The organism is Flavobacterium sp. (genome assembly GCF_024710485.1).
Classification (GTDB): Bacteria; Bacteroidota; Bacteroidia; order Flavobacteriales; family Flavobacteriaceae; genus Flavobacterium.
The window spans coordinates 1-115,343 of record NZ_JANJUQ010000038.1; the positions used below are offsets into that span (position 1 = coordinate 1).

Consider the following 115,343-nt stretch of genomic DNA (forward strand, 5'->3'; position numbering starts at 1 on the left):
GTTTTACAGCCGATATGGCGATTCACAATGTAATTGGCGATAGTTTTCGAGGTGCTACTTGGGTATCTATTCACAATGGCGGCGGTGTTGGCTGGGGCGAAGTAATTAACGGTGGATTTGGTATGGTTCTTGATGGCTCAAAAGCAGCGTCAAGACGCTTAGAATCAATGCTCTTCTGGGATGTTAACAACGGAATCTCACGCAGAAGTTGGGCCAGAAATGAAGGTGCTGTTTTCGCTATTAAAAGAGCTATGGAAACGCAACCTTTGTTGAAAGTTACCATCCCTAATGTAGTTGATGACGAATTGTTAGATTTTTAAGATTATTAGACTGACTTAGACTAAATAATCCTTGTAAATTAATTCAAAATCTGACAATCTAAGAAGTCTAACAATCAAAAAAAATGACATATGAAAACAACTAAAATTTTACCCTTTGTACTGCTACTAGTTCTTGCTTCTTGTAGTTCGGTCAGAGTATATTCGGACTATGACAAACAAGTCGATTTTACACCCTACAAGTCCTATGCGTTCCATAAAACCGGAATTGACAAGGCTGAAATATCCGATTTAGACAAAAAGCGCATTTTACGGGCCATAGATGAAACTATGAGTACTAAAGGATTTACCAAAAGTGACAATCCCGATTTGTTAATTTCATTTTTCACTAAAGAAAGAGAAGAGGTAAACGTAAACCAATTCAATGCCGGTTGGGGCTACGGTTGGGGTTGGGGTTGGAATCCGTTCTTATGGGGCGGCAACACTACGGTAACCCGTCATACCGAGGGGACTTTATATATTGACATCATCGACGCCAAGAAAAAAGAATTGATTTGGCAAGGACAAGGCGAAGGCGTACTTACCAAAGACATAAACAAAAAAGAAGAAGTGATTAAAGAGTTTGTGTCCAAAATTTTAGAACAATACCCACCGCAGAAGCAGTAAAGAGTAAAAAATATAAAAACCGCAATAGAAAAATATTGCGGTTTTTTTTTGCAGATTGCCCTAGCCCGGATGGTAACGGCATCCTTTTTTAATTTGCCGTAATATCAAGAAAAACATGAAGTTAACGAGCAAATTAAAAAAGATATAGTGGACAGCCGGACACAGCTCCTCCATTCGATTTTGCTAAGGATGAGAGTTTTGTTTTTTATGATTTTTATCACACTTGTTTGTTCTAAGATTTGTAAATTTACGGACACAATCTACCTGTCGGCAGACAGGCAAAATTACATTTATGGAAGCGCATTTTGAAAGCAACCCTTTGATTGACAGGTTACCAAAACATTTAAAACAGTTTATCAAACCACAAGATTACAACGATTATACGCCGATAAATCAGGCGGTATGGCGTTATGTAATGCGCAAAAATGTGGATTACCTTTCCAAAGTAGCCCATGAATCTTACTTGGATGGCTTGCAAAAAACCGGCTTGGAAGTGGATTCGATTCCGAATATGTACGGCATGAACCGTATTTTAAAAGAAATCGGTTGGGCTGCGGTGGCCGTTGACGGCTTTATTCCGCCAAATGCCTTTATGGAATTCCAAGCGTATAACGTTTTGGTGATTGCTTCCGATATCCGACAGTTAGAACATATTGAATACACGCCTGCTCCGGATATCATACACGAAGGTGCCGGTCACGCTCCTATTATTGCCAATCCGGAATATGCCGAATACTTGCGTCGTTTTGGGGAAATTGGATGTAAAGCGATTTCGTCTTCGCGTGATTACGAATTGTATGAAGCGATTCGTTTGTTATCGATTTTAAAAGAAGCGGAAGACACTCCGGAAGAAGACATTAAAAAAGCAGAAGATCAAGTAGATTTTTTGCAAAATAATATGGGCGAACTTTCGGAAATGTCCAGAATCAGAAACTTGCATTGGTGGACAGTGGAATACGGCTTAATTGGCACAGTGCATAATCCAAAAATTTATGGCGCCGGATTACTCTCTTCTATTGGCGAAAGCGCTTGGTGTATGACCGATAACGTGAAGAAAATCCCTTACGATATCTCAGCTGCCGATCAAAGTTTCGACATTACCAAACCGCAACCACAGTTGTATGTAACACCTGATTTTGCACATTTGAGCTTGGTTTTGGAAGAATTTGCCAATACAATGGCCTTACGTACCGGAGGTTTATCGGGCATTAAAAAATTAATTGATTCCAAAGCTTTAGGCACTATAGAATTGAGCACCGGAATTCAAATTTCGGGCGTATTTACCAACGTCATCGAACACGAAGGCAAACCGGTTTATGTACAAACTACCGGCAAAACAGCCTTGTCCTACCGCGAAAAAGAATTGGTAGGTCACGGAACCGCTTACCACGCTGAAGGATTTGGTTCGCCTATCGGGAAACTAAAAGGCATTAACTTGGCTATTGAAGACATGAGCCCGCGCGACTTAAGAGCCTACGACATTTACGAAGCGGAAAAAGTAACCTTAGAATTTGAAGGCAACATCAAAGTAACCGGAGAAATCATTACCGGTTCGCGAAATTTGCAAGGAGAAATCATCATTATCAGTTTTAAAAACTGTACAGTAACCCACAACGAAACCGTGTTGTTTTTACCGGAATGGGGAACGTACGATATGGCCGTCGGTAAAAAAGTTATTTCTGCTTTTTCCGGACCTGCCGATGTGAACAGTTTTGACATGATTAACCACGTACCTTCATCACAAACTATCAAAGCCAAAAAATCAGCAGAGCGCGAAGAATTAGAAGGTTTATACCTCAACGTACGAAACATACGTGAAGGCAAACCGGCTGTTATTTCACTAGAAAAAACATTCGAATTGGTCAAAGACAAACATCCGAAAGACTGGTTATTATCTGTAGAAATTGCCGAGTTGTGCGACAAAACCAACAATACTACCTTGTTACACGATGTTTTAGTGCATTTGGAAAAAGTAAAACAAAGTCGCCCCGAGATAGCGCATTTAATTTCAGGCGGACTGGGATTATTTCTGGAAAAAGTAAGCTTACAACACTAATGTAACCTTTGTTACTGCCAGCTGAAGTAGACTAAAATATCTTTGCTGAAAAAAATTTGAATTATGGGACTATTAGACATGTTAGGTTTAGGTGGTAAATCAGAAAGCATCAAAGACTTTGTAACCAAAGGCGCTGTAATTATTGATGTAAGAACCATTGGCGAATTCCGCGAAGGACACATCAAAGGATCAAAGAATATACCTTTAGACACAATAAGCAGTAAAGTAAACGACATCAAAAAGCTCGACAAACCGGTCATTGTGTGTTGTCGCTCCGGAATGCGAAGTGCACAAGCCGCATCCATCTTGAAATCGGCCGGAATTGACGTAATTAACGGCGGCGGATGGCAGAATTTGGAAAGTAAATTATAGTAAAAAGCCCCGAAATACAGGGGCTTTTTAGTTTATGATTTATTTTTAATAACATTGAAAAGAATGTTGCTGACTCCAATATCATAAAAAAACACTATAATTATTTTTATTGAATTATGATTTTTTTAGTCTTAACTTGATTTTCTTTTTGAATTTGAAGCATATAAATCCCTCTTTCCAAATTGACATCCTGACTTATATCCTCAATAGCAAACGTTTTAATTTCTTGACCCAACAAGTTGTAAATCACAACTTTGCTTCCCATAAAACTTTCTGATACTTGAATGGTAAAATTGCCATTGGAAGGATTGGGATAAATACTAATCTGAGCTATTCTAAAGTCAGTATTTCCCAAATCCGATTGGTTTAAAACTCCAAAAGGTGAAAAGCTCGAAATATTAGTTGCTGAAATGGTATAAGGATTTGTTCCTGTTACGATTGAAGACGATTCGCTGTTCCAAGTTGCATTATAGTAATGTCCAACTGCTGCTGTATTTCGGTTAAACAATCCGTTCTCTTGCGTTTGATTCCAGGTGAAGGAAACATTTACATTACTATCACCTGCAATAGCTTCAGATATGTTCCATGTGGTATTCACTGCCCCGCCTGAAGTATTGGAAATTCCGTCCTGAACGTTAACCGAAAAAGTATCGGAAGTTCCTGTGTTTTCAATAGTAATCGGATTATAATTGGTTGCTGTTCCGATAGGCAAATTCACCTGTCCTCTTGTTGGGTTTAGATTTTCTACATTTACGGTTCCTGCACCATTTGTGGCAAGATAATTTGCAGCATTTCCGTTTAGGATTGCGGCATTTTCCCCTTTAAGAATTATATTATTTGCATTCAAGGTAACGCGCGCATTAAGGCTTAAATTCCCTCTGAAGTTCAAATTACCCGTCGTTAAATTTAAAGGAGAACTTACGTTTAGGTTATTGGCAAAAGCATTTGCATCTACATTTATATTAAATCCTGAGGGAATGGTTGCGTCTTCCGTTAGCAATGGTGTTGTCCCGGCATTCCAATTTGAGCCATTACTCCAATTGTTGTTAACCGAATTGTTAAAAGTAAAATCGCCATTAAATTTATACAACTTTACACCACCGCCATTATTAGCAAAAAAATACAAATCGTTGTTGATTTCAAAATAACCGAATGGTGTTGATGGTGCTACACCCGGATTGATGTCAAACGTTTTCACCGTTTGGAACCCATCGCATCGCCAAGGTTCTTTCGCATCCGATCCAAATGCCGCAATACCAGAACTAAACCATAGTGTGTTTTTGAAATTGTAAAAATTTGAAAACTGATTGTAGGCTAAATTCTGAGAGATTACAGAACTGCCGCCTTGTTGATAATTACTCTTGAAAAAAGTTTTTTGCGATTGATTGTAAATATAAATAGATTGTTGGGTCATACCTAGATCCACCGTATTTTGTTCATCGATAACATCAATTGCAGATAACTGTAAAGTACCCGAAGCTGTTCCATCGGTTTTCCATAACGTGATTTTATTACTACCGGAAGTCATTAATTGTTGGAATAAAACGCCACCCGGTACTTCTTTAAACATTAAACCTGTTAAGATATAATTATAATCTGTTCTTGGTGAAGTATTTGCTATTATATGCGTTCCCGCTGTGGTACCGTCAGAAATCCACGGCTCCATTCCGTTAGCAGCATCGTAACCTATAAAAATAAGTTTCCCGTTATAAGCCACCATGGTATTGTATACATACACGGTAAGGCCAGCAGGAAGCGGAATGTTTACCGTTCCCGCTTCTGTACCATTTGTTCTCCAAAGTTGACCGGAACCTGTAAAAAAGTAAACCTCACTTCCCAATCGGGTAAAACCGTCCATTGGAGTACTTCCGGCTCCGGCTGTCATGTCTTTCACCATAACGGTTCCGGAAACAGTTCCGTCTGATTTCCACAATTCATAACCGTTCGAAGTAGTAAATCCGGCAAAAAACATTTCGTTCCCTAAGATGGAATTGTTGCAATATTCAGTGATATCACTACCTAAGTTAAGTGGGTATGAAATTGTGGGATCGAATTTTTTTAGTAAAAAAGTTCCGGCAGCTGTACCATCAGAGCGCCATAATTCGTTGTGAAGGGTATAAGGAGAATAGGAATCGATAACATCCACCTGAATATAGAAAAAATCCTGTGCCGGAATGATTTTCGAGATTAAAGTTGAAACGCCCACCACCGCCAAATCTTTCACTAAAAAGGTGCCGGCATCAGTTCCGTCGGTAACACCTAGTTTTGCCGTGGTTCCTATGTTAAAATAAAACTTATTGTTCCATTTATTGTTTTGCCAAAAAACCTGTTTGTCTGACGTAGGTGTGATACCCGCCGCCGCAACATCTTTAACTATAGCAAGTTGAGCATTTCCGTATAATCCTATCACTAAAAGCAATGTTGTGTAAATTTTTTTCATGATGTTAAATATTTGTATCAAATATCGAACAACAGGAACTCAATAAAAATACGCCATTTGCCCTATTTTTATAATTGGCTATGGCGTAATTAGGTTACAGCTTGATTGGATTTGTTGAAGTTTGAGACGTTTCGAAGCCTTAGGTTTTGGAGTAGATTTTATACTTTTTGGGGTTCCCATTACTCGTGTCCTTAACTAAGGATAAATCAATTATATCAGATTATTACTTTTAGCCTTTTGAATCGCTTCGAGTTTGTTGTGGACTTGTAGTTTATTGTAAATATTCTCGATATGCTTTCTCACTGTAGAAGGCGACAAAAATAAATTATCGGCAATCACATTGTAGTTTAAACCTTTGCTGAGTTGTTCCAGCACTTCCACTTCTCGGGTAGTCAACTTGATTTCTTCCTGACATTTTTCTTCAAAATTTACAGGATTTCTGAGTAGTTTCAGGGTTTTTAATGCGATAGAAGGGTTCATTGCCGCACCGCCGTTGAGCGTTTCTATAATACCTTGATGCAGTTCTTTGGGATTGACTTCCTTTAACAAATAACCATCAGCTCCGGCTTTAATGGCATTGAAAATATTTTCATCGTTATCAAACACCGTCAACATGATGATCTTAATTTGAGGGTATTTGGATTTGATGATTTTAGTGGCTTCAATTCCGTTGCAAACCGGCATTTCAATATCCATCAAAATCAAATCTATACACTTATTTTGCTCGAGTTTCTTTTGTAGATCATTACCATCCACCGCAGTAAACTTCAATACCAAATCGTCGAAAAAAGACAACTTCTCGGCTATTGCTTTTTGCAAAAAAACATTATCATCTACTATGGCAATTTTAATGGACATGGGCTGATTTTGTATAACAAATTTGGCTCTTTTTTTCGAATGTTGGCATATGATTTAAAAAAAGTCCTTTTCAAACGTGCAGATTGGCTTGAATAATCCACAGAATGAAAAGGACAACAATAAAAACAACCTATTGTTTTTTATTAATCAATACCACTTGACTAGTCAAATTTGAGAAAAGTAATGGTAAAAAAAAATACGTCATATGACGTATTTCGCAACTAGTGATGGTCAAGACTATTTTTTTAACCAGATACTGATTATAGTACCTTGGTCGGGTTTGGAAGCCAAATCAAAATCGCCTCCGATATCCTGAATTCGCTTTTGCATGTTGTGAATTCCGTTGCCCATCATGACCATTTCTCGGTCAAAACCTTTGCCGTCATCGGTAATTGTAATTACTATTCCGTTTCCCTCCGGTTCAATACTAACCGAAATATTTTTAGCTTGAGCATATTTGATGCTGTTGTTAATAGCTTCTTGTATGGTTCGGTACAAATTCATCCCCTGAACAGAGGAAAAGGTTTTGCCTTTGAGCGCTATATCAACCACAAAATCAAAACGGATATCCTCTTTAGCTTCCTGAGCTTTCTCCATAAAATTGTGGATTCGCGCTTGTAAATCTTCAAAGGTAATCTCGCTTTTGTTCATCGCCCAAATTGTATCGCGCAGTTCAATGATAGTAGATTTAGCAAAATTACTGATGCCGTTCAACTTGCTGTCGAGTTTGGCATTTTGTATATCAAAGGCGTATTTGATGTTGTCTATAGATGAAATAATGAAGGTTAATTGCGAGCCGATATTGTCGTGCAAATCTCGTGAAATCGCCAAGCGTTGCTCTTGTAATTTGTTTTGGGTTTCGATTTTGGCAATAGCCGATTTGAGTTCAAATTCTTGCTCTTGTTGCTTGTTTTTGAGTTTTAGTTGGCGATACACCAAATAAGTGATAATCAACAAGGCTAACGAGATAAGTCCGAGAATTAAAAATTGGGTTTCCTTTCTTTTGATTTCCAATTCGCGGGTAGCGATTTCAGCTTTGGATTTCTGAATCAGTCTTTCTTTCTTTTCTGTTTGGTATTTGGTTTCCAGCTCGGCAGTTTGTTTTTCGGCTTTACTTACCAACAACTGCTCGTTGAGCATCGCTAATTTTTCGATATAAAAATCAACGCTGTCGGGTTGATTCAAATGAGAATACACTTTAATCAGGCCATTGTAATTCTTTTGAAGTTTTTCGTTATGCTGTGTTTGATCGTAAAATTTTTGAGTGCGCAAAAGCAACTTTTTGGCTTCTTTAAACTTTTTATTGGCTAAAAAATCGGTAGCCATATTTAAATCGAAATTATTCTTATCCAAATCCGAATTAAGTTCTTCTCTAGCCTGCTTTGATTTTTGATACAAAGCCAATGCGTCTTTCGACTTTTTTTGTTCCGACTTAATGGAAGCGATATTGTTAAACCCGCTGGAAATCCCTTTTTTATTGCCTACAGCCGTGCAAGCTTTGACGCTTTTGTCGTAGAATTTTAGAGCGTTAATAGTATCATTCAAATTCAAATAAACATTACCGAGGTTGAGACAAGAAACACACAAATCTTCCATAAAATTGTTTTTCTCCTGATAGGCTATCACTTCTTTGATGTATTGCAGTGCTTTCGGGTAATTTTTTAATTTTAGATGAATTAAACCGATGTTCCCTTTTATGATACCAATATTTTTCTCGTCTTTGATGTTTTCAAAGTACGACAACGCTTCAATAAACGACGCCATGGCGGCTTTGTATTGGTTGGTTTTTTCGTAGATGTTGGCCAAATTATTGTTGATTTTCGCCAAACCTCTGCTATCATTTCGGAGCTTTCTGATTTTGTAAGCCGAAAGGTAATTCGACTTAGAATTGACAAAATCGCCTTTGATAAAATACACCGCTCCAATATCGCTGTACACCTGAGCCATCAAAGTAGAATCGTTGAGTTTCTTAGATTCCGACAAAGCTTTTCCGCCATAATGTAAAGCCGAGTCGATGGAAATTTTGGAGTAATACCAAGTCAAATCAGAGTAAATAGAAGCCGTTTTTTTGGCATCGGGATTTTGTACCAAATCCTTTTTTAACCCATCGATTATGTCTTGGGCATTTTGAGCCAATCCTTGATTCAGCATCCCAAACAGCAAAATCCATAAAACATATTTTTTTAATCTCATAGTTTATAGAGTAATGTTGATTTGAGTTCCTGAAAAAGTGCTTTGGATATGAATCTGTCCATGAATTTCGGCAATGCGCTTTTGCATGTTGAGCAAACCATTGCCGTATTCAATCTTGGTTACATCGAATCCTTTTCCGTTGTCACTGATTTCAATGGCAATATGGTCTCCTATCTTTTTTACCTTAATGTCGATATTCTTGGCTTCGGCATACTTGATACTGTTGTGAATCGCTTCCTGAATGGTACGGTAGATGTTCATCCCTTCGATTGAACTGAAATTGCGGTCTTTCAAATCACTGTCGACAAAAAAATTGAACTGTATTTCATTTTTCACCTCTTTAGCCTTGTCGACAAAATTGTGAATTCGGGTTTGTAAATCTTCGAACGAAATTTGGCTTTTATTCATGGCCCAAATCGTATCCCGCAACTCTACAATAGTGTCTTTAGCAAAACTGCTGATATTTCCCAGTTTGGCGCCGAGTTTGTCATTTTGAATATCAAAAGCGTATTTGATATTGTCGACCGAAGAAATGATAAAAGTGAGTTGCGAACCGATATTGTCATGTAAATCCCTGGAAATAGCCAAACGCTGCTCCTGAAGTTTGTTTTGGGTCTCGATTTTAGCGATGGCCGATTTGAGTTCAAACTCTTGTTCCTGCTGTTTGATTTTTAATTTTTGTTGGCGATAAACCAAATAAACGATACAGAGCAACGCAAAAGAAATCAGCCCTAAAATTAAAAACTGCATGTTCTTGTTTTTGATTTCGATTTCGCGTTCTCTGATTTCAGCCTTCGATTGCAGCAATTGTTTTTCTTTCTTCTCGTTTTGGTACTTGGCCTCTAACTCGGAAAAGGTTTGCGCACGTTGTACCTCAAAGACGGAATCTCTTAGTTTGATATAATTTTCTTGGTCTTGTACCGCTTTATTCCATTGCTTTTGATTTTTGTGGAATAGTGCACGTTGCCAATACAAGTCGCGAAGTTTTTCGGCATTAGCACTTTTTTGGGCAAACCAATAAGCTTTATCAAAAAGTTTTTCAGCTTCGTTTACATTGCCCAATTCAGAGGCAATAGTAGCTAAATTGGTATAATTCGTAGCCCTTTCGTAATAGTAGTTCACATCAGTAGCACCCTGATTAAGCTCAAAATTTTTATCATTAATTTTCAAGGCGGAAGTAATCCAACGTTTGGCTTCTTTGAATTTTTTCTGTTTTAATAAAGTATTGCCAATATTATTGTAAGTATCACCAACATACAATGTATCTTTTCCTTTGTAATATTTAAACACTTGTTTGTGATAGTACAAGGCGCTGTCGGGTTTGTTCCAGTCGTCAAAATTGATGGCAATGGCATTTAAAGCGTTGCATATCATGTCCGGACTTTTCTCTTTTTGACTTACCCAGAATTTCAGGGCTTTTTTCCCGTAATAAACACCTTTAGGATAACTTTCAAAATCGTGATACGTTAACGAGAGCATGGCGTTGAAAAAAGCAATCCAGTTTTCCCTTTTTTCTCTTTCGGCTATGCGAATACCTTTCAAGCAATAGTCCACAGCTTTGTCGTATTGTCCTTGTTTGCGATAAACTTTAGACAAATTATTATGTACTGTTAACAACGATGGTATGTCGTTCCCGGGCTGTAAAAGTTTTAAAGCGCGATTACCATAAACTACAGCACTATCCAATTGATTGTAATCTGTACAACGGGCGTTTTTACAGAAGTAATATTGGCCTTCATCGGCCTGCGTTTTAACAAGTCGTTTGGCCACTTTAAAATAATAATCCGATGAATCTTGTGAAGTAAAAGCTTTGCCCAAGGTTGTTTTTAAATCTTGAGCCGGAGTCATTACCGACAAGAATAAACCGATAAAGAGGAAATAGTACTGCTTTTTCATTCGGATATAGTATACCATAAATGTAGTGAAAATGTTAAAATTTTCAATATCACTTCTCTTTTTTCGGCGTTGATTCTTCAAATAACTGATAATTTAACTCGAAGATATTGCGACTTAAAGCAGCATTAACTTCTTTCATCTTCCCTTTTAAATCGTCTGAAAGTTGAATTTGAAGCGATTGGTTTTTGCAATCTTCATTGAGTTGTATCATCAATTGCTCCAGAGGTTCTAACTTGGAGGCAAAAGCATTGCGTTCGGAAAACATCTTGTACTGAAGATAAACAATGAGTCCGATGAGCACCAAAAAAACAGCTATCAAAAAAAATGTCATATCGATTTGGATGTAGCCTGTAAAATTGCGTTAAAAATGAAGCAAAAAAAATACGGCATACGCCGTATTTTTTTCTGTGACAAACAGGTTTGATTGTTTAGTTTGATGAGAAATTAACGTTAAACGCACCGTTAGTAACTACTTTGGTGTCTTCTCCGGCTTGATTTTTACCTGTAAAATTAAATGTTCCTTTTACGTTAGTTTCAGAAATCTCGGTAACAGTTACTGTACCGGCTACTCCTGAATTTTCATACGGCGCTGCCCAAACCAAAGAGTTCATCGGATCACTAATATTACTTTCGATATAACTGGCTACCGTAGAAATGGCAGCATCCTCGCTGATTTCGTAAGAACCAAGTCCGTCGTAACCGGTAATCACAATTTGAATGGCTTTTCCCGAAGCGTCACTTCCTTGAACGATGATAGAGGTAAGTCCGCCAATTACTTGTCTTGTGGCAAATGTTCCCATTTCCATTGAAGTATAGTTTGATCCTGCGACTTTGGCTCTAATTGTTCCTAAGGTTGCATTGCTTCCGCCGCCGCCATTGTCATCACTGCTGCAAGACGTAGTTAAAGATACAAGGGCAATGGCAAAAAATAATCCGATTTTTTTAATAGTTTTCATGTTTATATAAGGTTAAAGTTAATAGTACAAATATTGTGTAATCTCAAAAAGCAATCAATACGCCATTTGCCTTATTTTTCTTATTACCAACTTAATCCCTTTTTAAAAGAATGGTTTTTGGCAAAGCCACAAACTTTAAAATATTGGTTTCATTTTGACTGGCTATAAAGTATAATATTTCGTTTTTTTCATCGTAAAAAGGCAGTCCGTCAAAATCATCTGAATTGACTTTGCTCCCCAAATTGATGGGCTCAGACCAGTTCTTCCAACTCTCATCCAGGCGATGAGTCACAAAAATGTCGTAACTGCCAAAAGTGCTGAAACCGTTACTAGCAAACAGCAAAGTTTTGGTATCTGACAACAGTTGACACATGCCTTCATCGGCTGCCGAGTTGATTATCTTACCCATATTTTGAAGAAAACCGTAAGTACCGTCGTCCGTTTGTTGCGCAAAATACAAGTCGCTCCCGCCTTGGGAAAAATCGGTTTCAATACCCATAATCAAGATTTTTTGATCCGGAGTCAGTTGGGCTTCGGCAGTATCATTGTAATTATTGTAAGCGGCAACATTAAGCTGTCCCTGATTGGTATAAATCCCGTTTTTTAGAGTAAACAATTCAAAACCGGTTTCGGTAGTACCGCGAGTATAAGCAGCTCCGCCTTTCAATAGTAGCGCATCGTTGATGCACCATAAATGATTGTAATACTGGTTAGCATTGAGTGTAGGCTCCAACTTCTTGTTATCCCATTGCCCGGCAGCATTTTTAGTAAAAGTATAGATTTCAGTTTTGGGATTGCCTACAGCAGTGATGTAAAGCGTTTTTCCATCGGCAGAAATCGATCCGCTGGAAGGCTCTAACCCTTGTAATTCGATGGTTTTCGCATAAGGCAACGATTCAAAAGCCGTTGTTGTATTTACCGTTGGCAGTATAGGCGTATCGCTATCCGAAATCCCAATCGCATCAATCTCTTTTTGACCGGGAAGTAATGCAAAGTTAAACTCAACGCGAACCGCAACGACACCGGAAACCGCTTGCTCTAAAATAGCGTATTCCACGCCCGGATTAACCACATCGGGTGCTTCCTGAATTTTTCTTCTTTTGCGTTTGAAATAGTAATTTCGATCGGCAGGAATCGTGGCTTTAAAAGTTGGTGTTTTGTAGTCTTTCTTTCTACCCCAAACCGTTTCATATTTGCCGTTGCCTCTGTCTACTGCAATGCGAACCACACAACCCGCATTTAAGTTTTCAAAAACAGCCACTTGCTTTACCGTTTGCGGTTTTTCAAAACCAACTTCAACCCATTCGTAACCGTCCAGCGCTTTTTTGGGCATCCAGGCATTAGGACTGGTACCTCCTTGCGGGAAAGCATCGGGTTTGCCCAATATTCTTTTGATGCTGTTTTGTTTTCCGCCCAAATCGGAGGAATATTTTATCAATTTATGCGCCCATTGTATTTGTTGAGCCGAAGCCATTCCGAAGCCCAACAAAAACGCCAATAACATTGTACTTTTTTTCATAGTAAACGAATTAAAAAAGGACTGCAATCTGCTTGCAGTCCTTCAAAACTTACTCAAAAACTCAATTATTTACTTTTATCTTTTCTACTTTTTTACCCTTGAAAGCAAAGATGAATTCGCCATCATCAGTAATATCTATTCCGGCACCGTATTGTGGACTTCCGCCTTTTCCTTTAGATTGAACAGAACCTTTGGTTTCTCCGTTGGTCATGTCGATCCCGTAGATAATGTTTTTGCTGTTTCTTTGGTCTCTTAAGTAATAATTCCCTTCAATTTCATAGAAGTAATCCACTCCTTTGATTTTTTCGGTCGCATACACTCGAGAACCGTCTTTTTTGTTGTAAGAGGCTAAGCCTTTTTCAGAAAGCACCACTACTTTATCCCCAAAGTCAATTACATCGGTGGCTTTCCCTACCCTGGCATCATTGTGTTTTACATCAAACAATTGGTTTCCGGAAGCGATATCGTAACCGTAAAACTCATCGCCATCGCCTACAAAAAGGGTTTTGTCATTTTCAATAATAAAATCGGTAATACGTTTGTCAAATTTTTCAGAACGCCATGCTGTTTTACCGGTTTTGTCATCTAGACACAACACCGAATTCTTTTGCGCTTTGTAATCCCAGTAAATGTATGGCACCCATTGCTTAACTGAACCACCACCAAAAGCAGAGGCTGCTCCTAAACCACTGGAAGTTTCCTCTAAACGAAACTCTTGTACTTGTACTTTTCCTCCTACTTGTACCAAAACCTTATCGCCTGATTTGTAAATATTCGGCATACAAAATGCACCGGTAATTTTTTCGGAAGCCCAAAGTAATTTCCCAGATTCTAAATCGTGTTTTTCAACATATTTAGTTCTGTCGCGAGTTCCAAGAATTACTATATAAACGGCATTATCGGTAAATAAAGGTTCGGCGATAGTTCGGTAAATTTTAGATCTTCTGCCGCCACTGAACAAACCACCATTGGCGCCTTGCATATCATTTTCATAAGTTACTTCCCAAAGTTTCTGACCGTTGTTGATGTTGTACACTTGTAAGCCGTCGAGATACATATACAATTTATCGCCTTTGATCCACAAATCCACTATAGCTCTACGGGTAACCAACTCTTTTTCTATAGTTCCTAAAAAAGTAGCATCCCATAAAATATCGCCATTAACCGCATTAATTTTCACCAATTGGTTTTTAAAACCGGCAAATAAAGCGCCTAAAGCCGTAGGTTTGAAATTAATCATCACAATTTCGTTGCGCTTAGCATCGTAAATGTATTTCCCAACACCACCTTTGAAACGGTTGGTTTCCCAAATTTTCTCTCCGGTATTGGCTTTAACCAAAATCACGGAAGCTTTTTGGGAAATCAGGAATGCGTCCAACTCACTGATGTATTTTACGGTTTCCAATTCACCTTGGTCGGTTCCTTCTTCTGCTTTAGTGCCTTTAGGAATCAAGTTTTGGTATTCTTCGGAGTTCCAAAGCTCTTTTCCGTTGGCAATATCAATTACCGCTACTCTGTCGGTGCCTAATTTTCTTTCATCAAAAAGAAACAAATAGCCGCCTTTATCACCTCCGCGTTGAATTACGTATTGGTATTCGCATTTGTTGGTTTTGTTGGTGGTGATTTTTTTGTAATCGCCACTCCAAACTGTTTTGCCGTTGGCGTCTAATACCGTAGCCGAATTATCGTCGGTTCCTAAAACATACTGACCGTTATTCACGGAAACGGCCAAACGGGTGGCTTTGTTATCAAACTCAGATTCCCAAGCGGTGGCAAAACTTCCCGATTTTTTTCCGGCGGATTTGCCTTTTCCTAATAATTTGCCAAGCTGGGCATTGGCAGGCAATGAGAACGCCAACAATAGCGTCATCATTAGTAAAGAAACTTTTTTCATGTTTTATTGTTTTTATTGTTAAGGTTAAAAGGTAACGGTGTAGCGAATTTTATAGCGCTGTTGCTTTTGCAATTTGAACTTGAATTTGTGTTCAAGAATGTAATCCGACATGAAATTGATGAAGTCAATATTCTTAATGTCACTATCTACTTTGAAGAAAGAAGATACTTTTCCGTTTTGCACTACGCCGATATCGACTACCATGGTGCCTTTCACCTCAGCGTATTTTTTGTTTTTCTTTTTTTGGAAGTCTTCCGACTGAAATACGTCGTCGATTTCTTTGGTTACGGTTTCCGAAACCACTTCCTCATCGGTTAGTACCGGTCGTTGCGCCGCTACTTTTTGCGTGGCTAGCATTACAAATGCCAACACCAAAAAGGTTTTTACTGTTTTCATGGGCTAGGTTGTTAAATAGTATAACAAACCTATAGCGAAATACTAAGGCAGGAAATACGGCAAATGACGTATTTTGTTAAAATTGGAAGTGCGGAAACTGACTTTGGAGCCTGATTATCTTTTGGTTAATGGTTTCCAAAAAATGTTGATGTTGTTTGGTCTCAGGATTAAATGGACGATGCGCTAAGCCTTTTTGGATATTGCAAACTTCTTGCATAATGTCAAAACAATCAGCGTTGATATAATTCTCAAAAAAACGAATCCAAATGTAATCGATGGCTTTTTGGCTGGGATGCAGCATATCATCAGCATAAAAGCGATAATCTCTGAGTTCATCCATCATGATTTCGTAAGATGGAAAATAGTTAGATTTGGTGTTATCGAGCACGGTTGCGTGAACAGCTGCAATTAGATGTGCTTTGCTCCGTTGGTTTTCGGGGAAACCGTCTTTGGTATGGCGCACCGGTGAAATGGTAAAAATGAACATGACCTCCGGATTAATTTGGCGAATCAAATTCATGGTATTTTGAATCGATTGCGCTGTAGTTTCCGGAGAGAGAATTTCTTTAGTGAACTCGTTCTGCGGCACTTTATGACAATTGGCGACAATTTCGTTAGTAGCTTTTAATCGGTAAACCCATGATGTACCGTAAGTGATTAATATATGAGAAGCTTCTACAATTTGGCGGTACATAACTTCGACAGCAGCGTTTAATTGTTTTAAAAGAATCTCTTTATCGGAATGACTGCATCCGGAATGAACGTCATAACTATGCCATAAATCGTTGTGAAAGAAAACATCCGCATCGGTAAAAACTTTTCGATTAACTGCTCTTTTCACCAACTTCTCAATCGATACCGGATTGAAGATAATACCGAATGGATTAGTAGTCGTTTGAAATTTAAAGTAGTCGAATTTCTCACCTATATTTTCGGCAAAACACGACCCTAACAACAACAACTTGGAGCTGTAATTGATAGGATACTCATAGCTCTTTACCGGAACTTTAGTCGTGAAATGCATAGCTTACTAATTGCCCCAAAAATACAAAAAATAAAAACCCTTTCCTTGACAGTGGAAAGGGTTTTCAGAAATAGTGTTTGATTTGAATTATTTGAAATATGTAAATTGATGTTGGAATTGTCCGTCGGCTGTATAAATTGCTCTCGGATAATTGTTAGCGTCATAATCTGCTTCCATATTAACTTCTACTGGAGATTCTCCGGAAACTGTAGTAATTTGTTGTATCATGTTGTGTTGCATGCCAAACAATCCGTCGGCAATAAAACTGTATAATTTGATAGCGTTAATTCCGGTTACATTTTGCGTCGGATGATTGGCGTTGTCATAATTGTAAGTCACACTGAAAGTATTACTGTTAGAAGCAAAGTCTTTTTGAGACACTTCACCATTTTGGAAATAAAACTTTTCTACAATATCAGAAAGATTAGTTTGAGCCGTTGCATTACCACTAAATCCAGTTACCGTTACAGAACCATCAACATTGTAAGTAAAAACACTTTTAAAACCGTAATTGTTAGCTGGTTGTACTTTTACCACCTGAATTAATTGGTCATTGTTGTTATAAGTAAAAGTGGTAGTTGCTGTATTTTCACGCGCGGCATTGAATCTTTTAATCTCAGCAATCAAATTCCCATTGTAGGTATATAAGTCATATCCTGTTCCATCAGTAACTGCTTCAATTTCAAATGCCACTTTGGTCAATTTAGTTCCTTTGTAAGAGAAAGTATAAGCCGCATTTTGGCCCATGTTTACAGAAGTCAATTTTCTAAGTAAAACAGGTGTTACTGTATCGCTGTCACTAGAACACGAAACGAAGGAAAAAACAACTACGGAAAGGAATAAGTATTGAAGTATTTTTTTCATGATGCATTAGTAGTTTTGGCGGATTCAATGGCTGGGGCTTCTTGAATACGAGTCAAAAGTATTCAGGCAAGAATTAACTCAAAAAAACTTTCGATATACTACCCGAAAATCTGTTAAAATACAACTACTCTGACTTTTATCGATAAAAAAGCCCTTTCCAGAACGGAAAAGGCTCGCTTATAAAGTTATAAACTTATTTATTATCTTACAAAATCAACAGCTTTGGCCAAAGCTTCATGGATTCCGGCTACATTTTTCCCTCCGGCTGTTGCAAAGAAAGGTTGGCCGCCGCCGCCGCCTTGGATGTATTTACCCAATTCGCGCACCACTTGACCGGCGTTTAAGTTTTTCTCAGCCACCAATTCTTTGGAAATGTAGCAAGTTAACATTGGTTTGTCTTCATCGGCAGTAGCCAATACTAAGAATAGATTGGTTCCTAGATTTCCTAATTCATAAGCCAAATCCTTAGCGCCTTCCGCATTCAAATCGACTTGAGTAGCTAAAAATTTTACGCCATTCACTTCTTGTAATTGAGTCGCCAATTCACCTTTTAAGTTTTTTGCTTTCTCTTTTAACAATTGCTCGATTTGCTTTTTCAATTTGGCGTTTTCATCTTGTAATGAAACGACTGCTTTGAGCGTATCTTGTGGGTTTTTCAAAGTTTCTTTGATAGAGGCTAAGGCATTTTCTTGTTGGGCGAAGAAGTCTTTAACAGCGTCACCGGTTATGGCTTCAATACGACGAATACCTGCCGCTACAGCACCTTCGGAAACGATTTTGAAATGCCAAATCTCGGCCGTGTTTCTCACGTGAATACCTCCGCACAACTCTTTACTGTCGCCGAATTCAATCATGCGAACCGTATCACCATACTTTTCACCAAACAACGCCATAGCACCTTTGGCTAACGCTTCTTGGATTGGGATATTTCGGTATTCTCCTAATTGGAGTTGGGCTTCGATTTGGGCATTTACGCTGGCTTCTACTTGGCGTAATTCTTCGTCGGTAACTTTACTGAAATGCGAAAAGTCGAAACGCAAGTAGTTCGGATTCACCAATGAGCCTTTTTGCTCCACGTGTGTTCCTAAAACATTTCTCAAGGCCAAATGCATCAAATGCGTAGCCGAGTGATTTTTAGAGGTTGATGTTCTTAAATCAGTATTCACTTTAGCCACAAAAGTTGCCGATACATTTTCCGGTAATTGTTTGGCGAAATGCAAAATCAAGTTGTTTTCCTTTTTGGTGTCGATGATTTCAATGGCTTCATTGGCCGAAACCAAAGTACCCTTGTCGCCTACTTGACCACCGCCTTCCGGATAAAATGGCGTGTTATCGAGAACGATTTGGTATAAAACACCGTCTTTTTTGGAATCAACTTTACGGATACGGGTAATTTTGACTTCGTTTTCGGTTTGGTCGTAGCCAACGAATGTTTCCACGTTACCCGGAATTAATATTTGCCAATCTTCGGTTGAAACCTCGGAGGCAGCACGAGAACGGTCTTTTTGTTTTTGCAATTCGGCGTCAAATTCCGATTCGTTAAACGAATAGCCTTTTTCTTTTAAAATCAGCGCCGTTAAATCTTTCGGGAAACCGAACGTATCGTACAATTCGAATACTTTTTCGCCTTTGATTTCTTTATCCGACGCTTCGGCAACGACTTTATCCAGCAATTGCAAACCTTGTTCTAAAGTTCTTAGGAAAGACGCTTCTTCCTCGCGAATAACATTGGTTACCAACTGTTGTTGCGATTTGATTTCCGGGAAAAATTCGCCCATTTGGTCCGCCAAAACAGGAACCAATTTGTTGATGAACGGTTCTTTCGTATTTAAAAACGTAAAGCCGTAACGAATGGCTCTGCGCAAAATTCGGCGAATCACATAACCGGCGCCACCGTTAGACGGCAACTGTCCGTCGGCTATAGCGAAAGCCACGGCGCGAACGTGATCCACGATTACGCGAGTGGCGATATTGGTTTTGTTTTGTGCTTCTGATATATTTTTAACTTCGTTGGAAGTATATTTTAAACCTGTGATTTCCTCAACTTTGGCAATCAGTGGTGTGAAAACATCGGTATCGTAATTCGAGGTTACGTTTTGCATCGCCATACACAAACGCTCGAATCCCATTCCGGTATCGACGTGCTGCGCCGGAAGTTTTTCTAAGCTGCCGTCGGCTTTGCGGTTGAATTCCATGAATACGTTGTTCCAAATTTCCACGACTTGCGGATGGTCGGCATTCACTAAGCTACGCCCTGACACGGTGGCTCTTTCGGCATCGGTTCTTAAATCGATATGAATTTCCGAACACGGACCACACGGTCCTTGGTCGCCCATTTCCCAGAAGTTGTCTTTTTTGTTACCGAGGATAATTCTATCTTCTGAAACGTATTGCTTCCAGATGTCGAACGCTTCTTGGTCGAACGGTACATTCTCTGCAGGATTGCCTTCAAAAACCGAAACGTACAAACGGTCTTTGTTCAATTTCAGGACTTCAGTCAGGAATTCCCAAGCCCAGGCCAAAGCTTCTTTTTTAAAGTAATCGCCAAAAGACCAGTTGCCCAACATTTCGAACATGGTATGGTGATACGTATCAAAACCTACATCTTCCAAATCGTTGTGTTTTCCGGAAACTCGGAGACATTTTTGGGTGTCGGCGATGCGCTTGCTTTTTGGCGTTCCGTTACCTAAAAAGAATTCTTTGAATTGTGCCATACCCGAGTTATTGAACATTAAGGTTGGATCGTCTTTTAAAACGATAGGTGCTGAAGGAACAATTAAGTGTCCTTTGCTTTCGAAGAATTGTAAATAGGCTTTACGGATGTCTTGTGATTTCATTTTAGAGAATTAGATATTTAGATCTTTAGACTGCTTAGATTTTAAAAATGGTTTACTATTTAGCCCCGATTGGCAGCGCTACCGTGTAGCGCAGAAAGCGGGAAAAAGGTTTAGCAATTGCTCCGGACGATTCGCTCCAAATCCTTCGACTTAGCTCAGGATGACAGTTTAATTTGAAAGCTTCAAATTAAAATTTCGGATATGACTGAAACATTTGTTAAATTTGTTCGTATAACCATTGTTTTTTAAAAACAAGCACAAAAATAGTATAAAATCAAAGATGGCGAAAAAAGTAAAGTATTATTTCGATACCGAAAGTTTGGCTTATCGCAAAATCAAGCCAAAACTATCTAAGAAACTGGGATACATCGGGTTGTTTTTGTTGTCGTCGGCATTGTTTGGTTTTTTGTGTTTTGTGGTGTTGTTGAATTCTTCCTTTTTAGAAACGCCTAAAGACCGTTTGCAAGCGCGTGAAATTGAAACGATGAAATTGCGATATGCGATTTTGAACAAGAAAATTGATTTAGTTGAGGAAGTTTTGGCGGATGTAGAAGAAAGAGACAACAACATTTACCGCGCTTATTTCAACACCTCTCCTATTCCGACAGAACAGCGAAAAGCCGGATTTGGCGGAGTCAACCGATATAAAGAATTAGAAGGTTTTGACAATTCGGAATTGGTGATTAACACCTCGAAACGAGTAGATGTAATTTCCAAAGAGTTGGCCATACAATCGAAATCGTTGGATGAAATTTTGAAATTGGCCAAAGAAAAAAACAAGTTGTTGGCGGCCATTCCGGCGATACAACCGGTGAAAAACGAACAGATGAAACGAGTAGCATCGGGATTTGGATACCGCAGCGACCCGTTTACCAAAGTACGCAAAATGCACCAAGGTATGGATTTTACCGCCAAAACCGGCACACCGGTATTTGCGACGGGCGATGGTGTGGTTAAAAATGCCGACAACTCCAAATCGGGTTTCGGGAATCATATAGAGATTAGTCATGGCTACGGTTATTTGACCTTGTATGCGCATTTAAGCAAGTATAAAGTGAAGCGTGGGCAAAGAGTAAAACGTGGCGACATTATAGGCTATGTAGGCAGTACCGGACGAAGCGAGGCTCCGCACTTGCATTATGAAGTACACAAAGACGGCAAAGTAGTCAACCCGTTGAATTTTTACTACGGCAATATATCGGCAGCGGAATACAATGTGATTTCTAAGTTGGCGAATCAAGAGAACCAATCGTTGGATTAACCCTTCGACTGCGCTCAGGGTGACAACAATTTGAGGATTGAGGTTTATAAACACAAAAATACACACTATGCATATAGAGTTAAAAGAAGGAAAAAGGTATTACAGCATTGGCGAAGTGGCGAAGGCTTTTAATGTGAATGCGTCATTGATTCGTTTTTGGGACAAAGAATTCGACATCTTAAAGCCGAAAAAGAACGCCAAAGGGAATCGTATGTTCACCCCGGAAGATGTCAAAAATTTACAACTAATTTATCATTTGGTGAAAGAACGCGGCTTTACCCTGGAAGGTGCCAAAACGCATCTAAAAGAAGGCCAAAAGAAAACCTTAGACAAGTTTGAAATCATCAGTAAACTCGAAACAGTAAAAGCGCAATTATTAAATATTAAAAACCAACTTTAGGCTTGGTTTTTGTAACAATCGACAAAACTTAAAACAAATAACAAATACTTAAATTAAAAAACATGGATTTTAAAAAATTTTTACCTTGGATTATTGTAATCGGATTAGTGTTGATTCTTGGACTTTGGTATATCAATGTTAAAAACGGTGCCATTGAAGTAGACCAAGCCGTCAAAAAAGAATGGGGAAATGTTGAGACATCTTACCAAAGAAGAAATGACTTAATCGGTAATTTGGTAAACACGGTAAAGGGAGCCGCAGATTTTGAAAAAAGCACTTTAACCGCTGTAATTGAAGCCAGAGCGAAGGCTACTGCAGTTAAAATTGACCCGACTAATGTTACTCCGGAGCAATTAGCTGCTTTCAACTCCGCTCAATCGGGACTTTCTTCATCATTATCAAGATTATTAGTTTCAGTGGAACAGTATCCTACTTTGAAAGCTAACGAAAACTTTTTGAAATTACAAGACGAATTGGCAAGCACAGAAAATCAAATACTTACTGCCAGAACACGTTTCAACGAATCAGTTCAAGCATACAACAACTATGTTTTGAAAATGCCACGAAACATAATTCTATCTGAGTACAAAGAAAAAGCAGCTTTCAAAGCCGTTGAAGGTGCTGAAAAACCGGTAGAGGTAAAATTCTAATCCATTACGATGTCTAAAGTAGAAGATTTTCTAACTCCTGAAGAAGAGCAAGAAATTGTGGCAGCCATTCGCACGGCTGAAAAAAATACTTCGGGAGAAATCAGAGTACATCTTGAAAAACATACTTCCATTGCTGCGTTTGACCGCGCGATGGAAGTTTTTCATTTGCTGAAAATGGACGAAACGGAGTTGAAAAACGGGGTTTTGATTTATGTGGCAGTCAAAGACAAAAACTTTGTGATTTGCGGCGATAAAGGCATCAACGATTTGGTACCACATGATTTTTGGGATTGTACCCGAGATATTATGGTCTCTCATTTCAAAGAAAGCCGATTCAAACAAGGCCTAATTGACGGTATTTTGCGCGCAGGAGAGCAATTGCAAAAATATTTCCCTTATCAAGAAGGTGATACCAACGAATTGTCCAACGAAATATCAAAAGGATAAACATGAAAATTCCAAATCTTACAATCCAATCTCCAATGCACATGGAGAATAAATGGGTTTTCAAATTCGTCCTATTGACAGTGATTCTATTTGGAAATTTAACTTTTGCCCAATTTACTATTCCTAAAGTTCCGGCGGAACAAACATCGGTTTACGATTATGCTGACGTTTTGAATTCGGAAGAGGAATCAAAACTGAAAGAGAAACTGATTCGCTATTCGGATTCTACCACTACTCAAATTGTAGTAATTACTATTGAAAGTTTACAAGGTGAAGATATTGGTATCTTAACCCCAAAATGGGGACATGCCTGGGGAATAGGCGGCTCTAAACAAAACGACAACGGTGTCATCATTTTGTTGGCCAAAAAAGAACGCAAAATATGGATTTCGGCCGGTTACGGTTTAGAAGACCGATTGACTGCCGGAATCGGAGGAGAAATTACCCGAAACATTATTATACCGGAATTCAAAGCCGGCAGTTATTATAAAGGCCTTGACAAAGGAACCGACGCTTTGTTTGATGTTTTTAAAGGCAAGTACAAAGGCGAACGCAAGAAGGCAAAAAAAGATGGCTCTGTTCCGATCTTACCCATCATTATCATCATAATCGTAATCATTTTTATCATTGCTAAAAACAAAGGCAATGGTGGAGGCAATCACGGCAATCGCGGTGGTGGTTTCGACTTAGCCGATATTATCATCTTGAGCAGTTTAGGTCGCGGCGGTGGCGGTGGCTTTGGCGGCTCATCCGGTGGTGGTTTTGGAGGCGGCGGCTTCGGCGGCGGCTTTGGCGGTGGCGGATTCTCGGGCGGTGGTTCCGGAGGAAGTTGGTAGATTTAGTGATTATATTAAGATAATAAAAAACTCGGTCAAATGACCGAGTTTTTTATTTAATCCGTTATAAAGATACCGCCTTCTCCTTTTTTCTTGCCGCCAAACTTTTCGAGTTTATAGGTTAGCGAAAACATTACGTAGCGTCGTAATACAGTGTTTTCCGAATCGATAATGGCTGTTGGCGTAATGGTCCGGGTGGCGTTTTGGTTTTGGTCTAATAAGTCGTAGACTTTAACTTTAGCTAAAAACTGGTCTTTGAAGAAATTATAACCTAAACTCACGTTCCACAAATAAAAGTCTTTTTTGTAGCCATCGGCTATGTTGGAGTTGTAATTATACCCGAAGTCACTACCAATAACAAACTTTTTCGGCATATAAGAAGTGATTTCTAATTTTGCATTGTGTACAAAATTTTGAGCGTTATCAATAATGTAATTCTTATAATTGGTGGCATTGAATGTGTAACGGTAGCTTGGTGACACCGTGATAACCTCATCTATACTCCAAGTCAAATTAACTCTCGGATTGATTTGCAAACCTTTCGACTCAAATTCAACCGCATTGGTCAAACCTTTGTTGGAATCGTAGTTAATATTGATTCCCGCGCCGTAACGCAAAGTTCGCTTCTCCTTTTTATACGATTTGCTCCAGTTTACACCGAAATAGGAATTGTAAACTACGTCTACGTTTTGATAGGTCGTTGTTGCTTTAAAATTAGTATCAAACACAGTAGAAGACACTACAGCATCCTGACTCAAATTGAATCCTGAATAAATGTAGTAACCGGAACGACTTTGGTAATCGTAATCGTTAAAACTAAAGTACAAATTGTGTCTTTGAGTGGGTTTAAGCGCATCATTCCCAATAAATGTACTCAACGGATTAGATAAATTTTCTATTGGTAACACCTGATTGGCTTGCGGCAATTGTACGCCAAAATCATAGAAGGAGTAAATCGATTTGGATTTTCCCATGCGGTGACTTATGTAACCTTTAATTCGGGGAAAAACGTAATTTTTATTGCGATTAGTGATAACGCCTAAATAGTTGGAACGCGCATCAAAGGTCACAAATTCAGGGCCGATATTGATACGGCCGTTGGTTTTGGCCTTTCCTAAAATCAATCCTGTTGACGGGAAGAATGTAGTGGCTTTAGACAAGGTTTCATTCGATTGCAAATCGTTGAAATCGTTATAAGCTACTCCATCAAAATCAAAAGTAGTCAACGTATTCTTGATGTTGCGATACGTTACTTCCGAAGTCAAACTCAACCGAAGTGAATCGGCTACAGGCTCGCCAAATCGGACTTCAAGTTTTACAAAATCGTTATTGGTTTTATCCCGCTGATTCTGATTCCTGATATCATCGGGCGTAGTATCGGTAAAGAGTGTGGCCGAATTGGTGTTCAAGAAATTGTCTCTACGTTGGAATTCCGATTCAAAATTAACCGACATACCTCGGTTTTTCTTCAAAAATTGTTTACTATAACTCGCATCCGTACCAAATGAAGAGAACTCATTTTCGCTGTAATCGTCATTGGTACTTGAATTGAGTTCTTCCAAAGCTTCATTCACTGTAAGCTGGTTTCTGGAAGCGCTGTTGTAATTTTTGGTTTTTTGAAAACTAGGATTGATATAAATAGTATTCAAAGAATCTAAGGCAATTTCAAAATCCAAATCTAAATTGTGGCCGTTACTACCGCTTCTTGTAATGGCATTAGAATTGGTAAAGGTTCTGCCTTCCGGAAGCAAGTTGATTCTGTCTGTACGAGTGGTGTTTTCGGTTTCGGAATTAGAAAAATAATAGCTACCGCTTTGGTCAATTTTTTTCAGCCATTTGTCTTGGTAATTCACGCCAATCAAATTTGACCTTGTAATTCCGCGACTGCCACCAAAAGACATATTGTTAATTCCGAAACTACCATCATCGTTATAAAAAACCGAAGAATTTCGGCCGCCGCCCATATTGTCAAACACTTCGTCCATGGAAAATCCGATGGAATTGATGTTGTTAGAAGAAGCAAGAACACTGACTTTGCGTTCTCCTTTAAAATAGTTGAGTAGCAAACTCGATTCATACCGTTTGTCTGAACCGGTTCCGGCTACTACTTTTCCGAAAAAGCCTTTATTTTTTTCTTCTTGTATGGTGAGATTAATGGTTTTTTCCTGAGAACCTGAAGCTTCTCCTGAAATTTCCTCCGCTTTGGTTTTGGTGTCTACTACTTGAACCTTATCAATTAGTTCCGCCGGCAAGTTTTGGGTAGCGATTTTACCGTCTTTCCCAAAGAAAGGTTTACCATTCACCAAAATATTATTCACTTCCTGACCGTTGACGGTGATTTTACCTTCGGGTGTGATTTCTACTCCCGGCAATTGCTTGAGTAAGGCTTCAACGTTGGCATCGGCGCCGACTTTAAACGAAGCGGCATTGAACTCCAAAGTATCTTTTTTGATACGGATAGGCGGAATTTCGGCTTTTACCACTACTTCATCTAATTGATTCGTGGCTTCTTTGAGTTCGATGGTACCAAAATCTTTATCACTGACCAAAGAAGTCATTTCTTCTTTAAAATCCTGGTAACTGATGTACGATACTTTCAACGCTACCGGCTTGTCTATCTTTTTAATTTTAAAAGAAAACGCACCCATTTTGTTGGTGATAGTGTAATCTACAATGGAAGAATCTTTCACTGAAGTGAGATACACCGTAGCCGATTCGATGGGAAACTTGGTGGTTTGATCAATTACTTTTCCCTTTAAGGAAAGGGTTTGACCGAAAGCAACAGTAGAAAAAAGAACTAGTAAGGCTAGGTAAAGCGATTTTGGCATAAAAAAAAATTTAGCAGTTATTATTGGTTAAGGAAAGCATAATAACGGCTAAATTCTTATTTTAGTATGGAATGATAAAATTTCTTACGAAAATTTAACATTTTCTACTTTTCGCGGATGTAGATGTCAATCGGCACCCCGGAGAAATCCCAGTTTTCGCGGATTTTATTTTCCAAGAAACGCTTGTACGGTTCTTTTACGTATTGCGGTAAATTGGCAAAAAACACAAATTGCGGTGTTGGTGTTGGCAATTGCATACAATATTTAATCTTCACATATTTCCCTTTTAAAGCCGGCGGCGGATACGCTTCAATTAATTTCAACATATAATCATTGAACTTTGAAGTTGGGATGCGTTGCTTTCTGTTTTCGTATACTTTTACGGTACCTTCCAAGGCTTTTAGCAAACGTTGTTTGGTTAAGGCCGAGATAAATACAATTGGCACATCGGTAAAAGGCTGCAACTCTTCGCGGATTTTGTTTTCGTAATCGCGGGTAGACATGGTATCTTTTTCCACCAAATCCCATTTGTTCACTAGGATAATGACACCTTTTCGATTCTTTTCGGCCAACCAAAAAATACTTTGGTCTTGCCCTTCGAAACCACGGGTAGCATCGATTAGTAAAATACAAACATCCGAATGTTCAATGGCGCGCACGGAACGCATTACGGAGTAGAATTCTAAATCTTCTTTTACTTTGGCTTTTCTTCGGATTCCGGCGGTATCCACCAAGTTGAATTCGAAGCCAAAACGGTTGTATCTGGTATCAATAGAATCTCTTGTAGTACCAGCGATATCAGTTACTACGAATCGATCTTCCCCAATTAACGCATTAATAAAAGACGATTTTCCGGCGTTCGGACGACCTACCACACAAAAACGAGGTAATTGTTCCGCTTCTTCATTTACTTCCGGTAACTCGGGTAACACTTCGACTAACTTATCCAATAATTCTCCTGTTCCGCTTCCGCTGATACTGGCAATCGTATAATATTCACCTAAGCCTAAATTGTAAAACTCCACGGCGTCTTTTTCGCGCATGGCGTTGTCTACTTTGTTAACGGCTAATAAAATCGGTTTGGTTACTTTTCGGAGCAATTTGGCTACTTCTTCGTCCATCGGCGTGATGCCTTCTTCGACATCGACTACAAAAATAATCGCATCGGCTTCATCAATGGCCAATTCTACCTGACGACGGATTTCGCCTTCAAAAATATCATCTGAACCTTTGATATAACCACCGGTATCAATCACCGAAAATTCCTTGCCGTTCCATTCGCTTTTGCCGTAATTTCTGTCGCGCGTAACACCGCTAACCGAATCTACAATGGCTTCTCTTCTTTTGATTAAACGGTTAAAAAAAGTGGATTTCCCTACGTTAGGTCTTCCTACTATGGCTACAATATTGTTCATAATCATTTTAAATATGGTGCAAAGGTAGTATTAAAGAGCACAAATTCAATTATTTTATTATTTTTAGTATTGCTTTAACCACCTATAAACCTTTTTATGGACACGCAACATGAAGTAAGACTTCGCCCTCGGTTTTTTAAAGACGTTGACCAAAACATTGCCATCGTCAGAGAGAAATTTGTGAACTACCGACAAAAAAACCAGTCGACCGATTTCTTGATGAAAGTGAGAAACAACCATATACAGTTTACTTTTTCGGCAGAAAAGAGACGATATTGGTCACCTCATTTGAGCATTGAATTAGAGGAAAAAGAAGGAAACGAAAAAAATGCGACGCACATTCGCGGCTTGTTTGGCCCGGATCAAACGTTGTGGACGATGTTTGTGTTTTTGCATTTTGTGGTCGCCGGTATTTTTATTGTATTCGGCATGTTTGCCTTATCCAACTATTCGCTGAACGAACCGATGACCATGGATTTAGTGGTGATGTTTATTATGGTAATCGTTTGGTTTTTACTGTATGTCGTAGCTCGTCAAATAAGAGAAAGAGGCCATTCCCAAACCGACGAATTGGAAGCCATCTTTTTAGATGTTCTTAAAGACTAATTATTTCTGGTTGTAACCAAAACGACGCAATTGGTAAGCATTGCTTCTCCAATCTTTGTTAACTTTAACATACAACTCTATATGGATTTGCTTGCCGAAGAACTGCTCTAAATCTTCACGAGCCTGCATGCCGACTTTCTTCAAAGCGCTGCCTTTGTGACCGATGATAATTCCTTTTTGCGTATCGCGCTCTACCATAATGACGGAGCGGATTCGAATGATTTTGTCGTCTTCCAAGAATTCTTCGGTTTCGATTTCTACGGCGTATGGAATTTCTTTGTCGTAGTTCAGTAAGATTTTCTCGCGGATGGTTTCATTGACAAAGAAACGCTCCGGTTTGTCGGTTAACGCATCTTTAGGATAATACGGCGGTGATTCAGGCAACAATTGTAAGACACGGTCAAAAACTTCTTTAACGTTGAAATTCTCCAACGCGGAAATCGGGAAAATTTCGGCATTCGGCACTTTGGCTTTCCACAAATCGATTTGCTCTTCCAATTGTTCTTGGTTGGATTTATCGATTTTGTTCAGCAGCAATAACACCGGGATTTTGGAATGGATGATTTTATTGAAGAAGTCTTCGTCTTTGAGTTCCTTCTCGCCTATTTCCACCATGTAAATCAAAACATCGGCATCTTCAAAAGCCGACTTCACGAAGTCCATCATGGATTTTTGCATTTCGTATGCCGGTTTGATGATTCCCGGTGTATCTGAAAGCACTACTTGAAAATCGTCACCGTTTACAATCCCTAAAATTCTGTGACGTGTAGTTTGTGCTTTGGAAGTAATGATGGATAATCTTTCGCCCACAAAGGCATTCATTAGCGTTGATTTTCCAACGTTTGGGTTACCGATAATGTTAACGAAGCCTGCTTTGTGAGTCATGTAATCTGATTTATTTTTTGCAAAGGTAGTCATATCAGCCCAATAGAAGAAAAAAAGATTTTTTACGTTTTTTGTTGCATTTATTGATATTCGTTGTATATTTGCACTCGAAACATCGCGGGATAGAGCAGTAGGCAGCTCGTCGGGCTCATAACCCGAAGGTCACAGGTTCGAGTCCTGTTCCCGCTACTAACGAAAGCCATTCTGAAAAGAGTGGCTTTTTTTATAGCAAAAGGCAACCTATGAATATGAAAAAAATTGTCGAGTACAGAACTTTGCTCGGCGTAACCAAAACCGCAACGTTAAAAGAGTTAAAAATTATCTACCGCAACAGCATGAAAGAGTATCATCCTGATGCTATAGCTGATGAACACGAGCGTCATTTAGCAGAAGAAAAAAGTAAAGAAATTATTGCAGCCTATCACTTTTTAGTGAGTATTGCTCCGGAAACAATGGAGAAAGACAGGGCGGAATACGACCGAATTACCTCGAGTACTAATATTGCTGATTTCTATTATGAAAATAGCGTTTTATACATAACCTTATTGGATGGCAGTTCGTTTGAATATTTCGGAGTTTTGAGACCGGCTTATATTAAAATGATTAATGCAGAATCGCCGAGTCGTTTTGCGAGAAGACATATTTACAACAACTATTTGTATAGAAGCACTACCAAGTTAGTAGCAGCAGAATAAAAAAAGGTCTCAAATTGCTTTGAGACCTTTTTCATTATTTAAACCAATCCAATTTTTTCTATTCGTCAGCAGCATAAGCTGAATTTTTGTCGGCGCTTACTTTTAAAGTAGTAGCCACACCTTGCTCGTTCAACATAGTCATGTTTAGCGTATCTAACTTGGCTAAGTTTTTAGATACAAAACCGTTAAACATATTGTATGAAATATTCATTTCTTTTAGATTTCTTAATTTCTCTAAATCAAACGGTACTTGACCATCCATTTTATTCTCAAACAAACTTAAGGTTTCCAAAGAAGACAAATTAGATACTTCTTTTTCTAATTTACCGGTTAACTTGTTACTATTTAACAACAAAACTTTTAAAGATTTTAGTTGGTAATAAGAAGATGGAATTGAACCTTCGATTTCATTATTGAATAAAGACAAAGTCTCTAAGTTGGCTAAATTACCAACACTCACAGGTAATACTCCCGTTAAACGATTCATATGCATTTCAATGGCTTTCAATTGAGAAGCATTGCCCAAAGTTTCCGGTAAAGATCCCGAAACTTTATTAAAAGCTATATTTAACTTGGTTAAATTTTTCAGATTTCCGATGGTAGACGGTATGGTACCTGAAATATCATTTCGGAATAAATTTAGTACTTCCAAAGAAGTCAAATCCCCAATTTCAGCAGGTAATGTTCCTACTAAATTGTTATTCATTAATTTGATTGCTGTTATTTTATCGTTTTTTATTTCAACACCAAACCAAGTGGATACCGGTGATTTTAAATCCCATTTGTTAGTCCATTGTGAACCATTGGTTGCTTTGTACAATTTAAGTAAAGCATTTTTTTCTGTAGCAGAAATTTCAGCAAATACTGAAGTGGAAACTAAAAGTACCGCTAAGTAAGTAAAAATAGATTTCATATCATGTTTATTTGGGGTTAATGACGGTGTAAACTTATAGCGTTGTTCGTTAAAAAACAAAAAAAATCGACGAAATGCATTTTTTAAGAATTTAAAAGAATATTTATCTTACAAAATATTAAATTTAAGTTTAATATATTATTTTTTATCTTTGAGCAACTAACCAATAAAAACTATCATTATGCCTTTTAATTTTTACGCTGTTTTAGCTTCTACATTTGTAACACTAGTGGTTGGATTTGTATGGTACAACCCAAAAGTTTTCGGTACTATTTGGATGAACGAAACCGGAATGACCGAAGAAAAAGCAAGACAATCCAGTATGCTTAAAGTTTTCGGATTAACGATTTTGTTTTCTTTTATGTTGGCTTTTTTAATGCCGGTTCTAGTGATTCACCAATTTGGTCCTTTGGGAATGATTGGCGGTCCTGAATTTATGGAAACTGCAAAACCTTCCTATGCGGCTTTCATGGCCGATTACGGAACTGCTTTCAGAACTTACCAACATGGTGCGCTACATGGATTTATGACCGGAATATTTTTTGCTTTGCCCATGACTGCTATCAACAGTTTGTTTGAACAAAAAACCTGGAAATACATCATGGTTACTTCCGGTTATTGGATTGTTTCTTTGACCATTATGGGTGCTATTTTGTGCGGATGGCAATAATTAACATTTTATTATAACCCAATCGCTCTACATTTGTGGGGCGATTTTTTTATGTTAGACCACTATTCATTCCAAATTTACGCTAACACTTCACAGCTCCCTAAAAGTTGGGACCAAGTGGCTGTAGAAAATATTTTCCTGCAAACACATTATTTAAAAGTGTTGGAAAATTCGGCACCTACTAATATGCGGTGTTTTTACATAGGCATTTTTGAAGACACTGAGCTGATTGGTGTAGCTTTAGCACAATACCTCGATTTAAACAAACTCGAATCCTTTGGAGAGCGCGACAAATGCATTAAAACGTATGTTCGGAATTTTATCTTTAAAAACTTCGCTTCACATGTATTGTTTTTAGGCAACAACATGATTACCGGTCAAAACGGTTATGCCTTTTCCAAGACGGTCGATTTCAAATGTATCAGCGATTTGCTTTTAGACTGCTCTGCTGCAATTATTAAATATTTCAAGCAAAAAAATATCACTATACACATAGTCTCGTTCAAAGATTTTTACGAGCACTGCTCCGAAGAACTGAAAAAGTTTGGCTTTGCGACTGTGTATGAATTTAAAACGCAGCCCAATATGATTTTTGAGTTGCCCAAACATTGGCAAAACAATGAAGATTATATAAGTGCTTTTTCTAAAAAATACCGCGACCAATACAAAAGAGCACATAAAAAAGCGGACGGTATTGCAATTCGGGAGTTGTCTCTTGAGGAAATCACAAGCTATGAAGAAAGAATTTACGAACTCTACCATCATGTGGCTAAAAATGCGCCTTTCAACACGTTTTTCCTGGCAAAGAGCCATTTTTCCGTGTTTAAAAAAAACTGTGGCGACCGTTTTCGTTTGACAGGCTATTTTTGGGAAGAAAAACTAATTGGGTTTCATTCTCTGTTGCTTAACGGCGATGTTTTAGAAACCTATTTTCTGGGTTACGACGAGCAAATCCAGAAAGAAAAAATGTTGTACCTGAATATGCTGTACAATATGACGCAATTTGGCATTGAAAACCAATTTAAAAAAATCATCTTCGGCAGGACCGCCTTGGAAATCAAAAGTTCTATTGGTGCGGAACCGGTAATGATGTCGGGGTTTATTTACCACACCAATACTTGGATTAACAAACTTATGCCTAAACTGTTTCCGCAATTGGAACCAAGCTTAGCCTGGCAGCAAAGACATCCGTTTAAATAATCCAAAACTCTGAAACTTAGCTATCACCAGCAAAAGGTTTAACTTTTATGAAAAGGCACTTCTTTCGTTAATTTAGTATTTGACAAGAAATAAATCAGTTGGATTTTTTAAGTTGCCCATAAGCGTAAACGGCCAAAGTTAATTCGCCAATAGTGCCCAAAAGCAATACTACCGATGGCCTACCGTCGGTGGCAAAACTGATTAAACGTCCTAATCCCAATCCGAGCATAAAAAGCATATTCGATATCGTGGCAGCTTTCCAATAAGAGGATTGTTTGAGTCCGATAAACCAAAAAGCGGCAAAGCACAAATACAAGCCCATAATAGCTTTGTAAATATTGTTTTCGTCTGTGGTTTGGGTTGACATCTCAAAAAGGAAATCGGGCTGAAAACCGTAGATCAAAGCAGCTGCTGCGACCACAGGTATGGAAATGTAAAGGTGTAAATTTTGGCGCCAATTGGTTTTCATGCTATAAAAGTACGAAAAGTTGAACTACTACTGCCCCAGCCCGGATGGCAGTGGAAAGCTTTTTGCGGCAACGACTTTACATTTTAAAGGGTTTCAAAGCGACCAACGGAAGCTCTTGAAACCCTTATAAAATGATGTTGTTGGCGGAAAAACTTGGAACGAAAAGCCGGATAAGCTACAAATTATCGATTTCGGTTTGCACGGCTTCCCAGTCTTCGAGCAATTGATCTAGTTCGGCTTTCTTTTTATTATACGCCACAAAAAAGTTTGCGTTTTCGATGTGTTTGTCGTAATTCGAAGCCAATTCTTTGTCGTCGTTTTGGATGTCGATTTCGAGTTGTTTGATTTGACTTTCGATTTTACTGAGGCGATTTTGCAGCGATTTGCTCTTTTTTTGGTCTTCGTATGATAGATTTTTAGCGGTTGTTTTGGTTTCGACTACGACGTCTTTCTTTTCAATTTCGCGCATGTTGCTAGCGTTGCGTTGCTCGAGGAAGAAGTTGATATCGCCCAAATATTCCCTGATTTTTTGGTCTTTGAATTCGTATACGATATTGGACATGCCTTGGAGGAAATCCCTGTCGTGAGACACCAAGAGTAGCGTGCCTTCGTATTTTTGAAGCGCGGCTTTGAGGACGTTTTTCGATTTGATATCTAAGTGGTTCGTAGGTTCGTCCATCACTAAAACATTGATGGGTTGCAAGAGCAATTTACACAAGGCCAAACGATTGCGCTCACCTCCTGACAGTACTTTTACTTTTTTCTCTACATCGTCGCCACGGAATAAAAAAGCGCCTAACATGTCGCGGACTTTAGCGCGATTGCTGTCGGTTGCCGCATTGGTCATGGTTTCGAGTAAGGTTAACTCGCCGTCGAGGTATTCCGCTTGGTTTTGGGCGAAATAACCCAATTGTACATTGTGACCTAACTTGATGCTGCCTTCGTATTGGAATTCGTTTACAATGGCTTTGACGAAAGTGGATTTCCCTTGGCCATTTTGACCGACAAAGGCAATTTTACTGCCGCGTTCAACTAAAAGCGAAATGTCTTTGAGGATGACTTTATCTCCGTACGCTTTGGTTACATGTTCTGCTTCGATGACAACTCTACCCGGTGTTTGCGAAACCGGAAAGGAAATATTCATAACCGAATTGTCGTCTTCATCCACTTCTATGCGCTCGACTTTATCTAATTTCTTAATTAGAGATTGCGCCATGGATGATTTGGTGGCGCTGTATCGGAAACGTTCGATGAGTTTTTGGGTTTCTTCGATTTTTTTGGCTTGGTTTTTTTGGGTAGCCAATTGCTTTTCGCGAATTTCTTCACGCAAGACCAAATACTGCGTATACGGCTTATTGAAATCGTAGGCTTTGCCTAAGGAGATTTCTATAGTACGGTTGGTCACGTTATCGAGGAACATTTTATCGTGCGATACTATCACTACTACGCCGGGAAAGTTTCTTAAAAAACCTTCGAGCCAAATGATACTTTCGATGTCTAAGTGGTTGGTTGGCTCATCCAGCAATAGAATATCGTTGGATTGTAATAAGAGTTTGGCCAGCTCGATACGCATACGCCATCCGCCGGAAAACGTATCGGTTTGGTTGTTGAAATCTTCTCTTTTGAAACCAAGACCTAAGAGAATTTTTTCGGTATCGCCCACATAATTGTAACCTCCCAAAATTTCGTAATGGTGTGTTACATCGCTTAATTGCTCAATTAATTCGGAATAGCTTTGGCTTTCGTAATCGGTTCGGGTAACCAATTGGTGGTTGATTTCGTCGATTTTGAGTTCAGCTCTTTTGATTTCTTCGAAAGCTTGGTAGGCCTCTTCGAGTACGGTTCGGCCTTTAACAAAATCAATATCTTGGCGAAGAAAACCAATTTTCACCTCTTTTTCGGTGGCAATCTGACCGGAATCGGGTTTGAAATCGCCGGCTAAAATTTTGAGCATAGTCGATTTTCCCGCGCCGTTTTTCCCAACCAATCCTACTCGGTCGCCGGCACCTAAACGAAAGGTTACTTCTTCAAAAAGGTAGGTTCCGCCAAAAGAAACCGATAAATTGTGTATGTTTAACATAATGAATTGTTACAAAAGTTACAGCCAAAAGATTTCTAAAAAGTACCTTTGTAGACCCAAAGCCAAAGTGCTGAAAAGTTCAAAATAAAAATTTTTGCAAATGTTAAAAAAAGGATCCAAACTAAATAGCATTTTAACAGGAAGTTGTCCGAAATGCCAAGAAGAAAATATGTACGTTGACCCGAATCCGTACCATCTAAAAAAGATTTATGAAATGCATGAAGAATGCAGTCATTGCGGATTGCATTACCAAATTGAGCCTTCGTTTTTTTATGGTGCCATGTATGTGAGTTATGCTTTGACTGTAGCGATTGGTGTTGCAGCTTTTATTATAGCCAAGGTTTTTATTGGCTTGGATTTGATTGCTTCGTTTGCGGCTATCATTATTGCGCTGTTGCTGTTGATGCCTGTCACTGCCAGATTAGCGCGTAACATCTACATTAATATTTTTGTCCACTACGACAAAGAAGCGGCTAAAAAGAAGTAATATACCTTCGGATATCAACACTTTTGTCTAATGGCTTTTGGCTTTCGATATACTCGAATAAATCCAAAGCCATTGCGGGCGCCAGCATTACACCTCTGGTTCCTAAGCCATTTAGAATATGCATATTTTTGTGTGACGGATGAGTTCCGAGTAACGGCCTTCTGTCGTTAACTGTCGGGCGAACCCCTGCGAAATGCGAAACAATTTCGAATTCGCATTGGAGAATTTCCCGGATGCGCTCGACCAATTCTACTTTACCTTCTTCGGTAGGCAAATCGGTTTTGTCCTCCCAATTGTATGTGGCGCCGACTTTAAACAAATTATTCCCCAACGGTAAAATAAAAATGCTGGTGTTGATAATCACATCTATATCTAAATCGGGTGCTTTGATAATAAATAGTTCGCCTTTAGTCCCATCTAGCGGGAGGTTTTTGAAATACGGATTGGCGTGCATGCCGAACCCTTCAGCAAAGACAATGTGTTTGGCTTGAAAGTCCTCATATAACGCCATATTATCTGTAATTTGAAGCTTCTCGTATAGGAAAGCATCCGGCACTAAAATAGCTAATGATTTTAGATACGATTGATAAGCATTTAAAAAGATATCGGTATCTAGATAACCGGTGTGCAATACTTCACCGTAACCAAAAGGAGAATCAATGGCTTTGTATTTTTTATGAACTATAGTTGTGGAAAGGAAAGGAGATAAAGAAGGTTTATCAGAAGCGGCAAACCAATTGTTTTGCTCTTCAACAGAAAAGAACTTGCGATAGATAGGCATTTTAAAATCAACTTGTACCTGCAGTTTAGCTTCTATTTGCGCATAAAACTGGTTGGCTAATGCCAATTGACGTTCTGCATCCCAAACTTGGCTAAAACGCTTTAATATAACCGGATTGTATAAACCTCCAGCCACTCGTGATGAGTTTTGCGATTGGTTGTCAAAAACCACAAAAGACTTTTGATTTTGTATAAGTGTTTCAGCGAAGGCAATACCTGCCAAACCTGAGCCTACAATGATATAATCGAGCATAATTTTGAGCTAAAAAAAACTCTCACCAAAAATGATGAGAGTTTTGTATGATTTATGAAAAAATCTTAGTAGTTCCACATATCAGATTCGAAGCTGCGAATCTTTTCTTTGATACGTTCAGATTCTAATAACTGCATTTGAGCATTGTCTTTCATGTAGTCGGCTACCTGACGGTCTCCGTATACATTCTCTTCTTTGTAGATTACACCGTTGAATCTTCGAGAGTTCAATAAGTGATCAAAGGTAATAGGCATAGCAGAATTTTTGTCATTAAATGCTTTTGCTTCGTGCAGTATATCTCTGATAGCTGGAAAATAAACCCAAAACAACTCGATAGCGTCTGCATTCTCTTTCCCAATATCTCTTGCCTCAGGAGTTACTGGGCAAATACCTAGCAGTCTGTATTTCAACTCACCTTGACGTTTATCAAAATACCAATAACCTTTGATTTTGAATCCGGAAATATCTTGCGCTGTAAGATCTCTTTGATCAATAAACTGTTTGTCTAATACTTTTCTACCGGACATGTAATCATCATAGTAATTGTTGATTTCGTCTTTTCCGGCATCAGTAGTATCGATAAAGGTTAAGGAAGGTCCAACGTCTTTGAAAGTTTTTTTAGTGTTAAAATAATCATCAGCGTAAACTTCAGTTATTTTTCCACTCTTAACTCCTTTCAATAAAACATCGAATAAAGATCTTCTATCTTTACCAACAAAAGCAGTATCAATAGGATAATACAAAGGAAAATTAATTCTTTCATCAATATCGATAAACTCCCAAATTGTTTTACCCATCAATACATCTCTATCATGAACATAACCATACGGAAGTGGCTTATCATTATCAGAAATTAACTGAGCAGGAGTTTTCTTTCCTATTTCATCAGGTGTTTTTGCATTGAGCAAATTAGATTGTGCGAAAGAATTCACACTCAATACGGATACAAAAACTATTGACAAAAGATTTTTAATTTTCATAATGCTGTTATTTAAGTTATTTAAGTAGGATTATATCAACTTAAATTATTGTATTTCGTAGGCAACAGGAGCAGCATCTTTAGTTACGATGTTTGCTGAAGTACCAATGATTTTAGTTTTAATTTCAGAAATAATAATTTGGTCTCCTCTTGAAGCTCTGGCTAAAGCAGCTTTACACTGTGCATTAACACGATCTCCATTAACAATAATTGCAGGTTGACCAGGAACTTTAAAAGTAAATCGGGTAACTTGGAACTGTAAGTCATACAAGAAGTCTTGTAATTCAGCCGTCACTTGAGAAACCTCTAAACGAGATTTAGCTCCTTTCACTACACCAACTTGCTTTCCGATGGCTCCTGCCGGTGCAGGGATGTTTTTAATACGGAATACTTTTTTATCTGTTACCGTTTTACCGTCAGTCATTTTACCGCTTACAGAAACTGTAACTTCAGTACCAGATCCAGGATTTAAGTTATACTTACCAGGACCTCCGGCTTTAGTTAAACCAGGAGCTGAGGCAGTAACAAAATTGTCACCGATTCCAGCAAATGAAATAGTCATTGGGTTTGGTAACCCTCTATAGACAACGTTCATTTTGTCGGCAGAAATGTTAGCTGAGTTTGGTCTAGGTACTACAATGTAAGAACCTTCAAATTTCAAAGGAATAGATTTACCATCTTCTAAGAAAGTAAATGTACCGCCAAATTTTTGCTCTCCGATAGAACCGGCAGTCATCGAAATAACAGCTTGACCATTCTCAATTTTACCCGGACCGTTGAATGAGGTTGGTTTAGTATTAGCATCATACTTACCTAAAACTACTTTACCAGTTACTTGCTCACCTTGGAAATAAACGTTTTTATCTAAAGCAACAATAGCCTGGAAATTTTTCATAGACGCTGCTTCCTTAAAGGTGTTACCCATCAAAACATTATAAATTCCTGACTCCATAGTTTTGATGTCATTTTGAAGTGCTGACAATTTAGTTAATGAGGCAATCGCTGGGAAACCTTTGTAATGGTAATCTAAATATTTCTTAGTTACACCATCACCATCTTTAACATCTTTAGTAGAAAACTTAGTTTCCAATTCTTTGATGATAGGTTGGTATTTCACATCGTTACCGAAAATTGATTTCATATCAGCAACAAACTTATCAAACTTTCCAACGATTTCTTTTCCTTTAGGAGAATAACCGTCACCTTCAAACCAAAGCTCATCTACTTTATCACCTTTGTCCATAGCTTCGTAAGGTAATTTCCCGGTTTTTTCATCTAATTCAAAATCGGCTGAAATATCTTTCTTCAAGCCACCAATAAAGTTAAAGAACTCCTCTGACAACTTAGAAACCTTTTTTGCTTTATCGTTTGGTTCAGAGAATTTTAATGGGTCTTCACTAGCTTTAGATTCTAAGAAAGACAATAATTTTTTGTTGTACTCTGTGGTTGACACATTGGATGTATCAAACTTTTCATTCATAAGTCCGAAAGCAGACAATACTTCTTTGGACATATTCAATGCTAACATCGCGATGAAAACCAAGTACATTAGGTTAATCATCTTCTGTCTAGGGGTTAGTTTTCCTCCTGCCATTTTTTCTAATTAGTTATTGTTTTGTTAATAAAATATAGTTCAAAAACTAATTATCCTTTGTTACTCATTGCAGATAACATACCACCATAAACATTGTTCAACGTTTGTAAGTTTGATGTTAAAGATTGCATTTGATCTTTTAATTTTAAATTGTTTTCTGCAACTTCATTGTTAATTTGAGCATTTCTCTCAGCACTTTGCAATTGAACTTGGTATAAACCATTCAAAGTTTCTAACTGAGTTGCAGCTTTAGTCATTTCTTCAGCATATTTTTTGGTTGAAGCAACCGAATCAACAGTAGGAGAAATAGCTTTAGCCGCTCCTTCAAAATTTTTGATACTGTTTCCTAAGCTTTCCATCAATTGACTATCGATTTTAGCTTCTTTCAACATATTGTCTAATTTTTGTGATAATAATCCTTGAGCATCTTTAGGATCTTCAGCTTTTTTATCTCTAGGTCTAGCTTCACCACCAGCTAATTCTGGGTATACTAAAGACCAATCTAATTCTTTATCAACAGGGTCAAATGCAGACAATCCGAAGATTAATGCTTCTGTTCCTAATCCAACGATAAGCATAACACTTGCACCTGGCCAGTGCATCAATTTGAATAATGCTCCAATAATTACAACAGCCGCTCCCATACCGTAAGCGAAATTCATTGTTTTTTTGCTTAATAATGCCATAATAAATAATTTTTTTTTAGTTAGTTAAGTTAAATATAATTAAGTTGGTTTTGAAATTACTTTCTAGGTGCTTTACCATTTTTAGTTACTTGAGTTCCCATGTAATCTTGAACTGTTCTGAAGCCAATGTAACTTCTGGCTGTATCAGCATATTCAAAATCTCTGGTACTCACTTGCAAAAAGTAAGCGACATCTTTCCATGAACCTCCGCGAACTACTTTTCGCATGTTTTTAGAATCACCTACAGTTGGGTTCATGGTTGAAACATATTCGTAAGCCGCTGCATCATAGGCTGAATCAGTCCACTCCGCTACGTTACCTGACATGTTATATAAGTTGTAACCGTTTGGCTCGTATGATTTGGCTTCAACAGTGTATAAAGCTTGGTCAGCAGCATAATCTCCTCTATTAGGTTTGAAGTTTGCCAAGAAACAACCTCTGTCATTTTTAGCATAAGGACCACCCCAAGGATAAGTTGCAGACTCTAAACCACCTCTGGCAGCATATTCCCACTCAGCTTCTGTAGGCAATCTAAAAGAGTTGATTAAATCCGGTCTGTTCTTTTTCTTTTTCGATTTGATGTAAGCGTTTTTATTTAAAGTTCTCCAAGCACAAAATGCTTTAGCTTGCTTCCATGACACACCCACTACTGGATAGTCACCATAAGCTTGATGCCAGAAATAATCATTGTGCATTGGCTCGTTATAAGAATAAGCGAAATCTTTAATCCAAACTGTAGTATCAGGATAAACTTCTTGTTGTTCTGTTCTGATAAAAGAACTTCTTTTCCCTACTTTAGCTTTTGCAGCCGCTTGAATATCCATCCAAGAGTAACGGAACTTTAATTTTCTAACATCAATCGTTCTCAATCCGTTGAATGATTCCGCCAAAGGCAAATACATACTATCCATTACTTCAGAATAATATTCATCCGGATATTTACTAGTATCTGTAATTAATTTTACTTTTCTGTTTAATCTTCTACCGGCATAAGGATCATCATCAGTCCCAACACTGTAATAATTCTCATACATGTATTTGTCATAAGGAGTCATTTTAGCAGGATCTGTATCGTTAAAGGCAAAATCACCAATACTTCCGGCATTTTTTCCGCCTTTACCCCCTGAACCGGCTGTTTGACCAACCTCGTCTGCCAAGATAGCTAAACGAACCCTGATTGTAGAATCTTTAACCCATTCTACAAATTGACGGTATTCGCTGTTGGTAATTTCAGTTTCATCCATGTAGAACGATCTTACGGTTACCGTTTTGGTTGGCGCATCTTGTACATTAGCCAAATCATCATCTGATTTACCCATAATGTAAGCTCCGCCCGGAATCAAAGTCATACCAAACGGCTTCTCTGGATGCCATTTCTTTCCTTTAACTCCTACTAACTCACCTTTGTCGCTTGATCGTCCACAGCCCGTTAATAAAGCTAAAACTGATGCGAATGCAATGACTTTCTTCATATAAATTGGGGTTATTTGAATTTTTTATTTTTAAGGGCGTAAACCTATTTATTATTTTTCAAAAAAGCAATTAAATAATATTAAATTTTACCCAGACTAATTTCTTACCACACTTTCACATTCCAAAAATAGAATAATAAAAGTAAACAAAAAAACATTTTATCGATAAAATACACATTTTTACTGATAAAATGCATGTTTTTGTATTTTTTGTAATCTAAAGACTACATAATATATTATTATTACTCTCTAAATAATTACAAACAATTTTTTCTTTGTGCTTTCCACCATCTTTCCGGTATCTCGTGATTACACGCAGCCAGATATTCCTCATGCGAACACGGTAATAACGTGTTTTTTTTCAATTTATTGTGTTGTCCTGCGAAAAAATTAATTTCAATCCACCAACGATCCGTTTTGTTGCTCTTGTAAAAAACCAATTCTTCACTTTCTAAAGGAACAATGTATTTTAAATAGTTTTCTTTAGTTCCGAATGGATATTCATTAGAACGAAAATTAACTCCTTCCATGAAATACCAGATCGATTGTGCAATTAACACTGCCTCTTCTTTAGTGTTATTGTGATTGAAAACACCAAACGAACTCACCTTATCACTAATCCCGGCATATCGGGTTAAGCTGCAAATTTCTTTACCATTAAAACCATTTGGGATAAAATTAATCAAATTCCCTGAATCTGAGGACTTTACCGATGTTAAATCCAAACAAACAATATCAGCATCTCTGAAAACCGGTTCTGAGAGTGCAATATTGTTGGAAATTTCACCTAAGCGATAAGCATCGAAATATAATTTTTCAATCAAATCAATTTCTTCTTGTGAATTGAAATACGTTTGATAACCGATATTACAATAATTGAATAAGTTGTTCGGCTCGTCTAATACAATCTTTGACAAATAAGAATCGGAGGTTATGCCGTCTTCTTGTTTGCCGAAATCAAATTTACTATCAATAGCCACCAAGTTCACCATCTGCTCCAAACTATCGTAAGCCCTGTACAACGGATAAGTCAAATCTTGTGAACCACCTATTATGATAGGTATAACACCTTTGCGAATTAATTTAGCTGCCACTTTTTGCAAAGCAAAATAAGTATCCTCTAAAGAGTTCCCGGGATAGATGTCGCCCAAATCAGCGATAGCACTTTGCCAATTACCGGGAAACAAACTATACAATTCTTTTCGAACGGCATTCAAATTCACTTCTTCGAAAGCCTTTGTGTTGCCGCGATTTTCTAAAACACCAACAACGGCAATCTTAATCAGATCCAAATCAGGAAAATCTTTATCGGTATGGAATGACACTTTACTACCAAGATGCTGTGAAGACAGACCTTTTATATATTGTATAATTTCATTGTCAACCGGTGAAAGAAAATCAAATTCCATAGGTTACTTTTTTTTGGCGGTTGTTTTTTTTGCGGTTGCTTTTTTGGCCGGATCTTTTTTGGCAGCAGTCTTTTTCTCAGGGGTTTTCTTGGCAATCATTTCTTGTACTTGCTCCAAGGTTAATTTGGCAGCATCAACATCTTTATTCAATTCGATTTTGATTTTTCCTTTGGTGATGACTGATTTTCCCCAGCGGGCTTTTTCCACCAAAATACCTTCCTCTTTCCAATGATGTATGACTTTATCAATGTCTTTCTGTAACTTCTCATCGATTAATGTTTCGATATCAGATTGCGATAGGTTATTGAAATCGTATTTTTTATTGACATTGATAAACATGCCATTCCACTTTAAGAACGGACCAAAACGACCAACGCCCTTTTGTACGTCCATATTTTGATATGTTCCGATTGGCGCATCAGCTTTGGTTTTTTCATCAATTAATTCCTGTGCTCTTTCCATAGTCACATCCAAGGGATCTTCGCCTTTTGGAAGTGAAATGAATTGTTTGCCGAAACGAACATAAGGTCCGAAACGACCGTTGCTCACTTCAACTTCTTCTCCGTTATAGGTACCGAGGTTTTTCGGCAACAAAAACAAATTCAGCGCTTCTTCCAGAGTAATATTACCGATGTTTTGATCTTGACGCAAACTCGCAAATTGTTTGTTTTCGTCTTCTGCATCTCCAATTTGAGCCATAGGCCCGAATTTCCCCAAACGCACCGATACCGGTTTACCCGTTTTCGGATCAGCACCTAAAATGCGCTCACCGCTTTCTCTGTCGGCATTTTTCTCTACTTCAATTACATTCGGATGAAACTTGTTGTAGAAATCCTGCATCATTTTAGCCCAATCGATATTTCCTTCAGCTATTTCGTCAAAGTCTTGCTCTACTTTAGCGGTAAAATTGTAATCTAAAATGGCTTCAAAGTTCTTTACTAAAAAGTCGTTTACAATAGTTCCGATATCTGTTGGTACCAATTTTCCTTTATCGGAACCGGTGTTTTCTTTTAAAATCTTTTCGTCGACTTTACTGTCTTTTAAAGTCAACTGTACATATTTTCGTTCTACACCGTCTAAGTTACCTTTCTCAACATAATTTCTGTTGATGATGGTAGAAATAGTTGGCGCATAGGTAGACGGACGACCGATTCCTAATTCCTCTAACTTCTTCACCAAAGAAGCTTCGGTGTATCTTGACGGCGGACGCGAATATCTTTCGGTCGCAGTGATATTATTATTGTGTAATTTTTCGTTAATCTTTAAAGCCGGCAACATGCCTTCTTGTTCTTCATCGTCGTCGTCGTTACCTTCTAAATAAACTTTTAAGAAACCTTCAAACTTGATGACTTCACCGGTAGCTTGGAATACTTCCGAATGGTTGTTGGCTTCTATCTTTACAATGGTACGTTCCAATTCCGCATCAGCCATTTGAGACGCTAAAGTTCTTTTCCAAATCAGTTCATACAAGCGTGCTTGGTCTCTTTCAACGTTCACGGTGTGACGCGACATGTCTGTCGGACGAATAGCCTCGTGAGCTTCTTGCGCACCTTTGGATTTGGTATTGTAATTTCGAGGCTTGCTGTATTCAGCTCCATAGTAACTGGTGATTTCTGCTTGAGCCGCGGCCATGGCTTCTTGAGACAAGTTTACACTGTCGGTTCTCATGTAAGTAATGAGTCCGGCCTCGTACAACCTTTGAGCAATTTGCATCGTAATGCCAACCGGAAAATACAATTTACGTGCTGCTTCCTGTTGCAAAGTGGAAGTGGTAAACGGAGCTGCAGGAGATTTTTTGGTTGGTTTGGTTTCCAAATCGGCTACCTTGTATATAGAGCCAATGTTTTTTTGCAAAAAGTCTTCCGCTTCTTTTTTGGTAGCGAAGTTCTTCGGCAATTTGGCTTTGACTACTTTTCCGGCTTCATTGGTAAACTCGGCTGTAACCGAATACGAAGCTACTGCTTTGAATTCTTGAATTTCTCTTTCACGCTCAACAATCAAACGAACAGAAACCGATTGCACACGTCCGGCCGATAATCCTCCTTTGACTTTTTTCCACAATACCGGCGAGAGTTCGTAACCCACCAGTCTGTCCAAAACACGACGGGCTTGTTGCGCATTGACTAAGTTGTAATCGATGCCGCGCGGGTTTTCAATCGCTTTTTGAATAGCGGTTTTGGTAATTTCGTGGAAAACAATTCTTTTGGTTTTAGCCTTATCTAATTTCAATTCTTCCGCCAAGTGCCAAGAAATGGCTTCTCCCTCGCGGTCCTCATCGGAAGCCAACCAAACGGTTTCCGCATTTTTAGACAAATCTTTCAGTTTTTTGACCAGAGCTTTTTTATCAGAAGACACCTCATACTTGGGCTTAAACCCGTTGGCAACGTCTACTCCTATTTCTTTGGAAGGTAAGTCGGCTATGTGGCCGTAACTCGACTCTACCTGAAACTCACTTCCGAGAAATTTTTCGATTGTTTTGGCCTTTGCCGGCGACTCCACGATAACTAAATTCTTTGCCATATCCCGATTGTTTACGCGGACAAAAGTAAACGTTTTTTTTAAAATATCGATTTAGTGCAACTTTTTAACGGTGATTGACCCATAAAAGAAATTGACACCTTAATATATAGGTAGTCTTTTCACAAACTTTTTTCGAAGTCAACCGAGACAAAAGACAAAGCCTATCTAGCCCCGATGGAAGCGGCGCCGTGCAGAGCGTACAGCGGGAACAGGGATTACTAATACACCCAAACCATTCGCTCCAAAACTTTTGTTAAACCGTTTCTGCCATCTTGTCAGATTTCCGAATTTAGTATTATCTTTGCTGTCCGATTAAGCGAAAATCATTTTATGGAAAAGGAAATTGACGAGAAAAAACAAGGCACCAGCTTGGTTTTAGAACACAAAGAAGGCAATAGCAAAAAACTATTTATAGAAAGTTACGGTTGTGCGATGAATTTTTCGGACAGCGAAATTGTAGCGTCCATTTTAACCGAACAAGGGTATAATACCACTCAAAAGTTGGAAGAAGCCGATTTGGTTTTGGTGAACACTTGTTCCATCCGAGACAAAGCGGAACAAACCGTGCGCAAGCGTTTGGAAAAATATAATGCGGTAAAACGCAGCATTAATCCGGGCATGAAAGTGGGCGTTTTGGGCTGTATGGCCGAGCGTTTGAAAAGTCAATTCCTCGAAGAAGAAAAAATCGTAGACATGGTGGTTGGTCCTGACGCTTACAAAGACTTACCGAATTTATTGAAAGAAGTCGAGGAAGGTCGCGACGCTATTAACGTGATCCTTTCCAAAGATGAAACCTACGGCGATGTTTCTCCGGTGCGTTTGAACAGCAATGGCGTGAATGCTTTTGTTTCGATTACACGTGGTTGCGACAATATGTGTACGTTTTGCGTGGTACCGTTTACCCGCGGTCGTGAACGCAGTAGAGAACCGCAAAGCATTATGGCCGAAATCCAAGATTTATGGGACAGAGGTTTTAAAGAAGTTTGCTTATTGGGTCAGAATGTGGACAGTTATTTGTGGTACGGCGGCGGTTTGAAGAAAGACTTTGACAAAGCCACCGAAATGCAAAAAGCCACTGCCGTTGATTTTGCCCAATTGTTAGAGATGTGTGCCGTACAATTCCCTAAAATGCGTTTCCGTTTTTCGACTTCAAATCCGCAGGATATGCACGAAGAAGTGTTGCATGTGATAGCCAAATACAACAATGTTTGTAACTATATTCACTTACCGGTGCAAAGCGGAAGCACTAGAATTTTAAAAGAAATGAACCGCCAACACACCCGTGAAGAATACATGGAATTGGTGGATAAAATCAAACGTATTATTCCGGATTGCTCCATTTCGCAAGACATGATTGCCGGTTTCCCGACAGAAACTGAAGAAGATCACCAAGACACCTTGAGTTTGATGGAATATGTGGAATACGACTTCGGCTATATGTTTGCTTATTCCGAAAGACCGGGTACTTTGGCGGCGCGTAAAATGGAAGATGATGTTCCGGAAGAAGTGAAAAAAAGACGTTTACAAGAAATTGTAGACTTACAACAAATATTAAGCGAAAAAAGAACCAAGCGTTTCTTGGGCCAAACTGTAGAAGTATTGATAGAAAAAGAATCTAAGAAATCTGACAAACACTGGAGCGGCAGAAACTCGGAGAATGTAGTGACTGTTTTCCCGAAAGAAAATTATAAAGAAGGTGATTTTGTGTTAGTAAAAGTAACCGATTGTACAACAGCCACATTGATTGGTGAAGCGGTTGGGTACAGTCCGATGCAATAGATTGGCCACGAATTACACAAATTCTCACTAATTATGGAGCTGTATAAACAAGAAGAAAACTATACCATAGTTGGTCTTTGCATGGAAGTCCATCGCCTTTTAGGTCCGGGTTTGTTAGAAATTGTATATAAAGATGCTTTGGAAATTGAATTTAAAAACAACAACATTCCTTTTGTAAGGGAAAAAGAGTTTTTAATTGAATATAAAGGGAACGTACTTCCTCATAAATTTTACGCTGACTTTATTGTATTTGATGAAATTATTTTAGAAGTAAAATCGGTTAAAGAAATTAATAACGAGCATATAGCGCAAGCACTAAACTACATGAAGCTGGCTGATTCTCAACTCGGAATCATTGCCAACTTTCAAAACAAATCACTAATCCACAAGAGATTAGTTCTTTAGCGAAATTTTAATTTGTGAAAATTAGTGCAATTCGTGGTGAAATAATAAACAACATGGAATCAGTTCAAAACATAAAACAACGCTTTGAGATTATCGGGAACGACCCGAAACTCAACCGCGCCATAGAGAAAGCCATACAGGTTGCTCCGACTGACATTTCGGTATTGGTTGTGGGTGAAAGCGGCGTGGGTAAAGAAAGTATTCCCAGAATTATCCATTCGCTGTCTCACAGAAAACACGGCAAATACATCGCCGTTAACTGTGGTGCGATTCCTGAAGGAACCATTGACAGTGAATTATTCGGACACGAAAAAGGGGCTTTCACCGGCGCTACCAATACCCGTGAAGGTTATTTTGAAGTAGCCGATGGCGGTACCATTTTCTTGGATGAAGTGGGCGAATTACCGCTAACAACGCAAGTTCGTTTGCTGCGTGTTTTAGAAAATGGCGAGTTCATAAAAGTAGGTTCTTCGCAAGTACAAAAAACCAATGTACGTATTGTAGCGGCCACCAACGTGAATATGTTTGATGCGATTGAAAAAGGAAAATTCCGCGAAGATTTGTACTATCGTTTGAGTACCGTTGACATTACTTTGCCACCGTTACGCGATCGAAAAGATGATATTCACCTGTTGTTTAGAAAGTTTGCCGCCGATTTTGCCCATAAATACAAAATGCCTCCCATTAAGTTGAGTGATGAGGCTGTTCAATTCTTACAACGCTATCGTTGGAGCGGTAATATCCGTCAGTTGCGCAACGTAGCAGAACAGATTTCGGTTTTAGAAACCAATCGCGACATATCATTGGCCACATTACAATCCTATTTACCGATGGAGAGTAACCAATTACCTTCTGTGGTTGGCAGTAAAAAATCGGACAGTGATTTTGCCACAGAACGGGATATTTTATACAAAGTGCTTTTCGACATGAAGAGTGATTTGAACGATTTGAAAAAACTGACTTTAGAACTCATAAAAAACGGTGCTAAAGTGCAGGATATTAATCCGAGCTTGATTCAGAAAGTCTACGGCTCTAAAGAGACAAACAACGAAATTGTATTCGAAGCCGAACCGCACATCAATGTGATTCCCACTCAAAATCAGTCGCAACAAGAAGAGTTTGAAGACGAAGACGACACTAATTACTTGATGGCTGAAACCGTTGACGAAGAGGAAACCCTTCGATTGGAAGCCAAGGAACTGGAACTCATCAAAAAAGCGTTGGAACGAAACAAAGGCAAGAGAAAAGCGGCTGCAGACGAATTGGGAATTTCAGAGCGAACATTGTATCGAAAAATCAAACAGTTTGATTTGTAATACTTGATACTCTCGCAAAATCCAAATATTGGTTATATTTACCCTCGAAAATAAATTCATGAAAAGTATAAAATTCATTTTACCAGTTCTAATTGCATTCAGCCTAAGTGGTTGTGGCGTCTACAATTTTACAGGAGCCAAACCGGTTAACGCAAAGACCTTTCAGGTAAATTATTTCCAAAATAAAGCCGAATTAGTAGAACCCGGAATTGAAAGAACTTTCACCTTGCGTTTGCAAGATTTAATTCAGAACCAAACCAACCTGAATTTAACCAATTCCAATGGTGACCTGTTATATGAAGGGGAAATTGTTGAATTTCGAATAACGCCGATGACCGCAACTGCCGAACAAAGAGCTGCCCAAAACCGCTTGACTATCTCAGTAATGGTTCGATTTTCAAACAAAAACAAAGAAGAAGATAACTTTGAAAAAAGATTTTCCTTCTTTTATGACTACGGCGGTTCGAGTCAGTTGGTTGGCTCACAATTAACCGATGCGTTAGACGTTATTTTCGAACGAATCACACAAGACATATTTAACGAATCACTAGCCAAATGGTAAAAACAGTTCGTCGCTTTTATAACTTTACAAAGTAACTGACACCAGATAATTTTGAACCTAACCGATTATACATACTTACTCAACAAACCCGAAGCCATCAACGATAGGCATGCGGAAACCCTGGACCAAGTACTAAGGGCTTTCCCCTATTTTCAGAGTGCACGGGTGTTAAAGTTGAAGCACTTGTACAATCAGGATAGTTTTAATTACAATCATGCGCTGAAAGTATCGGCTGCTTACACCACGGACAGAAGTATTTTGTTCGACTTTATCACTTCGGATTCCTTTGTTTCGGTGCAAAAAGGACATTACGAGAAAAAGTTGGAAGAATTGATGAACATCAAGGTAATCGGATTGGAAGAGGTAAAAGTTGCTTATCAGGAACCAACAGTGAATCCGTTAGAACAATCCATACTGACTTCTATCAAAGAAGCCGGCATTGATGAAACACAAAAAGTGGAAGAAAAACTGGAATTGGGTAAACCATTAGAGTTTTCTAAAAATGAGAAACACTCGTTCCAAGAGTGGTTGCAATTATCCCGATTAAAACCTATTGTTCGGGAGGAAACTGCACCAAAAAATGCTCCAGTTGAAGAAGCCAAAAAGAAAAAATTGGAATTAATCGATAAATTCATTGAAAACAATCCGAAAATTATTCCGGTGGCCAAAGATGCTGTAGTCGCAACTATAGAGCCATTTTCAGAAGACACTTCCCATCTAATGACCGAAACTTTGGCTCGGGTTTATTTAGAACAAAAAAAATATTCGAAAGCAATTCAAGCTTATGAAATATTAATTTTGAAATATCCGGAAAAAAGTAGTTTCTTTGCAAACCGAATTTCGGACATAAAGATTTTACAACAAAATAATAACTAATTATAATACATTATGTTTACCATCTTTTTAGCATTAATAACCTTGGTTTGTTTTTTATTGGTCATTGCCGTTATGGTTCAGAACCCTAAAGGTGGCGGTTTGTCTTCATCATTGGGCGGTTCGCAAATGTTAGGCGGTGTTCAAAAAACAACAGACTTTTTAGATAAAAGTACTTGGACGTTAGCTGCGGTATTGATTCTTTTGATTTTGTTATCAAGTTTGAGCTTCCCGGGAATGGGCGGTGGTCAAACCGATTCTAAAGTAATCGACCAAACTGAGGCTGTAGCACCTAAAACAGCTACAGAAGCCCCGGTATCCACTCCGGCTCAACCAACAGAAGAGAAAAAATAAACAAGAGTATATTCTTAATCCAAATGCCAGCGCTGACATGCTGGCATTTTTTTTAGGAAAAAATGACAGTAAAAAACCCTTGGCATAATTTCTGAAAAAGCGAAGGCAACAAAATATTATAACCTAAAAATATAACATCATGGCATTAAACATTAAACCTCTTTCTGACAGAGTTATTGTGGAACCGGCAGCAGCTGAAACACAAACAGCTTCCGGAATTATCATTCCTGATACTGCTAAAGAAAAACCGCAAAAAGGTGTTGTAGTGGCAGTAGGTAACGGAAAAAAAGACCAACCGTTAACAGTAAAAGTTGGCGACACTGTTTTATACGGCAAATACGCCGGAACCGATTTAAAATTCGACGGCAAGGATTATCTGATCATGCGTGAAGATGACATTCTTGCAATCATCTAATAAATAGTAAGGATTAAGTATTAATTATTAAGACTAAAAACAAACACAAAAATGGCAAAAGATATAAAATTCGACATTGAAGCACGCGACGGTTTAAAACGTGGCGTTGATGCCTTAGCGAATGCTGTAAAAGTAACTTTAGGACCAAAAGGAAGAAATGTAATCATTTCAAAATCTTTTGGCGGACCAACCGTAACCAAAGACGGTGTTTCAGTAGCTAAAGAAGTAGAACTAAAGGATGCTCTGGAAAATATGGGTGCACAAATGGTAAAAGAAGTAGCTTCTAAAACCAACGATTTAGCAGGTGACGGAACTACAACCGCAACCGTACTAGCGCAAGCTATCGTTAAAGAAGGTTTGAAAAACGTAGCCGCAGGTGCCAATCCAATGGACTTAAAACGCGGAATTGACAAAGCAGTGGAAGCTATTATTGAAGATTTGGGCAAACAAGCTCAGGTTGTTGGTAGCGACTCTGAAAAAATCAAACAAATCGCTTCTATCTCTGCCAATAACGATGAAGTAATTGGTGAATTAATTGCTACTGCTTTTGCCAAAGTAGGTAAAGAAGGCGTAATTACGGTAGAAGAAGCCAAAGGAACCGACACTTATGTTGATGTAGTAGAGGGAATGCAATTCGACAGAGGTTATTTATCGCCTTACTTCGTGACCAATCCTGAAAAAATGGAAGTGGAATTGGAAAGACCTTACATCCTACTTTACGATAAAAAAGTTTCTTCCTTAAAAGAGTTGCTACCGGTGTTAGAGCCTGTAGCACAATCAGGAAAACCATTATTGATTATTGCTGAAGATGTTGATGGTGAAGCACTATCTACTTTAGTGGTTAACAAACTGCGTGGAGCATTAAAAATTGCCGCTGTTAAAGCGCCTGGATTCGGCGACAGAAGAAAAGCAATGTTGGAAGACATTGCCATCTTGAGCGGTGGAACCGTAATTTCGGAAGAGAGCGGATACACTTTAGAAAATGCCACTTTAGAAATGTTGGGAACTGCTGAAAAAGTAACCATCGATAAAGACAATACGACAGTCGTAAACGGAGCCGGAAATGCAGACATGATTAAAAATCGTGTGAACCAAATCAAAGCCCAAATGGAAACTACGACTTCTGATTACGACAGAGAAAAACTCCAAGAGCGTTTGGCTAAATTGGCCGGTGGTGTAGCCGTATTGTACGTTGGCGCCGCTTCTGAAGTAGAAATGAAAGAGAAAAAAGACCGTGTAGACGACGCTTTACATGCGACTCGTGCAGCCGTTGAAGAGGGAATCGTGGCCGGTGGCGGTGTGGCTTTGTTAAGAGCTAAAGCTGTCTTAGACAAATTGAAAGCAAGCAATGCCGATGAAGCTACCGGAATTCAAATTGTATCTCGTGCTGTAGAATCGCCACTGAGAACCATCGTTGAAAATGCCGGTTTAGAAGGTTCAGTTGTAGTAGCCAAAGTAGCCGAAGGAAAAGCCAACTTTGGATACAATGCCAAAACCGATGAATATGTAGACATGCTAAAAGCCGGAATCATCGACCCTAAAAAAGTAACCCGTGTAGCCTTAGAAAACGCAGCCTCAGTTTCCGGAATGATTTTAACTACCGAATGTGCTTTGGTAGAAATCAAAGAAGAAAATGCCGGTGGCGGAATGCCAATGGGTGGCGGAATGCCGGGTATGATGTAAAAGAAATACATTGCAAATAAAAAAGCCTCAATATTTAATTGAGGCTTTTTTTATTAGGCTTCCGATTCTGTGTTCGGCGTTTTCTTAATCATTTTGAGAAAAACAGGGAAAGTTGAAATCAAGATAATTACGATTACAATCTTCTCAATGTGATGCTTTAAGTCGATGTCAAACTCCTCTAAAAACACCCCATATAAATAATGGCCGGCGAATATCAAACTGAATGACCACAAGAAAGAACTCAGAATGTTATAGAACATAAATTTCTTTTTATCCATTGTCACAATTCCGGCTACAATTGGAGCAAAGGTTCTGACAACCGGTAAAAACCGAGCAAAAATTATAGCCTTTCCACCATATCTTTCAAAAAATTCTTTGGATTGGATAAGGTATTTTTTCTTCCACCAAAAACTATCTTCTTTCTTGTACAAATAGTAGCCACTTTTTGCACCAAACCAATAGCCCACCATATTTCCGATAATTCCGGCTACTGCAACTAAAAAGGCCAACAAGGTTACATTTAAAACTTCACTCTCTATGATGGCAAAGTTCTCAACCAAATCACGGCTGTAAATTCCTGCCAAAAACAACAAACTGTCTCCAGGCAAAAAGAATCCGGCAAACAAACCGGTCTCGGCAAATACTATAAACAATACAATCCAAAGACCAACTCTAACGCCGCCTAGCGACATGGTAATATAAAACTCAGGATTTAGCAACTGCATCCAATCAAAATCACTCATGGACTAAAAAATTAAGGGTAAAAATTCGAGTGTGAAATTAAGGATATTTTTCGGGATAGTTACTACTTTATATTTTTTATAACACGATATTATGAAACAAAGAAATTGAAACAGTATGGTTCATTAAATCGGGGGCTGTAGACGAAGTTATGAAGTGATTTAAATAACCTAATTCTAATCGAATGGTATTGTTATAGTTGAGTCCGACTCCAACCAAAAATCGGTTTTGATCTACCACTTTTGAGTTTACAGCATTTTGACCTACAGTGGCAAAAAACTCATTTTGTAAAACCACGTAAAGTTGTTCTTTATCCGAATTTAATTGAGTCAAATGCATTAAAAAGCGGTTCAAAAAGCGAAATCGATTTTGATAATCAGTTTCCGAAGTAATTTGCTCCATTTCTGAAACTCGAAATTGCTCTACCCATCGTTGTTCCAATCGAAAGCGATTGATTAAAAGATGCTTCGACCATTTAGTCGTAACTTGATATTGCTGCCAAAGACGATTTTCCTTAAAATAACCAGCAACAGTTGCATTATAGGTGTTTACCAAGGCGTATCCTGCCGTAATATTTTTGGATTCGGAAAGATGATAAATTACACCAATCCGAAATAAATTTTGCAGATTTTGCTCCAACTGATTTTCCATTCTGAACTGGGCTTCCATATGATAGCCCCAATTGGGTGACGCTTTGTATTGGCCTGAGTAAGCCATCCAAATGCGTTGATCTTGCTTCATTGGTTGGGAAAAACCAACAGTTAAAAAAGCAGACGCAATAAGAGTTAATAGTATTCTCAAAACTTTTTTTGGTAAAAATAACAATAAAAAAACTCCTTCGCTTGAAGGAGTTTTTAAAATTATTTTCTTTCGTACATACAACAGCCGTGAAGTCTGTTATAATCTTCATCGGTAGCTTTGATGTCTTCGGTATCATGTCCGACTTTAGCAATAGCCTTTTTAACATCCACTAACGAACATTTTTCTTCATTAATTATCAAATGTAATTTATGGTCATCAATATGCCAAACGGCACTTTTAACTCCGGAAACCGAAAAAGCTGCTTTCTCAATTCGCTTTTTACACATTTCACAATTACCGTTGACTTCAAAATCGTATTTGGCATTTTTATTTTTCTTGTCTTGTGCTTGCGCTGAAAAACTTACCAGCAGTAAAAGCATTCCTATCACTATATTTTTCATAATCTTTCTTTTAAATTATATTGTTATTATTCTTATTTAATCTTGAATCGCAATCCGGCATAATACATTTGTCCGAAAACCGGCGCATACACTATCGAAGTGTCAAAAGTTGGTCCGAATGGATTGTCTGCTCCTAAAACAGCCTTGTTTTGGGTATAATTCCCTATGTTTTCACCACCAAGATACACTTCAAAAGTACTCGAAAAAGTTCTGGTAATTTGAGCATTCAAGGTAGAAAACGAAGGTGAAAAATTCGGCAATCGATCCTGTTGCGGATTGGTTGACGTATTCGGTAATTGTTGCTTTCCTAACCAATTCCAAGTGAAATCAAATCGCCATTGTTTTCCATTATCAACAATGTGTGTAGCGTACTCTACATTTCCGAAGAAACGATGTTTAGCTTGCAAAGGTCGCTGGTAACTACCCGAAACATAATCAGTGGAAATATCATAGTATTTATAAGCCGTTCTCAAGTTCAAATGTTTTATGATTTCAACATTAAAATCGAGTTGCAAACTATTGGCGTAGGATTTTCCGTCTAAGTTGTAAAACAGGACTTGTTGTGGCGAGTTCATGATGTCAACTACAGCTTGATTTTGGAAATCGGTTCGGTAAAAATCGATAGTTGTATCAGCTTTCATCCCGAATAAGATAAAATTTTGGGTAAAACTCAATCCGTAATTCCAAGCAATTTCTGCATCCAATCCGTAAATTTTACCATTTGTATCTAATACCGAGAATACTCGGGAACTGGCAAAAAGATTTTGGTTTTCGGCAAAAATATTGGCCGCACGTTTGCCGCGTCCTGCAGAAAAACGGAACACCGATTTTTCCCAAGGATTATATTTCACATGTAATCTTGGTGTAAAAAAAGCTCCTAACCTATTGTGATAGTCCATTCTTCCGCCTAAAATATAACTGAACTTATCGTTATCGTCGAAAGTATATTCGAAGAAAGCACCCACCGAATTGTCAATTCTGCTTACATCTGCCAAATTTACGAACTCGGCATATTTATCGTACGTAAAGTTCAAACCTGTAGCAAACTTGTGCATCGTATTGCTGATAATCGAATTGAAAATCAAGTTTGAATAATAGCTTTGTTGTTTGATATTATATTGGTTTAATCCGAAATACGACTGCTGATTGTGATTGCTGAAAGCATTTTGGAAACCGATACTTTGGTAAGGCATGTCTTTGAAAACGTAGCCTACTTTAGAACTGAAATCCAGTCGCTCGGTATTGATTTCCGAACCCCAAAAGTTCGTAGTCAATTTGTCTCTGTCGGGATCAAAATCCAATTGTCCGGTTTGCTTTTCATCATTCATATAACGAAGATTCAAAAAAGAAACCCAGCCCGATTCCGGATTAGCATATTGCCAACGATTGACCACATTGAATTGTTTCCCTAAAGGATTGTCTAAAAAGCCGTCATTGTTCATATCATTTTTAGCCACGCGGGCATTGCCATGTACAAATAAACTCGTTGCCCATTTATCAGACACTTTTTGATTGAAATGGGTATTCAATTCGAATCGACTTCCGGTATCGCCATAAGCATTCAAGAAGAATGGAATATCGCCTATCGGTTTGATTAGTTCAGTATTGATTTGCCCCGAAATACTCTCGAAGCCATTCACTACACTACCGGCGCCTTTAGTGATTTGGATACTTTCGACCCAGGTTCCGGGAGTGAACGACATCCCGTAGGCTTGAGAAGCTCCGCGTACCGAAGGAATATTTTCTTCAGCAATAAGGATATATGGACTGGTTAATCCGAGCATCTTAATTTGCTTGGTTCCGGTTAACGCATCGGAAAAATTAACATCTATAGACGGATTGGTTTCAAAGCTTTCGGCCAAGTTACAACAAGCCGCTTTGAGTAATTCTTTACTGGTTACCAAGGTAGTATTGGCGGTAAGATTGAGTGATTTTTTTATTCCTTTTCGGCTGCCTTCTACCGTAACGGTCTTCAAGGTATCTTGTTTGATATTTTCTTGAGAGAAACTTACGGCAGCGAACAACATTGTGAGGAATAACAATGATGTTTTCATAGATTATGATTTAAAATTAATTCTGTTTTAAGATTCTACAGGTCTGAGAATCACATCGGAATTAAAATCAAATCAGGCGTAAAGAGTATATTGGCAGTAGAGTTGGTAAAGTGGCGGCGCATGAGAATCACAATAAAAAGCTACTTTTTCATCCACTTTTTTCGGTGATTCAGCTACGGTAAAAACAAGGTTTTTGTATTCAGAGAAATAGACCGGTTCAAAATCGAGTGAAATCGTTTTAATAATGATTTTCTCGGTTTTATTTTTTAAATCGACTTTCTTATCGGAACAACACTTTTTGTGTGTGGTTTCTACTTTTGTACAGCAGTTTTTTTCAACTACAACAGGCATATCGCACACTTCTTCATCTGCAAAAACAGAAGAAACGGAAGCTATCTTTCCTTGACAAAAATGCACGGTAAAAGCCATTCCCGAATTGGAAACCAATATCAGCAACGCGGTCAATAGGCTTATGTGCTTTTTGAAATTCATGGCACAAAGTTAACAATATAACTTTTTCAAAAACTTAAAATGGTCTTAAAACTTACAAATCAACTTCTTGTCCCATCATAGGCACGGAACAATCAAAGCCGAATTTTTCTTGTATTTTAATGCGAAGCTCATCGCTGGGTTCGTTTTCGCCGTGTAGCAGAAATACTTTTTGAGGCTTGTTTTGGAGTTCCGATAACCAATTGAGCAAATCATTTTGATCGCCGTGAGCCGACAACCCTTCTATCTCCAAAACTTTGGCCAAGACCGGATAATATTTGCCGTAAATTTTGATTTCGGAAGCACCTTCTAATAGTTTTCTACCGCGTGTACCTTCGGCTTGGTATCCGACGATAATCACAGTGGTTTCAGGCAAACCGATGTAACGTTCCAAATAACTTAATACCCTTCCGCCGGTAATCATACCGCTGGCCGCAATTACTACTTTGGGTTGTTTGTCGAAGATGGTAGCGATGGTTTCCTGATATTCCGAATTCATGGTAAACATTTTACACATGTCAATACACTGCTGCTCTGAGAGTTTATGCCATTTGCGATTCTCCATAAATACATCGAGCACACTAATACCCATAGGCGTATCTATCACATACGGAATATCAGGCAAACGGTCTTCTTTTTTGAGCTGCCAAAGCAAATACATTAACGTTTGAGCGCGTTCAACGGCAAAACTCGGAATAATGGTAGTGCCGCCGGCCTGGACTGTGTTGTTGATATAAGTTTCCAAGAGTAACTTAACATCTTCTTGCGGATGGAGTTTGTTGCCGTAGGTACTTTCCATGAAAACATAATCGGCTTTTTGGGGTTTTACCGGCGCGTACATTAGTAAATCATCATCCTGACCGATATCACCGGAAAAGACCAGTGTTTTATTTTCCAATTGCAATTCGATACTACAAGCGCCAATGATATGTCCGGCATTACTGAACTTAGCCGTGATTTCCGCATCGAGCGGCACATCTTCATCAGGTTTTACGACTCTAAAAAGCGGAAAAACTTTTTCGGTTTGCGCTAAATCGTACAATGGCTCGGCTTTTTCGTGTTTGGAAAAATGCTCCTTATTGGCTTTTTCGGCTTCTTCTTCTTGAATTTTGGCACTGTCCAACAATATCAGTTTGGTGATGTCTTTTGTAGGACTTGTGCAGTAGATTTTACCTTCAAACCCTTGATTGACCAATCTGGGCAACCATCCGCAATGGTCTAAATGACCATGAGTAAGCAAAACAATGTCGATACTGCTAGGCAAAATTGGCAGCGGTTCCCAATTCAGTTCTCGCAACGTTTTGATTCCTTGAAATTGTCCGCAGTCAATTAAAATACGAACACCGTTGCTTTCTATTAAAGTCTTGGAACCGGTAACCGTTCCGGCACCGCCTAAAAATCTAATTTTCATCTTAAATGTATTTACAAAGTTCGGAAGCTTCTTTGATGACGTTTTTTATACGGTTGGCACTCAAACCAATTTGCTCCAAGACTTCCATATTATTGATAATTTCCTGTGCTAAAATCACATCCTGCACCAGCAGTTTGTCTTTTTCGGCCAAGGTTAAAGTCGTCAAACACGTTATAGGATAAAGCTGTCCTTCGTCTATTCTTTTTTTCAAACTGGAATCTTTGGGATAATCCCAACTCAGCAATTGCAAACCCGAACAATGAGCGAAAGCCATGGCATCGGCTGTAAAACGATTATTGGTCACTATCCAACATCCGGATATCTTGTCTTTTTCGGTAAAAATTAAATGATTTCTGTCTTTCAAATCGTTGAATCTCGACAAAATATACATCGGCACTTTCACATCTGAATTGGTTTCGCTTCTGGCATGAAACTTACATTCAATCATTTCGATGTAATTGTTCTTCACGATGGCGATGTCTATTTCGTGTCCGACACATTTGCCGGACAAAAACAAATTGGTTTGGGCTAAATACCCTTCGGAAATAAACAAACGGGCAATGTATTTTTCAAAGAAAAAACCGGCCGGGCCCAACAATTGCAATGCTGCTCTTAAATTGTAACGTGCCGCATGAGAATGAGACGATTTTTTGAGCAAGTTAAAAGCCAATTTGTAGATTTTTTTGGTAGAAATACCATTGTACACTTGCTTTTCTATGACTTGCAGTACATCGTCCACCACTTTTTTATCGGCACCCGATTTGAGTAAGGAGTGTTTGAGTTTGTCGCGATTAAAATCGACTATACTTCCCGAATGCTTTACAATTTTCATGGACAATAGTGTTGTGGAATAATCGTAAAGTTACGAAAATTCGGTTACTTCTTGACTTGTTTTTGATAATAAAAAGCGGGAATGAAGAGCAATATAAATAAAGGCTGAATTAAAAATCTTCGGAGGTAAAAGAGCGCCATTTTGTTTTCTTCACCAAAAAAAGTCAACACAAACAAAAAACTAATTAACAATAAAGAGCCTAAAATGATGTAGAGTAATATGGAAAACTTGACAACTTTGGTGTCTTTAAAAATCACATACAACAAGAAAAGGGAAATGACAGTATTGAGGTAAAATCGCATTCCTAAACTGAAAAACAGTTTGAAAACATTAAACGGCGGCAGTTTAGCGTGTGTAAATTCGCTTTTGAAATACGCCAAAAACGGGTCGTAAAATAGTTGATTTTCGAAAAGTCGAATACCTACCAAAAGTAAAACGAGGATGAAAATCCAGAAGACTTGTTGTTTATTCTGCAGGAGTTTTGTCAGCATGTAATGAAAATTTATTAACCCAAATCACCCAAAGCAAGAATACAACTCCATAAATAACAAGTGGAAAAATCACCGCATGCAACAAATGTTCTTGCTCCGGAAAATGATAAAGCGCCATGCTCAAAAAGGCAATTCGAGATATGTTTAGAATGTGTATTAAGAATAATCCAAATAGAATGTATAAGAGAGTTTGCTTGAATCTTCCGGTGAATGCCACCACAAACGATACAAACAAAATCATTACGCTTATGGCATTACAACCTTCAATAATGCGAGAAACATACTTTCCGTTGTAAATTACCTTAACACTAGGTTCTTTCGAATGAGACTCTAATCGGGCTTCAGCATCAAAAATGGTCAATACAGTTTGTGTTTGACCGGCCACCATTTGGGTAAAGGAATCTACCTGATTATCGGATTGGTCAAATCGATTTAAATAGGATTGATACAATATGGTCAGCACAACATAAGTCAGCAAAAATTTTCCCAGAAATAGTAAAAAAGGCCGGTATTGCTGTAGCAGATTCTTCAAGACTGAATTTTTAACAAATTTATATAAAATTAAAAAAGCGCAGTCGTTACTTTTGCATAAAAATTGGAAAAAATGAATTTAGAAAACTTAAAGCCGCAAGTTATTGCCATACTCACGGAAATCAATACTGACAGAGATATTAAGCTTAGAAACCTATGTCAGTTCCTATCTGACAAAGTCTCATATTACAATTGGGTTGGTTTTTACTTTGCTAATCACGAAACCAAAACACTACACCTTGGTCCTTATGTAGGTGCCGAAACTGACCACACTATAATTCCGTTTGGAAAGGGTATTTGCGGTCAAGTAGCCGAATCGAATGCCAACTTTGTAGTCCCTGATGTGGCTGCCCAAGACAATTATATCGCCTGTAGTTTTACGGTGAAATCAGAGATCGTTGTCCCGTTATTTGTAAATGGAGTAAATATAGGTCAGATCGACATTGACAGTCACGTACTCGATCCTTTCACAGAAGCCGATGAAAGATTTTTAGAGTTTGTAAATGAGCAAGTTGCCAAACTTTTTTAAGTTATTACACTCTTTTCATTTGCCTAATCAAAAAATAAAATTATCTTTGCGCTCGAATTGAGAAAGTCTTAATTCATACATAATAATCATTTAAATAAATATTGGAATGTATTTAACTAAAGAAACAAAAGCTGAAATCTTCGCTAAACACGGAGGAAAAGCTGAAAACACCGGTTCTGCTGAAGGGCAAATCGCGTTGTTCACATTCAGAATCTCTCACTTAACTGAGCACTTGAAAAAAAATCGTCACGATTACAACACTGAGCGCTCTCTAGTTCTTTTAGTAGGTAAAAGAAGAAGTCTTTTAGATTACTTGAAGAAAAAAGATATCAACAGATATCGTGAGATTATCAAAGAATTAGGTATTAGAAAATAATACATATCTAAAGAGGTGCTTGCGCGCCTCTTTTTGTTTTAAAATAAAAGAAAAGTTTCGGTTTTTCATTGGGTTACACAACTACAACAACTACAACAACAACACAACTAACCTAATTGTTTAAACGAATTAATTTTTATGATTCCAAAAGTAACCCAAGAAACAATCGATTTGGGAGATGGGAGAACCATCTTAATCGAAACCGGTAAATTAGCCAAACAAGCCGACGGTGCTGTAGTAGTACGATTAGGCGACTGTATGCTTTTAGCCACAGCCGTATCTGCCAGAACCTCAAACCCCGGTGTTGACTTTTTACCGTTAACGGTAGATTACCGTGAAAAATTTGCCGCCGCCGGACGTTTTCCGGGAGGTTTTTTCAAAAGAGAAGCGCGTCCGAGCGACAGCGAAGTGTTAACTATGCGTTTGGTGGATCGTGTTTTGCGTCCGCTTTTCCCGGATGATTATCATGCTGAAACTCAAGTGATGATTCAGTTAATGTCTCACGACGAAAACGTAATGCCTGATGCCTTGGCGGGATTGGCTGCTTCAGCTGCTTTAGCTGTATCCGACATTCCTTTCTACAACTTAATTTCTGAAGTACGCGTAGCCCGCGTTGATGGAAAATTAGTAATCAACCCAAGCAAAACCGATTTAGAAAGATCCGACATTGATATGATGATTGGTGCTTCAGCTGACTCGGTTTGTATGGTGGAAGGCGAAATGAAAGAAATCTCAGAACACGAAATGGTGGAAGCGATTAAATTCGCTCACGAAGCCATCAAAGTTCAAATCCAAGCACAAGAAAGATTGAGAGCAGCAGTAGGTTCGCCTGCTTACAGAGAATATGAAGGAGAAAAAGAAGACGAAGCCATCTATAAAAAAGTAAAAGCAGCGTCTTACGACAAATATTACGCTATTGCTCAAGAAGCTTCAGCCAAAAGCGAAAGAGGTGAAAAATTTGCGGCAGTAAAAGAAGAAGTAAAAGCTTTATTTACTGAGGAAGAATATGCAGAAAATCCGGATTTAGCTGAGTTAGTAGGCAAATACAACTACAAAACACAAAAAGAAGCGGTTCGTAACGTTATCCTCGAAAAAGGCATCCGTTTAGACGGTAGAAAAACAACCGAAATCAGACCAATTTGGTGTGAAACGGATTACTTACCATCAGTTCACGGTTCTTCATTATTTACTCGTGGTGAAACACAAGCTTTGGCAACCGTTACTTTGGGAACATCCAGAGAAGCCAACCAAATCGATTCGCCATCTGAACAAGGAGAAGAAAAATTCTACTTACACTATAATTTTCCACCATTCTCAACCGGTGAAGCGAAACCTTTAAGAGGTACTTCCCGTAGAGAAGTAGGTCACGGAAACCTAGCACAACGTGCTTTGAAAAACATGATTCCTGCTGATTGTCCTTATACCATTCGTATTGTATCTGAAGTTTTGGAATCTAACGGTTCTTCTTCAATGGCTACAGTATGTGCCGGAACTATGGCTTTAATGGATGCCGGAGTACAAATGGTAAAACCGGTTTCCGGAATTGCCATGGGATTAATCACCGACGGCCAAAAGTTCGCGGTGCTTTCAGACATCTTAGGAGATGAAGATCACTTAGGAGATATGGACTTCAAAGTAACAGGAACCAAAGACGGTATAACCGCTTGTCAAATGGACATCAAAATCGATGGCTTGCGTTATGACATCATGGAACAAGCCTTGAATCAAGCTCGTGAAGGTCGTATGCACATCTTAGGCAAATTGGTTGAAACTATTGCTACACCAAGACCGGATGTTAAAAAACACGCTCCGAAAATCATCATGAGAACCATTCCTGGCAATTTCATTGGTGCCTTAATCGGACCGGGCGGAAAAGTGATTCAAGAATTACAAAAAGCTACCGGAACTACTATCGTAATCAACGAAGTAGACGAACAAGGTGTAGTGGAAATTTTAGGAACAGATCCGGACGGAATCGCAGCTGTATTAGCCAAAATCGATTCTATCATCTTCAAACCTGAAGTTGGTGAATCTTACGAGGTGAAAGTAATTAAAATGCTCGACTTCGGAGCCGTAGTAGAATATACTGCTGCACCAGGAAACGAAGTATTATTACACGTATCCGAATTGGCTTGGGAAAGAACTGAAAACGTTGCTGACGTAGTAAAAATGGGCGATGTGTTTATGGTAAAATACTTAGGTATCGACCCTAAAACCCGCAAAGAAAAAGTGTCTAAAAAAGCACTTTTACCAAGACCGCCAAGAGATGAAAATCGTCATCCTAGAGAAGATAAAAAAGACGCTCCAAAGGGTTAATCCAATTCAAATATTAATTCATAACAAATCCCGATTCATTAGTTTGAATCGGGATTTTTATTTTTTTTTACTTTTTTTGTAACTTTATAATTCTTCTTTACGTACAACCACCCGAACACTTTAAAGAAAAGGAGAACATAAATGAGACAGCTCAAAATCACCAAGCAGGTTACCAATCGTGAAACCGCATCCTTAGACAAGTACCTACAAGAAATCGGAAAAGTGGATTTGATCACGGCTGATGAAGAAGTGGAACTAGCACAACGCATCAAAGCCGGAGACCAAAGAGCCCTAGAAAAATTGACCAAGGCCAACCTACGTTTCGTAGTTTCAGTGGCTAAACAATACCAAAATCAAGGTTTAACCTTGCCGGATTTGATTAACGAAGGAAACTTAGGACTAATCAAAGCGGCACAACGTTTCGACGAAACCCGTGGTTTTAAATTCATTTCTTATGCCGTATGGTGGATTCGCCAATCCATTCTTCAAGCTTTGGCCGAACAATCGCGTATCGTTCGTTTGCCTTTGAATAAAATCGGTTCTATCAACAAAATCAATAAAATGTATGCCTTGTTAGAACAATCTAACGAGCGTGCGCCTTCAGCAGAAGAAATAGCCAAAGAGCTAGACATGACCGTAAACGACGTTAAAGAGTCTATGAAAAACTCCGGACGTCATTTGTCCATGGACGCGCCTTTAGTAGAAGGAGAAGATTCTAACCTATACGATGTATTGCGTTCAGGCGAATCTCCAAATCCGGACCGCGAACTGATTCACGAATCGTTGCGCACGGAAATCGAAAGATCTTTGGAAACTTTAACACCGCGTGAAGCCGATGTAGTACGTTTGTATTTCGGTTTAGGCGACCAGCACCCAATGACGTTGGAAGAAATCGGAGAAACTTTCGATTTGACCCGTGAGCGCGTTCGCCAAATTAAAGAAAAAGCGATTCGAAGATTAAAACATACTTCTAGAAGTAAAATCTTAAAAACCTATTTGGGATAATAATAAGCAAATTTTAAGTCTGTTTTGTTTTTAAAATTAAAAAAAAGACTTTAATTTGTTATATAAAATTGACAATTGGAATTTACCATAACCGCAACAACAGTCTGATTAACTGTTCGTTTTTTGATTGATGATTGAAACTCCGGCTGATTACCGGAGTTTTATTTTTTGCAAGGCAAATAAAACTCCAGTCTGTTCGCTTTGCTCGGGTTCCCGGAGTTTTATTTTTTAGTTACTTTTCCTTTTTTGGCGTTACCTTCGGCCGGGCTATCTGTTCCAATCTTTTTTAGGATTGCATTTCCCTACGCAAGCTTCGGGCAATCCTAAAAAAAGGATTTTCACTCCTATCCCTAACGCTATCTCTGTTAAAATTCAAGCTATACTTTATTTGCGTCCTGGAATTTCGTGATTAGCGAAAAAACTTAGCGAACTTTGCACTTAAAAACCTAATTTTGCAACAACAACACACAACTGAATCCAATGAAAAACACACTTATTGCTCCATCCGTTTTAGCCGCCGATTTTGCCAATTTACAACGCGACATCGAAATGATTAACGCCAGTGAAGCCGACTGGTTTCACATAGATATTATGGATGGTGTTTTCGTACCTAATATCTCTTTCGGAATGCCTGTTCTACAAGCCATTGCTAAACACGCACAAAAAACCATCGATGTGCATTTGATGATTGTAGATCCTGACCGATACATCAAGACTTTTGCCTCTTTAGGCGCCAATATTTTAACCGTGCATTACGAGGCTTGTACCCATTTACACCGAACACTACAAGCCATCAAAGCCGAAGGCATGAAAGCCGGGGTAGCTTTAAATCCGCACACCAACGTTAGTTTACTGGAAGATGTTATCAAAGACATTGATTTGGTTTGCCTTATGAGCGTTAACCCGGGATTTGGCGGACAATCTTATATTGAAAACACTTACTCAAAAGTGGAAAAACTAAAAGAATTAATTATTCGCAAAGGAGCTTCGACCATTATAGAAATCGATGGCGGCGTAACAGATAAAAACGCCAAGGCTTTGGTTCAAGCAGGCGCGGATGTCCTTGTCGCAGGCAGTTATGTTTTCGGCGCACAAAATCCGACTGAAACCATAGCTGACTTGAAGAAGTTAACCCAATTGTAATTACTGAGAAGTCACAAAATCAATGTTTGTGATTCAACATTTTGCTCACCAAATGAAACAATTCCGGGAATTGAGACCGGAATTCTTCAGGGGTTTCAAAATAATGTTCTATGATAACCGAAACAAACTCAAAAGGATTGGTAAAAGCATAAATGCGAAAATAATCGGAGTCGATTAAACGTTGGCGATTGGGTGGATGATTGACTTGCTCATACAACTTGCCGTAGTGCTTTCTGAAGGTTAAAGAACTGCCGTCGTTGCTTCTTAAACTGTGATGATGAATGACATGTGAAAACTCATGTATGCCCAGATTGAGATTGTCATTATCAATTTGATATCCTTCTGTAAAATGTTTCCAAGAAAAGACTACTGCTTTTAGTCGCGGGTTAAACTCCCCTTTATGGTAATCTTCCGAATGACCGGAGTAGTATTCCTCTGGATAGATGATAATTTTGTCAAAAGCATCCAGCAAATAGCGTCGCATCCCAAAAGTTAACATAATATAAGTTCCGGCTATGTGCGTTTGCACCTCTTTATCGATTTGAAAACCTTCTCGGGATATGAATTCATATTTCCTGATAAAAGAAGCCAAACGGTGTCTAAAATATACCTTGTGTTTGTCCGATAACTTTCGATAAAATTCAAATTTCTGCATCAAAATAAACTCTTCCTGAGATGTTATCTTTTTGGGCTTAAGATACAGATGAATATATAGAGGCTTTTGAAATAAGGCTATGCTGATATCATCCAAGAGGCTAATCAAAAACATAACGGTATAAAGCAAAAACGCACCAAATATAAAAAGGACAATTAGGGCTATAAAAAGTTCCATTGGCTAAAGATATAAAAAAAGCCCAAGACTATACTTGAGCTTATATAGTGACCACGGCAGGGTTGACTTCGTCTTCCCTGACAAAGCTCCGCTTTGAAAGTACAACAACCAGAAAAATGCTAAAGTGAACTTTGACATTTTTCTGGTTGCTGTATTTATTCGTGACCCCGGCAGGGTTCGAACCTGCAACCGTCAGAGCCGAAATCTGACATTCTATCCAGTTGAACTACGGAGCCTTTATTTATTTCAGATTGAGGATTCTTGGATTAAGGATTTAAAAAAAATCCTAATTCCTAATTCTTTAATCAATTTAAGCTAATAATTTTTTAACGATAGTGGAAATGGTTTTACCATCGGTTTTACCGGCTAAAGCGGCTGAAGCTTTCCCCATAACTTGACCCATAGCGGCCATACCTGAAAAACCGCCTTCAGCGATAATAGCGGCTACGGCAGCTTCTACTTCGGCTTCGGATAATTGTGCCGGCAAGAATTTCTCGATTACAGCTACTTGTGCCAACTCAGGCTCGGCCAAATCCGGACGGTTTTGCTGTTGGAAAATAGCAGCGCTGTCTTTGCGTTGTTTAACCAAACGTTGCAACAACTTGATTTCCTCGTCGGCTGATAAAGTATCGCCGGCACCGGCTTCGGTTTTGGCTAAGATGATACCCGATTTAATGGCTCTTAACGCTTCTAGTGCAACGGTATCTTTGGCTCTCATGGCGTTTTTCATTTCGTCCATGATTTGGGTTTCTAAACTCATATTTCAGATTATTAGATTATTAGATTTTCAGATTTTTAGAACCTGCTAAAATGGTTGGCTCTTTAGCCCCGATGGGAGCAAGTATCCTTTTTTTGTTTTGAGAAAAGCCCTTCGACTGCGCTTAGGGTGACAAAACAAAAAAGATACTGCGACAGCGGGAATAAGAATTACTGAAACTGCCCGAACCATTCGCTTCCCAAACTAAATTTGGGACAAGCCTAAAAAGCCCTGCGAAGGTAAAAAAATAACCCGAAAATCTCAAGGAAATTTTCGGGTTGTTCGATTAGAAAAATGGCAGACTAATCTTAATCTACATTATCGTGCAAGAACGAATTATTGGTACGGATTTGTAAATCGTCGTTACTATCGGTTCCTAAAGACATTCTGGAGTTTGCGTTATTGCCGGTGTTGTTTGACAGGTCAACACCTAATCTTTTGTAAGCCGGTTCTTTTTCCAATTCCTCAATGCGTGACGGATTGTTATGGAATTTGTAATTGAACTCTTTTAATTTTCTTCTACGCTCGTCGGCTCTGTGTTTCAAGGTTTCTTCGATAGTCATTTCCATAGGAGAAACTTCGTCGAAATAGTTTACCGCTTGCGGTTTTTCGGTCTCCACTTTCATGGTAATGTTCAACTCTTCCGCGATTGGTTCTTCCACTACTTTAGCAGCCGGTTTTGAGTTTAATAAGTCGTTTTCCAACTCCATGTACTCTTCCAATGAATATTTGATTACGCCACCTTCATTGACTTCGGTAACGGGAACAAATTCAACCGCTTCATTCACTATGATATCATTAGCGTCTGCAGACAAATCGAAAACAATTTTGGTTTCCTCAATAGGTTGAACAGCTTCTACTGTCTCTATTTTTTCGAAAACAGGCGTTGCAGCCGGCATGTCGAAAGTGAAGGTGATTTGCTCTTCTTCAATTACATTTTTCGGCTCTACAACTTCCATCGCTTTTACTTCGGGAGTTGTTACTTTGAAATCGATGTCTTTAATGGGCGAAACGATTTCGAAAGTCACGTCCAAGTTACGGATGAACTGGTTCATGGCAATCAACTCATTTTCGTTGATAGCTGCCGGAGTTTCAACCACAGGCGCTTGAATTTCTTCTTCCATCAATTCGAATACGATTTTCTCTTCAGGGGCTTCCGCTTTAGGCGTATCCACAATACTTTGGAATACTTCAACCGGTTTTTGCGTTAAGTCGCGCACCAATTTTTGGTCGTCTTCCAAGGCGTGAACAATTTTCTTGATTTCGGTGTTAACGATACCGTTTTGCTGCTCCACATTGAAACCGGTCGCGATAATGGTTACCGCAATGGCTTCGCCCAAGCTTTCGTCTTCACCAACACCCATTATGATGTTAGCATTATAGCCTGCTTCGGTTTGGATATGATCGTTGATTTCTCCGATTTCGTCAATGGTAATTTCGTTAGAGCCTGAAACAATAAGCAACAATACGTTTTTAGCTCCGGTGATTTTATTATCATTTAACAATGGAGAATCCAAAGCTGTGATGATGGCTTCTTTGGCACGGTTATCACCGGTAGCCACAGCAGAACCCATAATAGCCGTTCCGCTATTGGACAATACGGTTTTAGCATCTTTTAAGTCGATGTTTTGTGTGTAGTGGTGCGTAATAACTTCTGCGATACCGCGAGAAGCCGTAGCCAACACTTCATCGGCTTTAGAGAATCCGGCTTTAAAACCTAAGTTTCCGTACACTTCTCTTAATTTATTGTTATTGATAACAATCAAAGAATCAACTTGTTTTCTTAACTTTTCAACGCCTAACAACGCTTGTTCCGAACGCACTTTTCCTTCAAATTGGAATGGAATAGTTACGATTCCCACTGTAAGAATATCTCTTTCTTTGGCCAATTGAGCAATTACCGGCGCAGCACCTGTTCCGGTTCCACCTCCCATACCGGCTGTAATGAAAACCATTTTGGTATTGCTGTCCAACATTTTTTCAATATCGCCCACGCTTTCCAAAGCCGATTGGTGTCCTACGTCGGGGTTAGCGCCTGCGCCAAGACCTTCGGTTAAGTTCACTCCTAACTGAATTTTGTTAGGTACCGGACTGTTTTGCAATGCTTGTGAGTCGGTGTTACATACAATGAAATCTACACCTTTGATTCCTTGTTTGAACATGTGATTGATAGCGTTACTTCCGCCGCCACCAACACCGATTACTTTGATCACATTTGATTGATTCTTTGGTAAATCAAATGAGATGCTTCCAAATTCTGAGTTGCTTATCATACTATTTTGGTGTTAGGTATTTATTCTGTTATTCTTTACTCTGCGTTATCTAAAAAATCTTTAATCTTGTCTACATAGCGGTCAAAAAATGAGCGCTTGATTTGCTTTTCGGTTTCGCGTTCAACCGGTTGTTCCATTGCTATCGGCTGTTCGGCTTCAGCTGAAACTTCTTCCTTCTGTTCAAAGACCGGTTGTTGCGGTACTGCTTTCGGTGTTTCGGCCACTACTTCTTTCAGTTCAATTTTGTAAGCGCTGTTAGAATTGTTTTCGATGCTGTTCATCACCAAACCAACTGCGGTAGCGTACAACGGACTTGAAATTTCTTCGCCCGAATTACCGGCTAAATGTTCGTTAGGGTAACCGATTCGGGTATCCATTCCGGTGATGTATTCCACCAATTGCTTGATGTGTTTGAGTTGTGCACCGCCACCGGTTAACACGATTCCTGCAATTAATTTTTTGCGCGGATCTTCGTGTCCGTAGGCTTTGATTTCCGTGAAAACCTGCTCTATAATTTCCACGACTCTGGCGTGGATAATTTTCGATAAATTTTTAAGCGAAATCTCTTTCGGATCTCTGCCTCGTAAGCCCGGAATAGAAACGATTTCGTTGTCTTTATTCTCACCCGGCCATGCGGATCCGAATTTCACTTTCAACAACTCGGCTTGCTTTTCGATAATCGAGCAACCTTCTTTGATGTCATCTGTAATGACATTTCCACCAAAAGGTACTACTGCGGTATGACGAATGATGCCGTCTTTGAAGATGGCTAAATCCGTGGTTCCGCCTCCAATATCGATTAATGCTACACCGGCTTCTTTTTCTTCCTGACTCAATACCGCATCGGCTGAAGCCAATGGCTCCAAGGTTAAGCCCGACAATTCGATACCTGAACTTTGGATGCATCGACCTACGTTTCTGATAGAAGACGCTTGTCCTACCACTACGTGAAAACTGGCTTCCAATCGAGCACCATACATCCCGATAGGCTCTTTGATTTCGTTTTGCCCGTCTATTTTAAATTCTTGTGGCAATACGTGTATGATTTCTTCACCCGGCAACATAGCCAATTTGTTCACTTGGTCGATGAGCAATTGAATGTCTTTCCCGCTGATAACTTCCTCGGGATTAGTTCGAATTACGTAATCCGTGTGCTGTATGCTTCGGATGTGTTGCCCGGCTATGCCAACCACTACATCGTTTATTTTGTAACCTGAATTATTTTCTGCCTCAAGAACTGCTTGCTGAATAGACTGAATGGTTTGGGTGATGTTGTTCACCACACCACGAGCCACACCAAGGCTTTTGGCTTTGCCAACGCCCAAAATCTCCAATTTCCCATACTCATTCTTCTTGCCAATCATGGCTACAATCTTGGTTGTCCCAATGTCTAAACCTACTGCAATATTCTCTTTTTCCATAATCTTCTATTTAATGCACACCACTTGCTTGGTAAACTTTAAATTAATTCTTCGGTATTTTTCCAAAGTGCTGTCGGAAACAGCCTTCTGAAAAAAGGCTTTGTAATTCTTAAATTTTCTTTCAATGTTTATAGTTCTTCCGAAATCGATTTGGTAATCGTAGTTTCGGTTGGCCATAACCATGCTCCCGTTGGACAAAACCTGCACTCCGATAATGTTTTTTTTCAAAAAATCATCTTCCGAAATATTTCTCAAAACTTCCGCTAATTTTTCTTTTTTTACGGCTGTAATTGCACCGGATACTAAGGGCACTCTTGCGGCAAAATTATCAGACAACGGCATTTTATTTCCCTCATAATCAAGATAAAAAGAACCCGTTTCCTCAAACACGCGACCCAGCGGTTGTTTTTGTTCCACCACAGCTTTTAAAACCCCATCAACACTGACAAAAACATCAGCTTTGTGAACCATTGGATGATTACTGACAGTTTTCTCCAATTTATTCAAATCTAAACCATCTTTACTGATAGTTTTTAGGTCCTCATTTTTTTCTATTAACAATTTATTAACCGTTTCAGGCTTCAAAAAAAGACTATTTTCGCCTACAAAAACCACTTCAGTTTTTGCAATTTTTCGCATGGCATTTCGGTGCGAAGTAAACGAAAACAGGAAGATGACAACGAAAATCATCAACAGCAATCTGATATTGGTCCAGGTTAATAATTTCATGACAACGCCAATTTAATTTTCGGAACTAATTCACCAATATCTCCGGCGCCGATAGTGACAATTATTTTAGCGGAATTTTCTAAAATAGTTGGAATCAAATCGCCTTTAGAAACCAATTTTTTATTCGGATTTTCCATTTTGGAAAGTAACCAACTTGACGTAATGCCTTCCATGGGTAATTCTCTGGCCGGATAAATATCTAACAACAAAATTTCGTCGAATTGTGACAAACTTTTGGCAAAATCATCGGCAAAATCTTTAGTTCTGCTGAACAAATGCGGTTGGAATACAGCCAACACTTTTTCACCCGGATACAACTCGCGAACCGCTTGGTGCACGGCGTTGATTTCGGTTGGATGGTGCGCATAATCATCAATATAAACCAAATCGGTAGTTTTGATTTGATACGAAAATCGGCGTTGGATTCCTTTGAATGAAGCCAAGGCCTTAGCAATGGACTCGGTTGGGGTTCCATAAGTCTTAGACATTGCTAAAGCCATCAAGGCATTCATCAAATTGTGTCTTCCAGGCAAACCGAATTGCAAGTCACGGATGGTTTCTGATGGGGTTTGTACATCAAAAACATAAAACCCGTTTTCAATTCGGATGTTGAAAGCGCTATAGGTTGCTTCTTCATTAATACCGACAGTTAACCCTTCTAACGGCAACCCTTTTGGGACAAAAAGTTGGTTCTTATCGGCTACTTTATTGGCAAATTCTCTAAAAGAATCCTCAATGGCGGTAGCATCGCCGTAAATATCTAAGTGATCCGCATCCATAGAAGTCACGCAAGCGATATCCGGATGCAAATGCAAAAAGGAACGATCAAATTCATCGGCTTCCACTACGGTAACGGTTTTGCCGCTTCCGATTAAATTGGAATGGTAATTTTCGACAATTCCGCCTAAAAAAGCGGTAACATCGGCACCACTTTCGTAAAGAATATGACCTAAAATACTGGAAGTAGTGGTTTTACCATGCGTACCGGCTACAGCAAAACAAAAAGTATCTTTGGTGATGATCCCTAACACTTCGGCGCGTTTTTTAACCACGTACTCTCGCTCTAAAAAATAATTCCATTCTGAATGCGTAATCGGAACGGCCGGCGTAATGATTACGAGTGTATTTTCGACATAAAAATCTTTTGGAATTAAGTTGATATTGTCTTCAAAATGAATATCCATACCGGAAGCCTTCAACTCATCGGTTAACATAGTCGGGGTTTTGTCATAGCCCGAAACTTTTTTACCTATGTTTTGGAAATAACGTGCCAAGGCGCTCATTCCGATGCCTCCGATGCCGATGAAATAGACGTTATGGATTTGGTTTAGATTCATTTGAGTTACTGAGTAGCTGAGTCACTGAGTGCCTGAGTTTACTTTATTAATTTAATTATTTCTTCTACTATATCTTTGGTGGCGTTGGGTTTGGCCAATTTTTTAATATTTTGACTGAGTTCCTTTTGCCAATTTTCGTCGGCCAACAACTTAGAAAAAGTAGTTTCAAATTGTTCGTCCAATTCACTTTCACGCAATAAAACCGCACCATTTTTATCGGCTATTGCTTTGGCATTTTTGGTTTGATGGTCTTCGGCCACGTTAGGTGACGGAATGAAAACTGTTGGCTTTCCCACCAAACACAATTCGGATACCGATGAAGCACCGGCACGAGAAATGACAACATCAGCAGCGGCATAAATCAAGTCCATTTTATCGATAAATGCTACTACTTGGACATTTTCTCTTTCGTTGAAATGTTGGTATTCGTTGTAATACAACTTCCCGCATTGCCAAAAAACTTGTACTCCGTTAGCCAATAGAAAATCAAGTTCTTTCGCTATTAATTGATTCACTCTTCTGGCGCCTAAACTTCCGCCCAAAACCAAAAGTGTTTTTTTATTGGAATCTAATTTGAAATAGCTAATGCCTTCACTTCTTTTGTGCTCCACATCAAGTAAATCTTGACGCACCGGATTACCGGTTAAGATCATTTTTTCTCTTGGGAAAAACCGTTCCAAATTGTCGTAAGCGACACAAATTGCGTTCGCTTTTTTACTCAACAATTTATTGGTAATGCCCGGATAGGAATTTTGTTCCTGAATCACCGTTGGGATATTCATACTGTTCGCCGCTTGTAACAATGGTCCGCTGGCAAAACCGCCTGTACCAATAACTACATCGGGTTTAAACTTTCTGATAATTTTTCTCGATTTCCACAAACTGCTCATGAGCTTGAACGGAAACAGCATGTTTTGCAATGTGAGTTTTCGTTGTAAACCGGCAATCCACAAACCTTCGATTTTGTATCCGGCTTGCGGCACTTTTTGCATTTCCATTTTATCACTGGCGCCTACAAAAAGAAATTCCGCCTCAGGGAATCGAGACTTTAACTCATTGGCAATGGCAATAGCCGGATAAATATGTCCGCCTGTACCGCCGCCACTTACTATGAATTTCAACTTTTTCATTTACTTTTTCTTCAAAATAGGTTCCAACGGATTGGCTTCTTCTTGGATAGAATAGCTTTCCAATTCGGCTTGCTCGGCTGCTTTTTCTGCTTCTTCCTGTTCTTGCAATTGTTTATCGATTAGCTTATTGAGCGCCTCTTCTCGTTTTTGTTTTTCGGCTAACTCTTCGGCAATTTCTTCTTCTTTTTTGGTCACACTCAAAATAATCCCCAGCGCCAAACAAGTCATCCAAATAGAACTACCACCGCTACTGATTAGTGGCAAGGTTTGTCCGGTAACAGGCAACAACTCTACAGCTACAGCCATGTTGGTCATCGCTTGAAAAACAATCGGAAATCCCAACCCAATGACCACGAGTTTCCCAAAAAGTGAGTTGGCTTTGTGGGCGGCGACTACAAATCGGAACAATAACAACAAGTACAAACTCAACACCAAAATACCGCCGAACAACCCGTATTCTTCCACTATAATGGCGTAGATAAAGTCGGAGGACGATTGCGGTAAAAAGTTTTTCTGCACACTTTTACCCGGTCCTAATCCATACACACCACCGGAAGCAATGGCAATTTTAGCTTTTTCGATTTGGTAATCGTCTTCATCGGGTTTGTCTGTGGTAAAATTGTCGATACGATTGATCCAAGTATCCACACGATTCGGAAACGCATCCGGGAATTGTTTGGCTACTAAAATAAAAAAAGTCAAACCGACCAATCCAACGCCTAAAATCACCCCGATGTACTTGATTGGATATTTGCCGATAAACGCCAACATGACTACCATAGCAAAAATCAAAGCCGCTGTTGACAAGTTGGCCGGAAGAATTAAGGCAATGGTGATGAAAACCGGCGTCCATAATTCCCACAACGAATTTTGCAACGTTATTGGGGTTTCACGGGTTTTCGACAAATAGCGAGCCACAAAAACATAGAGCACCAAAGAAGCTAAAGCCGAGGTTTGGAAGGTGATTCCAATAAACGGAATTTGAATCCATCGGCTGGCATTAGCGCCCTGGATTACTTTACCGTTGAGCAAAGTATAAATCAACAACACCCAAACCACCGGTAACATTATACGCGAAATGGTTCTGAAGTAGTGATACGGTACTTTGTGAATTTTGTATAAAATAAAAAACCCAACAAAGACTTGAGCGCCGTGTTTGAGCAAATACGTTAAAGCATTCCCCGAACCGTGACGCATATACGCCAAATTGCTGCTCGCGCTAAACACAGGCATAAACGAGAACAGCGCCAACAAGGCCACGAAGGCCCAGATGACTTTATCTCCTTTTAAGCTGTGAATGAGTTCTTTCATTTTTAATTTTAGATATTAAATTTTAAATATTAAATATTCATTTATTGTTCAATCGGTTATTTACTGTTTTTAGGGTTGAGACAAAAATCGCAACTAATTCGCTTGATTCTTTTAAAGGAAACTCTAATTCTGATTTGCTTAACCAGTTCATTTCAGTTATAATTTCAAGCCAAAATTGTGTTTCATCAACTTCTTCTAAAACAATATTTAATTTTGCTACAAAATCTTTATCACTTCTTGCTCTACATACGGCTTTGTAATTTGCACCGACAGAAGTTGCACTTTTAGCCAATTGATTAATGACAACTCTTGATGAAATTGAATTCGGCATTTTCTCTACTAGATTTAATATGAGCAAAGAGAATTTGCTTGGTTCTATTTTTTAATTCATCATTTGTCATATTTGATATTTAATATCTAATATTTTAGATTATAAATTTTTTACAGCTGCCTTAAATTGATTTCCTCTGTCTTCATAGTTTTGGAACAAATCAAAGCTGGCACAAGCCGGTGACAACAAAACCGCATCACCTTTTTCCGCTAAGTGTTTAGCCGTGTTTACCGCATCGCGCATATTATCCACTTCTACCATCATATCTACTACATCGCTGAAAGCATCGATGATTTTTTTATTGTCTAAGCCCAAACAAATGATGGCTTTTACTTTTTCTCGCACCAAAGGCATCAACTCGCTGTAGTCGTTTCCTTTGTCTACACCTCCAACAATCCAAACGGTTGGTGCCGTCATACTGTCGAGAGCGAAGAAAGTCGCATTGACATTGGTGGCTTTGCTATCGTTGATGTACTGCACATTTTGAATTTTGAGTACTTTTTCCAAACGATGTTCAACGCCTTGGAAATTCGACAAACTTTCGCGTATGGTTTGCTTTCTGATTTTCATCAGTTGGGCTACAGAGGTAGCGGCCATAGCGTTCTTCATGTTGTGTTTTCCTTCCAATGAAATGTCAGCGGTTTTCATTTCAAATTCTTCGTTGTTGATGATAATGTCCATAGTGTCGTCGTTTTTAATAAAGGCTCCGTTTTCAAAAGTTTTTGATACAGAAAAAGGTATAGTTTGTGCTTTTGTTTTATTATTTTTTAACCATTCGGCTATCGCTTCGTCATCGGCGTCGTAGATGAAAAAATCAGCTTCCGTTTGGTTCATTGTGATTCTGAATTTAGAGGCGATATAATTTTCATATTGATACTCATATCGGTCTAAATGATCCGGACTGATGTTGGTTAATACCGCAATGTCCGGTTTGTAATTGATGATGCCATCCAACTGAAAACTGCTCAATTCCAACACATAGTAATCGTAGTTTTCTTCGGCCACTTGCCAGGCAAAGCTTTTCCCGATGTTCCCGCCTAATCCTACGTTTAGCCCACCTTCTTTGAGCAAATGATACGTTAGCATGGTGGTAGTCGTTTTTCCGTTGCTTCCTGTAATCCCGATAGTTTTCGCTTTGGTATACGGATAAGCAAACTCAATTTCAGAAATAACCGGTATTCCTTGTGCCATCAACTTTTTAACTATTGGCGCTTTGTCCGGAATTCCGGGGCTTTTCATCACTACATTGGCATTTAGAAGCAGCGCTTCCGTGTGCTTTTCTTCTTCCCAATCGATGTTATATTGTGTAAGAACGTTTTTGTATTTCTCTGTTATTTTTCCGAAATCGGACACGAATACTTCGTAGCCTTCTTTCTTTCCTAAAATGGCGGTCCCCACACCACTTTCGCCTCCGCCAAGTACAACCAATCTTCGCATTATCTCAATTTTAAAGTCACTATAGAAACGATGGCTAATAAGATGGCTACAATCCAAAATCGGGTTACAATTTTACTCTCGTGATAGCCTTTCTTTTGGTAGTGATGGTGAAGCGGCGACATTAGGAAAACCCTTCGCCCTTCACCAAAACGCTTCTTGGTATATTTGAAATAAGCCACCTGAATGATTACCGATAAATTTTCAGCAAAGAAGATGGCACATAATACCGGCAACAACATTTCTTTGCGCACTGAGATGGCCAAAACCGCTATGATTCCGCCTATGGTTAAACTTCCGGTGTCGCCCATAAATACAGAGGCCGGGAAAGAGTTATACCATAAAAATCCTATTAGAGCTCCAACAAATGCCGAAATGAAAACCGTCATTTCACCCGAATTTGGGATGTACATGATATTGAGATAACTCGACAAAATAAGATTCCCTGAAACAAAGGTGAAAATCCCTAATGCGAGCACGGATATGGCAGATGTTCCTGCGGCTAAACCATCGATGCCATCCGTTAAGTTGGCTCCGTTAGAAACTGCGGTGATGATGAAAATCACAATCGGAATAAACACCAACCACGCCCAATTTTCGTAACCTTCTCCGGTCCAAGCAATGATTTTAGCGTAATCCAACTCGTTATTTTTAAAAAAAGGAATAGTCGTGGTCGTTGATTTTTTCTCCACCGGTGCTTGGGTGATGACACTTTGTGTTTGATTGAAAGTGATAGGCGTATTCGAACGTTCTCTCACGGTTACCCCCGGATGGAAGTACAATACCGAACCTACGATTAGTCCGAGACCAACCTGCCCGATTACTTTGAAAATCCCTTTTAACCCTTGTTTGTCTTTTTTGAAGATTTTGATGTAATCGTCAATAAAACCGATGGTTCCCATCCAGAGTGTGGTTACAATCAACAAGATGATGTAGATATTGTTGAGTTTGGTTAGCAAAATCACCGGAATCAACGTAGCGATAATAATGATTAAACCACCCATTGTTGGCGTTCCTGCTTTTTGTGTTTGGCCTTCCAAACCTAATTCTCTCACCGTTTCCCCAACTTGCTGGTTTCTTAAGAAGTTGATGATTTTTTTACCGTAAATGGTCGAAATCATCAGCGACAAGATCAAGGCCAAGGCCGAACGAAACGTAATGTATTGGAATACCCCGGTTCCGGGCACATCCATGGTTTTGTCGAGGTATTCAAATAAATAATATAGCATAGGTTTATTTATTTAGCTGTTCTAATAGTTCTTTTACAATCTTCATATCGTCGAAATCGTGACGAACGCCTTGAATTTCCTGGTAAGTTTCGTGTCCTTTTCCGGCGATTAGAATGATATCGTTTGGCCCGGCCAACTGACAAGCGGTTTTGATGGCTTGTTTACGGTCGACTATGGACAAGGTTTTCTTTTGATTTTGCGGCTCAACACCTTTTTCCATATCGGCTATGATGTCAATCGGATCTTCTGTTCTTGGGTTATCCGAAGTGATGATCACCTTATTGCTCATACTGCTGGCAATGTGCGCCATGATGGGTCTTTTGGTCTTGTCTCTGTCGCCACCGCAACCTACCACTGTAATCAATTGTTCGTTGTTGGTTCGGATGTCGTTAATGGTTTTGATTACATTTTCCAAAGCATCCGGCGTATGCGCATAATCAACTACCGCGGTAATTTTTTGATCGGAAACGATGTATTGGAATCGGCCTGAAACACTTTCCAATTCTGACAACAAGCGTAATACCTCTAATTTATCCAAGCCTAATTCCACTGCTGTTCCGTAAATGGCCAGTAAATTGTAGGCATTGAAAGTCCCAATCAATCGCACCCAAACTTCGCTTTCATTAATCTTCAGTAACAAGCCTGACAATTGGCTTTCCAAGATTTGCGCTTTATAATCGGCATACGACTTTAAAGCATAGGTTAACTTTCTGGCAGCAGTATTTTGGAACATAACCGCACCGTTTTTATCATCAACATTTGTTAGTGCAAAAGCGGTTTTTGGCAAATGATCGAAAAATGATTTCTTTACATCTCGGTATTCGGCAAACGTTGGATGGTAATCCAAGTGATCGTGAGACAAATTGGTAAAGACACCGCCTGCAAAATGCAAGCCTTCGGTACGTTTTTGATGGATGCCGTGCGAGCTTACTTCCATAAAGCAATACTCGACACCCGCAGCATTCATTTCAGCCAGATAATGGTTAATGGTCAACGAATCCGGTGTAGTGTGTGTGGCTTTGTATTCAACGTCATTCACCATAATTTTTACCGTAGACAACAAGCCTACTTTGTAACCTGCTTTTTGGAACAATTGGTACAAAAGCGAAGCAATAGTTGTTTTTCCGTTGGTTCCGGTAATGCCTACTAGCTTCAGATTTTGCGACGGATTACCGTAATAATTGGTTGCCAAATAAGCCAAAGCCGTATTGGTATCTTTCACCTGAATATAAGTCACACCTGTAACGATAATTTCAGGCAAAGTATCGCAGACAATAGCCGTGGCACCTAAGTTGATGGCTTTCTCGATAAAGTCATGTCCGTTAGAAACCGTACCACGTATAGCCACAAACACATCGTTCTCTTCCACTTTTCTGGAATCGAATTCGATTTTGTTAATAGACATTTCGGTCGAACCTTTTACAACTTCGATGGCTACTTTATATAATATGTCTTTTAAAATAATCACGATAATTCGAGTATGATGATTTGATTTTTGGTTAAGGCTGAGCCCGGCTGGATGGATTGTCTTTTGACTTTCCCGAAACCTATGACTTTAACCTTCATTTTCATGTTTTCTAAAAGCGCCACAGCATCCATACCACTCATTCCTTTTACATTTGGAACCACTTTGGATTCGGAGTTGGCTTTGGCTTCAAACTCGGCATAAGCTTTCTCTTGTTTGCCGATTTTTTTGTTTAAGTTTTTGATTTCGTTGGTCGATGGAGCATCGGTAAAAATCTTTTGTGCCACTCGTTTGAAAACCGGACCGGCCACATCGGCACCGTAATAATTATTCCCTGATGTGTTTGGTTTGTGCACTACCACGATACAAGAATACTTAGGGTTTTCTGCCGGAAAGAAACCAACGAAAGACGATATGTAATGCTTCTCGCTTCCTCCGTTTTTACCGTAATTGGCTTGGGCAGTTCCGGTTTTTCCGGCCATCGAAAAATCTTTAGAATACAATTTGGCTCCGGTTCCTCTTTTGACCACATTAGTCAAAGCTGCTTTCACTTTTTTGATGGTTTCTTGAGAACATATTCTCGGATTGATGACTTCTTTATTGTACTTTTTGATGGTTCGGTTCCATTCTTTGATTTCGGACACGAATTGTGGTTTTACCATTTCACCGTTATTCGCTACCGCATTATACAACGTCAGTGTTTGCAAAGGCGTTACCGAAACTCCGTAACCAAAAGCCATCCATGGCAAGGAAATCGCACTCCAATGTTTGTCGCCCGGTTGCGGAATGTATGGTTTGCCTTCGCCTTGAAATGGTAATCCAAGAGGTTTGTTTAATCCCATTTTTTCAATGTGGGCTACAAATTCTTTAGGGTTGTTCTTATAATTTTCGTAAACGGCTTGTACCAACACCGTATTGGAAGACACTTCAAATCCTTTTCCCAATGAAATTCGGCCATAACCGCCTTCCTTAGAATCTCTGACTTTACTGCCACGATAATCGATTACTCCGCCAAACGTATCGTACACCTTACTGGTATCCACTTTTTTATCATCCAACAACGCTATCATATCCACCAACTTGAATGTTGAGCCTGGTTCGTGCGATTCGGTGATTGCATAATTTGTGGTTTCGAAATAAGTAGAATCTGTTTCTCTGAGTTTTCCTAAATTGGAGATCGCTCTGATTTTTCCCGTCTTGGTTTCCATAACCACTACGCAGCCGTGATCGGCCTTGAATTCTTGTAATTGTTTTAACAAAGCATGATGTGCAATGTCCTGAATATATACATCGATAGTAGAAATCACATCGTAACCGTCTTGTGGGTCTACTTCATTTTGGTCACGAATAGGTTTCCACTGTCCTTTGGCAATTTTTTGTTTTAAAACTTTACCGTCTTTTCCGTTAAGGTATTTACGGAAGGACCATTCAATCCCTTTTCCAACTAACTTGCCGTTTTCGTCTTCTCTTTCATAGCCGATAGTTCTTTCGGCGATTTTACCGATTGGATGTTCACGTACCGTTTTTTGCTCGGTAATCATACCGCCTTTATTAGCGCCTAAATTGAACAAAGGAAAACTTTTGATTTTCACATACTCGGTGTAGCTCAACTTTTTGGCGATTAACAAATAGCGGTTTTTATTTTCGCGCGCGGTTTTGAGTTGGTTCAGGTAAAATCCGCTTGGTTTGCCTAACATTACCGAAAGTGAATCGGCCAATGGTTTTACGTTGGTTTCAAAATCCTCCGACTTCGGTGCTACAGCATCAAAACGAATGTTGTAATTAGGAATAGAAGTCGCCAATAAGCTGCCGTCGGCCGAATAAATATTACCTTTATTCGCCGGAATGACAAAGTTCTTCACTGTTCGTTCTTTGGCTAGCTTTCGGTAATGATCGCCTTCAACCCACTGAATTTTAGTGAGTTTAAACGTAATTGCCAAAGCCATCAGGAACAAGCAGAAAGCCACTAGGTAAATACGGTAAGAGATATGTTTATCTTCTACTGCCATAGCTTTTGAAAGAAACTTTTTTCAATTGGTTTTTTAATTTTTATTTTTTGTGGCGGAACCGATGAAGGGAAAATATTTCGCTCCTTCATTTTTTCAGAAACAGTCGATTCCATTTTTAACTTCATTAATTCCGAACGTTTGTCTACAAATTCAGAGCGCAATTCTTTGACTTCGTTAGTCAACTCGGCGATTCTGAAAATTTTTTGATCGTAACGGTGTTCGTTGGCAATCATCAAAATGGCCAGTAAAATCAAAAACACGATGAAACGCCAATTTTTGGTAGCATCTTCATTCACTAAAAACCGAGCTTTTAAAATGCTGTAAACGCCTTTTTTCATCGGGATTAAATTTTTTCTGCTATTCTTAATTTGGCACTACGTGCTCTGTTGTTGATTTTAATTTCGGCTTCTGTCGGCACGATTAACTTTCCTACTAATTTGAACGGAACCGAAAAGTTCCCAAAAAAATCACGTTCCGGTTCACCTTCAAAAAGTCCGTTTTTCATAAAGCGCTTCACCAAACGATCTTCTAAAGAATGATAAGAGATAACACTTAATCGACCGCCGGGGTTCAATATTTCAAGCGATTGTTCTAAAAATTCTTTGAGCACTTCCATTTCTTGGTTTACCTCGATTCGTATCGCTTGATAAATTTGAGCCAAGACTTTATTTTTTACTTTTTCCGGCAGGTATTTAGCCAAGACCGTTTTTAGTTCTTCGGTTGTTTTAATATCTTTTTTCTCTCTGGCTTCCACTATTGTTCGGGCCAAAGCCGGCGCTACTTTTAACTCGCCGTAATCCAAAAACACTCTTTTAAGGTTGCTTTCATCGTATTCATTAATGACTTTGTAAGCATCCAACTCATTTCTTTTACTCATTCGCATATCGAGGTCGGCATCGAATCGAGTAGAAAAACCTCTTTCCGGAACGTCAAATTGGTGAGATGAAACGCCTAAATCAGCTAAAATTCCGTCTACGCTTTTCACACCATGGAATCTCAAAAATCGTTTGATATATCTGAAATTTTCCTGTACCAACGTAAACCTTTCATCAGGCAAAGCATTGTTCCAAGCATCTTCATCCTGATCGAATCCAAACAACTTTCCGTTAGGACCAAGTCTTCTCAAAATCTCTTTAGAATGACCGCCGCCGCCGAAAGTCACATCAACATATATGCCGTCCGGCTTGATATTTAAGCCGTCAACTGTCTCTTGTAATAAAACCGGATTATGATATTCCATCGCTGTCGTCATTTATGTTTCCCATTACATCTTCTGCTAAATCTGCAAAATCAATGTCGTCACCGGCAATCGATTTTTCATACAAATCTTTATCCCAAATCTCCACAATGTTTACGGCTGACGAGAGCACGATATCTTTTGAAATCTGACTAAAAGTCGTTAAATCTTTCGGAATCAATAATCGGCCTAAATCGTCTACTTCAACCATTTTTACACCGGCAGTAAAGCGGCGGATGAAGTCGTTATTTTTTTTCACGAATCGGTTAAGCTTATTGATTTTTTGCATCATTAAATTCCATTCCGCCATTGGATAAAGTTCCAAACAAGGCTGAAACACAGAACGCTTCAAGACGAAGCCATCTTGAAGAGAATTAGCCAGTTGCTTCTTCAAAGCCGAAGGAATCATAAGCCTTCCTTTGGCGTCAACTTTGCATTCATATGTTCCGATTATGGAGTTCAATTGCTGCTTATTTTGGTTATCAGCAAAAATATAAAAATAATTACCACAATTTACCACAAACTACCACTTTGTTAATAAGTTTTACCACTTCATTCCCATTTTGACAAAAATCACCACGTTACAACTTTGAAAGAATTATTGATGATTATTTAATGAATCTTGATTTCAAGAGAAAAAAAAACATAAAAAACTCATTATTAGCTATTTTGTTACATAAAATTGATTTTTAAGGATCCGAAAAAAGCAATGCTGCGACGAAACAATACCGTATTGATATGTTAAAAAAACAGCGATAAAAATCAATTTTAAAGCAGGAAATATTAGTTACAAACCTCAAATGTTATCTATAAAATCATATATTTGTTGCCGAGGTAAAAAGTCACTTAAATTACATGGAAGGAAATTTTAAAAAGGAAGGAAGATATTCTTATTTTGAAGCCGGAGAAGGCACACCTATAGTAGTTCTACACGGGTTAATGGGCGGTTTGAGCAACTTTAACGGAGTAGCTAAATATTTCTCCGAAAGAGGTTACAAAGTAGTTATTCCCGAATTACCTATTTACACTCAAAACATCCTGAAAACCAATGTAAAAGCATTTGCCAAGTATGTCAAAGACTTCATTACATTTAAAGGCTTTGACCGCGTAATTTTGTTGGGCAATTCCTTGGGCGGACATATTGCTTTGTACCATTCTAAAATGTATCCTGAAAAAGTAGCCGGCCTTGTATTGACAGGAAGTTCCGGACTTTATGAAAGCGCAATGGGCGACAGTTATCCGAAACGCGGTGATTACGAATACATCAAAAAGAAAGCGGAAGCGGTATTTTACGATCCCAAAATCGCTACCAAAGAAATAGTTGACGAAGTCTTTGCTGTTGTAAACGACCGTATTAAAGTACTGAAAACCTTAACCATAGCAAAAAGTGCGATACGTCATAACATGGCCAAGGATTTACCTAAAATGCATGTAAAAACGTGTTTGATTTGGGGGAAAAACGACCAAGTGACACCACCGGAGGTCGCCGAAGAATTCCACAAATTAATGCCGAATTCCTCTTTGTATTGGATTGACAAATGCGGACACGCTGCGATGATGGAACATCCTGACGAGTTCAATCGTTTGTTGGACGAATGGTTAAAAGAGGTTCATTTATAATTTACAAAGAGTCCGTTTTGGACTTTTTTGTTTTTACCGAAACACTATGAAAATTAATACTGCCGAATTTATCATCAGCAATTCCGACGTAAGCAAGTGTCCGAAAGAACCACTGCCGGAGTACGCCTTTATTGGTCGTTCCAACGTTGGAAAATCTTCGTTAATCAACATGCTGACGAATCACAAAAATTTGGCTAAAACTTCGGGAAAACCCGGAAAAACTCAATTGATTAATCATTTTAAAATCAATTCCAATTGGTTTTTGGTCGATTTACCGGGTTATGGTTACGCTCGTGTTTCTAAGAAAACCAAAGACGTTTTCCAGCAATTCATTACCGATTATTTTGAAAAAAGAGAACAATTGGTTTGCGCTTTTGTGCTGATTGACATTCGTTTGGAAGCGCAAAAAATAGATTTGGATTTCATCAATTATTTAGGAGAAATTGAAGTGCCGTTCTGCATCATCTTTACCAAAGCCGATAAAATCAGTCGTGGTAAAATTGACGCTCATGTAGCAGCTTATCGCAAAGCATTGTTGGCTAATAATTGGGAAGAAATGCCACAGCACTTTGTTACTTCTTCTTTGGAAACCACCGGAAGAGAAGAACTATTGGCTTTTATTGATGATGTAAACGGCCAGATGTTTAAAAGCGGTGAGTTGTAAAAACTACGCTTTCAATTCCATTTTTTCGGCAAAATAATCACAGAAATCTTTCATGGTATCTGCCATTTTTTCATCGGCTGTGGCACGTTGAAAAGTATCGGACATAGCCACTAACGTTTGGTGGAAAAATTTCTTCATTTCATCTACCGGCATGTCTTTGGTCCACAAATCTATACGAAGCGTTTCTTGCGCATTGCTGTCCCAAATAGACAACATCAAGGCTTTAGCTTCTTCTTGTTCTACGCCACCGTCTTGAGCCGTCCAAGTAAGTTTTTCAGGAATTCTGTTTTCGTCAAGCTCGACGTTGAATTTTATTTCGGATTTAATGGTATTACTCATTTTTCTTTGGTTTATATTTTGATCTTTCGAAAATTTGTTTGGCGTCCATTTTTAGCATTTCCTGCAAACTCACTTCGTTGTTTTCCATAAAAGAGCGAACTATTTGCCAACCGATCCACTGTCCTATTCTACCCGGAGATTCATTGTCTATTTCAAGATAAAATTTAGAAAACGGTGCTTGGTTTATAAAGCGATTCTCCAGTTTAGTATCGGAACTAAACAACAAATTCTCTTCGATAAAGAAACGCCAAATGTAGCTTTCGTTTTCCTGACTCCAAGCAATTTGCTCCGATGTGTAGCCTATTTTTTCAGCATCAGTATGATTGGGCAACATTACATCTTTCAGATAAAGCTCTTTTCCGTAATAAATCATATTAGCCAATAACGTTTTCTCTGATGGAGGCGGAATTTTACGCATAGCATAACTGGCTACAATGTCGGGCATCATTTGACGCTCTTCAAAATTTTGTTTCAAATATTCGGGGAAAGTGTAAAATTGATGAGACTTCCCTAAGTATAGCTCCAAAGCGATAATCAATTTATCGTTAGCATAAATGGCTTTGTTGTTATAATCCATGTCGGCAATAACGGTGTAAATTTTAGGCATAACCGTTTCAGGGAAATAGTATTTGAAATGCTTGAACAAATCCTCTATCTCTGTAGTTTGCTTGTTGAAATCAGGAAACTTCTTTTGCACTTCGGCATACAACGCTCGCCAATCTTTGTTTTGCATTTTTTCGACCCAAACGTCATCAGGCGTACCTTCCGGGAAAAAGAACGGATATTCCGCTTTTAAATTGGATAACTCATTCGGTTTGGCTTCAAAAAAAGCCTGATCAAAACGATCCACTTTAAGCGTTACAGAAATCTCCTCAACGGCTTTTTCTACCTTAGATTTTTTATCACAGGAAACCAACAAAAAGAAAGTTATAACTATTACAAAATACTTTTTCATCATAAGAATTTAATATCAGAAAAAAGGCATTAAAAGCTCGTGTTTTTTTACATTTGCAAATATACGTTTCCGTTTCTAAAAACTTTCATAAAAAAATGGGTAAAAAAAGCAATATCAAGGTAGGGGAAGTAAATACCTATATTGTTACATGGTTAAAGAATTACGCTACAAGCGCTAATGTAAATGGTTTTGTAGTAGGTATTTCAGGCGGAGTTGACTCGGCGGTTACCTCAACGTTGTGTGCGCAAACCGGCTTAACAACGTTATGTATTGAAATGCCAATACACCAAGACAGCAGTCAAGTAAGCAGAGGTCGAGAGCATATTGAACAATTGAAACAGCGATTTCCAAATGTAAGCCATGCGGAAGCAAACTTAACAGAAGTTTTTGAAACGTTTAAAAAAACGGTGCCAAGTTCAGAGGATGAAGCAAAGTTACAGTTGTCTTTAGCCAATACCCGAGCGAGATTGCGAATGAGCACCTTGTATTATTTTGCTGGAATTCATGGATTGTTGGTAGCCGGAACCGGAAATAAAGTGGAAGATTTTGGTGTTGGTTTTTACACCAAATACGGAGATGGTGGCGTTGATTTGAGTCCGATTGCCGATTTAATGAAAAGTGATGTGTATGCATTGGGAGCGTATTTAGAGATTCCTGAATCCATACAAAAAGCGGCGCCAACCGATGGTTTGTTTGGCGATTCTAGAACCGATGAAGATCAATTAGGCGCGAGTTATGATGAATTGGAATGGGCGATGTTGGCCTTAGAATCAGGAAAAACAACCACTGATGTTGAAGGAAGAGAAAAAGAGGTTTTGGAGATATACAGCCGATTAAATAGGATTAATCAGCATAAAATGAATCCCATTCCGGTTTGTTTGATTCCTAAAGAATTTAAATAATGCAATTTATATTAACATTTTTACAATATAATTTTTTAACTTTACAGTAAATTTCTATTAATTTTTTTATCAAATACCACAATTATGATAAATGTATGTATTGCGGATAACTTTCCGGTTGTACACTTTGGAATGAAGGCTTATTTTAAGGACCATCCTGAAATTAGCATCGTTTCCAATGTAGGAAATTTTTTTATGGTGCCCGATGCTTTGAGAAACAAAGAAATTGACGTCTTAATCATCGATTTAGAACTTGAAGGACTAAAGAGTATTTACGAAATCAAGTCGATCATCAGAAATTTTCCGAAGACCAAAGTTATCGTCTTCAGTAGTTTGTCGGAGCACATCTACGCACCAAACGCTATTAAAGCTGGCTGTGCCGGATATGTTCACAAGACATCAAAACTTGAGAATTTAGGAATAACCATTGTCAAGGTTCACCAAGGACAAATTATCCTAAATGAAGAAATCAAGAGAAACTTAGCGTTGATTGCTAAACAAAACAAATCGGAGCGTTTGTATCGAAAACTTTCGAACAGAGAAATCGAGGTGTTGCGTTTCCTAAGCGACGGTAAGAAAAACAATGAAATTGCTAAGATTTTAGCGCTTAACGAAAAAACCATCAGTACTTATAAACTTCGTTTACTGACCAAACTCAACGTGACTAACTTAGTTGACTTGGTAAACAAAGCCAAAACTTTGGAAATCGTTTAAAATTAAAAACCCCGAAATTCGGGGTTTTTTTATAGGTAAGTGGAACGAATTCTTCCTATTTTATTAGTTAAAGCCACTTTTAACTTGTTGTAGTCGTTAATCATAGATTTGAGTTCTTCTAAATCGATTTCCGTTTCACTTTGAAAGGAACTCATCAAATCCTGTATCAGCTTATTGATTAAATATTCTCGCAACGAAACAATGGTTTCCGAAACATATTGCCCAACATTTTGCGCCTTGGTTTTTACATAAATGTGTTTCGTTTCCCAATTGTGGAGCAACTCTCTTTCTTCTGACATCAAAATATCGGTAACCACTTGCGAATGTTCCGGAGACAGTTGCATTAAATACTGTTCAATATTGAATTCATCGTTTTGGTGATAATACTGAATCAAATCAGTATAAATTTCTTTGAACAGAGGATGTGCTAACTCAACTTCGTCTTCTTGTAAGCTCAAATAAATTCTTTGAAAAACCTTATAGGTATTGGTTTCTTTCTCTTCAACCATCTCGCCTTCTTCGTTGGCTTTTAAAATATAATCGTCAAAATCCGCTTCATGAGAACCGTAAAGCAACAACATTTCGAGAATTTTACGCTCTAGTTCATAGATGATATTAACGCGTTCCTGACTGACTTGCGGTTCATTCTTTACAACCTCAAAAGCCTTTTGTTCTTGCTTTTGTTTCTTTCCGGCTTCGGCTATGTCTTTTTGCACCAATTGCGCCAAAGTATTCAGCAAAACCTGCTCAGAAATATCCATGATGCGAGAGGTTTCCTGTATATAGATTTCTCGCTTAATGCGGTCCGGGATTTTAGAAATACTGACCACCATATCGCGAATCAAATCGGCTTTCTTGATAGGATCGTTATTGGCTTCGTCCATTAATAAAGAAGCCTTGAACTGTATGAAATCTTTGGCGTTATTTTCTAAATACTGTACTAAATCGTCGTACGAATTTTTTCGGGCAAAACTGTCCGGATCGTCGCCATTAGGGAACGTACAAACTTTAACGTTCATACCTTCTTCCAAAATCAAATCGATACCTCGAATAGAAGCACGCAATCCGGCAGCATCACCATCAAAAAGCACCGTAATATTTTTGGTTAAGCGATTGATTAAGCGAATCTGATCGGAAGTTAAAGCCGTACCCGAAGACGCAACCACGTTTTCAATACCAGCTTGATGCAACTGAATCACATCGGTATAGCCTTCTACCAAATAACAATTGTTTTGTTTGGCGATGGATTGCTTGGCGTGAAAAATCCCGTAAAGAACTTTACTCTTATGGTAAATATCACTTTCGGGCGAATTGAGGTATTTAGCTGCTTTCTTATCATTGGTCAAAATTCGGCCACCGAAACCCAGATTTCTGCCTGACAAACTCTGTATCGGGAACATCACTCGCCCTTTGAACCGGTCAAAGTGTTTGCCGTCTTCACGGGTAATGGTCAATCCAACTTTTTCTAAAAACTCTAATTGATAGCCTTTCGACAGTGCTTCTTTGGTAAAAGCATCCCAAGTTTCAGGCGAATAACCCAAACCAAACTTGGCTATGGTTTCGTTGGTAAAACCTCTTTCTTTGAAATAAGACAATCCTATCGCTTTGCCTTCTTCAGTGTTTAAAAGCGTATCATGGAAATAGGTTTTGGCGAATTCAGAAACCAAATACAAACTTTCTTTCTCATTAGCTTCGATTCTGTCTTCTTGCGAAACTTCAGTTTCTTCGATTTCGATGTTGTACTTTTTGGCCAAATACCGAATCGCTTCCGGATAAGTGAAGTGTTCGTGTTCCATTAAGAAAGTCACCACACTACCGCCTTTCCCGGAACTGAAATCTTTCCAAATTTGCTTCACTGGCGAGACCATAAAAGACGGCGAACGCTCATCGGAAAACGGACTCAACCCTTTAAAATTACTACCGGCGCGCTTGAGCTGAACGAAATCGCCAATGACTTCCTCTACTCGAGCGGTTTCAAAAACTTTGTCTATGGTTTCGCGGGTAATCAAAGTTGGGTTTAAGGTTTAAATGTTTGCGGGTTTAAAGTTATGAAAAAATTGATGTAAGATTGTTGATTAACGATTGTAGATTTCAGATTTTATTCTGCAATCATAAATCTAAAATAAAAAAAGATGCTCCATTGCTGAAACATCTTTTTGAAGTATAAACTAACCTAATCAAATTAATTGAAGTCGAAGCGCACGCCCAGAGAAATGTTATTCTGTTTGATGGCATTGTCTTTGAACATCGGATTCAAATCGTATTTCAAATACAAACTGGTTTCGCCGTAACCGATGTAAGTGCTCACACCGTAGATAAAATCGTTGACATTGAAATCGCCTTTTTCTTTGATTGAAATATCGTTACCATCAAGTTCGTAACATAATTTTTGTTTAGATTTCACGCGTACTCCGGCGTAACCTCCTATGCCAAAACGAACACTTTCGTGGGTTCTGAATATTTTTTTCCCGTCTTTTTCTTTGGCTTTAGTAAAATCGAATTCCAAGTGAAGCGGCACAGTCAGATACACGTTTCGCAAGCGGGAATCTTTAAGATTGTATTGGAAGTTTTCCAAATAAGTTTGGTTGCCATTGGTCACAAACACACGGTTATCTGTTGGACGAAGGTTGTTGTACATCACCGACATTCCGTATTTTAAATGTAACAGATTATCGTTTTTTAATAAACGAGTATTGGAAGTAAAACCCCATTCGTAGAAGTGTGAACCCCAATACCTGAAGTCGGAATTAGCCACACTACCATCGGTAACCAAATTGTTTACTCCTGCGGCGAACACAAATTGCGAAGTAGTTCTTCTTTCACCTCTGGTCTTGCGTATAGAATCGCGCTTAATTACCACGGAAAAGTATTGGTTTTTACTTTCTTTGATTTTACCTTCTACTTTTTGATTTACCAATTCTTTTAATTCTTCCTGAGCTTGACCTACTCGTGTTTCAATATTTTTGGAACGAATTTCGGCTAATTGTAATTTTTTAGCATCGGCTTGCTCTTTGGTAATGGTTCCCGCTTCCAACTCTTTGTTAACCGATTCGATTTCAGCTTTAAGTGCTGCCTTTTCTTCTTTGGTAATGTTCTCAATTTTCTCAGCTATGGCCTTTGCCTTTGCCTCAAACGTTTCCTGTGCCAAGGCTTTATTGGCCAAGAGACTAAGTAATAAAGATGCGTAAATAATAAAATTTTTCATGATGATTAAATTTAAAATTAAACCTGCTTCCAACAGGTATTTATGGAGAGTTGCTTATTTACATTCCTGAAAGATGTACCATTAAATTTGTCTGTTTTGCAGCGGTCACATTTACGACATATCTTTCATTTTGATTCATCAAAAAGACCAATCGCTTTTTATCATTCTTTTTAATTCTTTTCGACACAATCAAACGGTTTTGTTGATCTTTAACCGATACTATAATATCCTCTTCGAGTTTGAGGCTAAACTTTAGGTCAACCTCAGAATCTTCATTGGCCAAAATTTCAAATTGGCTGTTTGTATGGTTTTCTGAACTAACTTCGGAGGCATTGCCCGACAATGATTTGATTTCGATGGCGCTTTGACCGTGTATTGAAGAGAGCGGACACAAAGCGAACACCATTACAGTGATTAAGAGTAAGTGTTTCATGATACGTGATTTTTTGATTGATGATGATTAAATGGATGATTATTCGTTATTTCGATTGGCCAAAGCCACTTTCACTTCTTGGTAGTTTTTATTGATTTTTTGCAGCATTTTTTCGCGGAAACTGTACTCGACTTCGCCATCGACTTGAGACAGCAAGCTTTTGGCATCAACTTTTACACTCGATTTTTTATTAGTCGATTCTTTTACCGATTGATCTAAATTGGCTAACAAACTGTCGTCGGATTTGATTTTGAAATCTTTTCGAATAACATTTTCCTTTGGAGCTACTATTTCCGGTAAGTCTTTAAGAGCAACATCAGAAGTAATTTGGTATTCAATTTCTTTGTTTCTTAGGATTTGATTGGATTGAACTGATTGATTTTGGATTGAAACTCCTTGATGATTAGTAACTGGTTGTTGGTTGTTGGTTGTTGGTTGATTATTTACAGAAGCGACAACTTCATCTTGTTTTTGACTTTCAACGATTGACGCTGCATTAATTTCAGCAGGATTTTGAACTGTATCGTTTTTAGTTTCCGCTCCTACCACTGTAGTATTAGGCATACTAATTACGGTATCGCTTTGATTGAAAAAAAACATACCAAGCGTTACCACAACCAAAATGCTGGCAGCAATAAACAAAAAGCCAAAAGGTTTTCTTGATTTTTTTTCTTCAGCTACAGAAAGCATGGCATCCAATCGGTCCCAAGCTTGGGCAGACGGTTGAATTTCTCTGGCATTCAGTTGGTCTCTGAATTGTTTCTCTAATTTATTCGGTTCCATTGTGGTAATTTTTTAATTTAATGATGTTGTCTTGGAGCATTTTTCGAGCGTGAGACAATTGCGATTTCGAAGTACCTTCACTGATGCTCAACATGGTCGCAATTTCTTGATGTTTAAACCCTTCAATCGCATACAAATTGAAAATCATTCGGTAACCATCAGGTAAATTATCGATTAAAAACTGAATATCTTCCACCGAAAACTTACTTTCAATATTGTTATGCCGTTCTTCGAAAAAAGTCTCGTCTTCGATAAACTTCACCTTCTTCTGTACTCGGATAAAAGAAATGCACTCGTTAATCATGATGCGGCGAATCCAACCTTCAAAACTGCCTTTGCTTTCAAAATTCTTGAGATTAGTAAACACTTTCATAAAGGCGGTAATCATAATGTCTTCCGCCTGATGCATATCTTTAATATACTGACGGCAAACACTCAACATTTTTGGAGCGAATTTGTAATAAATCTGATGTTGTGCATGGCGATTATTTTCGACAGCTAATGCGATCAGTTCATTTTCGTCCTTATGTAAGTTGATTACTTTCATTTAAAATTTCGATGTCAATTTCAATTTTCAACTTGTTATTGATATTGATTAGATTTCTATTAGCATAGACGATTGTGGTCTCAAAATGGTTGCATGAAAAGTAAATTATTTTAACCCTTCAAATTCAACATACTGATATTCAGGAGAAGACTCTAATAAATTTCTTAATATCGCCGCATGTCCATTTCCAATAATTACCAAAATCCTATCGTTGGGATTGGCCTTCATTTGTTGTATTTTTCTAAAGATTCTCAAGTTACGGTTATACCACCAAACCGATAAAATATCTGCTCCTCGAGTATCATCCAATTTAAAATCACCCACCAAATACGCTCCGTAATTTAACCGATGGGCTTCTCTGGAATTAATCCGCTTGAAATAAGTTAACAGAGACATTGATTTGGGTAATTTTTCATCATGAGCAAACCAATCTAAGAACATCTTTACATACGGATCTTCATGTTGAAAATCGAAATCTTTGAACAGCTTAGTTATGTATACCGAATCCCTTTGAGCCAAATCGGCATCCATCGATTCCACATCAATACTGTAAAGAGTGTCCAACTTTAATTCGTTGGCAATACGCATCCCTAATTGAAATCTTTCGTCTCTTTCCTGTCTGAATTCACCTTTTTTATACCGCTTTAATTTTTCTCCGGCTTTCCAATTAGGACGAGCTTCAATAGCAATTTTTGTAGGATTGAATTTTTTGATGTAAGAAACCAATTCCGTTACTTCCGATTTCTTAGGCTCTTGTAGAACATCTATTTTATTGTTGTCTTCGGTTTTCATCGCATCCAAATTAGGATAGTCGAAGTGAAAAGTACCCACTACTAACACTTTTGGGGTTTCTTTTGAAAAAAATGAAGCCGGTGATTTACTATTATCTTGCTGTGCCACACAGTAAAAGGAACACAAAACAAAGCCGATTGCGATTGATTTTTTCATTTTGATGCATTTTTAATTGATTAACGTATAGCTATAAGACGAGAATCAAAGCAAAAGGGTTGCATCAAAAAAACAACCTTATTAAACGAACTATTTTTTTCTTTCTATTACGTAATTCACCATAAGTGAAAGGGCGTCTCTGTATTTCGATTGGGGAAAGTTTTGGAGGATTTGGAGGGCTTCTTCTTGGAACTGCAACATTTTTTGCTCGGCATACTGCAAACCGTTTTTGTCTTTGACGAATTGGATAACTTCCTTAACGCGTTTTTTATCTTTGTTATGGTTTTTAATCGAATTGATGCACCAACTCTTTTCTTTATCCGCACAATTGTTCAGGGCATGAATTAACGGCAAAGTCATTTTTTGCTCTTTAATATCGATTCCGGTAGGTTTGCCAATGGCGTCATCGGTGTAATCGAACAAATCGTCTTTGATTTGAAAAGCCATACCAATCAACTCGCCAAATTTTCGCATCGCTTCTACCTGAGTTTCGTCTTCCGAAACCGATTTGGCACCTAAAGCACAACACGAAGCAATTAAAGTAGCGGTTTTTTTTCGGATGATTTCGTAATATACTTCTTCTACGATGTCCAGTCTTCTGGCTTTTTCTATTTGCAGTAATTCGCCTTCACTCATTTCGCGAACTGCTACCGAGATGATGCGGAGCAAATCGAAATCACCGTGATCAATAGAAAGCAACAAGCCTTTTGACAATAAGTAATCGCCGACTAAAACGGCAATTTTATTTTTCCACAACGCATTGAGGGAGAAAAAACCGCGACGACGATTGCTGTCGTCCACTACATCATCGTGTACTAAAGTTGCCGTATGAATCAACTCGATTACCGATGCACCGCGGTAGGTTCTTTCATTCACTTCGCCTTTTTCAGAGAGCATCTTGGCAACTAAAAACACAAACATCGGACGCATTTGTTTGCCCTTGCGATTGACAATGTAGTAAGTAATTCGGTTTAACAACGCAACCTTTGAAGTCATTGATTCGTAGAACTTTTTCTCGAAAAGTTCCATTTCCTCTTGTATAGGTTGTTTTATTTGAGAAGTGATATTCATTAAAACTAAAACCGAATTCCATCGGGCTTTCAAAGATACAACAAAGCCTTCGTATGAAAAAAATATTTACATTTGATTAAACCTTTTTTAATAGTATTATTCAAAGCAACGAACCAAAAATTAAAAAACATATGAAAATTAAAAATGTAATTATAGGAGCAACATTGTCAATGTTGATTTTAAGCTGTAGCAAAGACGACAGCAATAATGCTGTTTCGAATGATTTGAGCGAAGCCCGAGTGAGTGCCAAAATTGATATGGTAACGGAAGATGTTGCAAAGATAGTTGACGAACAATTTGCTCTTCAAGCCAATCCGTCGGCCGGAAGAAACAGTCAAGAAGTGTCTTCTTTGCCTTCTTGTGTAACAGTTAATGTTCAATTGACTCCTAACAACTGGACCAGAACCTTAACGTTTAACAACTGCGAATTACCTAACGGGAATGTACTCAACGGAACCATCATTATCAGCGGAAGCTTGAATTTCGACACACCATCACACACTATCAGCTATAGTTTTGTTGACTTCTATCACAACGACATCTTGGTTGAAGGGAATCGTACAGTAGTTCGCACAATTGAAAGTACAGCTTCGCAAGCTGTACCGCATCCGGTGGCCAATATGACTATCGATATGCAACTAACTTTCCCGAACGGCAATGAATACCACAGAGTTGGAAACCGAGTTCGTGAAATGATAGAAGGTTTCGGCACTCCGATGATTTGGGCAGACAATGTGTTTTCAATTACCGGGAACTGGACAACTACTTTCCCTGCAGGAACGAGAACGTCAACAATCACAACGCCACTCAGAGCTGAGGCCGGTTGTCCGCACATTGTTAGCGGAGTAATTACTACCGTTAGAAATAATAATACCATCACTTTGGATTACGGCAACGGTGATTGTGACAACCAAGCTACTTTAACCGTAAACGGCAACAGCACCAACATCACTTTAGGAAATTAATTACAGTTAACTTAGTTATAAATAAAGAAAACTCTCAGCGATAAGTTGGGAGTTTTTTTTCAGGATTTATTAGCCAATTGACCGCAAGCCGCATCAATATCTTTTCCTCGACTACGGCGTACTTTGGCTACAATATCATTTTTTCCCAGCGCAGCAATGTAATTATTAATCGCTTCCTCCGAGGCTTGTTGGAACTCGCCGTCATCAATAGGATTGTATTCGATTAAATTGACTTTGCAAGGTACGTATTTGCAGAATTTTACTAAAGCGTCAATAGAAGCTTTATCGTCGTTAATACCTTTCCAAACTACATACTCATACGTCACTTTACTCTTGGTTTTTTGATACCAGTACTGCAAGGCTTCTCTGAGTTCGGTCAAAGGGAAGTTTTTGGTAAACGGCATAATATGATTTCGAGTTGATTCGATAGCTGAATGCAAAGAAACTGCAAGTTTAAATTTAACCTCATCGTCGGCCATCTTTTTAATCATCTTAGAAACGCCCGAAGTAGAAACCGTAATGCGTTTGGGTGACATGCCTAAGCCTTCTTCCGAGGTAATCATATCGATGGCTTTCATCACATTATTGTAGTTCATTAACGGCTCGCCCATTCCCATAAAAACAATGTTGGATAACGGTCGATTGTAATACAAACGACTTTCACGGTCGATGGCCACGACTTGATCGTAAATCTCGCCCGGTTCCAAATTTCGCATTCTTTTTAAACGAGCGGTAGCACAGAAATTACAATCCAAACTACAGCCAACCTGACTGGAAACACAAGCCGTAGTTCGGGTTTCGGTGGGAATCAAAACGCTTTCCACTACTAAACCGTCATGCAAACGAACTGCATTTTTTACGGTACCATCTTCGCTGCGTTGCATTTGATCGACTTGAATATGGTTAATCACGAAATGTTTTTCCAACATGGCGCGCGTTTCTTTAGACACGTTAGTCATATCGTCAAAACTGTGTGAAGCTTTGCTCCACAGCCATTCGTACACCTGATTGCCGCGAAATGCTTTGTCGCCGTTGGCCACAAAAAAATCACGCAATTGGGTTTTAGTCAAACTTCGGATGTCTTTTTTCTCGATTTCCATGGCGCAAAGTTAGTCATAAAGTTGACATACTAATTTTGGAATTTGTAATTTTGGCTATTGAAAATTATTCCTATGCATTTCCTTTCTGACGAATTAGACGATTATGTAACCCAACATTCCCAAGACGAACCCGAATTATTGGCACAGTTGAACCGTGAAACCCATTTGAAAATCTTGCAGCCGCGGATGTTGAGCGGTCACTTTCAGGGCAGGGTTTTGAGTATGTTGTCGAAAATTATCCATCCGACCAATATTTTGGAAATCGGAACTTATACAGGTTACGCGACTTTGTGTTTGGCAGAAGGTTTAGCAGAAAACGGCAGTATTGACACCATAGACGTGAATGAAGAATTAGTGGATTTCCAACGAAAATATTTCGACCGTAGCGAATGGAGTAATCAGATTTTCCAACATTTAGGTCCGGCTTTAGACCTTATTCCGACCTTGGGTAAAAAATACGATTTGGTGTTTATTGATGCCGACAAGGACAATTACATCAACTACTTCCACGCCATTGTTCCGATGATGAATAAAGGCGGTATTATCTTATCGGATAATGTTTTGTGGAGCGGCAAGGTAGTTGAAGAAGTGAAAGCCAACGACAGAACTACCAAACTCATTATGGAATACAATCAGCTGCTGAAAAATGATCCGAGAGTAGAAACCGTTTTATTGCCTATCCGTGACGGATTGACTGTTTCAAGAGTAAAGTAAAAAGTTTGAAGTACAATTACGAAGTACGTAGGATGTATTTCGCATACAACTTGTAAGCTATATATCCGCAACCGGCTCCAAAAGCGTAACCGGTTAAAATGTCTGTTGGAAAATGCAAGCCTAAGTAAATGCGACTATAAGCAAAAATCAACGGGAACAAAAACAGCAAGTAAGCGTGTTTGTAGTAGCGTTTTAAAATCAGGAACGTCAGCACAGTTGACGCCATAGAATTAGTGGCATGACCGGAGAAAAAACTGAAAGAACTACTTTTTTTAACTCTTCTGATGATATCGCCGATTTCCAAATCGTTACAAGGGCGTAACCTTTCGAAGCCATATTTAAAAAGATTGACCGTTTGATCGCAAATCAACACCAAAACGGCAATAAACAACACGTAATATCCAAAATTTTTCCAGCCGATTTTCTTTTGTAACCAATAAAAAACGAACAAAAAAAACGGCGCCCAATAAAGCTGCTTGGTAATAAAAAGCCAAACAGGATCCCATTGTTCTGAACCTAAACCATTGAGATATACGAGAGCTTGCTTGTCGAGTTGGACAATTTTTTCGAGCATTACATTTGGCGTTTAATAGGTCCCGACATCGATTCGATATCTTCTGCGGCTTGTTTGATTTCGGGTAAAACGCCTTGATCTACACTGCTTTTTACCTTGTTAACTTCTTCCGTAAAAGTCCCGGTGATGCTTTTTACAGAATCGTTTAATTCTTGCACTTCGGCACTTTTTTGGATTTCGGTTTTGATTTCATTAGTGGCATTTTTGAGTTGTGCCATAATTTTCCCAAAGGTACGAGCAATTTCCGGCACTTTATCAGAACCGAATAGCATCAACGCAATGAAGATGATAAAAATTAATTCGCCAAATCCAAATCCAAGCATAACCTAAACTTCTTAATTGTAAGGTTGCAAAGTTACAAACTTAAGTTAATCAAACTTCGATTTTTGTGCTGTTTTTGGCCAAGTATTATTCGACGTATCGATATCGGCCGTTTCTTCTTTCGGGTCGACTACAATTTTGGCAATCGCTTTTTGCGTGGCAAAAGTTCGGTTGACTTCTTTGTCGTTCATACGCCAAATTTGAGCCGGGAAATAATGGTTTTCTTTAGTACCGTCTTCGAAAGTAATTTCAACAATAATCGGCATTACCAATCCGCCCGGTTTATCGAAAGTCACTTGATAGAAATACTTCGGCTCATTGAGCTTGGCTCTTTCTTCGGCAGTGAAGTTTTTGTTCACATAATCGTTTAAATCTTGGAAATCCGTAATCTTGAAAGGCTTGTTCAATTCCGGTTTGTAATCGGCACTGCCTTCAGCAATCATGTACACCATAGGTCCGATTCTCGAATCACGACGACGTCTGGTTTTCATAAAATCGCTTACTTCTTTCGACGGATTGTTACTCACAAAGTATTTTTTCACTTCTTTAATTCCGATGTCGGTGTAATCAGTCGTGTAGAACCAACCTCTCCAAAACCAGTCTAAATCGACTGCCGAAGCGTCTTCCATAGTTCTGAAAAAATCTTCCGGGGTTGGATGTTTGAATTTCCAACGGTTGGCGTAGGTTTTAAAGGCATAGTCAAACAACTCAGGTCCCATGATGGTTTCGCGAAGAATGTTGAGCGCTGTAGCCGGTTTTCCGTAAGCATTACTTCCAAATTGACGAATACTTTCCGAATTGGTCATGATAGGTTCCAATCCGGTTTGGTCGCCACTCATATACGGAATGATATTTTTGGCCGGACCGCGACGCGAAGGAAAGTTAGGATCAAAAGTTTTTTCAGCTAAATACTCCATAAAGGTATTTAATCCTTCGTCCATCCAAGTCCATTGACGCTCATCGGAATTGACAATCATAGGGAAAAAGTTGTGTCCAACTTCGTGACAAATTACACCTAACATGCCGTATTTGGTTTGGTCGGAATATTTTCCGTTTTCGTCAGGACGCCCGAAATTCCAACAAATCATAGGATATTCCATCCCTTGATCGCGGGCATTCACCGAAACGGCTTTTGGGTAAGGATAATCAAAAGTGTAACTCGAATAACTTTTTAGAGTATGCGCTACCATGCGAGTAGAATATTCTTCCCACAGCGGATTGCCCTCTTTAGGATACAATGAAATAGCCATCGAAGTTGTACTTCCCGTTTTTACCGCCATTGCATCATAGATGAATTTTCTGGAGGTTGAAATTCCAAAGTCGCGCACGTTTTCCGCTTTGAATTTCCAAGTTTTCTTCTTGTCTGAAAAGCCTTTTTCTGCAGCTTCGGCTTCGGCTTGCGTCACTACGATTACCGGTTTATCGAATGATTTTTCGGCTTCGGCATAACGCTTTAATTGTTCCGGCGTAAACACTTCGTTTCTGTTTAGCAACGTCCCAGTAGCTTCCAGAATGTGATCGGCAGGAACAGTAATATTTACTTCGTAGTTTCCGAAAGTCAGCGCAAACTCACCCGAACCCCAAAACTGCATATTTTGCCAGCCTTCTACGTCGTTATAAACGGCCATCCTTGGGTAGAACTGTGCCAAAACGTATAAATTATTGCCGTCTTTCTCGAAATGCTCATAACCGGAGCGACCGCCGTCGATGATGTAGTTGTTGATGTTGTACCACCATTTGATGGAAAACGTGATTTTTTCTTTGTGCTTCAACACCTTAGGCAACTCGATACGCATCATGGTTTGGTTGATAGTGTATTTCATTGGATTGCCTTGAGCATCTTTCACGTATTCAATGCGGAAACCACCGTCAAAATCTTCCTCCAAATACTTTCTGGAGAAACTTTGCACAGAAATTGCCGGATCGGTTTTGCTGTTTTGTACTAAGGGAGAATTGGAATTTTTGGCTTTCTCATTTTGATCCAATTGAAGCCACAAATAATCTAGAGATTCCTTAGCGTTATTGGTATAAGTAATGGTTTCGGAACCGTATAGTCGTTGGTTTCTATCGTCCAGTTCAACGTCAATTTTGTAATCGGCTTGCTGCTGATAATATTCCGGCCCGGGTGCTCCCGAAGCTGTTCTGTACATATTAGGCGTGGCCATCAAATCGTACATTTGTTTGAATTTATCGGGATTTCGCTCTTCCGATTTATTGGTTTTGGGCGTATCCTGAGCTTGGGCAAAACCCATAGCCATAAAACACAAAAAGGCTACAAACTGAAACGTTCTTTTCATAGTTTTTACTTTAAAAGGCTAAAAATAAAATAAAATTGCAATTAGCCGTAGTAAAGAAAACTATTTTAACATTCCTTTAGTGGTTGACGAAGACAATAATAGGTTCTGTTTTTTACCGTTGTTATTGAATTGGATGATGTTTTGCTGTTCCTCATGAACTTCAGTAAGGATACTGTTTTCAACTTCTATCTTATTGATCTTACTTACTTCTTTTATAGTTAGATAGCAAATCACCACATTGTTTTCTTGCTCGTGACTGTGGTAATTCATGGGTTTGTGTTGGCCGTTCAAATAGATTTTAAACTTGTCCGTTAAGTATTTTTTCATCAGCGCAACATCTTCCGGTGTTTCGTTCTCGTCTCCTACATTAGTTTGCTTTTTGTAGGCTTTGGCTAAGGCATCATTCAAATCATCCATAAAAATACGGGTAGTGATTTCAAGTCGTTTTTTTTGCGGCACAAAATCTACTTGGTAAATCCCAACATAAAATCGATGTATCGATAGCGATGTTAATCCGACAAAAAGAAGTAACAATGTCGATATTTTGAGAACTTTTTTCATTATCATTTATTGTTTGTCGTCATTGAGAACGGCTAAATACTGCGAGGCCAATTCACTCAATCGAAACTTCGCTAACCCTTTATTTTTTCGGTTCATATAGTCACCCAACTTGGTATCATCTGCAATATAGTAGAGAAAACCTTTGACGTATTCTTCCGGAATTTTAAGGCGATTGGTAAAATAATCCGTTTTAAATTGGTTTTCCACTTTGGTCATTAAACGCTCTTTTCTTTCTACTTCCAACTCTTTTTTCAACATAGCTGTTCTACCCGAAATAGCATTAAAAAGCGGGTCTAAACCAAACGAGCCTCCGGACATTAACCCTGCAGAAGCTGTAAAATCAACAGAGGAAGCCGTTTTCAATCGGCGTTCGGCCGGAGTATATTTTTTGGCCGGTTTTCTTAAAATCCCCATCGAAACAGCGTTAATATTGCTGTAATCTTTGATTTCAAGCTCATCCAAAGCAATGACTTTAGGATTCAGTTGTGTCACTAACAATGTCTTTTTTAAATCGGTTTCGCTGATGACTATTTTTTTTGTTTCCGTTTGTAAACTCTGAAACTGCAAAGTATCACCAACTTTAACAAATAGCGTATAATTACCTGATTCATCGGTAGCCGTGACCGATTCCGAGCGAAGATTATAAACATTAACTTCACGCAACTCTTTGACTGCAGCAATCACTTTGCCTTTCAAAAACACCAAATCACCGGACTGAGCCAATCCTGAAAAAGAACTCAGAAAAAGAATTAGAGAGAAAAGTGGTTTCATTGGTAAGCGCTTTTGCATTTTTTTCAAAAATAGGAATAGTATTTTTCATCTGCTTAGTTCAAGCTGAGATATTTTTAAAGTCAGCTCATCATAAATCCATTGGAATATTATTTCTTAAAAACAATTCTTGCCAAGTAAAAGTATTTGCTTCGGCTCATAAATAAATGCCAACAAGCTGGTAATTTTATGTTAAATAAAACAACAAATGAATTACTTTTGAAGAAGAATCAACACAAGATGAAAAAATTAATTATTGCCAGCACCTCAACAGTTCACGGAGGAAGTTATTTGGATTATTTATTACCTGGATTAGCACATCATTTTAAAGATTGTAACGAAATACTTTTTATTCCTTATGCCCGTCCGGGCGGAATTACACACGAAGAATACACCACTAAAATTGGTGACGCTTTTAAGTCGATTGAAAAATCCGTTAGAGGAATACACGAATTTGAAAATCCTACTGAAGCCATTCAAAAAGCTCAGGGTATTTTTACCGGCGGGGGTAATACTTTTTTGTTGGTTAGCCAATTGTACAAGAACCAAATCATGTCTGTTTTAGCCGAAGCATTGAACAATGGCACTCCTTATTTAGGCACAAGCGCCGGCAGTAACATTACCGGTATCAGTATGCAAACTACTAATGACATGCCGATAATATATCCACCGAGCTTTCAAACCTTAGGCATTATACCGTTTAATTTAAATCCGCATTATTTAGATCCTGACACCAACAGCAAACATATGGGGGAAACCCGCGAAACCAGAATCAAAGAATTTCATGCTTTCAATACGACTCCGGTTTTAGGTTTGCGTGAAGGCAGTTGGTTGGAAGTAACCGACGAAAAAATACTATTGAAAGGTCCGTTGACTGCCCGATTGTTTCTACCTAATAAAAATGCGGAAGAATTGGCTCCGGAAACTGATTTGGCTTATTTGGGAACGCTGTAAAATGCTACCTCAAATATGCAAATTGATTAGTAGTAAAACATCAATTGGAAACAACATAAATAAAAAAACCTCTAACATGAATTAGAGGTTTTCATTTCAGAGCGGAAGACGAGGCTCGAACTCGCGACAACCAGCTTGGAAGGCTGGAGCTCTACCAACTGAGCTACTTCCGCATTTGTGAGTGCAAATATATAGAATAAGTTTCCTTTGATGCAAATTTTTTTAAAAAAAATTATTGCAAAATCGGGATTCATTTATAACCCAAACAAAACCAAATTGTTAGAAAAAAGCCCATGATTACCATTCGAATAATAACAGCTGAAGCAAGCTATCCTGTCCGACATGAAGTGTTGAGAAAAGGTAAACCAATCGATTCTTGCCGTTTTGAAGGTGATGAGCTGCCTACCACAAACCATTACGGCTTGTTTGACAATGATAAGTTACAAGCCATCATATCATTATTTGAGAATTCCAATCCTATTTTTGAAGAAAATAAACAAATGCAAATCAGAGGTATGGCCGTTTTAGAACATAACCAAGGTAAAGGTTACGGCAAACAATTGGTACAATATTGCGAAAATTTGTTAGTGGCTTCCGACACTGCGTTGATTTGGTTCAATGCTCGGGAAAACGCCAGAGGTTTTTATCAAAAATTAGGATACACCATACAAGGAGAGCCTTTCAACATTGAAGGCATTGGAATACACTATGTAATGTGGAAAAAATTAAGCGTTTAGCTTGGCTACAATCTCTTCTTTGGCAGCTGGATGATAAATGAACAAACAAGATTTATCTTTAATCACATTGATGATTTTCTCATTCATTTCTAACGGAACAGCAGGACAACCCTGACTTCTGCCCAAGCGTTTGTTTTGTTTAATAAAAGATTCCGACACATAATCGGCTCCGTGAATAACTACGGCTCTTTCACGAGCTTTGTCGTTTAAACCTTTTTGCAAACCATCCAATTTCAAGGACAAACCGTGTTTGCCTTTGTAAATTTCGGCGGTAGCATAAAAACCTAAACTACTTTGGTACGATTCGGCTTTGTTAGAAAAAACTCGGGCAATGTCTTCACCGGTATTTCTGCCGTGCGCTACTAAAGTTTGGAATAAAACAATGTTTTTATCTAAATCGATTACCCAAAGTCTTTTAGCCGTTGAAGACAAACTAAAATCAACCAAAGTCAAAATATTTTTTTTGATAATCCCTTTCTCTTTCAAAACTTGAAATCCTTCGACGGCTATTCTAAAGCTTTCGAAACTGGGTAAAGCGAAAGAATTTGCATCTAACTGATTGTAAGCGGCCACAACTTTAGACTCGGTATCTACTGTTGTGGTTGGAACTTTTACTGGTGGATTGGTTTTGTCAGGAAAACTGTCGAAAGACATCAACAGCACTAAAAACACTAAGAAAAAAGACTTATAATTCATTGAAATTTATAGGTTTAGCATCAAACTTGGGTTGGGCAAATATAAAGCATAATTTTTCTAAAGCAAATTTTTCAATACCAATTAAGCAAATTTTAATCTTTTAACCCCATAACAATCAATCAGTTTAATTTTAACAGAGAATTGGAAATATCAATTAAATAATTACTTTTGTTCGTCAAACAACAATATTAATGTCGAATCATTCTTACTTTTTTTTCTGCTTAGTCATGCTCTTTTCAGGCGTAGTTTTTGGTCAGAAAAAAACTCTTTTAACAAAAAGTACTTCAGAAAAAATTGTAATCGACGGAAAGTTTAACGAGGCTTCTTGGGCTAATGCCGATGTAGCCAAAGATTTCCTCATGATAGAACCTGACAACGGAAAACCCATAGCAGAGGGTAAAAGAACCGAAGTCAAAGTAATTTACGACAACAGTGCCATATACATTGCTGCTACATTACACGATGACGAACCTTCAAAAATTTTAAGTGAATTTACCCTAAGAGACGATTTTGCCGTAGCCGATCATTTTGGTGTTTTGCTAAACGGATACAACGATGGCCAACAAGAATTCCGTTTTTTTGTTAGCGCCGCAGGAGTTCAACAAGACGGTGTTTATACCGAAGCTTACGGCGAAGATTTTTCATGGGATGCTATTTGGGACAGCCATGTAGAAATTACCAACTTCGGCTGGACCGTTGAAATGAGAATTCCTTATGCAGCGCTCCGTTTTCCTTCCGAAAAAAAGCAAACCTGGGGCATTAATTTTTACCGAGAAATTCGACGCGATCGCCAACAATATTCGTGGTCACTTTTAGACCGAAAAATTGAAAACGAAAGCATACAAGCCGGTATTTTAGAAGGTATAGAAAACATTGAAACGCCTACCCGATTGTTTTTGATTCCCTATGCTTCCCAGTATTTTTATTCCAATACTTCCCAAAGAACCTACGGTGAATTCCGCGGCGGAATGGATATCAAATACGGAATCAACGATGCCTTTACTTTAGATGCCATATTGATTCCCGATTTTGGGCAAACCAAGTTTGACAACGTAGAGTTGAACTTAACGGCTTTTGAGCAACAGTTTGCTGAAAACCGTCCTTTCTTTACCGAAGGAACAGACCTCTTTAACAAAGGTGATTTATTGTATACCCGTAGGATTGGCGAAACTCCGGATTACCTGAATGTAGCCGATAACGAAACGGTTCTAGACCAACCCAGCACTATCAAACTAATTAATGCATTCAAAGTGTCCGGGCGAACCAAAAACGGATTGGGAATTGGTGTATTGAATGCAGTTTCGGAAAAAACCAGTGTTCACATCAAAGACAACGATACCAATACCACCCGACTCGAAACCCTTTCGCCGCTTACCAACTACAATGTTTTGGTGCTTGATCAACGTTTTCGCAAAAACTCCTCGGTATCTTTTATTAATACCAATGTTATGCGTAACGGAACATTTCGTGATGCCAATGTTTCCGCCTTGGTTTGGGACTTAAACACTAAGAAAAACACGTATAATGTTTCGGGGAACTTTAAATACAGCTACATCAACAATCATTCTGACCTTGAAGACAAAAAAGGCATCAGCGCCTATTTGAACATTGGAGAAACCAGTGGCAAATTCCGTCATAGCTTCGGTGGAGTCTACACTTCTGACGATTATGACAACAACGATTTAGGTATTAATTTTCAAACCCATTATCACGGACTGTATTTCAACTCGAGCTATCGTATTTTAAACCCTAACAGCGTTTTTAACACCTTCTATGCCTCGTTGAATAATTATTCGGAGTTTGACAACAGGACAGGCCGAATTCAATCGGGCTACATGCGCCTGAATTTCAACACTACCGATAAAAAGAACGACTACTATGGCTTTGGCGGTACTATTAGCCCTTTAAAGGTTTATGATTTTTACGAACCGCGTTCTTTCAACGAGGAAAAGTTTGTAATGATTCCGGAAAGTTACAATGCCTATGTCTATTATTCGAGTAATTACAATCGGAAATTTGCATTGGATATCAATCCATTTGTAACCAAATTTAACGAAAAAGGGCGCATCAACTATGGTTTTGTTTTCAGTCCGAGATACCGTTTCAGCGACCGATTTGCCTTGATTTACAATTTTACCCTCAACCGACAAAACAACAACATCGGTTGGATTGCCTTTGACGAAGACGACAATACTATTTTCGCCCGAAGAAACCGAATAACGTACACCAACACGCTGCAAGGAAAATATTCGATTAACGACAAAATGAATTTCAATCTGAATGTTCGTCATTATTGGTCCTACGTTACTAATCATGATATACTGACCCTACAAGACGACGGCGGATTTTTACCCAATACAACCTATACCGAAAACCGAAATTCGAACCTCAACTTATGGAACTTGGACTTAACCTATTCTTGGTGGTTTGCGCCGGGTAGTCAGGTCTCTGTTTTGTACCGCAATAATTCGTACCTATTCAGTCGTAATTTCGACCGTCAGTTTGAATCCAATCTGCGCGATGCAGTAAACAACGATAATTTGAACCATGTTTTCTCTATCAGCGTTCGTTATTTTATCGATTACAACTCGGTTAAAAATTCGCGTTTTTACAATTCGTTTACCAAACCTAAAACGAGAGAACGCTTCTAAAAAATCAATTTTATCCCTTATCTTTGTCGGGTAAAATGCAACCCATGAACAAGAAAGTAATCCTGATGATTTTAGACGGTTGGGGCAAATCACCCGACCCGAAAGTTTCCGCTATTGACAACGCCAATGTGCCGTTTATTAATGGTTTATACAAACAATATCCGAATGCCCAATTGAGAACCGACGGTTTGAACGTAGGTTTACCCGAAGGACAAATGGGAAATTCTGAAGTCGGACATATGAACTTAGGCGCCGGAAGAATCGTCTATCAGGATTTGGCCAAAATCAACCTGGCCGTAGCCAACAAAACCATGGCACAGGAAAAGCCATTGGTGGCTGCTTTTGAATATGCCAAAGCCAACAATAAAGCGGTTCACTTTTTAGGGTTGGTTTCCGATGGCGGGGTGCATTCGCATACCTCGCACTTGCGTGGTTTGATTGAGGCTTCTCAAGAATTTGGTTTGGAAAAAGTATTTGTACACGCCTTTACCGACGGACGAGATGTTGATCCGAAATCGGGCAAAGGTTATATTGAAGACCTGGAAAAATTCATCGAAAACACTTCGGTAAAAATAGCTTCAGTAGTTGGTCGTTATTACGCTATGGACCGAGACAAACGTTGGGAACGCGTAAAATTAGCTTACGATTTAGTGGTGAACGGCATGGGAAAACACACGACAAATTTAGCAGAAAGTATAGCAGAAAGTTATGCTGAAAACGTAACGGATGAGTTTATTATGCCTTTGGTGAAAGTAGATGCGAACAACCAACCTTTGGCTACGATTCAAAACGATGACGTGGTGATTTTCTTCAACTTCAGAACCGATAGAGGTCGCGAACTAACCGAAGCCTTATCCCAAAAGGATTTCCACGAGCAAAACATGCACAAGCTTAATTTGTATTACGTAACAATGACCAATTACGATGACACTTATGAAAATGTTCACGTAATTTACGACAAAGATAACATCACTGAAACCTTAGGTGAAGTATTGGAAAAAGCCGGAAAGAAGCAAATCCGAATTGCCGAAACTGAAAAATATCCGCACGTAACGTTTTTCTTTTCGGGCGGACGCGAAGTACCGTTTGAAGGCGAAACCCGAATTTTGAGAAATTCCCCAAAAGTGGCTACTTACGATTTACAACCCGAAATGAGTGCCTACGAGTTGAAAGACGCTTTGATTCCGGAATTGGAAAAAGGCGAAGTTGATTTTGTATGTTTGAATTTTGCCAACGGCGACATGGTGGGTCATACCGGCGTAATGGAAGCTGCCATTAAAGCTTGTGAAGCGGTTGATGTTTGCGTAAAAGAAGTGGTTGAAACCGCTTTGGCAAATGACTACACTACTATAATTATAGCCGATCACGGCAATTGCGAAACCATGATTAACCCGGACGGCTCGCCTAACACCGCGCATACTACGAATCCGGTGCCGATAATTCTGGTCGATAAAGATCATATCCGAGTGCATGACGGCGTTTTAGGTGATATTGCACCAACCATTTTAGAATTGATGGACATTCCGAAACCGGAAGTCATGACCGGAAAATCACTTTTAGTAAGACTATAAAAAAAGCCCCGAAGATTCGGGGCTTTTTTTATTTCAACATTTCATAATAACTTCTTTCGATGTTTTCCTGATGGTTTGGATGGGCAATTTTAACCATTTCGTCAATACGTTGCTTAAGGGTTTTACCGTACAAATTGGCTATGCCGTTTTCGGTAATAATGTATTGCACATGAGAACGCGTAGTTACTACACCGGCTCCTTGTTTAAGATACGGTACTATGCGGCTCTCGCCTCTTTTGGTAATGGAAGGCAAAGCAATGATGGCTTTTCCGCCATCGCTTAAAGACGCGCCTCGAATGAAATCCATTTGACCGCCAACTCCTGAATACATATGCGCTCCGATGGAATCAGCACAAACCTGACCCGTAACATCGACTTCAATGGCCGAATTGATAGCCACCATTTTAGGGTTTTTGCGAATACGCGCTGTATCGTTCACCATGGAAGATTCCTTCATTTCGATAAACGGATTGTCGCTTACAAAATCGTATAGTCGCTTCGAACCGATTAAAAAAGTGGCTAACACTCGACCGCGCAAGGTGCCTTTATAATTACAATTGATGACATCGCTTTCGATTAAATCGATGACACCGTCAGAGAACATTTCGGTGTGTAAGCCTAAATCTTTATGGTTTTTTAATTTGCTCAAAGCCGCATTTGGTATAGAACCAATACCCATTTGCAAAGTGCTTCGGTCTTCAATTAAAGAAGCCACGTACTCACCTATTTTTTCTTCTTCTTTGGAAAAAGGAGAAGGTTCATGACCAAAAATAGGTACGTTAACGTCCACCAAATAATCAATTTCGGATTCGTGTAAAATACCATCGCCAAAGGTTCTCGGCATTTGCGGATTGACTTGGGCAATCACAATTTTCGCGTTTTCAATAGCCGCTAAAGTAGCCTCAACGGAAACCCCTAAGGAACAGTAACCGTGACGATCCGGTGGTGAAACATGAATAAAAGCCACATCAATCAACAAAACTTTTTTGCGAAACAAATGAGGTAATTCGCTTAAAAATACCGGCGTATACGAACCGTTTCCGGCTTTTAAAGTATGGCGGACATTGGCTCCGATAAAAAAGGAGTTCACATGAAAACTATCCGCTAAATCCGGATTGGCATAAGGCGCATCCCCTTCGGTATGTAAGTGACAAACTTCAACATTCCTTAACTCGGCGGCTCTCTCGGCTAGGGCTTTGGTTAATACAGAAGGTGTAGCCGCAGCAGCCTGGACATACACTCGGTCGTTTGATTTTACTACTTTGACTGCTTCCGCAGCGGTAACATATTTGCTCATAACTAAAATTTTGTTCAAAATTATTTCCCAAATCCTTATAAAAATATGACATTTCTCATAAAGCAGGGTTGAAATATGTATAAATAAAAGTTAAAATTTCATAATTAATAGTTTTACTATTATCTTTGCGTCTAAATACATTCAAAATCAATAGCTATGAAAAAGATTGTAATTTTAGCACTTGTATTGTTGGGCAGCATCAATGTTATGACCTCACAAACGCCCTCCATTTCAGATTCCAAAAAATTTGTGAGTTTGAGTCAGGCATTACTTTCGCCTAAAGAAGTAATCAGTTTAGACTTAAGCAATCAGAAAGTGGTTTTAGACAATGTGGATTGGTCGGTGTTTATTAACTTGGAATATTTAAGTTTAAAAAATGACAACCTTACTGTAATCCCTGAAGGCATTTCAAAGCTCACCAACCTGAAAACACTAGATTTAAGCGGAAACAACTTTAAAGTGTTACCTAAAACCTTGAAAAGTTTGTCTAAATTACAAGTATTGTATTTGAACGATGAAAAACAATTTGATTTGGAAAAGAGTATGGATGTTTTAAACAGCTTAACCGGTTTAAAAGAGCTACACTTGGAAAACGACAAACTGCAGTCACTTCCCAAACAATTTGAAAACATGAAATCACTGGAAATGTTGTATCTGAACGACAATAACTTTATGGAATTGCCCAAACAGATTATGCGATTAGACCACTTGCGCCTTTTGGATTTTAAAAACAACAAAGTGAACCCGAACTTACAAGACATGAAAAATTTGAATTTCGGATTTAAACTAATTTTAGAATAAATATGTTAACAGAAGCTATCATTCCCTTATTATCATTAATTGCTTTAGAAGTCATTCTGGGCATAGACAATATTATTTTTATCTCCATTTTAGCCGATAAATTACCTGAAAACCAACGCAACAAATTACGCTTTTGGGGAATCGGATTAGCCTTAATCATGCGTTTGTGCTTATTAGCGTTAATTTCGTGGATTTTAAAACTTGACCAAACGTTATTCCGATTGTTTGATATCGATTTTACCGGTAAAGGTATCATTCTATTGGTCGGCGGATTGTTCCTGATATACAAAAGCACCAAAGAGATTTACCACAAAACCGAAGCCATACAATCCGGTAGTGAAACTCCGGCAAAAAAAGTTTCTTTTCAAAAACTCCTGGGCGAAGTGGTCTTGTTGGATTTGGTTTTCTCCATCGATTCGATCATTACCGCCGTAGGTATGGTACAAGACTTATGGATTATGTATACAGCGGTAATTGTTACCGTTATTATCATGTTAGTGGCAGCCAAACCTATTAGTGAGTTTATTGCTAAACATCCGTCATTCAAAATTTTGGCTTTGTGTTTTTTAATGATGATTGGTGTATCATTGATTGCCGAAGGCTTACACTTTGAAATCCCTAAAGGTTACATCTATTTCTCTATGGCCTTTGCCTTTTTAGTCGATGTGATTCAAATGAAAACTATCAAGTCGGTTCCTCATAAATAAAAAAACTATGAATAGTATCTTATCAAACATTTCAATTACGGTCAACCCGAAACTATTTGTAAAAAACCCTGAGACCTCAGATTTGGGTAAAAAAATCATTCAAAAAAGCATTATTTTAATCGATGAAATTGGCTTTGAAAATTTCACATTTAAAAAACTCGGCGAGCTGATTGGCTCTAACGAAAGTTCTATCTATCGTTATTTCGAAAGTAAGCACAAGTTGATGTTGTACCTGTCATCGTGGTATTGGGGCTGGTTAGAATACCGCATGCTGATTTCAACCACAAACATTCCGAATCCGATGGAAAAACTCCAAAGAGCCATCACTATAGTAACCGAAAAAGTAGAAGATGATACGGCTACATTACACATCAACGAATCGATTTTAAATAAAATCATCATAGCCGAATTCACTAAAACGTTACTTACGAAAGAAGTCGACGAGGAAAATAAAGAAGGTTTCTTTTTAGTGTACAAACGCGTAATCAACCGAATTATTGATATCATTCAAGAAGTGAATCCTGAATACGGTTATGCCAAAAGCTTGGCTTCTTCTATAGTGGAAGGTTCGTTGCACCAACACTTTTTAAAAGACCATTTAAAAACCATTACCAATTGTAATGAAAACAATTCGCCAACCCAATTTTATATTGATTTGGTTCAAAAAACCTTAAGCAAATAACTATGGCACTCAATGCATCTCAAAGGTTAATCAACCTACTCAAACTCGACCGTAAAGACATACTGCAAGTCTTTTTTTACGCCATTTTTGCCGGATTGGTGAGTTTGTCGTTACCGCTGGGAATTCAGGCTATTATCAACTTAATCCAATCAGGACGTGTAAGCGTTTCTTGGATTGTTTTGGTATTTATTGTGATTGCGGGTGTGGCTTTGGTCGGAATATTATCGTTAATGCAATTGCGTATTACCGAAAACTTACAACAAAAAATATTCATTCGGTCTTCGTTTGAATTCGGATTTCGTTTGCCGAAAATCAAAACCGAAGCTTTGCACAATCAGTACCCGCCGGAATTGGCGAATCGTTTTTTTGACACGCTTACCATTCAAAAAGGCGCCTCAAAATTGCTGATTGACTTTTCTTCGGCTTTGCTGCAAATTGTTTTCGGAATCATATTGTTATCGTTGTACCATCCGTTTTTTATCTTCTTCGGAATCTTCTTGATGATGCTGTTGTACATCATTTTTAAATTTTCGTACAGTTCCGGTTTATCCAGCAGCTTAAAAGAATCGAAATACAAGTATAAAGTAGTGAGTTGGTTACAAGAAATAGCCCGAAACAATTTCAGCTTCAAAAAAGCATCTAACTTTGACTATGCGTTAACCAAAAATGACCGATTGGTTTCGGAGTACTTAGCACACCGAGAAAAACATTTCAATGTTATTAAAAGACAATTCACCCAATTGATTATCTTTAAAATCATTATAACCGCAGGTTTACTGCTCATAGGCGGCTATTTGGTTTTGAATCAACAGATGAATATCGGTCAGTTCGTAGCCGCTGAAATTATCATCTTATTGGTAATTAATTCTGTGGAAAAAATAATTATCGGATTAGAAACCTTATATGATGTATTGACCTCGGTGGAAAAAATTGGTCAGATAACCGATTTGGATATAGAAGAAACTTCGACCAAACCTTCCGACTTTTGCTACACCAACATTCAGTTGGCAGCTGAGAATTTAAGTTTCAAATTTCCGGATGCTACCGATTACGTATTGGAAAAGATTAATCTGACCATAGAGCAATCGGATAAAATTTATCTTGAAGGAAACAACGGTTCTGGAAAAACCACGCTTATACGAATACTATCCGGTTTGATGAAACCAACTTCGGGTTCTTTTTACATCAACGATGACACGTACCGAAAAATTGATTTAGAGCAGTACCGATCTCAAATCAGCACCATCATTACCGGCGAAACTCCTTTTGAAGGCACTATTTTAGAAAATATCACATTCAACAACCCGCTGATTTCACAAGAAGATTTAAAATGGGCTATCGATAGTGTTAAATTAGGCGATTTCATTAAATCTTTACCGAAAGGTTTGGAAACCAAAATTTATCCGGAAGGCAAACAACTCTCATCATCTAACGCTCAAAAAATTCTGTTGGCACGAAGCATCATCAATCGCCCAAAAATTTTATTCTACGAAGATTCTCTGGATAAAATGGATAATGATGCGGCTAAAGAAGTAATTGATTTTATCACATCAAATGAAAACAAATGGACTTTAATTGTTTCCTCTAAAAATGAGTATTGGAAACAAAAATGCAACCGCAAGATTACTATGAGCGAAGGCAAAATTATTAACGACACTAAACAATAATACAAATGCTTAACATTTCTAACAACAATCGTATCGATCAAAACATAGAAAAATACAGCACTTTCAAAACGCTGAGCAATCGTCCGCATTACAAAGTTTTGAATAAAATTATCGTTGGTGTATCCCTATTTGGTTTATTGATTTTGTTTTTACCTTGGACACAAAACATTTCGGGTTCAGGTGCCGTAACGACGCTAAAACCGGACCAAAGACCGCAAACCATTCATACTGCCATAGCCGGTAGAATCGAAAAATGGTATGTCAAAGAAGGTGATTTTGTACAAAAAGGCGACACCATTTTATTTATTTCAGA

At 38.6% G+C, this 115,343-nt stretch carries 108 protein-coding genes, 3 tRNA genes and 1 pseudogene (1 of these 112 running past the window's edge); 43 read left to right on the plus strand and 69 right to left on the minus strand.

Annotated elements, in window-relative coordinates:
* From Q0M21_RS09925 to Q0M21_RS09940, 4 genes and pseudogenes are all read left to right on the plus strand, one after another.
* Positions 1-320: pseudogene (locus tag Q0M21_RS09925) on the plus strand (urocanate hydratase); the annotation flags it as partial.
* A gap of 90 nt (positions 321-410) precedes the next feature.
* Positions 411-944 carry a DUF4136 domain-containing protein gene (locus Q0M21_RS09930; protein ID WP_295337684.1) on the plus strand — a complete coding sequence of 178 codons (534 nt, stop codon included), beginning with the start codon at positions 411-413 and terminating at the stop codon, positions 942-944.
* Positions 945-1,236: 292 nt separating this feature from the next.
* Positions 1,237-3,000: an aromatic amino acid hydroxylase gene (locus Q0M21_RS09935; protein ID WP_295337686.1), complete on the plus strand. Its 1,764-nt coding sequence runs from the start codon at positions 1,237-1,239 to the stop codon at positions 2,998-3,000.
* Positions 3,001-3,063: 63 nt separating this feature from the next.
* Positions 3,064-3,372 carry a rhodanese-like domain-containing protein gene (locus Q0M21_RS09940; RefSeq protein ID WP_295337688.1) on the plus strand — a complete coding sequence of 103 codons (309 nt, stop codon included), beginning with the start codon at positions 3,064-3,066 and terminating at the stop codon, positions 3,370-3,372.
* Positions 3,373-3,478: 106 nt separating this feature from the next.
* On the opposite strand, the gene Q0M21_RS09945 is transcribed toward Q0M21_RS09940, so the two are convergent.
* The 12 genes from Q0M21_RS09945 to alaS all read right to left on the minus strand — a co-directional run bounded on the left by Q0M21_RS09945 (position 3,479) and on the right by alaS (position 20,249).
* Positions 3,479-5,812, minus strand: coding sequence for a T9SS type A sorting domain-containing protein (locus Q0M21_RS09945; RefSeq protein WP_295337690.1), 2,334 nt, complete (start codon positions 5,810-5,812; stop codon positions 3,479-3,481).
* Positions 5,813-6,022: 210 nt separating this feature from the next.
* Positions 6,023-6,670, minus strand: a complete 648-nt coding sequence (locus Q0M21_RS09950) for a response regulator transcription factor (protein ID WP_295337693.1) — start codon at positions 6,668-6,670, stop codon at positions 6,023-6,025.
* Between the two features lie 237 nt (positions 6,671-6,907).
* Positions 6,908-8,863, minus strand: coding sequence for a sensor histidine kinase (locus tag Q0M21_RS09955; RefSeq protein WP_295337695.1), 1,956 nt, complete (start codon positions 8,861-8,863; stop codon positions 6,908-6,910).
* A gap of 3 nt (positions 8,864-8,866) precedes the next feature.
* Positions 8,867-10,759 (minus strand): sensor histidine kinase, encoded by a 1,893-nt coding sequence (locus Q0M21_RS09960; protein ID WP_295337697.1) that lies wholly within the window; start codon positions 10,757-10,759, stop codon positions 8,867-8,869.
* A gap of 49 nt (positions 10,760-10,808) precedes the next feature.
* The gene (locus tag Q0M21_RS09965) at positions 10,809-11,090 is read right to left on the minus strand and encodes a hypothetical protein (protein WP_295337702.1); all 282 of its coding nucleotides are present in this window, start codon (positions 11,088-11,090) and stop codon (positions 10,809-10,811) included.
* Between the two features lie 97 nt (positions 11,091-11,187).
* On the minus strand, positions 11,188-11,715 hold the full coding sequence (locus Q0M21_RS09970) for a DUF6252 family protein (RefSeq protein ID WP_295337704.1): 528 nt from the start codon (positions 11,713-11,715) through the stop codon (positions 11,188-11,190).
* Between the two features lie 91 nt (positions 11,716-11,806).
* The gene (locus tag Q0M21_RS09975; RefSeq protein WP_295337706.1) at positions 11,807-13,234 is read right to left on the minus strand and encodes a hypothetical protein; all 1,428 of its coding nucleotides are present in this window, start codon (positions 13,232-13,234) and stop codon (positions 11,807-11,809) included.
* 61 nt (positions 13,235-13,295) lie between these two features.
* Positions 13,296-15,128, minus strand: a complete 1,833-nt coding sequence (locus tag Q0M21_RS09980) for a PQQ-binding-like beta-propeller repeat protein (RefSeq protein ID WP_295337708.1) — start codon at positions 15,126-15,128, stop codon at positions 13,296-13,298.
* Between the two features lie 24 nt (positions 15,129-15,152).
* Positions 15,153-15,524: a hypothetical protein gene (locus Q0M21_RS09985; RefSeq protein ID WP_295337710.1), complete on the minus strand. Its 372-nt coding sequence runs from the start codon at positions 15,522-15,524 to the stop codon at positions 15,153-15,155.
* 76 nt (positions 15,525-15,600) lie between these two features.
* A complete protein-coding gene (locus Q0M21_RS09990) occupies positions 15,601-16,548 on the minus strand; it encodes a GSCFA domain-containing protein (RefSeq protein WP_295337713.1) in 948 nt (315 codons plus the stop codon).
* Positions 16,549-16,635: 87 nt separating this feature from the next.
* On the minus strand, positions 16,636-17,412 hold the full coding sequence (locus tag Q0M21_RS09995; RefSeq protein ID WP_295337715.1) for a hypothetical protein: 777 nt from the start codon (positions 17,410-17,412) through the stop codon (positions 16,636-16,638).
* 200 nt (positions 17,413-17,612) lie between these two features.
* Positions 17,613-20,249: an alanine--tRNA ligase gene (gene alaS / locus Q0M21_RS10000; RefSeq protein WP_295337717.1), complete on the minus strand. Its 2,637-nt coding sequence runs from the start codon at positions 20,247-20,249 to the stop codon at positions 17,613-17,615.
* A 280-nt stretch (positions 20,250-20,529) separates the two neighbouring features.
* Here alaS and Q0M21_RS10005 point away from each other — a divergent pair, with 280 nt between their 5' ends.
* The 5 genes from Q0M21_RS10005 (at position 20,530) to Q0M21_RS10025 (ending at position 23,843) form a co-directional block, all read left to right on the plus strand.
* A complete protein-coding gene (locus Q0M21_RS10005) occupies positions 20,530-21,510 on the plus strand; it encodes a M23 family metallopeptidase (RefSeq protein WP_295337719.1) in 981 nt (326 codons plus the stop codon).
* A 67-nt stretch (positions 21,511-21,577) separates the two neighbouring features.
* Positions 21,578-21,910: a MerR family transcriptional regulator gene (locus tag Q0M21_RS10010; RefSeq protein WP_176305809.1), complete on the plus strand. Its 333-nt coding sequence runs from the start codon at positions 21,578-21,580 to the stop codon at positions 21,908-21,910.
* A 62-nt stretch (positions 21,911-21,972) separates the two neighbouring features.
* On the plus strand, positions 21,973-22,560 hold the full coding sequence (locus Q0M21_RS10015; RefSeq protein WP_295337722.1) for a LemA family protein: 588 nt from the start codon (positions 21,973-21,975) through the stop codon (positions 22,558-22,560).
* 9 nt (positions 22,561-22,569) lie between these two features.
* Positions 22,570-23,007 carry a TPM domain-containing protein gene (locus Q0M21_RS10020; RefSeq protein ID WP_295337725.1) on the plus strand — a complete coding sequence of 146 codons (438 nt, stop codon included), beginning with the start codon at positions 22,570-22,572 and terminating at the stop codon, positions 23,005-23,007.
* 2 nt (positions 23,008-23,009) lie between these two features.
* A complete protein-coding gene (locus Q0M21_RS10025) occupies positions 23,010-23,843 on the plus strand; it encodes a YgcG family protein (RefSeq protein WP_295337730.1) in 834 nt (277 codons plus the stop codon).
* A 56-nt stretch (positions 23,844-23,899) separates the two neighbouring features.
* Here the strand turns inward: Q0M21_RS10025 and Q0M21_RS10030 are convergent, their stop codons facing one another.
* Together Q0M21_RS10030 and der are read right to left on the minus strand one after the other, a co-directional pair.
* Positions 23,900-26,671: an outer membrane beta-barrel protein gene (locus Q0M21_RS10030; RefSeq protein ID WP_295337732.1), complete on the minus strand. Its 2,772-nt coding sequence runs from the start codon at positions 26,669-26,671 to the stop codon at positions 23,900-23,902.
* A gap of 104 nt (positions 26,672-26,775) precedes the next feature.
* Positions 26,776-28,086: a ribosome biogenesis GTPase Der gene (der, locus tag Q0M21_RS10035; RefSeq protein ID WP_295337734.1), complete on the minus strand. Its 1,311-nt coding sequence runs from the start codon at positions 28,084-28,086 to the stop codon at positions 26,776-26,778.
* Positions 28,087-28,182: 96 nt separating this feature from the next.
* On the opposite strand from der, the gene Q0M21_RS10040 reads away from it, so the two are divergent.
* Entirely contained in the window at positions 28,183-28,692 is a 510-nt protein-coding gene (locus Q0M21_RS10040; protein ID WP_295337737.1) for a hypothetical protein, read from the plus strand.
* Here the strand turns inward: Q0M21_RS10040 and era are convergent, their stop codons facing one another.
* Positions 28,693-29,577: a GTPase Era gene (gene era, locus Q0M21_RS10045; protein ID WP_295337740.1), complete on the minus strand. Its 885-nt coding sequence runs from the start codon at positions 29,575-29,577 to the stop codon at positions 28,693-28,695. It abuts the gene before it with no gap.
* Between the two features lie 116 nt (positions 29,578-29,693).
* Between era and Q0M21_RS10050 the strand changes: the two genes are divergently transcribed.
* Together Q0M21_RS10050 and Q0M21_RS10055 are read left to right on the plus strand one after the other, a co-directional pair.
* Positions 29,694-29,766 (plus strand) — tRNA-Met (locus Q0M21_RS10050).
* A gap of 59 nt (positions 29,767-29,825) precedes the next feature.
* Positions 29,826-30,272, plus strand: a complete 447-nt coding sequence (locus Q0M21_RS10055) for a KTSC domain-containing protein (protein WP_295337743.1) — start codon at positions 29,826-29,828, stop codon at positions 30,270-30,272.
* A 58-nt stretch (positions 30,273-30,330) separates the two neighbouring features.
* Here Q0M21_RS10055 and Q0M21_RS10060 read toward each other — a convergent pair whose 3' ends face one another.
* Positions 30,331-31,185 (minus strand): Two component regulator three Y domain protein, encoded by an 855-nt coding sequence (locus Q0M21_RS10060; RefSeq protein WP_295337746.1) that lies wholly within the window; start codon positions 31,183-31,185, stop codon positions 30,331-30,333.
* Positions 31,186-31,366: 181 nt separating this feature from the next.
* Here Q0M21_RS10060 and Q0M21_RS10065 point away from each other — a divergent pair, with 181 nt between their 5' ends.
* Positions 31,367-31,855: a DUF1761 domain-containing protein gene (locus Q0M21_RS10065; RefSeq protein WP_295337748.1), complete on the plus strand. Its 489-nt coding sequence runs from the start codon at positions 31,367-31,369 to the stop codon at positions 31,853-31,855.
* Between the two features lie 33 nt (positions 31,856-31,888).
* The gene (locus Q0M21_RS10070) at positions 31,889-33,055 is read left to right on the plus strand and encodes an 8-amino-7-oxononanoate synthase (protein ID WP_367273724.1); all 1,167 of its coding nucleotides are present in this window, start codon (positions 31,889-31,891) and stop codon (positions 33,053-33,055) included.
* A 94-nt stretch (positions 33,056-33,149) separates the two neighbouring features.
* On the opposite strand, the gene Q0M21_RS10075 is transcribed toward Q0M21_RS10070, so the two are convergent.
* A complete protein-coding gene (locus tag Q0M21_RS10075) occupies positions 33,150-33,524 on the minus strand; it encodes a DUF4345 domain-containing protein (RefSeq protein ID WP_295337750.1) in 375 nt (124 codons plus the stop codon).
* 175 nt (positions 33,525-33,699) lie between these two features.
* A complete protein-coding gene (locus Q0M21_RS10080; protein ID WP_295337752.1) occupies positions 33,700-35,604 on the minus strand; it encodes an ABC-F family ATP-binding cassette domain-containing protein in 1,905 nt (634 codons plus the stop codon).
* 100 nt (positions 35,605-35,704) lie between these two features.
* On the opposite strand from Q0M21_RS10080, the gene Q0M21_RS10085 reads away from it, so the two are divergent.
* Positions 35,705-36,091, plus strand: a complete 387-nt coding sequence (locus tag Q0M21_RS10085) for a DUF983 domain-containing protein (RefSeq protein WP_295337754.1) — start codon at positions 35,705-35,707, stop codon at positions 36,089-36,091.
* On the opposite strand, the gene Q0M21_RS10090 is transcribed toward Q0M21_RS10085, so the two are convergent.
* From Q0M21_RS10090 to topA, 7 genes are all read right to left on the minus strand, one after another.
* Positions 36,078-37,124 carry an FAD-binding oxidoreductase gene (locus tag Q0M21_RS10090; RefSeq protein WP_295337756.1) on the minus strand — a complete coding sequence of 349 codons (1,047 nt, stop codon included), beginning with the start codon at positions 37,122-37,124 and terminating at the stop codon, positions 36,078-36,080. The two genes, Q0M21_RS10085 and Q0M21_RS10090, sit on opposite strands and share 14 nt — an antisense overlap.
* Before the next feature lie 65 nt (positions 37,125-37,189).
* Complete coding sequence (gene gldN / locus Q0M21_RS10095; protein WP_295337758.1) at positions 37,190-38,104, minus strand: gliding motility protein GldN; 915 nt, start codon at positions 38,102-38,104, stop codon at positions 37,190-37,192.
* 45 nt (positions 38,105-38,149) lie between these two features.
* On the minus strand, positions 38,150-39,697 hold the full coding sequence (gene gldM, locus Q0M21_RS10100) for a gliding motility protein GldM (protein WP_295337760.1): 1,548 nt from the start codon (positions 39,695-39,697) through the stop codon (positions 38,150-38,152).
* A 50-nt stretch (positions 39,698-39,747) separates the two neighbouring features.
* Entirely contained in the window at positions 39,748-40,383 is a 636-nt protein-coding gene (gene gldL, locus Q0M21_RS10105) for a gliding motility protein GldL (protein ID WP_295337761.1), read from the minus strand.
* Between the two features lie 56 nt (positions 40,384-40,439).
* Positions 40,440-41,855 carry a gliding motility lipoprotein GldK gene (gldK, locus tag Q0M21_RS10110; protein ID WP_295337763.1) on the minus strand — a complete coding sequence of 472 codons (1,416 nt, stop codon included), beginning with the start codon at positions 41,853-41,855 and terminating at the stop codon, positions 40,440-40,442.
* A gap of 257 nt (positions 41,856-42,112) precedes the next feature.
* Positions 42,113-43,264, minus strand: a complete 1,152-nt coding sequence (locus tag Q0M21_RS10115) for a formimidoylglutamase (RefSeq protein WP_295337765.1) — start codon at positions 43,262-43,264, stop codon at positions 42,113-42,115.
* 3 nt (positions 43,265-43,267) lie between these two features.
* Positions 43,268-45,784: a type I DNA topoisomerase gene (topA, locus tag Q0M21_RS10120; RefSeq protein WP_295337767.1), complete on the minus strand. Its 2,517-nt coding sequence runs from the start codon at positions 45,782-45,784 to the stop codon at positions 43,268-43,270.
* A 330-nt stretch (positions 45,785-46,114) separates the two neighbouring features.
* On the opposite strand from topA, the gene miaB reads away from it, so the two are divergent.
* The 8 genes from miaB (at position 46,115) to groL (ending at position 53,171) form a co-directional block, all read left to right on the plus strand.
* Complete coding sequence (gene miaB / locus Q0M21_RS10125; protein ID WP_295337768.1) at positions 46,115-47,563, plus strand: tRNA (N6-isopentenyl adenosine(37)-C2)-methylthiotransferase MiaB; 1,449 nt, start codon at positions 46,115-46,117, stop codon at positions 47,561-47,563.
* Positions 47,564-47,596: 33 nt separating this feature from the next.
* Positions 47,597-47,968 carry a GxxExxY protein gene (locus tag Q0M21_RS10130; RefSeq protein WP_295337770.1) on the plus strand — a complete coding sequence of 124 codons (372 nt, stop codon included), beginning with the start codon at positions 47,597-47,599 and terminating at the stop codon, positions 47,966-47,968.
* 53 nt (positions 47,969-48,021) lie between these two features.
* Entirely contained in the window at positions 48,022-49,284 is a 1,263-nt protein-coding gene (locus Q0M21_RS10135; protein WP_295337772.1) for a sigma-54-dependent Fis family transcriptional regulator, read from the plus strand.
* 58 nt (positions 49,285-49,342) lie between these two features.
* Positions 49,343-49,846 (plus strand): LptE family protein, encoded by a 504-nt coding sequence (locus Q0M21_RS10140; RefSeq protein WP_295337774.1) that lies wholly within the window; start codon positions 49,343-49,345, stop codon positions 49,844-49,846.
* A gap of 51 nt (positions 49,847-49,897) precedes the next feature.
* On the plus strand, positions 49,898-50,722 hold the full coding sequence (locus Q0M21_RS10145) for a tetratricopeptide repeat protein (RefSeq protein WP_295337776.1): 825 nt from the start codon (positions 49,898-49,900) through the stop codon (positions 50,720-50,722).
* A gap of 12 nt (positions 50,723-50,734) precedes the next feature.
* A complete protein-coding gene (secG, locus tag Q0M21_RS10150; RefSeq protein ID WP_295337778.1) occupies positions 50,735-51,073 on the plus strand; it encodes a preprotein translocase subunit SecG in 339 nt (112 codons plus the stop codon).
* Positions 51,074-51,212: 139 nt separating this feature from the next.
* Complete coding sequence (gene groES, locus Q0M21_RS10155) at positions 51,213-51,488, plus strand: co-chaperone GroES (protein ID WP_290875581.1); 276 nt, start codon at positions 51,213-51,215, stop codon at positions 51,486-51,488.
* A 51-nt stretch (positions 51,489-51,539) separates the two neighbouring features.
* Positions 51,540-53,171, plus strand: a complete 1,632-nt coding sequence (groL, locus tag Q0M21_RS10160) for a chaperonin GroEL (protein ID WP_295337780.1) — start codon at positions 51,540-51,542, stop codon at positions 53,169-53,171.
* A 53-nt stretch (positions 53,172-53,224) separates the two neighbouring features.
* Here groL and Q0M21_RS10165 read toward each other — a convergent pair whose 3' ends face one another.
* The 9 genes from Q0M21_RS10165 to xrtF form a co-directional block, all read right to left on the minus strand.
* Positions 53,225-53,914, minus strand: coding sequence for a VTT domain-containing protein (locus tag Q0M21_RS10165; protein ID WP_295337782.1), 690 nt, complete (start codon positions 53,912-53,914; stop codon positions 53,225-53,227).
* A gap of 76 nt (positions 53,915-53,990) precedes the next feature.
* The gene (locus Q0M21_RS10170) at positions 53,991-54,653 is read right to left on the minus strand and encodes a DUF2490 domain-containing protein (protein ID WP_295337784.1); all 663 of its coding nucleotides are present in this window, start codon (positions 54,651-54,653) and stop codon (positions 53,991-53,993) included.
* A gap of 119 nt (positions 54,654-54,772) precedes the next feature.
* Positions 54,773-55,114 carry a metal transporter gene (locus tag Q0M21_RS10175; protein WP_295337786.1) on the minus strand — a complete coding sequence of 114 codons (342 nt, stop codon included), beginning with the start codon at positions 55,112-55,114 and terminating at the stop codon, positions 54,773-54,775.
* Between the two features lie 32 nt (positions 55,115-55,146).
* Positions 55,147-57,168, minus strand: a complete 2,022-nt coding sequence (locus Q0M21_RS10180) for a TonB-dependent siderophore receptor (protein ID WP_295337788.1) — start codon at positions 57,166-57,168, stop codon at positions 55,147-55,149.
* Between the two features lie 72 nt (positions 57,169-57,240).
* Positions 57,241-57,660, minus strand: coding sequence for a hypothetical protein (locus tag Q0M21_RS10185; protein WP_295337790.1), 420 nt, complete (start codon positions 57,658-57,660; stop codon positions 57,241-57,243).
* Positions 57,661-57,712: 52 nt separating this feature from the next.
* On the minus strand, positions 57,713-59,068 hold the full coding sequence (locus tag Q0M21_RS10190) for an MBL fold metallo-hydrolase RNA specificity domain-containing protein (RefSeq protein WP_295337795.1): 1,356 nt from the start codon (positions 59,066-59,068) through the stop codon (positions 57,713-57,715).
* Between the two features lies 1 nt (position 59,069).
* The gene (locus tag Q0M21_RS10195) at positions 59,070-59,900 is read right to left on the minus strand and encodes an ATP cone domain-containing protein (protein WP_295337798.1); all 831 of its coding nucleotides are present in this window, start codon (positions 59,898-59,900) and stop codon (positions 59,070-59,072) included.
* A gap of 44 nt (positions 59,901-59,944) precedes the next feature.
* A complete protein-coding gene (locus tag Q0M21_RS10200) occupies positions 59,945-60,391 on the minus strand; it encodes an exosortase F system-associated protein (RefSeq protein ID WP_295337800.1) in 447 nt (148 codons plus the stop codon).
* Positions 60,366-60,923, minus strand: a complete 558-nt coding sequence (xrtF, locus tag Q0M21_RS10205; protein WP_295337802.1) for an exosortase family protein XrtF — start codon at positions 60,921-60,923, stop codon at positions 60,366-60,368. Before xrtF ends, Q0M21_RS10200 begins: the two co-directional genes overlap by 26 nt.
* A gap of 72 nt (positions 60,924-60,995) precedes the next feature.
* Between xrtF and Q0M21_RS10210 the strand changes: the two genes are divergently transcribed.
* The 5 genes from Q0M21_RS10210 (at position 60,996) to rpe (ending at position 66,291) form a co-directional block, all read left to right on the plus strand.
* Positions 60,996-61,451, plus strand: coding sequence for a GAF domain-containing protein (locus Q0M21_RS10210; protein WP_295337804.1), 456 nt, complete (start codon positions 60,996-60,998; stop codon positions 61,449-61,451).
* 106 nt (positions 61,452-61,557) lie between these two features.
* The gene (gene rpsO, locus Q0M21_RS10215; protein ID WP_026724205.1) at positions 61,558-61,827 is read left to right on the plus strand and encodes a 30S ribosomal protein S15; all 270 of its coding nucleotides are present in this window, start codon (positions 61,558-61,560) and stop codon (positions 61,825-61,827) included.
* Positions 61,828-61,965: 138 nt separating this feature from the next.
* On the plus strand, positions 61,966-64,143 hold the full coding sequence (locus Q0M21_RS10220) for a polyribonucleotide nucleotidyltransferase (RefSeq protein ID WP_295337807.1): 2,178 nt from the start codon (positions 61,966-61,968) through the stop codon (positions 64,141-64,143).
* Positions 64,144-64,284: 141 nt separating this feature from the next.
* A complete protein-coding gene (locus Q0M21_RS10225) occupies positions 64,285-65,148 on the plus strand; it encodes a sigma-70 family RNA polymerase sigma factor (RefSeq protein WP_026711939.1) in 864 nt (287 codons plus the stop codon).
* 480 nt (positions 65,149-65,628) lie between these two features.
* The gene (gene rpe, locus Q0M21_RS10230; protein ID WP_295337810.1) at positions 65,629-66,291 is read left to right on the plus strand and encodes a ribulose-phosphate 3-epimerase; all 663 of its coding nucleotides are present in this window, start codon (positions 65,629-65,631) and stop codon (positions 66,289-66,291) included.
* A gap of 19 nt (positions 66,292-66,310) precedes the next feature.
* Here rpe and Q0M21_RS10235 read toward each other — a convergent pair whose 3' ends face one another.
* The 17 genes from Q0M21_RS10235 to mraZ all read right to left on the minus strand — a co-directional run bounded on the left by Q0M21_RS10235 (position 66,311) and on the right by mraZ (position 84,249).
* Positions 66,311-67,123, minus strand: a complete 813-nt coding sequence (locus tag Q0M21_RS10235) for a zinc-dependent peptidase (protein WP_295337812.1) — start codon at positions 67,121-67,123, stop codon at positions 66,311-66,313.
* 162 nt (positions 67,124-67,285) lie between these two features.
* Positions 67,286-67,359, minus strand: a tRNA-Arg gene (locus tag Q0M21_RS10240).
* Between the two features lie 74 nt (positions 67,360-67,433).
* Positions 67,434-67,883: a GatB/YqeY domain-containing protein gene (locus Q0M21_RS10245; protein WP_295337814.1), complete on the minus strand. Its 450-nt coding sequence runs from the start codon at positions 67,881-67,883 to the stop codon at positions 67,434-67,436.
* 305 nt (positions 67,884-68,188) lie between these two features.
* Positions 68,189-70,153, minus strand: coding sequence for a cell division protein FtsZ (gene ftsZ, locus Q0M21_RS10250; RefSeq protein ID WP_295337816.1), 1,965 nt, complete (start codon positions 70,151-70,153; stop codon positions 68,189-68,191).
* Between the two features lie 35 nt (positions 70,154-70,188).
* On the minus strand, positions 70,189-71,574 hold the full coding sequence (ftsA, locus tag Q0M21_RS10255) for a cell division protein FtsA (protein ID WP_295337818.1): 1,386 nt from the start codon (positions 71,572-71,574) through the stop codon (positions 70,189-70,191).
* A 6-nt stretch (positions 71,575-71,580) separates the two neighbouring features.
* Positions 71,581-72,303, minus strand: a complete 723-nt coding sequence (locus Q0M21_RS10260) for a cell division protein FtsQ (protein WP_295337820.1) — start codon at positions 72,301-72,303, stop codon at positions 71,581-71,583.
* The gene (gene murC / locus Q0M21_RS10265) at positions 72,300-73,640 is read right to left on the minus strand and encodes a UDP-N-acetylmuramate--L-alanine ligase (protein WP_295337822.1); all 1,341 of its coding nucleotides are present in this window, start codon (positions 73,638-73,640) and stop codon (positions 72,300-72,302) included. The genes Q0M21_RS10260 and murC overlap by 4 nt, the downstream gene beginning before the upstream one ends.
* A gap of 38 nt (positions 73,641-73,678) precedes the next feature.
* Positions 73,679-74,770 (minus strand): undecaprenyldiphospho-muramoylpentapeptide beta-N-acetylglucosaminyltransferase, encoded by a 1,092-nt coding sequence (murG, locus tag Q0M21_RS10270; RefSeq protein WP_295337824.1) that lies wholly within the window; start codon positions 74,768-74,770, stop codon positions 73,679-73,681.
* The gene (locus Q0M21_RS10275; RefSeq protein WP_295337826.1) at positions 74,771-76,081 is read right to left on the minus strand and encodes an FtsW/RodA/SpoVE family cell cycle protein; all 1,311 of its coding nucleotides are present in this window, start codon (positions 76,079-76,081) and stop codon (positions 74,771-74,773) included.
* 37 nt (positions 76,082-76,118) lie between these two features.
* Entirely contained in the window at positions 76,119-76,412 is a 294-nt protein-coding gene (locus Q0M21_RS10280) for a four helix bundle protein (protein WP_295337828.1), read from the minus strand.
* Between the two features lie 99 nt (positions 76,413-76,511).
* Positions 76,512-77,849, minus strand: coding sequence for a UDP-N-acetylmuramoyl-L-alanine--D-glutamate ligase (gene murD, locus Q0M21_RS10285; RefSeq protein ID WP_295337830.1), 1,338 nt, complete (start codon positions 77,847-77,849; stop codon positions 76,512-76,514).
* Positions 77,849-79,075 carry a phospho-N-acetylmuramoyl-pentapeptide-transferase gene (mraY, locus tag Q0M21_RS10290; protein ID WP_295337832.1) on the minus strand — a complete coding sequence of 409 codons (1,227 nt, stop codon included), beginning with the start codon at positions 79,073-79,075 and terminating at the stop codon, positions 77,849-77,851. Before mraY ends, murD begins: the two co-directional genes overlap by 1 nt.
* Before the next feature lie 4 nt (positions 79,076-79,079).
* Positions 79,080-80,543 carry a UDP-N-acetylmuramoyl-L-alanyl-D-glutamate--2,6-diaminopimelate ligase gene (locus tag Q0M21_RS10295; RefSeq protein WP_295337834.1) on the minus strand — a complete coding sequence of 488 codons (1,464 nt, stop codon included), beginning with the start codon at positions 80,541-80,543 and terminating at the stop codon, positions 79,080-79,082.
* Complete coding sequence (locus Q0M21_RS10300; protein ID WP_295337836.1) at positions 80,540-82,549, minus strand: penicillin-binding protein; 2,010 nt, start codon at positions 82,547-82,549, stop codon at positions 80,540-80,542. The genes Q0M21_RS10295 and Q0M21_RS10300 overlap by 4 nt, the downstream gene beginning before the upstream one ends.
* The gene (locus tag Q0M21_RS10305; RefSeq protein WP_295337838.1) at positions 82,540-82,887 is read right to left on the minus strand and encodes an FtsL-like putative cell division protein; all 348 of its coding nucleotides are present in this window, start codon (positions 82,885-82,887) and stop codon (positions 82,540-82,542) included. The genes Q0M21_RS10300 and Q0M21_RS10305 overlap by 10 nt, the downstream gene beginning before the upstream one ends.
* Before the next feature lie 5 nt (positions 82,888-82,892).
* Positions 82,893-83,801: a 16S rRNA (cytosine(1402)-N(4))-methyltransferase RsmH gene (gene rsmH, locus Q0M21_RS10310; RefSeq protein WP_295337840.1), complete on the minus strand. Its 909-nt coding sequence runs from the start codon at positions 83,799-83,801 to the stop codon at positions 82,893-82,895.
* Entirely contained in the window at positions 83,776-84,249 is a 474-nt protein-coding gene (mraZ, locus tag Q0M21_RS10315) for a division/cell wall cluster transcriptional repressor MraZ (RefSeq protein ID WP_290875307.1), read from the minus strand. Before mraZ ends, rsmH begins: the two co-directional genes overlap by 26 nt.
* A 392-nt stretch (positions 84,250-84,641) precedes the next feature.
* On the opposite strand from mraZ, the gene Q0M21_RS10320 reads away from it, so the two are divergent.
* On the plus strand, positions 84,642-85,406 hold the full coding sequence (locus Q0M21_RS10320) for an alpha/beta hydrolase (protein WP_295337843.1): 765 nt from the start codon (positions 84,642-84,644) through the stop codon (positions 85,404-85,406).
* A 46-nt stretch (positions 85,407-85,452) separates the two neighbouring features.
* Positions 85,453-86,070 carry a ribosome biogenesis GTP-binding protein YihA/YsxC gene (yihA, locus tag Q0M21_RS10325; protein WP_295337844.1) on the plus strand — a complete coding sequence of 206 codons (618 nt, stop codon included), beginning with the start codon at positions 85,453-85,455 and terminating at the stop codon, positions 86,068-86,070.
* Between the two features lie 3 nt (positions 86,071-86,073).
* On the opposite strand, the gene gldC is transcribed toward yihA, so the two are convergent.
* Both gldC and gldB read right to left on the minus strand, forming a co-directional pair.
* The gene (gene gldC / locus Q0M21_RS10330; RefSeq protein WP_295337846.1) at positions 86,074-86,409 is read right to left on the minus strand and encodes a gliding motility protein GldC; all 336 of its coding nucleotides are present in this window, start codon (positions 86,407-86,409) and stop codon (positions 86,074-86,076) included.
* Positions 86,402-87,364 (minus strand): gliding motility lipoprotein GldB, encoded by a 963-nt coding sequence (gene gldB / locus Q0M21_RS10335; protein ID WP_295337848.1) that lies wholly within the window; start codon positions 87,362-87,364, stop codon positions 86,402-86,404. The genes gldC and gldB overlap by 8 nt, the downstream gene beginning before the upstream one ends.
* Positions 87,365-87,459: 95 nt before the next feature.
* Between gldB and nadE the strand changes: the two genes are divergently transcribed.
* Both nadE and Q0M21_RS10345 read left to right on the plus strand, forming a co-directional pair.
* Positions 87,460-88,266 carry an NAD(+) synthase gene (nadE, locus tag Q0M21_RS10340; RefSeq protein ID WP_295337850.1) on the plus strand — a complete coding sequence of 269 codons (807 nt, stop codon included), beginning with the start codon at positions 87,460-87,462 and terminating at the stop codon, positions 88,264-88,266.
* 84 nt (positions 88,267-88,350) lie between these two features.
* Positions 88,351-88,980, plus strand: coding sequence for a response regulator transcription factor (locus Q0M21_RS10345; protein ID WP_295337852.1), 630 nt, complete (start codon positions 88,351-88,353; stop codon positions 88,978-88,980).
* A gap of 29 nt (positions 88,981-89,009) precedes the next feature.
* On the opposite strand, the gene dnaG is transcribed toward Q0M21_RS10345, so the two are convergent.
* The 7 genes from dnaG to Q0M21_RS10380 form a co-directional block, all read right to left on the minus strand.
* Positions 89,010-90,989 (minus strand): DNA primase, encoded by a 1,980-nt coding sequence (dnaG, locus tag Q0M21_RS10350; protein ID WP_295337854.1) that lies wholly within the window; start codon positions 90,987-90,989, stop codon positions 89,010-89,012.
* A gap of 173 nt (positions 90,990-91,162) precedes the next feature.
* Positions 91,163-92,185: a hypothetical protein gene (locus Q0M21_RS10355; RefSeq protein ID WP_295337856.1), complete on the minus strand. Its 1,023-nt coding sequence runs from the start codon at positions 92,183-92,185 to the stop codon at positions 91,163-91,165.
* A gap of 58 nt (positions 92,186-92,243) precedes the next feature.
* Positions 92,244-92,618 carry a hypothetical protein gene (locus Q0M21_RS10360; protein ID WP_295337858.1) on the minus strand — a complete coding sequence of 125 codons (375 nt, stop codon included), beginning with the start codon at positions 92,616-92,618 and terminating at the stop codon, positions 92,244-92,246.
* A gap of 39 nt (positions 92,619-92,657) precedes the next feature.
* Complete coding sequence (locus Q0M21_RS10365) at positions 92,658-93,401, minus strand: hypothetical protein (RefSeq protein ID WP_295337859.1); 744 nt, start codon at positions 93,399-93,401, stop codon at positions 92,658-92,660.
* Positions 93,388-93,948 carry an RNA polymerase sigma factor gene (locus tag Q0M21_RS10370; protein WP_295337861.1) on the minus strand — a complete coding sequence of 187 codons (561 nt, stop codon included), beginning with the start codon at positions 93,946-93,948 and terminating at the stop codon, positions 93,388-93,390. Before Q0M21_RS10370 ends, Q0M21_RS10365 begins: the two co-directional genes overlap by 14 nt.
* A 105-nt stretch (positions 93,949-94,053) precedes the next feature.
* A complete protein-coding gene (locus Q0M21_RS10375; protein WP_295337863.1) occupies positions 94,054-94,896 on the minus strand; it encodes a DUF5694 domain-containing protein in 843 nt (280 codons plus the stop codon).
* A gap of 90 nt (positions 94,897-94,986) precedes the next feature.
* Positions 94,987-95,967 (minus strand): polyprenyl synthetase family protein, encoded by a 981-nt coding sequence (locus Q0M21_RS10380; RefSeq protein ID WP_295337865.1) that lies wholly within the window; start codon positions 95,965-95,967, stop codon positions 94,987-94,989.
* A 131-nt stretch (positions 95,968-96,098) separates the two neighbouring features.
* On the opposite strand from Q0M21_RS10380, the gene Q0M21_RS10385 reads away from it, so the two are divergent.
* Complete coding sequence (locus Q0M21_RS10385; protein WP_295337866.1) at positions 96,099-96,932, plus strand: hypothetical protein; 834 nt, start codon at positions 96,099-96,101, stop codon at positions 96,930-96,932.
* 59 nt (positions 96,933-96,991) lie between these two features.
* Here the strand turns inward: Q0M21_RS10385 and rlmN are convergent, their stop codons facing one another.
* Positions 96,992-98,032, minus strand: a complete 1,041-nt coding sequence (gene rlmN / locus Q0M21_RS10390) for a 23S rRNA (adenine(2503)-C(2))-methyltransferase RlmN (RefSeq protein ID WP_295337868.1) — start codon at positions 98,030-98,032, stop codon at positions 96,992-96,994.
* Between the two features lie 72 nt (positions 98,033-98,104).
* On the opposite strand from rlmN, the gene Q0M21_RS10395 reads away from it, so the two are divergent.
* Positions 98,105-98,746, plus strand: coding sequence for an O-methyltransferase (locus Q0M21_RS10395; protein ID WP_295337870.1), 642 nt, complete (start codon positions 98,105-98,107; stop codon positions 98,744-98,746).
* A gap of 16 nt (positions 98,747-98,762) precedes the next feature.
* Here the strand turns inward: Q0M21_RS10395 and Q0M21_RS10400 are convergent, their stop codons facing one another.
* Genes Q0M21_RS10400 through Q0M21_RS10420 form a run of 5 tightly spaced genes read right to left on the minus strand, consistent with a single transcriptional unit; the run spans position 98,763 to position 103,270 of the window.
* Positions 98,763-99,320 carry a phosphatase PAP2 family protein gene (locus Q0M21_RS10400; protein ID WP_295337872.1) on the minus strand — a complete coding sequence of 186 codons (558 nt, stop codon included), beginning with the start codon at positions 99,318-99,320 and terminating at the stop codon, positions 98,763-98,765.
* On the minus strand, positions 99,320-99,643 hold the full coding sequence (locus Q0M21_RS10405; protein WP_295337874.1) for a twin-arginine translocase TatA/TatE family subunit: 324 nt from the start codon (positions 99,641-99,643) through the stop codon (positions 99,320-99,322). The genes Q0M21_RS10400 and Q0M21_RS10405 overlap by 1 nt, the downstream gene beginning before the upstream one ends.
* 45 nt (positions 99,644-99,688) lie before the next feature.
* Complete coding sequence (locus Q0M21_RS10410) at positions 99,689-101,938, minus strand: M1 family metallopeptidase (protein WP_295337876.1); 2,250 nt, start codon at positions 101,936-101,938, stop codon at positions 99,689-99,691.
* Positions 101,939-101,998: 60 nt separating this feature from the next.
* The gene (locus tag Q0M21_RS10415; protein ID WP_295337878.1) at positions 101,999-102,499 is read right to left on the minus strand and encodes a DUF6702 family protein; all 501 of its coding nucleotides are present in this window, start codon (positions 102,497-102,499) and stop codon (positions 101,999-102,001) included.
* Between the two features lie 6 nt (positions 102,500-102,505).
* Positions 102,506-103,270, minus strand: coding sequence for a hypothetical protein (locus Q0M21_RS10420; RefSeq protein ID WP_295337880.1), 765 nt, complete (start codon positions 103,268-103,270; stop codon positions 102,506-102,508).
* Between the two features lie 237 nt (positions 103,271-103,507).
* On the opposite strand from Q0M21_RS10420, the gene pepE reads away from it, so the two are divergent.
* Complete coding sequence (gene pepE, locus Q0M21_RS10425; RefSeq protein WP_295337882.1) at positions 103,508-104,221, plus strand: dipeptidase PepE; 714 nt, start codon at positions 103,508-103,510, stop codon at positions 104,219-104,221.
* 100 nt (positions 104,222-104,321) lie between these two features.
* Here the strand turns inward: pepE and Q0M21_RS10430 are convergent.
* A tRNA-Gly gene (locus Q0M21_RS10430) sits at positions 104,322-104,394 on the minus strand.
* A 120-nt stretch (positions 104,395-104,514) separates the two neighbouring features.
* On the opposite strand from Q0M21_RS10430, the gene Q0M21_RS10435 reads away from it, so the two are divergent.
* A complete protein-coding gene (locus Q0M21_RS10435; RefSeq protein ID WP_295337883.1) occupies positions 104,515-104,958 on the plus strand; it encodes a GNAT family N-acetyltransferase in 444 nt (147 codons plus the stop codon).
* Here Q0M21_RS10435 and Q0M21_RS10440 read toward each other — a convergent pair.
* Positions 104,947-105,654, minus strand: coding sequence for a murein L,D-transpeptidase catalytic domain family protein (locus Q0M21_RS10440; protein ID WP_295337885.1), 708 nt, complete (start codon positions 105,652-105,654; stop codon positions 104,947-104,949). The genes Q0M21_RS10435 and Q0M21_RS10440 overlap by 12 nt on opposite strands.
* A 191-nt stretch (positions 105,655-105,845) precedes the next feature.
* Between Q0M21_RS10440 and Q0M21_RS10445 the strand changes: the two genes are divergently transcribed.
* Together Q0M21_RS10445 and gpmI are read left to right on the plus strand one after the other, a co-directional pair.
* Positions 105,846-108,305 carry a DUF5916 domain-containing protein gene (locus Q0M21_RS10445; RefSeq protein ID WP_295337887.1) on the plus strand — a complete coding sequence of 820 codons (2,460 nt, stop codon included), beginning with the start codon at positions 105,846-105,848 and terminating at the stop codon, positions 108,303-108,305.
* A gap of 44 nt (positions 108,306-108,349) precedes the next feature.
* The gene (gpmI, locus tag Q0M21_RS10450; protein ID WP_295337889.1) at positions 108,350-109,876 is read left to right on the plus strand and encodes a 2,3-bisphosphoglycerate-independent phosphoglycerate mutase; all 1,527 of its coding nucleotides are present in this window, start codon (positions 108,350-108,352) and stop codon (positions 109,874-109,876) included.
* A 28-nt stretch (positions 109,877-109,904) separates the two neighbouring features.
* On the opposite strand, the gene Q0M21_RS10455 is transcribed toward gpmI, so the two are convergent.
* Positions 109,905-111,173: an acetyl-CoA hydrolase/transferase C-terminal domain-containing protein gene (locus Q0M21_RS10455; RefSeq protein ID WP_295337891.1), complete on the minus strand. Its 1,269-nt coding sequence runs from the start codon at positions 111,171-111,173 to the stop codon at positions 109,905-109,907.
* 156 nt (positions 111,174-111,329) lie between these two features.
* On the opposite strand from Q0M21_RS10455, the gene Q0M21_RS10460 reads away from it, so the two are divergent.
* The 5 genes in view from Q0M21_RS10460 to Q0M21_RS10480 are tightly spaced (at most 7 nt apart) and all read left to right on the plus strand, a layout consistent with a single transcriptional unit that may run on beyond the window.
* Complete coding sequence (locus tag Q0M21_RS10460; protein ID WP_295337893.1) at positions 111,330-111,974, plus strand: leucine-rich repeat domain-containing protein; 645 nt, start codon at positions 111,330-111,332, stop codon at positions 111,972-111,974.
* A 2-nt stretch (positions 111,975-111,976) separates the two neighbouring features.
* Positions 111,977-112,681, plus strand: a complete 705-nt coding sequence (locus Q0M21_RS10465) for a TerC family protein (RefSeq protein WP_295337895.1) — start codon at positions 111,977-111,979, stop codon at positions 112,679-112,681.
* Positions 112,682-112,688: 7 nt separating this feature from the next.
* A complete protein-coding gene (locus tag Q0M21_RS10470; RefSeq protein WP_295337897.1) occupies positions 112,689-113,363 on the plus strand; it encodes a TetR/AcrR family transcriptional regulator in 675 nt (224 codons plus the stop codon).
* A gap of 2 nt (positions 113,364-113,365) precedes the next feature.
* Positions 113,366-115,030, plus strand: coding sequence for a peptidase domain-containing ABC transporter (locus tag Q0M21_RS10475; RefSeq protein ID WP_295337899.1), 1,665 nt, complete (start codon positions 113,366-113,368; stop codon positions 115,028-115,030).
* Positions 115,031-115,035: 5 nt separating this feature from the next.
* On the plus strand, positions 115,036-115,343 hold the 5' portion of the coding sequence (locus tag Q0M21_RS10480) for an HlyD family efflux transporter periplasmic adaptor subunit (protein ID WP_295337901.1). The gene runs 1,039 nt beyond the window's last position; 308 of the gene's 1,347 nt are visible here — the first part of the coding sequence; the start codon lies at positions 115,036-115,038; the stop codon falls past the right edge of the window.

Excerpts from the sequence above, each read along its gene's own strand:
- murG (WP_295337824.1), bottom strand. The coding sequence starts at position 74,770 with ATGAAAAAGTTGAAATTCATAGTAAGTGGCGGCGGTACAGGCGGACAT.
- Q0M21_RS10415 (WP_295337878.1), bottom strand. The coding sequence starts at position 102,499 with ATGAAAAAAGTTCTCAAAATATCGACATTGTTACTTCTTTTTGTCGGA.
- Q0M21_RS10235 (WP_295337812.1), bottom strand. The coding sequence starts at position 67,123 with ATGGAACTTTTTATAGCCCTAATTGTCCTTTTTATATTTGGTGCGTTT.
- rpe (WP_295337810.1), top strand. The coding sequence starts at position 65,629 with ATGAAAAACACACTTATTGCTCCATCCGTTTTAGCCGCCGATTTTGCC.
- murC (WP_295337822.1), bottom strand. The coding sequence starts at position 73,640 with ATGAATCTAAACCAAATCCATAACGTCTATTTCATCGGCATCGGAGGC.
- Q0M21_RS10380 (WP_295337865.1), bottom strand. The coding sequence starts at position 95,967 with ATGAATATCACTTCTCAAATAAAACAACCTATACAAGAGGAAATGGAA.
- Q0M21_RS09935 (WP_295337686.1), top strand. The coding sequence starts at position 1,237 with ATGGAAGCGCATTTTGAAAGCAACCCTTTGATTGACAGGTTACCAAAA.
- Q0M21_RS09980 (WP_295337708.1), bottom strand. The coding sequence starts at position 15,128 with ATGAAAAAAGTTTCTTTACTAATGATGACGCTATTGTTGGCGTTCTCA.
- Q0M21_RS10060 (WP_295337746.1), bottom strand. The coding sequence starts at position 31,185 with ATGAAATCTATTTTTACTTACTTAGCGGTACTTTTAGTTTCCACTTCA.
- Q0M21_RS10440 (WP_295337885.1), bottom strand. The coding sequence starts at position 105,654 with ATGAATTATAAGTCTTTTTTCTTAGTGTTTTTAGTGCTGTTGATGTCT.
- Q0M21_RS10225 (WP_026711939.1), top strand. The coding sequence starts at position 64,285 with ATGAGACAGCTCAAAATCACCAAGCAGGTTACCAATCGTGAAACCGCA.
- Q0M21_RS10410 (WP_295337876.1), bottom strand. The coding sequence starts at position 101,938 with ATGAAAAGAACGTTTCAGTTTGTAGCCTTTTTGTGTTTTATGGCTATG.
- Q0M21_RS10375 (WP_295337863.1), bottom strand. The coding sequence starts at position 94,896 with ATGAAAAAATCAATCGCAATCGGCTTTGTTTTGTGTTCCTTTTACTGT.
- Q0M21_RS10470 (WP_295337897.1), top strand. The coding sequence starts at position 112,689 with ATGAATAGTATCTTATCAAACATTTCAATTACGGTCAACCCGAAACTA.
- Q0M21_RS10170 (WP_295337784.1), bottom strand. The coding sequence starts at position 54,653 with ATGAAGCAAGATCAACGCATTTGGATGGCTTACTCAGGCCAATACAAA.
- gldB (WP_295337848.1), bottom strand. The coding sequence starts at position 87,364 with ATGAAAAAGTATTTTGTAATAGTTATAACTTTCTTTTTGTTGGTTTCC.
- Q0M21_RS09990 (WP_295337713.1), bottom strand. The coding sequence starts at position 16,548 with ATGCATTTCACGACTAAAGTTCCGGTAAAGAGCTATGAGTATCCTATC.
- Q0M21_RS09940 (WP_295337688.1), top strand. The coding sequence starts at position 3,064 with ATGGGACTATTAGACATGTTAGGTTTAGGTGGTAAATCAGAAAGCATC.
- Q0M21_RS10260 (WP_295337820.1), bottom strand. The coding sequence starts at position 72,303 with ATGAAATTATTAACCTGGACCAATATCAGATTGCTGTTGATGATTTTC.
- Q0M21_RS10075 (WP_295337750.1), bottom strand. The coding sequence starts at position 33,524 with ATGAAAACCAATTGGCGCCAAAATTTACACCTTTACATTTCCATACCT.
- Q0M21_RS10395 (WP_295337870.1), top strand. The coding sequence starts at position 98,105 with ATGCATTTCCTTTCTGACGAATTAGACGATTATGTAACCCAACATTCC.
- secG (WP_295337778.1), top strand. The coding sequence starts at position 50,735 with ATGTTTACCATCTTTTTAGCATTAATAACCTTGGTTTGTTTTTTATTG.
- Q0M21_RS10475 (WP_295337899.1), top strand. The coding sequence starts at position 113,366 with ATGGCACTCAATGCATCTCAAAGGTTAATCAACCTACTCAAACTCGAC.
- Q0M21_RS10300 (WP_295337836.1), bottom strand. The coding sequence starts at position 82,549 with ATGGCAGTAGAAGATAAACATATCTCTTACCGTATTTACCTAGTGGCT.
- rlmN (WP_295337868.1), bottom strand. The coding sequence starts at position 98,032 with ATGGAAATCGAGAAAAAAGACATCCGAAGTTTGACTAAAACCCAATTG.
- Q0M21_RS10020 (WP_295337725.1), top strand. The coding sequence starts at position 22,570 with ATGTCTAAAGTAGAAGATTTTCTAACTCCTGAAGAAGAGCAAGAAATT.
- Q0M21_RS10140 (WP_295337774.1), top strand. The coding sequence starts at position 49,343 with ATGAAAAGTATAAAATTCATTTTACCAGTTCTAATTGCATTCAGCCTA.
- Q0M21_RS10005 (WP_295337719.1), top strand. The coding sequence starts at position 20,530 with ATGGCGAAAAAAGTAAAGTATTATTTCGATACCGAAAGTTTGGCTTAT.
- Q0M21_RS10345 (WP_295337852.1), top strand. The coding sequence starts at position 88,351 with ATGATAAATGTATGTATTGCGGATAACTTTCCGGTTGTACACTTTGGA.
- ftsZ (WP_295337816.1), bottom strand. The coding sequence starts at position 70,153 with ATGATAAGCAACTCAGAATTTGGAAGCATCTCATTTGATTTACCAAAG.
- Q0M21_RS09930 (WP_295337684.1), top strand. The coding sequence starts at position 411 with ATGAAAACAACTAAAATTTTACCCTTTGTACTGCTACTAGTTCTTGCT.
- gldK (WP_295337763.1), bottom strand. The coding sequence starts at position 41,855 with ATGAAGAAAGTCATTGCATTCGCATCAGTTTTAGCTTTATTAACGGGC.
- Q0M21_RS09950 (WP_295337693.1), bottom strand. The coding sequence starts at position 6,670 with ATGTCCATTAAAATTGCCATAGTAGATGATAATGTTTTTTTGCAAAAA.
- yihA (WP_295337844.1), top strand. The coding sequence starts at position 85,453 with ATGAAAATTAATACTGCCGAATTTATCATCAGCAATTCCGACGTAAGC.
- rpsO (WP_026724205.1), top strand. The coding sequence starts at position 61,558 with ATGTATTTAACTAAAGAAACAAAAGCTGAAATCTTCGCTAAACACGGA.
- nadE (WP_295337850.1), top strand. The coding sequence starts at position 87,460 with ATGGGTAAAAAAAGCAATATCAAGGTAGGGGAAGTAAATACCTATATT.
- Q0M21_RS10360 (WP_295337858.1), bottom strand. The coding sequence starts at position 92,618 with ATGAAACACTTACTCTTAATCACTGTAATGGTGTTCGCTTTGTGTCCG.
- Q0M21_RS10015 (WP_295337722.1), top strand. The coding sequence starts at position 21,973 with ATGGATTTTAAAAAATTTTTACCTTGGATTATTGTAATCGGATTAGTG.
- alaS (WP_295337717.1), bottom strand. The coding sequence starts at position 20,249 with ATGAAATCACAAGACATCCGTAAAGCCTATTTACAATTCTTCGAAAGC.
- Q0M21_RS10275 (WP_295337826.1), bottom strand. The coding sequence starts at position 76,081 with ATGAAAGAACTCATTCACAGCTTAAAAGGAGATAAAGTCATCTGGGCC.
- Q0M21_RS10445 (WP_295337887.1), top strand. The coding sequence starts at position 105,846 with ATGTCGAATCATTCTTACTTTTTTTTCTGCTTAGTCATGCTCTTTTCA.
- ftsA (WP_295337818.1), bottom strand. The coding sequence starts at position 71,574 with ATGGAAAAAGAGAATATTGCAGTAGGTTTAGACATTGGGACAACCAAG.
- gldL (WP_295337761.1), bottom strand. The coding sequence starts at position 40,383 with ATGGCATTATTAAGCAAAAAAACAATGAATTTCGCTTACGGTATGGGA.
- Q0M21_RS10405 (WP_295337874.1), bottom strand. The coding sequence starts at position 99,643 with ATGCTTGGATTTGGATTTGGCGAATTAATTTTTATCATCTTCATTGCG.
- Q0M21_RS09975 (WP_295337706.1), bottom strand. The coding sequence starts at position 13,234 with ATGAAAAAAAGTACAATGTTATTGGCGTTTTTGTTGGGCTTCGGAATG.
- gldM (WP_295337760.1), bottom strand. The coding sequence starts at position 39,697 with ATGGCAGGAGGAAAACTAACCCCTAGACAGAAGATGATTAACCTAATG.
- Q0M21_RS09995 (WP_295337715.1), bottom strand. The coding sequence starts at position 17,412 with ATGAAAAAAATACTTCAATACTTATTCCTTTCCGTAGTTGTTTTTTCC.
- miaB (WP_295337768.1), top strand. The coding sequence starts at position 46,115 with ATGGAAAAGGAAATTGACGAGAAAAAACAAGGCACCAGCTTGGTTTTA.
- Q0M21_RS10365 (WP_295337859.1), bottom strand. The coding sequence starts at position 93,401 with ATGGAACCGAATAAATTAGAGAAACAATTCAGAGACCAACTGAATGCC.
- era (WP_295337740.1), bottom strand. The coding sequence starts at position 29,577 with ATGACTCACAAAGCAGGCTTCGTTAACATTATCGGTAACCCAAACGTT.
- topA (WP_295337767.1), bottom strand. The coding sequence starts at position 45,784 with ATGGCAAAGAATTTAGTTATCGTGGAGTCGCCGGCAAAGGCCAAAACA.
- Q0M21_RS10185 (WP_295337790.1), bottom strand. The coding sequence starts at position 57,660 with ATGAATTTCAAAAAGCACATAAGCCTATTGACCGCGTTGCTGATATTG.
- rsmH (WP_295337840.1), bottom strand. The coding sequence starts at position 83,801 with ATGACGACAGCGATGGAATATCATAATCCGGTTTTATTACAAGAGACA.
- Q0M21_RS10135 (WP_295337772.1), top strand. The coding sequence starts at position 48,022 with ATGGAATCAGTTCAAAACATAAAACAACGCTTTGAGATTATCGGGAAC.
- Q0M21_RS10180 (WP_295337788.1), bottom strand. The coding sequence starts at position 57,168 with ATGAAAACATCATTGTTATTCCTCACAATGTTGTTCGCTGCCGTAAGT.
- murD (WP_295337830.1), bottom strand. The coding sequence starts at position 77,849 with ATGCGAAGATTGGTTGTACTTGGCGGAGGCGAAAGTGGTGTGGGGACC.
- Q0M21_RS10055 (WP_295337743.1), top strand. The coding sequence starts at position 29,826 with ATGAAAAAAATTGTCGAGTACAGAACTTTGCTCGGCGTAACCAAAACC.
- Q0M21_RS10195 (WP_295337798.1), bottom strand. The coding sequence starts at position 59,900 with ATGAAAATTGTAAAGCATTCGGGAAGTATAGTCGATTTTAATCGCGAC.
- Q0M21_RS10190 (WP_295337795.1), bottom strand. The coding sequence starts at position 59,068 with ATGAAAATTAGATTTTTAGGCGGTGCCGGAACGGTTACCGGTTCCAAG.
- Q0M21_RS10210 (WP_295337804.1), top strand. The coding sequence starts at position 60,996 with ATGAATTTAGAAAACTTAAAGCCGCAAGTTATTGCCATACTCACGGAA.
- Q0M21_RS09960 (WP_295337697.1), bottom strand. The coding sequence starts at position 10,759 with ATGAAAAAGCAGTACTATTTCCTCTTTATCGGTTTATTCTTGTCGGTA.
- Q0M21_RS10420 (WP_295337880.1), bottom strand. The coding sequence starts at position 103,270 with ATGAAACCACTTTTCTCTCTAATTCTTTTTCTGAGTTCTTTTTCAGGA.
- Q0M21_RS10245 (WP_295337814.1), bottom strand. The coding sequence starts at position 67,883 with ATGAGTTTAGAAACCCAAATCATGGACGAAATGAAAAACGCCATGAGA.
- Q0M21_RS10090 (WP_295337756.1), bottom strand. The coding sequence starts at position 37,124 with ATGCTCGATTATATCATTGTAGGCTCAGGTTTGGCAGGTATTGCCTTC.
- Q0M21_RS10385 (WP_295337866.1), top strand. The coding sequence starts at position 96,099 with ATGAAAATTAAAAATGTAATTATAGGAGCAACATTGTCAATGTTGATT.
- Q0M21_RS10175 (WP_295337786.1), bottom strand. The coding sequence starts at position 55,114 with ATGAAAAATATAGTGATAGGAATGCTTTTACTGCTGGTAAGTTTTTCA.
- Q0M21_RS09985 (WP_295337710.1), bottom strand. The coding sequence starts at position 15,524 with ATGAAAACAGTAAAAACCTTTTTGGTGTTGGCATTTGTAATGCTAGCC.
- Q0M21_RS10280 (WP_295337828.1), bottom strand. The coding sequence starts at position 76,412 with ATGCCGAATTCAATTTCATCAAGAGTTGTCATTAATCAATTGGCTAAA.
- Q0M21_RS09965 (WP_295337702.1), bottom strand. The coding sequence starts at position 11,090 with ATGACATTTTTTTTGATAGCTGTTTTTTTGGTGCTCATCGGACTCATT.
- Q0M21_RS10085 (WP_295337754.1), top strand. The coding sequence starts at position 35,705 with ATGTTAAAAAAAGGATCCAAACTAAATAGCATTTTAACAGGAAGTTGT.
- Q0M21_RS10040 (WP_295337737.1), top strand. The coding sequence starts at position 28,183 with ATGGACACGCAACATGAAGTAAGACTTCGCCCTCGGTTTTTTAAAGAC.
- Q0M21_RS10460 (WP_295337893.1), top strand. The coding sequence starts at position 111,330 with ATGAAAAAGATTGTAATTTTAGCACTTGTATTGTTGGGCAGCATCAAT.
- Q0M21_RS10305 (WP_295337838.1), bottom strand. The coding sequence starts at position 82,887 with ATGAAAAAAGGCGTTTACAGCATTTTAAAAGCTCGGTTTTTAGTGAAT.
- Q0M21_RS10010 (WP_176305809.1), top strand. The coding sequence starts at position 21,578 with ATGCATATAGAGTTAAAAGAAGGAAAAAGGTATTACAGCATTGGCGAA.
- Q0M21_RS10025 (WP_295337730.1), top strand. The coding sequence starts at position 23,010 with ATGAAAATTCCAAATCTTACAATCCAATCTCCAATGCACATGGAGAAT.
- groL (WP_295337780.1), top strand. The coding sequence starts at position 51,540 with ATGGCAAAAGATATAAAATTCGACATTGAAGCACGCGACGGTTTAAAA.
- der (WP_295337734.1), bottom strand. The coding sequence starts at position 28,086 with ATGAACAATATTGTAGCCATAGTAGGAAGACCTAACGTAGGGAAATCC.
- Q0M21_RS10130 (WP_295337770.1), top strand. The coding sequence starts at position 47,597 with ATGGAGCTGTATAAACAAGAAGAAAACTATACCATAGTTGGTCTTTGC.
- Q0M21_RS10355 (WP_295337856.1), bottom strand. The coding sequence starts at position 92,185 with ATGAAAAATTTTATTATTTACGCATCTTTATTACTTAGTCTCTTGGCC.
- gpmI (WP_295337889.1), top strand. The coding sequence starts at position 108,350 with ATGAACAAGAAAGTAATCCTGATGATTTTAGACGGTTGGGGCAAATCA.
- Q0M21_RS09955 (WP_295337695.1), bottom strand. The coding sequence starts at position 8,863 with ATGAGATTAAAAAAATATGTTTTATGGATTTTGCTGTTTGGGATGCTG.
- Q0M21_RS10320 (WP_295337843.1), top strand. The coding sequence starts at position 84,642 with ATGGAAGGAAATTTTAAAAAGGAAGGAAGATATTCTTATTTTGAAGCC.
- gldN (WP_295337758.1), bottom strand. The coding sequence starts at position 38,104 with ATGAAAATTAAAAATCTTTTGTCAATAGTTTTTGTATCCGTATTGAGT.
- Q0M21_RS09945 (WP_295337690.1), bottom strand. The coding sequence starts at position 5,812 with ATGAAAAAAATTTACACAACATTGCTTTTAGTGATAGGATTATACGGA.
- Q0M21_RS10465 (WP_295337895.1), top strand. The coding sequence starts at position 111,977 with ATGTTAACAGAAGCTATCATTCCCTTATTATCATTAATTGCTTTAGAA.
- groES (WP_290875581.1), top strand. The coding sequence starts at position 51,213 with ATGGCATTAAACATTAAACCTCTTTCTGACAGAGTTATTGTGGAACCG.
- Q0M21_RS10030 (WP_295337732.1), bottom strand. The coding sequence starts at position 26,671 with ATGCCAAAATCGCTTTACCTAGCCTTACTAGTTCTTTTTTCTACTGTT.
- Q0M21_RS10065 (WP_295337748.1), top strand. The coding sequence starts at position 31,367 with ATGCCTTTTAATTTTTACGCTGTTTTAGCTTCTACATTTGTAACACTA.
- Q0M21_RS10455 (WP_295337891.1), bottom strand. The coding sequence starts at position 111,173 with ATGAGCAAATATGTTACCGCTGCGGAAGCAGTCAAAGTAGTAAAATCA.
- mraY (WP_295337832.1), bottom strand. The coding sequence starts at position 79,075 with ATGCTATATTATTTATTTGAATACCTCGACAAAACCATGGATGTGCCC.
- Q0M21_RS09970 (WP_295337704.1), bottom strand. The coding sequence starts at position 11,715 with ATGAAAACTATTAAAAAAATCGGATTATTTTTTGCCATTGCCCTTGTA.
- Q0M21_RS10080 (WP_295337752.1), bottom strand. The coding sequence starts at position 35,604 with ATGTTAAACATACACAATTTATCGGTTTCTTTTGGCGGAACCTACCTT.
- Q0M21_RS10400 (WP_295337872.1), bottom strand. The coding sequence starts at position 99,320 with ATGCTCGAAAAAATTGTCCAACTCGACAAGCAAGCTCTCGTATATCTC.
- Q0M21_RS10435 (WP_295337883.1), top strand. The coding sequence starts at position 104,515 with ATGATTACCATTCGAATAATAACAGCTGAAGCAAGCTATCCTGTCCGA.
- Q0M21_RS10220 (WP_295337807.1), top strand. The coding sequence starts at position 61,966 with ATGATTCCAAAAGTAACCCAAGAAACAATCGATTTGGGAGATGGGAGA.
- Q0M21_RS10165 (WP_295337782.1), bottom strand. The coding sequence starts at position 53,914 with ATGAGTGATTTTGATTGGATGCAGTTGCTAAATCCTGAGTTTTATATT.
- Q0M21_RS10370 (WP_295337861.1), bottom strand. The coding sequence starts at position 93,948 with ATGAAAGTAATCAACTTACATAAGGACGAAAATGAACTGATCGCATTA.
- gldC (WP_295337846.1), bottom strand. The coding sequence starts at position 86,409 with ATGAGTAATACCATTAAATCCGAAATAAAATTCAACGTCGAGCTTGAC.
- pepE (WP_295337882.1), top strand. The coding sequence starts at position 103,508 with ATGAAAAAATTAATTATTGCCAGCACCTCAACAGTTCACGGAGGAAGT.
- Q0M21_RS10200 (WP_295337800.1), bottom strand. The coding sequence starts at position 60,391 with ATGCTGACAAAACTCCTGCAGAATAAACAACAAGTCTTCTGGATTTTC.
- Q0M21_RS10115 (WP_295337765.1), bottom strand. The coding sequence starts at position 43,264 with ATGGAATTTGATTTTCTTTCACCGGTTGACAATGAAATTATACAATAT.